At 58.2% G+C, this 115,343-nt stretch carries 97 protein-coding genes (1 of these 97 only partly in view); 36 read left to right on the forward strand and 61 right to left on the reverse strand.

The window, feature by feature from the left end:
• Positions 1 to 199: 199 nt before the first annotated feature.
• Together tal and tkt are read left to right on the forward strand one after the other, a co-directional pair.
• A complete protein-coding gene (tal, locus tag ACOYA6_RS12110) occupies positions 200 to 1,150 on the forward strand; it encodes a transaldolase (protein ID WP_039029671.1) in 951 nt (316 codons plus the stop codon).
• A gap of 19 nt (positions 1,151 to 1,169) precedes the next feature.
• Positions 1,170 to 3,158: a transketolase gene (gene tkt / locus ACOYA6_RS12115; protein ID WP_039029672.1), complete on the forward strand. Its 1,989-nt coding sequence runs from the start codon at positions 1,170 to 1,172 to the stop codon at positions 3,156 to 3,158.
• Between the two features lie 87 nt (positions 3,159 to 3,245).
• Here tkt and ACOYA6_RS12120 read toward each other — a convergent pair whose 3' ends face one another.
• From ACOYA6_RS12120 to aegA, 3 genes are all read right to left on the reverse strand, one after another.
• Complete coding sequence (locus tag ACOYA6_RS12120) at positions 3,246 to 4,289, reverse strand: DUF1176 domain-containing protein (protein ID WP_039029673.1); 1,044 nt, start codon at positions 4,287 to 4,289, stop codon at positions 3,246 to 3,248.
• Between the two features lie 125 nt (positions 4,290 to 4,414).
• On the reverse strand, positions 4,415 to 4,990 hold the full coding sequence (nudK, locus tag ACOYA6_RS12125; protein WP_039029780.1) for a GDP-mannose pyrophosphatase NudK: 576 nt from the start codon (positions 4,988 to 4,990) through the stop codon (positions 4,415 to 4,417).
• A gap of 65 nt (positions 4,991 to 5,055) precedes the next feature.
• Positions 5,056 to 7,005 carry a formate-dependent uric acid utilization protein AegA gene (gene aegA, locus ACOYA6_RS12130; protein WP_422654762.1) on the reverse strand — a complete coding sequence of 650 codons (1,950 nt, stop codon included), beginning with the start codon at positions 7,003 to 7,005 and terminating at the stop codon, positions 5,056 to 5,058.
• A 198-nt stretch (positions 7,006 to 7,203) separates the two neighbouring features.
• On the opposite strand from aegA, the gene narQ reads away from it, so the two are divergent.
• Entirely contained in the window at positions 7,204 to 8,898 is a 1,695-nt protein-coding gene (narQ, locus tag ACOYA6_RS12135) for a nitrate/nitrite two-component system sensor histidine kinase NarQ (RefSeq protein ID WP_039029675.1), read from the forward strand.
• Positions 8,899 to 9,098: 200 nt separating this feature from the next.
• Positions 9,099 to 12,212, forward strand: a complete 3,114-nt coding sequence (gene acrD / locus ACOYA6_RS12140; RefSeq protein WP_039029676.1) for a multidrug efflux RND transporter permease AcrD — start codon at positions 9,099 to 9,101, stop codon at positions 12,210 to 12,212.
• Between the two features lie 106 nt (positions 12,213 to 12,318).
• Here acrD and ypfM read toward each other — a convergent pair whose 3' ends face one another.
• Positions 12,319 to 12,378, reverse strand: coding sequence for a protein YpfM (gene ypfM, locus ACOYA6_RS12145; protein WP_015572204.1), 60 nt, complete (start codon positions 12,376 to 12,378; stop codon positions 12,319 to 12,321).
• Positions 12,379 to 12,767: 389 nt separating this feature from the next.
• Here ypfM and ACOYA6_RS12150 point away from each other — a divergent pair, with 389 nt between their 5' ends.
• From ACOYA6_RS12150 to ACOYA6_RS12160, 3 genes are read left to right on the forward strand one after another with little or no spacing between them, the layout of a single operon-like run.
• Positions 12,768 to 13,124, forward strand: a complete 357-nt coding sequence (locus tag ACOYA6_RS12150; RefSeq protein ID WP_138369783.1) for an ArsC family reductase — start codon at positions 12,768 to 12,770, stop codon at positions 13,122 to 13,124.
• A 3-nt stretch (positions 13,125 to 13,127) separates the two neighbouring features.
• Positions 13,128 to 14,255: a succinyl-diaminopimelate desuccinylase gene (dapE, locus tag ACOYA6_RS12155; protein WP_039029678.1), complete on the forward strand. Its 1,128-nt coding sequence runs from the start codon at positions 13,128 to 13,130 to the stop codon at positions 14,253 to 14,255.
• 26 nt (positions 14,256 to 14,281) lie between these two features.
• The gene (locus ACOYA6_RS12160; protein WP_039029679.1) at positions 14,282 to 14,479 is read left to right on the forward strand and encodes a YpfN family protein; all 198 of its coding nucleotides are present in this window, start codon (positions 14,282 to 14,284) and stop codon (positions 14,477 to 14,479) included.
• Positions 14,480 to 14,517: 38 nt separating this feature from the next.
• Here the strand turns inward: ACOYA6_RS12160 and ypfH are convergent, their stop codons facing one another.
• The 6 genes from ypfH to dapA all read right to left on the reverse strand — a co-directional run bounded on the left by ypfH (position 14,518) and on the right by dapA (position 21,049).
• On the reverse strand, positions 14,518 to 15,213 hold the full coding sequence (gene ypfH / locus ACOYA6_RS12165; protein WP_422654763.1) for an esterase: 696 nt from the start codon (positions 15,211 to 15,213) through the stop codon (positions 14,518 to 14,520).
• A gap of 73 nt (positions 15,214 to 15,286) precedes the next feature.
• On the reverse strand, positions 15,287 to 17,287 hold the full coding sequence (locus ACOYA6_RS12170; RefSeq protein WP_422654792.1) for a tRNA(Met) cytidine acetyltransferase TmcA: 2,001 nt from the start codon (positions 17,285 to 17,287) through the stop codon (positions 15,287 to 15,289).
• A 15-nt stretch (positions 17,288 to 17,302) separates the two neighbouring features.
• Positions 17,303 to 18,172, reverse strand: a complete 870-nt coding sequence (gene ypfJ, locus ACOYA6_RS12175; RefSeq protein ID WP_039029682.1) for a KPN_02809 family neutral zinc metallopeptidase — start codon at positions 18,170 to 18,172, stop codon at positions 17,303 to 17,305.
• 123 nt (positions 18,173 to 18,295) lie between these two features.
• Complete coding sequence (gene purC, locus ACOYA6_RS12180) at positions 18,296 to 19,009, reverse strand: phosphoribosylaminoimidazolesuccinocarboxamide synthase (protein ID WP_139563344.1); 714 nt, start codon at positions 19,007 to 19,009, stop codon at positions 18,296 to 18,298.
• A gap of 110 nt (positions 19,010 to 19,119) precedes the next feature.
• Positions 19,120 to 20,154: an outer membrane protein assembly factor BamC gene (gene bamC / locus ACOYA6_RS12185; protein WP_223073666.1), complete on the reverse strand. Its 1,035-nt coding sequence runs from the start codon at positions 20,152 to 20,154 to the stop codon at positions 19,120 to 19,122.
• Between the two features lie 16 nt (positions 20,155 to 20,170).
• Positions 20,171 to 21,049 carry a 4-hydroxy-tetrahydrodipicolinate synthase gene (gene dapA / locus ACOYA6_RS12190; RefSeq protein ID WP_138369780.1) on the reverse strand — a complete coding sequence of 293 codons (879 nt, stop codon included), beginning with the start codon at positions 21,047 to 21,049 and terminating at the stop codon, positions 20,171 to 20,173.
• A gap of 145 nt (positions 21,050 to 21,194) precedes the next feature.
• On the opposite strand from dapA, the gene ACOYA6_RS12195 reads away from it, so the two are divergent.
• Positions 21,195 to 21,764 (forward strand): glycine cleavage system transcriptional repressor, encoded by a 570-nt coding sequence (locus tag ACOYA6_RS12195; protein WP_039029686.1) that lies wholly within the window; start codon positions 21,195 to 21,197, stop codon positions 21,762 to 21,764.
• Entirely contained in the window at positions 21,764 to 22,234 is a 471-nt protein-coding gene (gene bcp / locus ACOYA6_RS12200) for a thioredoxin-dependent thiol peroxidase (RefSeq protein WP_039029687.1), read from the forward strand. Before ACOYA6_RS12195 ends, bcp begins: the two co-directional genes overlap by 1 nt.
• Before the next feature lie 134 nt (positions 22,235 to 22,368).
• Here the strand turns inward: bcp and ACOYA6_RS12205 are convergent, their stop codons facing one another.
• Positions 22,369 to 23,430, reverse strand: coding sequence for an AI-2E family transporter (locus ACOYA6_RS12205; RefSeq protein WP_138369778.1), 1,062 nt, complete (start codon positions 23,428 to 23,430; stop codon positions 22,369 to 22,371).
• Between the two features lie 222 nt (positions 23,431 to 23,652).
• Here ACOYA6_RS12205 and bepA point away from each other — a divergent pair, with 222 nt between their 5' ends.
• Positions 23,653 to 25,116, forward strand: a complete 1,464-nt coding sequence (bepA, locus tag ACOYA6_RS12210; RefSeq protein ID WP_039029689.1) for a beta-barrel assembly-enhancing protease — start codon at positions 23,653 to 23,655, stop codon at positions 25,114 to 25,116.
• A gap of 11 nt (positions 25,117 to 25,127) precedes the next feature.
• Positions 25,128 to 25,487, forward strand: coding sequence for an arsenate reductase (glutaredoxin) (gene arsC / locus ACOYA6_RS12215; RefSeq protein WP_138369777.1), 360 nt, complete (start codon positions 25,128 to 25,130; stop codon positions 25,485 to 25,487).
• A gap of 33 nt (positions 25,488 to 25,520) precedes the next feature.
• On the opposite strand, the gene ACOYA6_RS12220 is transcribed toward arsC, so the two are convergent.
• The 4 genes from ACOYA6_RS12220 to ACOYA6_RS12235 form a co-directional block, all read right to left on the reverse strand.
• Entirely contained in the window at positions 25,521 to 26,222 is a 702-nt protein-coding gene (locus ACOYA6_RS12220) for a DnaA inactivator Hda (RefSeq protein WP_071886429.1), read from the reverse strand.
• Between the two features lie 95 nt (positions 26,223 to 26,317).
• On the reverse strand, positions 26,318 to 27,607 hold the full coding sequence (uraA, locus tag ACOYA6_RS12225) for a uracil permease (RefSeq protein WP_039029691.1): 1,290 nt from the start codon (positions 27,605 to 27,607) through the stop codon (positions 26,318 to 26,320).
• 94 nt (positions 27,608 to 27,701) lie between these two features.
• Entirely contained in the window at positions 27,702 to 28,328 is a 627-nt protein-coding gene (upp, locus tag ACOYA6_RS12230) for a uracil phosphoribosyltransferase (protein WP_032613066.1), read from the reverse strand.
• A gap of 200 nt (positions 28,329 to 28,528) precedes the next feature.
• Entirely contained in the window at positions 28,529 to 29,959 is a 1,431-nt protein-coding gene (locus ACOYA6_RS12235; protein ID WP_039029692.1) for a 6-phospho-beta-glucosidase, read from the reverse strand.
• Between the two features lie 279 nt (positions 29,960 to 30,238).
• Here ACOYA6_RS12235 and purM point away from each other — a divergent pair, with 279 nt between their 5' ends.
• The 4 genes from purM (at position 30,239) to ppx (ending at position 35,701) form a co-directional block, all read left to right on the forward strand.
• A complete protein-coding gene (gene purM / locus ACOYA6_RS12240) occupies positions 30,239 to 31,276 on the forward strand; it encodes a phosphoribosylformylglycinamidine cyclo-ligase (protein WP_039029693.1) in 1,038 nt (345 codons plus the stop codon).
• Positions 31,273 to 31,914: a phosphoribosylglycinamide formyltransferase gene (gene purN / locus ACOYA6_RS12245; RefSeq protein WP_039029694.1), complete on the forward strand. Its 642-nt coding sequence runs from the start codon at positions 31,273 to 31,275 to the stop codon at positions 31,912 to 31,914. Before purM ends, purN begins: the two co-directional genes overlap by 4 nt.
• Positions 31,915 to 32,095: 181 nt before the next feature.
• The gene (ppk1, locus tag ACOYA6_RS12250; RefSeq protein WP_039029695.1) at positions 32,096 to 34,156 is read left to right on the forward strand and encodes a polyphosphate kinase 1; all 2,061 of its coding nucleotides are present in this window, start codon (positions 32,096 to 32,098) and stop codon (positions 34,154 to 34,156) included.
• A gap of 3 nt (positions 34,157 to 34,159) precedes the next feature.
• Entirely contained in the window at positions 34,160 to 35,701 is a 1,542-nt protein-coding gene (gene ppx / locus ACOYA6_RS12255; RefSeq protein WP_039029696.1) for an exopolyphosphatase, read from the forward strand.
• Between the two features lie 8 nt (positions 35,702 to 35,709).
• On the opposite strand, the gene ACOYA6_RS12260 is transcribed toward ppx, so the two are convergent.
• Positions 35,710 to 37,950, reverse strand: coding sequence for a sensor domain-containing phosphodiesterase (locus tag ACOYA6_RS12260; RefSeq protein WP_422654793.1), 2,241 nt, complete (start codon positions 37,948 to 37,950; stop codon positions 35,710 to 35,712).
• Positions 37,951 to 38,298: 348 nt separating this feature from the next.
• Between ACOYA6_RS12260 and ACOYA6_RS12265 the strand changes: the two genes are divergently transcribed.
• On the forward strand, positions 38,299 to 38,505 hold the full coding sequence (locus ACOYA6_RS12265) for a YfgG family protein (RefSeq protein WP_039029698.1): 207 nt from the start codon (positions 38,299 to 38,301) through the stop codon (positions 38,503 to 38,505).
• Between the two features lie 27 nt (positions 38,506 to 38,532).
• On the opposite strand, the gene ACOYA6_RS12270 is transcribed toward ACOYA6_RS12265, so the two are convergent.
• Entirely contained in the window at positions 38,533 to 39,417 is an 885-nt protein-coding gene (locus ACOYA6_RS12270; protein ID WP_422654764.1) for a LysR family transcriptional regulator, read from the reverse strand.
• Between the two features lie 98 nt (positions 39,418 to 39,515).
• On the opposite strand from ACOYA6_RS12270, the gene ACOYA6_RS12275 reads away from it, so the two are divergent.
• On the forward strand, positions 39,516 to 40,697 hold the full coding sequence (locus ACOYA6_RS12275) for an MFS transporter (RefSeq protein WP_422654765.1): 1,182 nt from the start codon (positions 39,516 to 39,518) through the stop codon (positions 40,695 to 40,697).
• On the opposite strand, the gene ACOYA6_RS12280 is transcribed toward ACOYA6_RS12275, so the two are convergent.
• Positions 40,694 to 41,419: an SDR family oxidoreductase gene (locus ACOYA6_RS12280; protein ID WP_422654766.1), complete on the reverse strand. Its 726-nt coding sequence runs from the start codon at positions 41,417 to 41,419 to the stop codon at positions 40,694 to 40,696. The two genes, ACOYA6_RS12275 and ACOYA6_RS12280, sit on opposite strands and share 4 nt — an antisense overlap.
• A 220-nt stretch (positions 41,420 to 41,639) precedes the next feature.
• Here ACOYA6_RS12280 and ACOYA6_RS12285 point away from each other — a divergent pair, with 220 nt between their 5' ends.
• From ACOYA6_RS12285 to ACOYA6_RS12295, 3 genes are read left to right on the forward strand one after another with little or no spacing between them, the layout of a single operon-like run.
• Entirely contained in the window at positions 41,640 to 42,101 is a 462-nt protein-coding gene (locus tag ACOYA6_RS12285; RefSeq protein WP_422654767.1) for a DUF6130 family protein, read from the forward strand.
• Between the two features lie 35 nt (positions 42,102 to 42,136).
• Positions 42,137 to 42,391, forward strand: coding sequence for a YdgH/BhsA/McbA family protein (locus ACOYA6_RS12290; RefSeq protein ID WP_039029703.1), 255 nt, complete (start codon positions 42,137 to 42,139; stop codon positions 42,389 to 42,391).
• 9 nt (positions 42,392 to 42,400) lie between these two features.
• Positions 42,401 to 43,150 carry an alpha/beta hydrolase gene (locus ACOYA6_RS12295; protein WP_422654768.1) on the forward strand — a complete coding sequence of 250 codons (750 nt, stop codon included), beginning with the start codon at positions 42,401 to 42,403 and terminating at the stop codon, positions 43,148 to 43,150.
• A 61-nt stretch (positions 43,151 to 43,211) separates the two neighbouring features.
• Here the strand turns inward: ACOYA6_RS12295 and guaA are convergent, their stop codons facing one another.
• Positions 43,212 to 44,789, reverse strand: a complete 1,578-nt coding sequence (guaA, locus tag ACOYA6_RS12300; RefSeq protein WP_039029705.1) for a glutamine-hydrolyzing GMP synthase — start codon at positions 44,787 to 44,789, stop codon at positions 43,212 to 43,214.
• A 68-nt stretch (positions 44,790 to 44,857) separates the two neighbouring features.
• Positions 44,858 to 46,324 carry an IMP dehydrogenase gene (gene guaB, locus ACOYA6_RS12305; RefSeq protein WP_039029706.1) on the reverse strand — a complete coding sequence of 489 codons (1,467 nt, stop codon included), beginning with the start codon at positions 46,322 to 46,324 and terminating at the stop codon, positions 44,858 to 44,860.
• 159 nt (positions 46,325 to 46,483) lie between these two features.
• Here guaB and xseA point away from each other — a divergent pair, with 159 nt between their 5' ends.
• Positions 46,484 to 47,857 carry an exodeoxyribonuclease VII large subunit gene (gene xseA, locus ACOYA6_RS12310; protein WP_223073660.1) on the forward strand — a complete coding sequence of 458 codons (1,374 nt, stop codon included), beginning with the start codon at positions 46,484 to 46,486 and terminating at the stop codon, positions 47,855 to 47,857.
• On the opposite strand, the gene ACOYA6_RS12315 is transcribed toward xseA, so the two are convergent.
• Positions 47,858 to 48,991 carry an MFS transporter gene (locus ACOYA6_RS12315; protein WP_039029708.1) on the reverse strand — a complete coding sequence of 378 codons (1,134 nt, stop codon included), beginning with the start codon at positions 48,989 to 48,991 and terminating at the stop codon, positions 47,858 to 47,860.
• 158 nt (positions 48,992 to 49,149) lie between these two features.
• Here ACOYA6_RS12315 and ACOYA6_RS12320 point away from each other — a divergent pair, with 158 nt between their 5' ends.
• Together ACOYA6_RS12320 and ACOYA6_RS12325 are read left to right on the forward strand one after the other, a co-directional pair.
• Complete coding sequence (locus ACOYA6_RS12320) at positions 49,150 to 50,169, forward strand: M4 family metallopeptidase (protein ID WP_138369765.1); 1,020 nt, start codon at positions 49,150 to 49,152, stop codon at positions 50,167 to 50,169.
• Positions 50,170 to 50,520, forward strand: coding sequence for a protealysin inhibitor emfourin (locus tag ACOYA6_RS12325; protein WP_138369764.1), 351 nt, complete (start codon positions 50,170 to 50,172; stop codon positions 50,518 to 50,520).
• Here ACOYA6_RS12325 and ACOYA6_RS12330 read toward each other — a convergent pair.
• From ACOYA6_RS12330 to ACOYA6_RS12390, 13 genes are all read right to left on the reverse strand, one after another.
• Positions 50,517 to 50,735, reverse strand: a complete 219-nt coding sequence (locus ACOYA6_RS12330) for a zinc ribbon domain-containing protein (RefSeq protein WP_039029711.1) — start codon at positions 50,733 to 50,735, stop codon at positions 50,517 to 50,519. The two genes, ACOYA6_RS12325 and ACOYA6_RS12330, sit on opposite strands and share 4 nt — an antisense overlap.
• Before the next feature lie 52 nt (positions 50,736 to 50,787).
• Entirely contained in the window at positions 50,788 to 51,822 is a 1,035-nt protein-coding gene (locus ACOYA6_RS12335; protein ID WP_422654769.1) for a Gfo/Idh/MocA family oxidoreductase, read from the reverse strand.
• 59 nt (positions 51,823 to 51,881) lie between these two features.
• Positions 51,882 to 53,435 carry a peptide MFS transporter gene (locus ACOYA6_RS12340; protein ID WP_138369762.1) on the reverse strand — a complete coding sequence of 518 codons (1,554 nt, stop codon included), beginning with the start codon at positions 53,433 to 53,435 and terminating at the stop codon, positions 51,882 to 51,884.
• Positions 53,436 to 53,743: 308 nt separating this feature from the next.
• Positions 53,744 to 55,216 (reverse strand): ribosome biogenesis GTPase Der, encoded by a 1,473-nt coding sequence (gene der, locus ACOYA6_RS12345; RefSeq protein WP_039029714.1) that lies wholly within the window; start codon positions 55,214 to 55,216, stop codon positions 53,744 to 53,746.
• A gap of 110 nt (positions 55,217 to 55,326) precedes the next feature.
• The gene (bamB, locus tag ACOYA6_RS12350) at positions 55,327 to 56,505 is read right to left on the reverse strand and encodes an outer membrane protein assembly factor BamB (protein WP_039029715.1); all 1,179 of its coding nucleotides are present in this window, start codon (positions 56,503 to 56,505) and stop codon (positions 55,327 to 55,329) included.
• A 10-nt stretch (positions 56,506 to 56,515) separates the two neighbouring features.
• Positions 56,516 to 57,136, reverse strand: coding sequence for a YfgM family protein (locus tag ACOYA6_RS12355; protein ID WP_039029716.1), 621 nt, complete (start codon positions 57,134 to 57,136; stop codon positions 56,516 to 56,518).
• Between the two features lie 13 nt (positions 57,137 to 57,149).
• Positions 57,150 to 58,424, reverse strand: a complete 1,275-nt coding sequence (gene hisS, locus ACOYA6_RS12360) for a histidine--tRNA ligase (RefSeq protein WP_223073657.1) — start codon at positions 58,422 to 58,424, stop codon at positions 57,150 to 57,152.
• Between the two features lie 91 nt (positions 58,425 to 58,515).
• The gene (ispG, locus tag ACOYA6_RS12365) at positions 58,516 to 59,634 is read right to left on the reverse strand and encodes a flavodoxin-dependent (E)-4-hydroxy-3-methylbut-2-enyl-diphosphate synthase (protein WP_039029718.1); all 1,119 of its coding nucleotides are present in this window, start codon (positions 59,632 to 59,634) and stop codon (positions 58,516 to 58,518) included.
• Positions 59,635 to 59,664: 30 nt separating this feature from the next.
• The gene (gene rodZ / locus ACOYA6_RS12370; protein ID WP_039029719.1) at positions 59,665 to 60,672 is read right to left on the reverse strand and encodes a cytoskeleton protein RodZ; all 1,008 of its coding nucleotides are present in this window, start codon (positions 60,670 to 60,672) and stop codon (positions 59,665 to 59,667) included.
• A 292-nt stretch (positions 60,673 to 60,964) separates the two neighbouring features.
• Positions 60,965 to 62,131: a dual-specificity RNA methyltransferase RlmN gene (rlmN, locus tag ACOYA6_RS12375; RefSeq protein ID WP_422654770.1), complete on the reverse strand. Its 1,167-nt coding sequence runs from the start codon at positions 62,129 to 62,131 to the stop codon at positions 60,965 to 60,967.
• Between the two features lie 169 nt (positions 62,132 to 62,300).
• Positions 62,301 to 62,732 carry a nucleoside-diphosphate kinase gene (ndk, locus tag ACOYA6_RS12380; RefSeq protein WP_039029721.1) on the reverse strand — a complete coding sequence of 144 codons (432 nt, stop codon included), beginning with the start codon at positions 62,730 to 62,732 and terminating at the stop codon, positions 62,301 to 62,303.
• A gap of 155 nt (positions 62,733 to 62,887) precedes the next feature.
• Positions 62,888 to 65,227, reverse strand: a complete 2,340-nt coding sequence (gene pbpC, locus ACOYA6_RS12385) for a peptidoglycan glycosyltransferase PbpC (RefSeq protein ID WP_422654771.1) — start codon at positions 65,225 to 65,227, stop codon at positions 62,888 to 62,890.
• Positions 65,214 to 70,172 (reverse strand): alpha-2-macroglobulin family protein, encoded by a 4,959-nt coding sequence (locus ACOYA6_RS12390; RefSeq protein WP_422654772.1) that lies wholly within the window; start codon positions 70,170 to 70,172, stop codon positions 65,214 to 65,216. The genes pbpC and ACOYA6_RS12390 overlap by 14 nt, the downstream gene beginning before the upstream one ends.
• 284 nt (positions 70,173 to 70,456) lie before the next feature.
• Here ACOYA6_RS12390 and ACOYA6_RS12395 point away from each other — a divergent pair, with 284 nt between their 5' ends.
• From ACOYA6_RS12395 to ACOYA6_RS12415, 5 genes are all read left to right on the forward strand, one after another.
• Positions 70,457 to 72,001 carry a PTS transporter subunit EIIC gene (locus ACOYA6_RS12395; protein WP_422654773.1) on the forward strand — a complete coding sequence of 515 codons (1,545 nt, stop codon included), beginning with the start codon at positions 70,457 to 70,459 and terminating at the stop codon, positions 71,999 to 72,001.
• 11 nt (positions 72,002 to 72,012) lie between these two features.
• Positions 72,013 to 73,380: a 6-phospho-alpha-glucosidase gene (locus ACOYA6_RS12400; protein WP_422654774.1), complete on the forward strand. Its 1,368-nt coding sequence runs from the start codon at positions 72,013 to 72,015 to the stop codon at positions 73,378 to 73,380.
• Positions 73,381 to 74,161: 781 nt separating this feature from the next.
• Positions 74,162 to 74,428 carry an E492 group microcin gene (locus tag ACOYA6_RS12405; RefSeq protein ID WP_422654775.1) on the forward strand — a complete coding sequence of 89 codons (267 nt, stop codon included), beginning with the start codon at positions 74,162 to 74,164 and terminating at the stop codon, positions 74,426 to 74,428.
• A gap of 92 nt (positions 74,429 to 74,520) precedes the next feature.
• Positions 74,521 to 75,363: a 3-mercaptopyruvate sulfurtransferase gene (sseA, locus tag ACOYA6_RS12410; protein WP_422654776.1), complete on the forward strand. Its 843-nt coding sequence runs from the start codon at positions 74,521 to 74,523 to the stop codon at positions 75,361 to 75,363.
• A 2-nt stretch (positions 75,364 to 75,365) separates the two neighbouring features.
• A complete protein-coding gene (locus ACOYA6_RS12415; protein WP_223073652.1) occupies positions 75,366 to 76,136 on the forward strand; it encodes a MurR/RpiR family transcriptional regulator in 771 nt (256 codons plus the stop codon).
• 19 nt (positions 76,137 to 76,155) lie between these two features.
• On the opposite strand, the gene sseB is transcribed toward ACOYA6_RS12415, so the two are convergent.
• The 11 genes from sseB to trmJ all read right to left on the reverse strand — a co-directional run bounded on the left by sseB (position 76,156) and on the right by trmJ (position 84,913).
• Complete coding sequence (sseB, locus tag ACOYA6_RS12420; RefSeq protein WP_139563364.1) at positions 76,156 to 76,932, reverse strand: enhanced serine sensitivity protein SseB; 777 nt, start codon at positions 76,930 to 76,932, stop codon at positions 76,156 to 76,158.
• Between the two features lie 95 nt (positions 76,933 to 77,027).
• Complete coding sequence (pepB, locus tag ACOYA6_RS12425; RefSeq protein ID WP_422654777.1) at positions 77,028 to 78,314, reverse strand: aminopeptidase PepB; 1,287 nt, start codon at positions 78,312 to 78,314, stop codon at positions 77,028 to 77,030.
• Positions 78,315 to 78,373: 59 nt separating this feature from the next.
• Entirely contained in the window at positions 78,374 to 78,574 is a 201-nt protein-coding gene (iscX, locus tag ACOYA6_RS12430) for a Fe-S cluster assembly protein IscX (protein ID WP_032613119.1), read from the reverse strand.
• Position 78,575: 1 nt separating this feature from the next.
• Positions 78,576 to 78,911 carry an ISC system 2Fe-2S type ferredoxin gene (gene fdx / locus ACOYA6_RS12435; protein ID WP_039029728.1) on the reverse strand — a complete coding sequence of 112 codons (336 nt, stop codon included), beginning with the start codon at positions 78,909 to 78,911 and terminating at the stop codon, positions 78,576 to 78,578.
• Position 78,912: 1 nt separating this feature from the next.
• Entirely contained in the window at positions 78,913 to 80,763 is a 1,851-nt protein-coding gene (gene hscA, locus ACOYA6_RS12440) for a Fe-S protein assembly chaperone HscA (protein WP_223073650.1), read from the reverse strand.
• A 14-nt stretch (positions 80,764 to 80,777) separates the two neighbouring features.
• On the reverse strand, positions 80,778 to 81,293 hold the full coding sequence (hscB, locus tag ACOYA6_RS12445; RefSeq protein ID WP_039029730.1) for a co-chaperone HscB: 516 nt from the start codon (positions 81,291 to 81,293) through the stop codon (positions 80,778 to 80,780).
• Between the two features lie 77 nt (positions 81,294 to 81,370).
• Positions 81,371 to 81,694: an iron-sulfur cluster assembly protein IscA gene (gene iscA / locus ACOYA6_RS12450; protein ID WP_039029731.1), complete on the reverse strand. Its 324-nt coding sequence runs from the start codon at positions 81,692 to 81,694 to the stop codon at positions 81,371 to 81,373.
• 15 nt (positions 81,695 to 81,709) lie between these two features.
• Entirely contained in the window at positions 81,710 to 82,096 is a 387-nt protein-coding gene (iscU, locus tag ACOYA6_RS12455) for a Fe-S cluster assembly scaffold IscU (RefSeq protein WP_032613127.1), read from the reverse strand.
• Positions 82,097 to 82,119: 23 nt separating this feature from the next.
• On the reverse strand, positions 82,120 to 83,334 hold the full coding sequence (gene iscS, locus ACOYA6_RS12460; protein ID WP_039029732.1) for a cysteine desulfurase: 1,215 nt from the start codon (positions 83,332 to 83,334) through the stop codon (positions 82,120 to 82,122).
• Between the two features lie 116 nt (positions 83,335 to 83,450).
• Complete coding sequence (iscR, locus tag ACOYA6_RS12465) at positions 83,451 to 83,942, reverse strand: Fe-S cluster assembly transcriptional regulator IscR (RefSeq protein WP_008502158.1); 492 nt, start codon at positions 83,940 to 83,942, stop codon at positions 83,451 to 83,453.
• 242 nt (positions 83,943 to 84,184) lie between these two features.
• Entirely contained in the window at positions 84,185 to 84,913 is a 729-nt protein-coding gene (gene trmJ, locus ACOYA6_RS12470; RefSeq protein WP_039029733.1) for a tRNA (cytosine(32)/uridine(32)-2'-O)-methyltransferase TrmJ, read from the reverse strand.
• A 123-nt stretch (positions 84,914 to 85,036) separates the two neighbouring features.
• On the opposite strand from trmJ, the gene suhB reads away from it, so the two are divergent.
• Positions 85,037 to 85,843, forward strand: a complete 807-nt coding sequence (gene suhB / locus ACOYA6_RS12475; protein WP_138369752.1) for an inositol-1-monophosphatase — start codon at positions 85,037 to 85,039, stop codon at positions 85,841 to 85,843.
• A 62-nt stretch (positions 85,844 to 85,905) separates the two neighbouring features.
• Here suhB and ACOYA6_RS12480 read toward each other — a convergent pair whose 3' ends face one another.
• A complete protein-coding gene (locus tag ACOYA6_RS12480) occupies positions 85,906 to 86,871 on the reverse strand; it encodes a nickel/cobalt transporter (protein WP_039029735.1) in 966 nt (321 codons plus the stop codon).
• Positions 86,862 to 87,500 (reverse strand): DUF1007 family protein, encoded by a 639-nt coding sequence (locus ACOYA6_RS12485; RefSeq protein ID WP_039029736.1) that lies wholly within the window; start codon positions 87,498 to 87,500, stop codon positions 86,862 to 86,864. The genes ACOYA6_RS12480 and ACOYA6_RS12485 overlap by 10 nt, the downstream gene beginning before the upstream one ends.
• Positions 87,501 to 87,623: 123 nt before the next feature.
• Here ACOYA6_RS12485 and csiE point away from each other — a divergent pair, with 123 nt between their 5' ends.
• On the forward strand, positions 87,624 to 88,901 hold the full coding sequence (csiE, locus tag ACOYA6_RS12490; RefSeq protein WP_039029737.1) for a stationary phase inducible protein CsiE: 1,278 nt from the start codon (positions 87,624 to 87,626) through the stop codon (positions 88,899 to 88,901).
• Here the strand turns inward: csiE and ACOYA6_RS12495 are convergent.
• From ACOYA6_RS12495 to ACOYA6_RS12510, 4 genes are all read right to left on the reverse strand, one after another.
• A complete protein-coding gene (locus ACOYA6_RS12495) occupies positions 88,898 to 90,034 on the reverse strand; it encodes a 3-phenylpropionate MFS transporter (RefSeq protein ID WP_039029738.1) in 1,137 nt (378 codons plus the stop codon). The two genes, csiE and ACOYA6_RS12495, sit on opposite strands and share 4 nt — an antisense overlap.
• Positions 90,035 to 90,106: 72 nt before the next feature.
• Positions 90,107 to 90,952: an aldose 1-epimerase gene (locus ACOYA6_RS12500; protein WP_197057131.1), complete on the reverse strand. Its 846-nt coding sequence runs from the start codon at positions 90,950 to 90,952 to the stop codon at positions 90,107 to 90,109.
• A complete protein-coding gene (locus ACOYA6_RS12505; protein WP_039029740.1) occupies positions 90,949 to 92,391 on the reverse strand; it encodes a sugar porter family MFS transporter in 1,443 nt (480 codons plus the stop codon). Before ACOYA6_RS12505 ends, ACOYA6_RS12500 begins: the two co-directional genes overlap by 4 nt.
• Positions 92,392 to 92,461: 70 nt before the next feature.
• The gene (locus tag ACOYA6_RS12510) at positions 92,462 to 95,737 is read right to left on the reverse strand and encodes a DUF5107 domain-containing protein (RefSeq protein WP_039029741.1); all 3,276 of its coding nucleotides are present in this window, start codon (positions 95,735 to 95,737) and stop codon (positions 92,462 to 92,464) included.
• Positions 95,738 to 95,851: 114 nt separating this feature from the next.
• Here ACOYA6_RS12510 and ACOYA6_RS12515 point away from each other — a divergent pair, with 114 nt between their 5' ends.
• On the forward strand, positions 95,852 to 97,048 hold the full coding sequence (locus ACOYA6_RS12515; protein ID WP_039029742.1) for an ROK family protein: 1,197 nt from the start codon (positions 95,852 to 95,854) through the stop codon (positions 97,046 to 97,048).
• Between the two features lie 127 nt (positions 97,049 to 97,175).
• A complete protein-coding gene (locus tag ACOYA6_RS12520) occupies positions 97,176 to 97,598 on the forward strand; it encodes a DoxX family protein (RefSeq protein WP_039029743.1) in 423 nt (140 codons plus the stop codon).
• A gap of 48 nt (positions 97,599 to 97,646) precedes the next feature.
• Here ACOYA6_RS12520 and glyA read toward each other — a convergent pair whose 3' ends face one another.
• Positions 97,647 to 98,900, reverse strand: a complete 1,254-nt coding sequence (gene glyA, locus ACOYA6_RS12525) for a serine hydroxymethyltransferase (RefSeq protein WP_039029744.1) — start codon at positions 98,898 to 98,900, stop codon at positions 97,647 to 97,649.
• A 303-nt stretch (positions 98,901 to 99,203) separates the two neighbouring features.
• Here glyA and hmpA point away from each other — a divergent pair, with 303 nt between their 5' ends.
• Positions 99,204 to 100,394 carry an NO-inducible flavohemoprotein gene (gene hmpA, locus ACOYA6_RS12530; RefSeq protein ID WP_422654778.1) on the forward strand — a complete coding sequence of 397 codons (1,191 nt, stop codon included), beginning with the start codon at positions 99,204 to 99,206 and terminating at the stop codon, positions 100,392 to 100,394.
• An 86-nt stretch (positions 100,395 to 100,480) separates the two neighbouring features.
• Here hmpA and glnB read toward each other — a convergent pair whose 3' ends face one another.
• The 5 genes from glnB to purL all read right to left on the reverse strand — a co-directional run bounded on the left by glnB (position 100,481) and on the right by purL (position 108,906).
• Positions 100,481 to 100,819, reverse strand: coding sequence for a nitrogen regulatory protein P-II (gene glnB / locus ACOYA6_RS12535; RefSeq protein WP_039029746.1), 339 nt, complete (start codon positions 100,817 to 100,819; stop codon positions 100,481 to 100,483).
• A 79-nt stretch (positions 100,820 to 100,898) separates the two neighbouring features.
• Positions 100,899 to 102,236, reverse strand: coding sequence for a two-component system response regulator GlrR (glrR, locus tag ACOYA6_RS12540; protein ID WP_422654779.1), 1,338 nt, complete (start codon positions 102,234 to 102,236; stop codon positions 100,899 to 100,901).
• The gene (gene qseG / locus ACOYA6_RS12545; protein ID WP_039029748.1) at positions 102,233 to 103,009 is read right to left on the reverse strand and encodes a two-component system QseEF-associated lipoprotein QseG; all 777 of its coding nucleotides are present in this window, start codon (positions 103,007 to 103,009) and stop codon (positions 102,233 to 102,235) included. Before qseG ends, glrR begins: the two co-directional genes overlap by 4 nt.
• A complete protein-coding gene (qseE, locus tag ACOYA6_RS12550) occupies positions 103,006 to 104,439 on the reverse strand; it encodes a two component system sensor histidine kinase QseE/GlrK (RefSeq protein ID WP_039029749.1) in 1,434 nt (477 codons plus the stop codon). The genes qseG and qseE overlap by 4 nt, the downstream gene beginning before the upstream one ends.
• Positions 104,440 to 105,018: 579 nt before the next feature.
• Positions 105,019 to 108,906, reverse strand: a complete 3,888-nt coding sequence (gene purL, locus ACOYA6_RS12555; protein ID WP_422654780.1) for a phosphoribosylformylglycinamidine synthase — start codon at positions 108,904 to 108,906, stop codon at positions 105,019 to 105,021.
• 268 nt (positions 108,907 to 109,174) lie between these two features.
• Between purL and mltF the strand changes: the two genes are divergently transcribed.
• Positions 109,175 to 110,725, forward strand: a complete 1,551-nt coding sequence (gene mltF, locus ACOYA6_RS12560) for a membrane-bound lytic murein transglycosylase MltF (protein ID WP_422654781.1) — start codon at positions 109,175 to 109,177, stop codon at positions 110,723 to 110,725.
• Here the strand turns inward: mltF and tadA are convergent.
• From tadA to murQ, 4 genes are read right to left on the reverse strand one after another with little or no spacing between them, the layout of a single operon-like run.
• Positions 110,613 to 111,152: a tRNA adenosine(34) deaminase TadA gene (gene tadA, locus ACOYA6_RS12565; protein WP_072036654.1), complete on the reverse strand. Its 540-nt coding sequence runs from the start codon at positions 111,150 to 111,152 to the stop codon at positions 110,613 to 110,615. The genes mltF and tadA overlap by 113 nt on opposite strands.
• A 30-nt stretch (positions 111,153 to 111,182) precedes the next feature.
• Complete coding sequence (yfhb, locus tag ACOYA6_RS12570; protein ID WP_422654782.1) at positions 111,183 to 111,818, reverse strand: phosphatidylglycerophosphatase C; 636 nt, start codon at positions 111,816 to 111,818, stop codon at positions 111,183 to 111,185.
• A gap of 3 nt (positions 111,819 to 111,821) precedes the next feature.
• A complete protein-coding gene (locus ACOYA6_RS12575) occupies positions 111,822 to 113,174 on the reverse strand; it encodes a PTS transporter subunit EIIC (RefSeq protein ID WP_422654783.1) in 1,353 nt (450 codons plus the stop codon).
• 10 nt (positions 113,175 to 113,184) lie between these two features.
• A complete protein-coding gene (gene murQ / locus ACOYA6_RS12580; protein ID WP_138369739.1) occupies positions 113,185 to 114,078 on the reverse strand; it encodes an N-acetylmuramic acid 6-phosphate etherase in 894 nt (297 codons plus the stop codon).
• A 117-nt stretch (positions 114,079 to 114,195) separates the two neighbouring features.
• Between murQ and ACOYA6_RS12585 the strand changes: the two genes are divergently transcribed.
• The gene (locus ACOYA6_RS12585; RefSeq protein WP_039029756.1) at positions 114,196 to 115,044 is read left to right on the forward strand and encodes a MurR/RpiR family transcriptional regulator; all 849 of its coding nucleotides are present in this window, start codon (positions 114,196 to 114,198) and stop codon (positions 115,042 to 115,044) included.
• Between the two features lie 56 nt (positions 115,045 to 115,100).
• Positions 115,101 to 115,343: the 5' portion of a YfhL family 4Fe-4S dicluster ferredoxin gene (locus ACOYA6_RS12590; protein ID WP_039029757.1), read on the forward strand. The gene runs 18 nt beyond the window's last position; the window shows 243 of its 261 coding nt (coding positions 1-243); its start codon is at positions 115,101 to 115,103; its stop codon lies beyond the right edge, outside the window.

Genomic DNA, 115,343 nt, shown 5'->3' on the forward strand with positions numbered 1-115,343 from the left:
CGTTCAAACTTTGAAGGCTGCCAAACTCTGACCATCCAGAAACAAAAATTGTTATCAATTTATAACAATCATGTTACCTGCCCAACGAAGCAAGACCATGCTCGTCTGCTATGCTTTTTTGTTAAGTACGTCGCGAAATTCACAGAAGTGTGTTTCTAAGCACTCCATCAACTCTTTTATTTATAAGGAGTAATCATTTATGAACCAACTAGACGGCATCAAACAATTCACCACGGTCGTTGCCGACAGCGGTGATATCGAATCCATCCGCCACTACCAGCCCCAGGATGCGACCACCAACCCGTCGCTGCTGCTGAAAGCCGCCGGCCTGGCGCACTTCTCGCACCTGATCGACGACGCCATCGCGTACGGTAAAGGACGCGGTAAAACCAAAGAACAACAGGTTGCCGAGGCCAGCGACAAGCTGGCGGTGAATATTGGTAGCGAAATTCTGAAAAGCATTCCGGGGCGCGTCTCCACCGAAGTGGATGCCCGCCTCTCCTTTGACCAGGAGAAAAGCATCGCCAAAGCGCGGCACCTGGTGCAGCTCTACGAGGCGCAGGATGTCGAGAAGTCGCGGATTCTGATCAAGCTGGCCTCCACCTGGGAGGGGATCCGCGCCGCCGAAGTGCTGGAAAAAGAGGGGATCAACTGCAACCTCACCCTGCTGTTCTCGTTCGCTCAGGCACGCGCCTGCGCCGAAGCCGGGGTGCATCTGGTTTCCCCGTTCGTCGGGCGTATCTATGACTGGTATCAGGCCCGCCAGCCGATGGACCCCTACGTGGTGGAAGAAGATCCCGGCGTGAAATCCGTTCGCAATATCTACGACTACTACAAGCAACACCGCTATGAAACCATCGTGATGGGCGCCAGCTTCCGCCGCACCGAGCAGATCCTCGCCCTCACCGGCTGCGACCGCCTGACCATCTCCCCTAACCTGCTGAAAGAGCTGCAGGACAAAGATGAGCCGGTTATCCGCCGCCTGGTGCCGTCCTCAACGGTGCTGCCAAAACCAAAACCCATGACCGAAGCCGAATTCCGCTGGGAGCATAATCAGGACGCCATGGCGGTCGAGAAGCTGTCAGAAGGGATCCGTCTTTTCGCGGTCGACCAACGCAAACTTGAAGATCTGCTCGCCGCCAAACTGTAACCTTGCCATGGAGTGAACTATGTCCCGTAAAGAGTTAGCCAATGCCATTCGCGCCCTCAGCATGGATGCCGTGCAAAAAGCCAATTCCGGCCATCCAGGCGCACCTATGGGCATGGCCGATATCGCCGAAGTGTTGTGGAACGACTTCCTGAAACATAACCCCAACGATCCGACGTGGTACGACCGCGACCGCTTTATTCTCTCTAACGGTCACGCCTCGATGCTGCTCTACAGCCTGCTGCATCTCTCCGGCTATAACCTGCCGCTGGAAGAGCTGAAAAACTTCCGTCAGCTGCACTCGAAAACGCCGGGACACCCGGAGCTGGGGTATACGCCAGGCGTCGAAACCACCACCGGGCCACTCGGTCAGGGGCTGGCGAATGCGGTTGGGCTGGCGATTGCCGAGCGCACGCTGGCGGCGCAGTTTAACCAGCCGGGACATGAAATTGTCGATCACCATACTTATGTGTTTATGGGCGACGGCTGTCTGATGGAGGGGATCTCTCACGAGGTCTGCTCTCTGGCGGGCACGCTGGGTCTGGGCAAGCTGATTGGTTTCTACGATCACAACGGCATCTCCATTGACGGCGAAACCGAGGGCTGGTTCACCGACGACACCGCCAAACGCTTTGAAGCCTACCACTGGCACGTGGTGCATGAGATTGACGGCCACGATCCCGAGGCGCTGAAAGCGGCTATTCAGGAAGCGCAAAGCGTGACGGACAAACCGTCGCTGATTATCTGTCGCACGGTCATCGGATTTGGCTCGCCGAACAAAGCCGGGAAGGAAGAGGCCCACGGTGCGGCGCTGGGCGAAGAGGAAGTGGCCCTGACCCGGCAGAAGCTGGGCTGGAAATACCCGGCCTTCGAAGTGCCAAAAGAGATCTACCAGGCCTGGGATGCCCGCGAGGCGGGCGAAAAAGCCCAGAAAGAGTGGAACGACAAATTCGCGGCCTACCAGAAGGCGCACCCGGAGCTGGCCGCTGAGTTCAGCCGTCGCATGAGCGGCGGCCTGCCTGAGGACTGGGAAGAGACCACCCAGGCGCTGATTGAGAATCTACAGGCTAACCCGGCGAAAATCGCCACCCGTAAGGCGTCGCAAAACGTCCTTAATGCCATCGGCCCGAGCCTGCCGGAGCTGCTGGGCGGCTCGGCGGACCTGGCGCCCAGTAACCTGACGATCTGGTCGGGTTCCACCTCGATCAAAGAGGATCTTGCCGGGAACTACATTCACTACGGGGTGCGCGAGTTCGGGATGACCGCCATTGCCAACGGTATCGCCCATCACGGCGGATTCGTGCCTTACACCGCCACCTTCCTGATGTTCGTGGAGTATGCGCGTAACGCCGCGCGTATGGCGGCGCTGATGAAGGCCCGGCAGATCATGGTCTATACCCACGACTCCATTGGTCTCGGGGAAGATGGCCCGACCCACCAGGCGGTGGAACAGCTGGCCAGCCTGCGTCTGACGCCGAACTTCAGCACCTGGCGTCCTTGCGATCAGGTCGAAGCAGCGGTGGGCTGGAAGCTGGCGGTGGAACGTCATAACGGCCCGACGGCGCTGATCCTCTCCCGTCAGAACCTGGCGCAGATCGAACGTACCCCGGAGCAGGTGAAAAACATTGCCCGCGGGGGGTATATCCTCAAAGACAGCGGCGGCAAGCCGGACGTGATTTTGATTGCCACCGGTTCGGAGATGGAGATCACCGTCAAGGCGGCCGAGAAACTCACCGCCGAAGGCCATGCGGTGCGGGTGGTGTCGCTGCCTTCCACGGATATCTTTGATGCCCAGGATGAAGCCTACCGCGAGTCGGTGCTGCCTTCAGACGTGACGGCGCGTGTGGCCGTTGAAGCGGGGATCGCGGATTACTGGTACAAGTACGTCGGGCTGAAGGGGGCAATCGTCGGGATGACCGGCTACGGTGAATCCGCTCCGGCCGACAAGCTGTTCCCGTTCTTCGGCTTTACCGTGGAGAACGTGGTAGAGAAGGCGCAGAATTTGCTTTAAGTGCCTCGCCCGGCGGCGCTATGCTTGCCGGGCCTACAAGGTCAACGTCATTTCGTAGGCCGGGTAAGCGCAGCGCCACCCGGCTTTTTAACGCGTAATCCACAGCGTCGGCCATGAATCCGGGCCATGCCAGTTATCGCAGCTCGGCTCTTCGGCATAGCGCACCAGACGGAAGCGCTGCCCGCTAAAACGCCAGCGCGTCTGGATACCGCAGTCTGCAATGCCCCGGCCCAGCGCCAGGGTGGTCAGCTCGCGGCTCTTCTCATCAAAACTGGCGTTCATTAACTCCATCTCGCTGCTGTCGCTCGACGGCACAAAAGGCAGGCGCAGGCGCACCACGTGCGAAGCGAACGGCTTTTTACGCGAGACCAGCCAGGCTAAATCGACGGTGTTGTATGCCCCCGCCTCGCAGCTAACTATCAGCAGCGCTTTGTCATCCGTTAAGGCGGTGACCCGCACTTCACGACGCGCCGGGTCGAGGGAACACTGGCTGTTATTGATGCGCCAGGTGCCATAGTCCAGTAGATCGCTGCGCTCCTCGCGGGTAAGCGGCGTCGGGGTCGGGTTCACCACGGCCACCTCTTTCAGCGCAGGCGCAGGCGGCACGCTCAGCGGCGGCTGCGCGCCTTTGTTGATCCACGCCGTTTCACTCCCGCCACGCTTTTGCTGGGCGTCAATAAACTGCAGCGCCTCTTTCAGCCCATCCAGAGAGATCGTCTGCTTGCCGTCGGCAAGGGTGATGGCCCTTTTTTGCTGCAGGGTGGTCAACAGGGCGGTAATGGTGGCGGCATGGTCAGTGGTCAAGCGCCACGGGGTAATTTTCCAGTGCGGGGGATCGAAGCGCAAGGGCTCGCCGTCGAGCAGCAAGCGGGGCGCGATGGCGGGCTGTTTAGGATCGGGCGTTTCCAGCCCACCGAGATCGATACGCAGCACCGCGTCGGTTTTCGCCCCGGCGCTGCGGCTTAAGGTCATCACCAGCCCGTTGTGCTCGCCGGTGTTGCGCGCGATGCAAAAGTTCTGGTTATTGCAGGTCACCTGCCAGTCAGTGAACGACTGCTGTGCAGGTGCCGCCCGGGCCAAAGACGCAGGCAGCACGCTGAGCATGAAAACAAGTAAAAGGCAGTGACGCATGAATAGCAGGATCCCGGAAGCAATGACTGGACAGACAGACCGTATCTTCCTGCTCATAACGGGGTAGCTCAATCAGATTTATCGGATAGATTTATATAAAATACATCTTATTAACGGTAATAAGATCAAGCCATTAACCCGGAACTTTGCAAATATTGCAATAATATCACCGTTTTGCCGTCCCGTATTTCACCCGATTGTATCATCGCAAGTGCCTGAACGAAGGGCAGTTCCAGCACCTCAATCTCTTCATCTTCAATCCCGCCGCCCTCCCCGGCGCGCCGGGCGTCGCTGTATTCCGCCACGAAGAAATGGACGATTTCCGTCACCCCACCCGGGGACATATAGAGCTCAAACACTTTACGCGCCTCGCCGACCACGAAGCCGGTCTCCTCAACCGCCTCTTTGCGAATGCACACTTCCGGCTCGTCGTTGTCCAGCAGCCCGGCGCAGGCTTCAATCAGGCGTCCGTCGGGGTTGCCGTTCACCCAGGTGGCGATGCGGAACTGGCGGATCAGCACCACGCTCTTCTTCTCACGGTTATAGAGCAGGACCGTGGCACCGTTGCCGCGATCGTAAACTTCGCGTTTGTGGCGCACCACTTCGCCGTTACGCCGCGTCAGGTCGTAGGTAAGGTTACGCAGGATGAAATAGTTATCCGAAAGGCACTTGTCTTTAATTAGTTCAATTTTCACGGTAATACGGGCTCCGTTGCGCATCATGCCGGTCATACTACGCTGCGAAGCCCGCATTGTCGCCCGTCGGGTTAATGGATGACTCCAAGCCAGTCGGCGATCCCTTGGGCGGCATGTCGCCCTTCGGCCATCGCCGTCACCACCAGGTCGGCGCCGCGCACCGCGTCGCCACCGGCAAAGATCTGCGGGTTGCTGGTCTGATAGCGGTAGCGTGATTCGACGCTGGCGGCAATCCGCCCCCAGTCATCCACCTCCACACCCTGCGCCTGCAGCCAGGGCATCGCATGGGGGTTAAAGCCGAAGGCCATAATCACCGCATCGGCAGGCATGACAAACTCGCTGCCCTCAACCGGCACCGGACGGCGGCGGCCCTGGGCGTCGGGTTCACCCAGTCGGGTGCGCAGCAGGCGGATGCCGTTTACCCGGCCATTATCATCAAGGGTCAACTCCACCGGCTGGACGTTGAATTCAAAAGTCGCGCCTTCTTCTTTAGCGTTCTTAACCTCTTTCTTCGAGCCCGGCATGTTGGCTTCATCCCGGCGATAGGCGCAGGTCACGTTTGCCGCCCCGTGACGCAGGGCGGTACGCACGCAGTCCATCGCCGTATCGCCGCCCCCCAGCACCACCACGTTCAGCCCGGCGGTATCAACAAAGGGTTCATCCGCTGATGACGGCAGTCCCATCAGCTGGCGGGTATTGCCCACCAGGAACGGTAAGGCATCGTAGACCCCCGGGGCATCCTCATGAGGAATGCCCGCTTTCATCGAGCGGTAGGTGCCCACGCCGACAAACAGGGCGTCGTAATCGCTGAGCAACTGCGTAAGCCGGATGTCTTTGCCCACTTCGCAGTTGAGCTCAAAGCGGATGCCCATGCCGGTGAAGATCTCCCGGCGGCGGGCCAGCAGGGATTTATCCAGCTTAAAGGCCGGAATGCCGAAGGTGAGCAGGCCGCCGATTTCCGGATGACGGTCAAATACCGTGACGCCGATCCCGCGGCGGATCAACGCGTCGGCGCAGGCCAGCCCGGCAGGTCCGGCCCCGATAATCGCCACCTTTTTATTGACCGGCGTGACCTGGCTTAGATCCGGCCGCCAGCCTTTGGCCAGCGCCTGATCCGAAATATAGCGCTCGATGTTGCCGATGGTCACCGACCCGGCCACGTCGCGCACCGTGCAGGCCCCTTCGCAGAGTTTGTCCTGCGGGCAGACCCGGCCCGTGATTTCCGGCAGGCAGTTGGTCTGATGGGATAACTCTACCGCAGCGTCGATATCCCCCGCTTTTACCCGCTCGATCCACTGGGGAATATGGTTGTGCAGCGGGCAGGTCCATTCGCAGATCGAATGCTCGCCACACTTCAGGCAGCGGTCTGCCTCCCGCTGCGCCTGCGCCGGGCGGAACGGCAGATAGATTTCGTCAAAATTACCCGCCCGCGCTTCGGGGGTGAGCTTATCCGGCTCGCCGCGCGCTGGCAGCCCGTTCATCTGCTCGCGTTTGCTAAAGGTTTTGCTCACGCTCGCCGACCGGGTCTGCCACGGCTGGGCCTCATGCCGCGCGGTGCGCAGTCGTCGGGCACGAGCCAGCTGGTTCAGGTTATCGGGGGTGACCAGCGACAGGGCATCTGCCGGGCAACTCTCCACGCAGGCGGGGCCCTGCGGGCGTTCAGGGCAGAGATCGCACTTCTGGGCAGTGGCCGCAAGGGGCGTGGTAACGATCTCCATGGTGCCAAACGGGCAGGCAACCACGCAGGCTTTACAGCCGATACATTTTTGTCCTTCCACCTGCACGCTGGCATCCACCCGGCTGATGGCCCCGTTCGGGCAGCTCTGCATGCAGGGGGCGTTTTCACAGTGATGGCAGGTGACGGCGCTGCGCTTACTGCCCTCTTTCACCACCGTGATGCGAGGGGTAAACTGGCGCTGGCTGAGGACGTGTTGCTCATTATTATGTGCCATGACGCAAGCGACCTCGCAGGCATAGCATCCAATACATTGCTGGCTATTTGCCATAATAAAACGGTTCATGACGATTCCCTTGCAGGCTCTGATAACCATTATTCTTTTAATGGAATAGTGTATTTACCCACCGCAACGGTAACAGGCAATGTTCATTTGCCCAGGAACGGGAAATATTTCGCCTGAACCTGTGTCAGATCAATTAATTTCATCGCCAGTGAAATTACGTTTCATTCCTTTAAAACAAGGCTTATCAGGACGCGATTAGTGAGAGTTAAACAACCTGTTTCACGCAGCCTTGCCCGGGCCTTTTTCTCCATCATCGCCCTCTCTCTGCTGACCAGCGCCATCGCGCTGTTTACCCTCGCCAGCGGGCAGCGTGATGCCGAGGCGATCAACCTGGCCGGCTCGTTGCGAATGCAGAGCTATCGCCTGGGATACGATATCCAGCGGGGCAGCGTCGACCTGCTGCCGCATCGCAAAATCTGGCAGCAAACCCTGAACGCCCCTGCCCTGCTCACCCTGAAAAGCTGGTATGTGCCGGACGAGGTAAAGGAGCGCTATCGCCAGCTGCAGATCTCATGGCAGGCGGTGGATCAGAAACTCGCCCAGGGTGATTACGTCTGGTATCAGGGCCAGATGGACGCATACGTGGCGCGTATCGACGCTTTTGTTCTCTCCCTGCAGCACTACGCCGAACATAAGATCCGGCTGGTGTTCGCCATCTCCCTGGCGGGCGGGACGGGTATTTTCCTGCTGGTGTTTATCACCCTGCGCCGGATCCGCCGGCAGGTGGTCGCCCCGCTCAATCACCTGGTGACCTCCAGCCTGCAAATCGAGCAAGGCCACTTTGATACCCCGGTGCCGGATACCGATCTGCCCAACGAGCTTGGCCTGCTCTCCCGCACCTTCAATCATATGTCGACGGAACTGCACAGCCTGTACCGCTCGCTGGAGAGTTCGGTTGAGGAGAAGACGCACCATCTGCACGAAGCCCACCAGCAGCTGGAGATGCTGTTTACCTGCTCCCAGGCGCTGAATACCGGCAAGATAGACAGCCACTGCTTCCGCAACATCCTGCACATAGTCTGCGAATATACCGGGATAAATTATCTGGCCCTGCACACCAGCGACGGCTGGCAGATGCAGGAGGGCGAAGCCGCACCGCATCTCGACACCCAGGTGCTGCCGGTGGTGATGCTGGAGACCCGCTTCGGCGAACTGCGCTGGCAAAGCGCGCAGCGCGCCGTTCCGGTGCCGCTGATGAAGAGCGTCGCGACGATGCTTGGCCGGGGCCTGTTTTCCAACCAGGCGCAGAAGCACTATCACCAGCTGCTGCTGATGGAGGAGCGCGCCACCATCGCCCGCGAGCTGCATGATTCCCTGGCGCAGGTGCTCTCTTATCTGCGCATCCAGCTGACGCTGCTTAAACATGCGGTACCGGAGGAGAACGAAACGGCGCAGGCGATCATCACCGATTTCTCCCGGGCGCTGAATGCCGCCTACCGCCAGCTGCGCGAACTGCTTACCACCTTCCGCCTGACGCTGAACCAGGCCAATCTGCCTGCCGCCCTGCAGGAGACGCTGGAGGATTTACAAAAACAGACCGCCGCCCGGCTGAGCCTCGACTGCCAGCTTTCGTCGCTGGCGCTGGATGCGCAGATGCAGGTGCACCTGCTGCAGATTGTCCGGGAGGCGGTGCTGAACGCCATCAAGCATGCGCAGGCCAGCGAGATTACGGTCAGCTGCGTCACCGACCCGGACGGCAGCCACAGGGTGACTGTTCGTGATAACGGCATCGGGATTGGCGATGCCAGCGAACCGCCGGGTCACTACGGCCTGAACATTATGCGCGAGCGCGCCGACCGCCTGGGGGGAACCCTGAGCTTCTCGCAGCCGCCGGACGGCGGTACCCAGGTCAGCGTGAGTTTTCGCTCTTTAACCACCACCGAGGGTAAATAACGGTAAAAACAGCCGGGGAGTCATCTTTCAGCCGCGCGGATGAACAATACTCACCGCTGCACAACGGGCGATGGCGCGGAGAAAGCGCATGATAATTTACATTATCTCCTTTATTTCTCCACGTTTGACATCCCCCTTACCGCTAGAGTTATGCGGGCTATAAACAATTACGACGCGCAGCAAAACGAGGTCCTACTTTAATGGCGAATTTTTTCATCGATCGCCCCATTTTTGCCTGGGTGCTGGCAATTCTGTTGTGTCTGACCGGCACGCTGGCTATTTTTTCCCTTCCCGTTGAGCAGTATCCCGATCTGGCTCCGCCTAACGTGCGGATCACGGCCAACTATCCGGGAGCATCCGCGCAAACCCTGGAGAACACCGTCACCCAGGTGATTGAGCAGAACATGACGGGCCTCGACAACCTGATGTACATGTCGTCCCAGAGCAGCGCCACCGGCCAGGCGTCGATAACCCTGAGCTTTACCGCGGGCGCCGACCCGGATGAAGCGGTGCAACAGGTGCAGAACCAGCTGCAGTCGGCCATGCGTAAGCTGCCGCAGGCGGTTCAGAATCAGGGCGTGACGGTGCGTAAAACCGGCGATACCAACATCCTGACCATTGCGTTTGTCTCCACTGACGGCTCAATGGATAAGCAGGATATCGCCGACTATGTCGCCAGTAATATTCAGGATCCGCTGAGCCGTATCAACGGCGTGGGGGATATCGACGCCTACGGGTCGCAATACTCGATGCGTATCTGGCTCGATCCGGCGAAGCTCAACAGCTTCCAGATGACCGCGAAAGACGTCACCGACGCCATCGAATCACAGAACGCGCAGATTGCGGTGGGTCAGCTGGGCGGAACGCCGTCCGTGGACAAGCAGGCGCTGAATGCCACCATTAACTCCCAGTCGCTGTTGCAGACCCCGCAGCAGTTCCGCGATATCACCCTGCGCGTCAATCAGGATGGATCCGAGGTGCGTCTGGGGGATGTTGCCACCGTAGAGATGGGGGCCGAGAAGTACGATTACCTGAGCCGCTTTAACGGCAAAGCGGCCTCCGGGCTGGGCGTTAAGCTGGCCTCCGGCGCTAACGAGATGGCCACCGCGGAGCTGGTGATCGACCGTCTCGATGAGCTGTCGCACTATTTTCCCCACGGGCTGGAATACAAAATCGCCTACGAGACCACCTCGTTCGTGAAGGCCTCCATTGAAGATGTGGTGAAAACCCTGCTGGAAGCCATCGCCCTGGTATTCCTGGTGATGTATCTGTTCCTGCAAAACTTCCGCGCAACGCTGATCCCGACCATCGCCGTTCCGGTGGTGTTGATGGGCACCTTCACGGTGCTCTACGCCTTTGGCTACAGCATTAATACCCTCACCATGTTCGCGATGGTGCTGGCGATAGGCCTGCTGGTGGATGACGCCATCGTGGTGGTGGAGAACGTCGAACGTATCATGAGCGAAGAGGGACTCTCGCCCCGTGAAGCCACACGGAAATCGATGAAGCAGATCCAGGGCGCGCTGGTGGGTATCGCCATGGTGCTGTCGGCGGTCTTTGTGCCGATGGCCTTCTTCGGCGGCACCACCGGGGCGATCTACCGCCAGTTCTCAATAACCATCGTTGCGGCGATGGTGCTGTCGGTGCTGGTGGCGATGATCCTCACCCCGGCGCTGTGCGCCACCCTGCTTAAGCCGCTGCATAAGGGCGAGCAGCACGGTCAGAAAGGGTTCTTCGGCTGGTTCAACCGCATGTTTAACCGCAACGCAGCGCGCTACGAAGCGGGCGTGGGGCGGATCCTGCAACGCAGCCTGCGCTGGATGCTGATCTACGTTCTGCTGCTGGGGGGCATGGTCTTTATGTTCCTGCGCCTGCCCACCTCGTTCCTGCCACTGGAAGACCGGGGCATGTTTATCACCTCGGTACAGTTACCGAGCGGCTCGACCCAGCAGCAGACCCTGAAGGTGGTGCAGCAGGTGGAGTCGTACTTCTTTAACCAGGAGAAAGACAACGTGCTGTCGGTCTTTGCCACCGTGGGCTCCGGCCCCGGCGGGAACGGGCAGAACGTGGCGCGTATGTTTGTCCGCCTGAAAGACTGGGATGAGCGTGATGCCAAAACCGGCAGCTCGTTCGCCATTATCGAGCGCGCCACCAAAGCCTTCAGCCACATAAAAGAGGCGCGGGTTTTTGCCAGCAGCCCACCGGCCATTAGCGGGCTCGGCAGCTCGGCAGGCTTTGACATGGAGCTGCAGGATCACGCCGGAGCCGGTCATGACGCCCTGATGGCCGCCCGCGACCGGCTGCTGGAGCTGGCCGGGGAAGAGCCTTCCCTGACCCGCGTGCGCCACAACGGTCTGGACGACAGCCCGCAGCTGCAAATCGATATCGATCAGCGCAAAGCGCAGGCGCTGGGCGTCTCCATCGACGACATCAACGACACCCTGCAAACCGCGTGGGGCTCGAGCTACGTGAACGACTTTATGGATCGTGGCCGCGTGAAGAAGGTCTATGTCCAGTCGGCGGCTAAATACCGCATGCTGCCGGATGATATCAACCTGTGGTATGTGCGCAATAAAGACGGAGGCATGGTGCCCTTCTCGGCCTTTGCCACCTCGCGCTGGGAGACCGGTTCACCGCGTCTGGAGCGCTATAACGGCTACGCTGCGGTAGAGATTGTCGGGGAAGCCGCGCCGGGCGTCAGCACCGGTACCGCCATGGATACGATGGAAAATCTGGTGCAGCAGCTGCCTGCCGGGTTTGGCCTCGAGTGGACCGCCATGTCCTATCAGGAGCGCCTCTCGGGTGCCCAGGCTCCGGCATTGTATGCCCTGTCGCTGCTGGTGGTGTTCCTGTGTCTGGCCGCGCTGTATGAGAGCTGGTCGGTGCCGTTCTCGGTGATGCTGGTGGTTCCACTGGGGGTGATCGGCGCTCTGCTCGCCACCTGGATGCGCGGCCTGGAAAATGACGTCTACTTCCAGGTGGGGCTGTTAACGGTCATCGGCCTGTCGGCGAAGAACGCCATTCTGATTGTCGAGTTCGCCAACGAGATGAATGAAAAAGGTCACGACCTGATGGCCGCGACCCTCGAAGCCTGTCGCCAGCGTCTGCGGCCTATTCTGATGACCTCCCTGGCGTTCGTCTTTGGCGTGCTGCCGATGGCAACCAGCTCCGGTGCGGGGTCCAGCAGTCAGCATGCGGTGGGTACCGGGGTGATGGGCGGGATGATCTCGGCGACGATCCTCGCCATTTACTTCGTGCCGCTGTTCTTTGTTCTGGTGCGTCGACGTTTCCCGTTAAAGGAACGACAGAAATAAGCTACTGAAAATAAAAAAGGCGTCCTTACCGGACGCCTTTTTTGTGTGTTTATTTTCACACTATTGTTATTAACTAATTAAGTGCTCTTGCAATTCTTGCTGAATGTCATTTACGAAGCATGCCTTCGATAAAATCTTTCCAGTTCCCCAGTTCACGTTCAATCATAACTACCTCTCTTATTATTATGGGCCATTCTACGAGAATATATCATCATTGTGAAGACTTTTTAATCAGTGGTACTGCTCTACCCCCGTTGGTACGACTGGCTTGTAGATAATATGGGTCCTTCTCCATAAATTTTATGTGACCAACTGCAATATTTTGAAATAACCTTGATCGAGGGTGAGATGTTTATTTACTCCCTGTTCTTACTAAACTTTTTCGCCGTTGGACTTCTATGCGATAAAGATGAAATAATATTCATGACCTGTGCACTATTTATGCCGCGGTTGAATATTCAATAATGTAATAAAACAAATGTGTTATATTTCCGCAAACCTTTAATCATCGAAAATACTGAGCAAACGCCCACTTTTAAGACAAAAGGATTCACCATGACCACCCTGTACGGCATCAAAAATTGCGACACCATTAAAAAAGCCCGCCGCTGGCTGGAGCAGAACAACGTTGACTACCGTTTTCACGATTATCGCGCTGACGGCCTTGATGCTGATTTGATGCAGAAGTTCATCGCCGAGCTCGGCTGGGAAGCCCTGCTGAACACCCGCGGCACCACCTGGCGTAAACTGGATGAATCCCTGCGCGCCAGCATCAACAATGCGGACAGCGCAGCGGCGTTAATGCTTGAAATGCCTGCAATCATCAAACGCCCATTGCTCTGGACGCCCGGTAAGCCTATGCTGCTGGGTTTCAACGAAAATCAATACCAAACCTATTTTATTGAGGTGTAGTCTATGTCATGCCCGGTCATTGAGCTGACTCAGCAGCTTATTCGCCGCCCTTCCCTGAGCCCCGATGATGCGGGTTGTCAGGCTCTGATGATCGAACGCCTGCGGGCGATTGGTTTTACCGTCGAACCGATGGATTTTGGCGACACGCAAAATTTCTGGGCCTGGCGCGGTCAGGGTGAAACGCTGGCGTTTGCCGGCCATACCGATGTAGTGCCAGCCGGGGATGCCGACCGCTGGATCAATCCGCCTTTCGAACCGACCATCCGCGACGGCATGCTGTTTGGCCGCGGCGCGGCGGACATGAAAGGCTCCCTGGCGGCGATGGTGGTTGCCGCCGAACGTTTCGTGGCGCAATACCCGAACCATAAAGGCCGTCTGGCGTTCTTGATCACCTCTGATGAAGAGGCCAGCGCTAAAAACGGCACCGTGAAGGTGGTTGAAACGCTGATGGCGCGCAACGAACGTCTGGATTACTGCCTGGTGGGCGAGCCGTCCAGCACCGAAGTGGTGGGTGACGTGGTCAAAAATGGCCGTCGCGGCTCCATCACCTGTAACCTGACCATTCACGGCGTACAGGGTCATGTGGCCTATCCGCATCTGGCCGACAATCCGGTACATCGCGCCGCCCCGATGCTCAACGAGCTGGTCGGGATCGAATGGGATAAGGGCAACGACTATTTCCCCCCGACCAGCATGCAGATTGCCAACATCCAGGCCGGTACCGGCAGCAACAACGTTATCCCTGGCGATCTGTTTGTGCAGTTTAACTTCCGCTTCAGCACCGAGCTGACGGACGAAATGATCAAAGCCCGCGTGGTGGCCCTGCTGGAAAAACACCAGCTGCGCTACAGCATCGACTGGTGGCTGTCCGGCCAGCCGTTCCTGACCGGACGCGGTAAGCTGGTGGATGCGGTGGTTAACGCTATCGCGCACTATAATGAAATTAAACCGCAACTGCTGACCACAGGCGGTACCTCTGATGGTCGCTTTATTGCCCGCATGGGTGCACAGGTGGTCGAACTTGGGCCGGTGAACGCCACGATTCATAAAATCAATGAATGCGTGAACGCCGCAGATTTGCAACTGCTGGCCCGTATGTATCAACGTATCATGGAGCAGCTCGTCGCCTGACGGTTGCCCCAAAGAAGGATAAGCGAATGGACTGGCTGGCTAAATACTGGTGGATCCTGGTACTGGTTTTTCTGGTAGGCGTGCTGCTGAACGTGATCAAGGATCTCAAGCGCGTTGACCATAAGAAATTCCTCGCCAACAAACCTGAACTCCCTCCCCACCGTGATTTTAATGACAAGTGGGATGATGAAGACGACTGGCCGAAGAAAGACCAGAAGAAGTAACGCCTTCACCCTCTCCCCGACGGGGAGAGGGTTATCCGCTAAAAGAATTCAACAATATCGTCATCATTCGGCTTGCCGCCGCTGAGCGCTTCATCGAAGTAGTGTTTCGGCACGGTATACCGCAGGTGATCCAGCGCAAACTGAACGCTGCGATCGTCAATGGCGTGGCCCAGATCGTCGACAATATCCAGCGTCACATCGCCCCCTGCGCGGATCAGCGCTTCCTGAGCGGCAACCGCATGGGAAAGCTCGATCACGCGATCTTCCCCGCCGTGGATCAGATGGATAGTGGTCTTCGTGGTCGCCTGCTCGGGCAAGGTCGCATAGCGACCGTTGAAAGCAATCACCCGAGAGACCAGGCCCGGCTCCGCCTTTATGCTCTCCAGCGCCATGATCGCGCCCTGAGAAAAACCAATCAGCGCGGTGGCATCTGACTTCACCCCGCTCTGCTGCTGCCAGTAACGCACCGTTTCGACAAAGGTCGGCATGATGGCATCCACCCGCCCCTGACGGCTCTCTTCGGTCACGTCCTGCACCGAAAACCACTGGCGACCGTTCGGGCCGCACGGCTGTGGACCGCCCACGCTGACCACCAGAGCGTCGGGAAACAGCGGCGCAAACCAGCTGCCAACCTGCCCCATATTGACCGGGTTATCGCCGACGCCATGAAACAGCAGCAGCAGCTGTTTGGCCGGTTTATCGGGGCTCTGGACAACAAAATGGTCATGTTTCATGGCAGTCTCCTTAATTGATAAGCGGGATTCTACGCCTGACAGGCAGAATGAACATGCCAGTTTACTGATGAAGTCATTGAAAAAATTGCCATTGCAAAACAGTCTGTTTCAGCTCCTGACAGCGGGGGTTGTCCAGCTGGGCCAGCGCCTGACCCGCCTCGCTGCGCAGATAACTCAACAACGCCTTGCGCCCGCTCAGCCCCAACAGTTGGCTCAGGTCGCTGTCGTCCATGCCCTGCCCGATTTTGCCCCGCAGGCCGGTCAGCGGCAGATCCGCGGTGTTCAGCAATCGCGTCAGGCTGGCGAGCGACGCCGTGAGCGGGCGGTGCGCAAAAGCAAACCCGGCCAGCTCAAGCCAGTCATCATCATTAAGGGTAGCTTCCTCTGCAGGCTGTACCGGGATCTTTTCACCGTTCCAGCGCTCAATTACCGCAGCATCGCGGCACAGCCGATGATGCTCACGCTGGCACAGCGCCTGCCCCGCCGCGCTGAGCGGCAGGATCGCCATCGCCGTGAAGCAGCCACTGCTGGCTTCGCGGTGACTGCCCATGCGTACCAGCACAAATCCACAGCGCTGCCAGAAGCGCCACAGCTCGTCGGTGTAGCCGAAGCTGACGGAAAGGTAGTCGAGGCTCTCCTGCTGGCGGCTACTGGCCACCAGCGCCTGACCAATGCCTTCACGCTGGCGGGCAGGATGGACGGCCACCCGGGTTACCCGTCGGGCGGTGAGCGTCGCCGCCTGAGGTGAGCCGCCGTGGGCTGCTAAAGATTGCGCCACCAGATTACCGCGCGGACGCCGGTAGCCCGCCCACACCGCCTGGCTGAGCGCCGGGCTCAGACCGCCCTCCTCCACCAGCCACAGCGCGCCGCAGACGCTCTCCCCGGCGCGGGCGACGGCAAAATGCTGCCCGGGGGCATCCATCATGCGCCGCAGATCCAAGGGTGACGTTCGGTAGTGGGCGGCGCAGAGCAGTTTGTAGACGGCGGTCGGCAGCGCGGGCTCGCGGCTCCAGGCCTCCTGCTCCAGCGGCATATAACTGATTCCGCCCTGCGGAACGCGGTCGTCGGGCTCATCATCAAACAGCAGGACATCCGCAATAATGCGCTCCAGCGGACAGCCTGCGGCCCAGCGCACCGGGGCGGAGAGCGTGAAGTAACGCAGCCCGGCAAAACGGGCGCAGAATTTCAGTAAAAAGCCCCGGCCGGTGCCTTCGTAGCCCTGCACCGTAGTGGTGAGCAGAACGCGAGGGAAGCGCGTCACCAGCCTCTCGAGCAGCGGGCCGGAAATGGCTGCCGCCTCATCGACAATCAGCCAGTCGGCGTGCAGATCCGAAGCCAGCAGCGCATCCGGGGCGATAAAGTGGTAGCGCTCGCCGCCAAAGCGGGCAATGACCTCCGTCGCCGCTCTGGCGGGGGCGGTGACAATGGCGTTGCCGGCAATGCGCTGCAACAGCATGCCCGCCAGCGCCGATTTGCCGCGCCCGCGCGGGGCGGTCACGGCGGCGACGCCTTCGGGCATCGTCATGAGTTGGTCGAGAACAGCCGCCTGCTCGCTCTGCGGTTCGCCGCTGGCCGGGTGCCAGGCGGGTGCCGGTGCGGATGGCGTAAAGCTAAAAGGCTCGCCCTGCTGCCAGCGTAATACCAGCGGATCGCGCAGGATGTGGCGGCAGAAGCGGTGAATAAAACGCGGCGTGGGGATGGGCTGCGGGCTGTCGCTCCAGCGCAGTGAATCCTGGTCGGATTCCTGCGGCCAGCGCGCCAGATCGGGCGTGAGTAATACCAGCACGCTTCCGGCACGCAGCGTGCCCGCCACGGCGGCAAACGCCGAGACGTCAAAGCCCTGTCGGGCATCGAAGATAGCATGGAGAAACTCGCGGCCCAGCAGTTGATGCAGCGCCTGCGGCGCGCAGGAAGGCGATGGCGGGGCGTCAGGGCCAATCCACAGCCAGTCCCCGGGATAGTGCCCTTTCAGCAGCAGCGCCTGCTGCTGCGTCCAGTTTTCATCTCCACTCAGCACCAGCAGCCGCCGGTGCCCCTCCCGCGCCAGTTGTTCAGGCAGGCCTGATAAATTCATCCCTGACATTGAGGATCAGATTGCCTTGCCGAAGGTATTGCATTGCGCCGGATCGCCGCCGTCAAAACCTTTTTTGAACCAGCTGTAGCGCTGTTCCGACGTGCCGTGGGTAAAGCTGTCCGGCACGACATGACCCTGACTTTGCTTTTGCAAACGGTCATCGCCAATGGCGTGGGCTGCGTTAAGCGCCTCTTCCAGATCGCCCGCTTCCAGCACCCCCTCCTGCTGCATACTGTGGCCCCAGACGCCGGCAAAGCAGTCGGCCTGCAGTTCCATGCGCACTGACAGGGCATTCACCTCTTTCTCGCTGGCATTCTGCTGAAGCTGGCGAACTTTAGGCTCAATCCCGAGCAGTTTTTGCACGTGATGGCCCACTTCATGGGCGATGACGTAGCCCTGGGCAAAGTCGCCGTCGGCGCCCAGTTTGCGTTTCATGTCATCGTAGAAGGAGAGATCGATATAGACGGTAGAATCAGCAGGACAGTAGAACGGCCCCATCACCGATTGCCCGGTACCGCAGCCGGTGCGCGTGGCGCCGCGATACATCACCAGCTTCGGCTGCTGGTAGGTCCGGCCCATTTTGTCGAACAGCTGGCCCCAGGTATCTTCCGTTGTAGCGAGGATCACCGAGGTAAACTTCGCCGCTTCATCTTCGTTCGGGCTGATGGATCGCGGAGATTGATACTGTTGCTGCTGCATCGGTTGCCCGGTCAGCAAGCCGCTGAGGTCGACGCCGTAGTAGCCCGCCACCACCACAACCAGCAGGATAATGATGCCGCCCTTGCCGCCAGGTAAACGAAAACCCGGGCCGCCCATGGATGGGCCACCGCCGCCACTACGTCTGTCTTCTACATTGTCGCTTTCGCGACGTCCTTGCCAACGCATAACCACCTCGAAAAATATCATCCTAATAATAGGTAGATCGTAGGCGGTTCGGGACAAGATTACCACTGGAAACAGGGGTGAGATGCCAGAGGACCTTTCGCTCCCCTGGCAGAAAAGGCAGGATTAGTCGAGATTGACGCCCAGACGGTGGGCAACGGCTTCATACGCTTCGATTACGCCGCCGAGGCTTTGGCGGAAGCGGTCTTTGTCCATTTTATCCAGGGTCTCTTTGTCCCACAGGCGGCTGCCGTCCGGGGAGAATTCATCACCCAGCACCACCTCGCCTTTATACAGTCCGAATTCCAGTTTGAAGTCGACCAGGATCAGGCCCGCGTCGTCAAACAGCTTCTTCAGCACGTCGTTGGCTTTGTAGGTCAGTTCCTGCATGCGCGCCAGGTTCTCTTTGCTCACCCAGCCAAAGGTTTCGCAGTAAGATTCGTTGACCATCGGATCGTGCATGGCGTCGTTTTTCAGGAACAGGTCGAACAGCGGCGGATTCAGCTCGATACCCTCTTCGATACCCAGACGCTTCACCAGGGAGCCCGCGGCGCGGTTACGAACGACACATTCAACCGGCACCATATCCAGCTTCTTCACCAGACACTCCGTATCGGACAGCAACGCTTCCATCTGCGTCGGGATGCCCGCTTCTTCCAGCTTGCTCATAATGAAGTGGTTGAACTTGTTGTTCACCATCCCTTTACGGTCAAACTGCTCAATGCGCGCGCCATCTCCTGCTGACGTATCATTGCGGAACTCGAGCACCAACAGATCCGGGTTTTCCGTGCTGTATACGGTTTTCGCTTTGCCACGATACAACTCAGCTTGCTTCTGCATCTTCATTACTCCTGGTGTGATGATTTGTGTTCAAAACTGGAGATATTATGCCACGCACACGTTTGCGTAGCACGAAAATTAAAAGGGCTGGAGTAACCAGCCCTTTTTTTTTACTTGCTGAAGGCTGCCTGGAGGACAGCGACCAGCGCATCGTTCTGCGACTGGGTCAGCGTATGGCCTTTCGGATCGATAAACTGCAGGCTGCTACGGTTATCCAGATCGCCGACCTGAAGTTTGTAATCGCCAGAGGACAGTCCCGGATCGCGTACGCCCAGCGCTTCCCAACTGCTGTCAGACAGCGGCTTGTAGGTAAGCGTCATGCTGCCGGTTGAACGGGTGCTGTCGGTCACTTTCATGCCGACGCGCTCAAGGGTGGATGGCAGACGCTGCCAGACCTGGTTGAACGGACCACGCACCACCAGCATTGGCAGACCAGTATCGTCGGCAGCGCTCTGCACGTCGAAGGTCGCGCCATTGCGGCTCTGAGCGGCATTAGCAGCGTCGGTGGCGTTCTTGTCGAGACCCGCAGCAATGACGTTAAGCAGTTCGGTGCTGTAACGCTGCATGGATGCCGCGTCTGCAACCGGTTTGCCCGCCTGCTCCAGGTTCAGCAGTTTAACCACCACCGCCTGCTGATAACCCTGAGGTTTAACAGAGACTTGATAGCGTCCACGGTACTGTTGATCTTCGTCCAGACGGTTCCATTCGATCCAGTCTGTCGACAGCGTCTGGCTGGCGTCGTCGCGCTGAGTAATCGCGTAGTTCTTCGACTGAAGGACGCTGACCACCTGCGGCCACAGCGTGGCGTTACGCGCGCTTTCAACCTGCAGCGTTGCGGTATCGCCAGTGAACTGAGTACGCGCCCCGCTCACCAGCGCCAGAGGCTGTGCTGGCGGACGAATATCAAGCGCTTTGCCTACCGCGCCGCTGCCGTTGGTGACCGGAATGTTGTAGTCGCCATTCTGAATCGGCAGGATCATGCCAGCAGGTGCATGAAGTTCAGCAAGCGGCGCGGCATCCAGATAGGATTCGTCACCACTCACCTGGCGCTTGTAGCGTGAATCTGAGCTACAGGCCGCGAGCAGCATAACAAGCGAAACACCCGCAACCTTCGCCAGGCGCGACTTCTGTACTGAGTAAGCCATCAAATCTCCCTAAACTTTACAGCAGACCGGCATGCTTAAGCGCGCTCGTGACCGTTTCGCGACCGTGGTCGGTAATCGGGGTCATTGGCAGGCGCAGCGTATCGGTCGCTACAAGTCCCAACTCCTTACATGCCCATTTCACTGGGATCGGATTGGGTTCGACAAATAATTTGTTGTGCAGCGGCATCAGACGCTGGTTAATCAAGCGCGCTTCATGGAAATGACCGGCCGCAGCCAGTTTACACATTTCAGCCATATCGCGGGCTGCAACGTTGGAGGTCACGGAAATCACGCCGTGGCCACCGAGCTGCATAAAGTCCAGCGAGGTCGCATCATCGCCACTCAGCAGAATAAAGTCGTCTGAAACCAGCTCTTTGATCTGATGAACGCGGCTTAAGTTCCCGGTCGCCTCTTTAATACCGATAATATTTTTTACTTTCGCGAGGCGGCCTACCGTTTCTGGCAGCATATCGCAGCCAGTGCGCGACGGCACATTATACAGAATTTGTGGCAAGTCAGTATGTTCAGCGATGGCTTTGAAATGCTGGAACAAACCTTCCTGGGTCGGGCGGTTGTAGTATGGCGTGACCGTCAGGCAACCTACCACACCACTGTCGTTGAAACGCTGGGTCAGGCTGATGGCTTCCGCGGTCGCGTTGGCGCCCGTACCGGCGATAACCGGGATACGCCCGTCAGCCAGTTCGAGAGTCATCATGACCACTTCGCCATGCTCTTCATGGCTCAACGTTGCAGATTCACCGGTAGTCCCTACCGAAACAATCGCCGAGGTTCCGCTGGCGACATGATAATCAATCAGTTTCTTCAGGCTTGACCGGCAGACATTACCTTTCTCATCCATCGGTGTAACAAGCGCGACAATACTTCCCGTGAACATGGGCCATCCTCTGTGCGTACAAGAGCCTCAATGGTACGTTTGGTGCTGTAATAAAAGCAAGCGACGTGAGGCCTCCAGGTTATTGTATGCCGGTTTTTTTTATGCTTTCCTTAGAAAGACTAAACCACGCAAAGGAAGAACAGGTTTGACAACCTCATCACAACATTACCTGGTTATCACTGCGCTGGGTGCCGACAGGCCGGGGATCGTGAACACCATCACCCGCCACGTCAGTAGCTGCGGCTGCAATATCGAAGACAGCCGCCTGGCGATGCTGGGTGAAGAGTTTACCTTCATCATGCTGCTTTCCGGGTCGTGGAATGCGATCACCTTAATTGAATCGACCCTGCCATTAAAAGGCGCAGAGTTGGATCTGCTGATCGTGATGAAGCGCACCACCGCGCGCCCGCAGCCGGCCCTGCCCGCCACCGTATGGGTGCAGGTGGAAGTGACGGACTCCCCGCATTTAATCGAACGCTTTACCGCCCTGTTTGACAGCCACCAGATGAATATCGCTGAGCTGGTTTCGCGTACTCAGCCGGGTGAAGTCGGCACCGTGCCTAAACTGTTTATTCAGATCACCGCGCACAGCCCGGCGTCGCGCGATGCGTCAAATATCGAGCAAGCGTTCAAAGCCCTCTGTACAGAACTGAATGCGCAAGGCAGTATTAACGTCGTCAATTATTCCCAGCATGAACAGGATGGAGTTGAGTAATGAATCCACTGAAAGCCGGTGACATCGCACCGAAATTTAGCTTGCCCGATCAAGACGGTGAGCAAGTAAATTTAACCGACTTCCAGGGACAGCGTGTACTGGTCTATTTCTACCCGAAAGCCATGACCCCAGGCTGTACCGTACAAGCCTGCGGCTTACGCGATAACATGGACGAGTTGAAAACTGCTGGCGTTGAAGTGCTGGGTATCAGCACCGACAAGCCGGAAAAACTGTCTCGCTTCGCCGAAAAAGAGCTGCTGAACTTCACGCTGCTGTCCGACGAAGATCACCAGGTCTGCAACGCGTTTGGCGTCTGGGGTGAGAAAACCTTTATGGGTAAAACCTATGACGGTATTCACCGCATCAGCTTCCTGATTGACGCTGACGGCAAGGTTGAACACGTGTTTGATGACTTCAAAACCAGCAATCACCATGATGTGGTGCTGGAATGGGTTAAAGCGAACGCCTGAAGGTAAATGCAAAACGGCAACCTGAGTTGCCGTTTTTAGTGTTTGCTCCCTCTCCACGTGGGAGAGGGTCGGGGTGAGGGCGTCAGCCCGCACAAAACCGTAGGCCGGGTAAGCGTAGCGCCACCCGGCAAAAACTACTCCTCCACCGCCGGCACATCCGGCCATGCGTGAACCACCGCTTTAATCAGCGTTGCCAGCGGGATCGCAAAGAACACGCCCCAGAATCCCCATAATCCGCCAAAAATGACCACCGACAGGATAATGACCAGCGGGTGAAGGTTCACCGCTTCCGAGAACAGCACCGGCACCAGCAGGTTGCCGTCCAGTCCCTGAATGATCAGATAGACGACGAAACAGCTCCAGAACTCCGTGCCCAGCCCAAACTGGAACAGCGCCACGCCCACCACCGGAATGGTGACCACAAAGGCCCCGATATAGGGGATAAGCACCGAGAAGCCGACCAGTACCGCCAACAGCAGGGAATAGTTCAGGCCAAAGATCAAGAACCCAATCCAGGTGGCGACCCCAACGACAATCATCTCCAGCACTTTGCCGCGGATGTAATTGGTGATCTGCTGGTTCATCTCTTTCCACACCTGCCCTGCCAGGCCACGGTTACGCGGCAGAACGCGACGCACCGCGTTAAGCATCTGCTCTTTATCTTTAACCAGGAAGAAGACCATCAGCGGCACCAGCACCAGATAGACCGCCAGCGTCAGCAGGCCCACCAGCGACGCGAGGGAGAATTTCACCACCGTATCCCCCATCGTCATGATGCGGGTACGCATGTTTTCAGCCATCGCATCAATAATGCCCGCGTCCATCAGGGCCGGATAGCGGCGCGGCAGAGTAGCGGAAAAGTCAGACAGTTTGCTCAGCATCCCCGGCATGTCGCGGATCAGGTTTATCCCCTGCTGCCAGGCGATAGGCAGAACCACAAAGGACATCACCATTAATATGCCGACAAAAAAGACCAGCACGATGATGCTGGCCCAGCGGCGGGAGCAGCCAATATTTTCCAGCCGGACGGTGGGCCACTCCAGCAGATAGGCGAGCACAATCGCCACCAGCAGCGGTGCCAGCAGCCCGCTAAAGAAGAAGAGGATGCCAAATCCGGCAACCAGAATAACCAGTAAAGCAATGGCTTCGGGATCGCTAAAGCGTCGGCGGTACCACTGCATTAATAACTCGAGCATACAACCCTTCCCTGAAGATGTTGGCTGGACGTAAAGGGTGAATTGTATCGAAGAGTTAATGAAAAGACTTTCGCTTTTTCGTGCTCTGTCACAAAACGCAAAAGCCTGAAAAGAGGGATTTTCTTATCGCCCTGACGCGAATACACTGGCAGAGCAGCCGCAGATGAACGATATGCGGGTTCTTCGGTCAAATTAGCACACCCACCAGACAGGACAGAGGTTATGTTCAGGCAGTTGAAAAAAACGTTGGTTGCGACGCTCATCGCTGCGCTGACCGCTGGCCAGATGATGCCAGCCTTCGCTGACTCTGCAGACTCATTGCCGGATATGGGCACCTCGGCAGGAAGCACGCTCTCCATTGGTCAGGAGATGCAAATGGGCGACTTCTATGTGCGCCAGCTGCGCGGCAGCGCGCCGCTGATTAACGATCCGCTGCTGGTGCAGTACATCAATTCGCTGGGGATGCGTCTTGTCTCCCATGCGAATTCGGTCAAGACGCCTTTCCACTTCTATTTAATCAATAACGACGAGATCAACGCCTTCGCCTTCTTCGGCGGCAACGTGGTGCTGCACTCGGCGTTATTCCGCTATGCCGATAACGAAAGCCAGCTGGCCTCGGTCATGGCGCACGAAATCTCCCACGTCACCCAGCGCCACCTGGCGCGAGCGATGGAAGATCAGAAGCGCAGCGCCCCGCTCACCTGGGTGGGCGCGCTGGGCTCTATCCTGCTGGCGATGGCCAGCCCGCAGGCGGGTATGGCGGCGCTGACCGGTACTCTGGCGGGAACCCGTCAGGGGATGATCAGCTTTACCCAGCAAAACGAACAGGAAGCCGACCGCATCGGTATTCAGGTGCTGCAGCGCTCCGGGTTTGACCCGCAGGCGATGCCGGGCTTCCTCGAAAAATTACTCGACCAGGCGCGCTACTCTTCACGCCCGCCGGAAATTTTGCTCACCCACCCGCTTCCGGAAAGCCGCCTTTCGGATGCGCGCAACCGCGCCAACCAGATGCGTCCGGTGGTGGTGCAGTCCTCGCAGGATTTCTACATGGCGAAGGTCAGAACCCTCGGCATGTATAACTCCGGGCGTAACCAGCTAACCAACGATCTGCTGGATGCCCTGAACAAAGGCAACGTCCGTGAGCAGCGGGCGGCCCAGTATGGGCGTGCACTGCAGGCGATGGAAGCCAGCAACTACGACGAAGCCCGCAAGAACCTGCAGCCGCTGCTGGCCGCAGAGTCAGGCAACGCCTGGTATCTCGATCTCGCGACCGATATCGATTTAGGGCAGAAAAAAGCCCAGGATGCGATTAACCGCCTGAAAGGTGCCCGCGATCTGCGCAACAACCCGGTACTGCAGCTCAACCTGGCGAACGCTTACTTACAGGGTGGACAGCCGCAGGACGCCGCCACGCTCCTCAACCGCTACACCTTCAGTAATAAGGATGACCCTAACGGTTGGGATCTGCTGGCCCAGGCAGAAGCCGCGCTTGGCCATCGCGATCAGGAGCTGGCTGCCCGGGCCGAAGGTTTTGCCCTTGCCGGACGCCTGGATCAGGCCATCTCGCTGCTGAGCAGCGCCAGCTCGCAGGTAAAACTCGGCAGTCTGCAACAGGCCCGTTACGATGCCCGCATCGATCAGCTGCGCCAGCTGCAGGAGCGCTATCGCCCGTATGAAAAGATGTAAAAGGAGACAAGATGTCTGACGCGGTTACGATCTACCATAACCCTCGCTGCTCAAAGAGCCGTGAAACCCTGAACCTGCTCAAGGATAACGGCGTTGAGCCGCAGGTGGTGCTCTATCTGGAGACGCCGCCGGATGCCGACACCCTGCGCATGCTGCTTGGTCAACTGGGGATGTCCAGCGCCCGGGAGTTAATGCGCCAGAAAGAGGAGCTTTACAAAGAGCTGGGCCTGGCGGACAGCGCGCTCAGCGAAGCGCAACTGATCCAGGCGATGGTGGAAAATCCGAAGCTGATTGAGCGCCCGATTGTGGTGGCGAACGGTCAGGCACGGATTGGTCGTCCGCCTGAACAGGTACTTGAGATTGTGAAGTAAGCATGAAGTGGCCCGGTAGCCTGTGCGCCGGGCCTACAGATTGAGGATGTCTTTTACAAAAGGAATGGTTAATTTCCGCTGGGCGGTGATGGAGGCTTTATCCAGCTGATCGAGGGTCATAAACAGCGTACGCATCTCGCGATCCAGACGTTTTAACAGAAAACGCCCCACGTCTTCCGGCAGTTCAAACCCACGTAACCGCGCCCGCAGCTGCAAAGCCTGGAGCTTATCTTCATCGGAGAGCGGCTGTAATTTGTAGATTTGTCCCCAGTCGAGTCGTGAAGCCAGATCGGCCAGCCCGAGATTCAGCTGACGCGGAGGACGATCGCCAGTGATCAGCAGCCGGGTTTTCCCGGACTCCAGAATGCGGTTATAGAGATCAAAAATCGCCATTTCCCACAGTTCATCCCCCGCCACGCATTCGATATTGTCGATGCAGACCAGCGACAGCTGCTCCATCCCATCAAGGACTTCCGGCACAAACCAGGTGCGTTTATCCAGCGGCACATAGCCGACCGCATCCCCGCGCTGGGAAAGCTCGGCACAGGCAGCGTGCAGCAGATGGCTGCGTCCCGCGCCTTCGCGCGACCAGATATAGATGTAACCGCTGTGCTCCTGGCGCAGCACGTTTTGCAGTGCAGCCAGTAAAGAGGGGTTATCGCCCGGCCAGAAACTCGCGAAAGTTTCGTCGTCGGGAAGATAAAGTGGCAAAGAGAGCTGTGCCGGTGCGTTCAGAAATACCTCAACCAGGTCTTACTCGGAATCGGCCCAGAGTTTAACACGGAACAAGCGGGGAGAGAACCGGGCGGATCGGCCGCCCGGTTAGACGATCAATGAGAGACTTTTTCGCTCTCTTCCGCGTCCAGGACCACTTCTTCCGGGCGCAGAACGGAGATCAGTTTGAAGATCAGGGCCAGGCCTACACCGACGATGGTCGCCAGCGCCATGCCCTTCAGCTCGGCTGCGCCAATGTGAACCTTCGCGCCGCTGACGCCAATAATCAGGATAACGGAGGTCAGGATCAGGTTCTGCGCTTTGCTGTAGTCCACTTTGGACTCAATCAGCACGCGGATACCGGAAGCACCAATTACCCCGTACAGCAGCAGAGAAACACCGCCCATCACCGGCACCGGGATGATCTGGATGGCTGCCGCCAGCTTACCCACGCAGGAGAGCAGGATAGCGATAATTGCCGCGCCGCCGATAACCCAGGTGCTGTACACGCGGGTAATAGCCATCACGCCGATGTTCTCACCGTAGGTGGTGTTTGGCGTGGAGCCGAAGAAGCCGGAGATGATGGTCGAGAAACCGTTGGCAAACATCGAGCGGTGCAGGCCCGGGTCGCGGATCAGGTCGCGCTTGACGATGTTCGCCGTCACCACCAGGTGACCAACGTGCTCGGCAATGACCACCAGCGCCGCAGGCAGAATGGTGAAGATGGCAAACCACTCAAAGCGCGGGGTGTAGAAGGTTGGCAGTGCGAACCAGTGGGCCTGGGCAATTGGCGTGGTATCCACAACGCCCATGGCGAAGGAGAGCGCATAGCCCGCCAGCACGCCAATCAGGATCGGGATAATCGCCATAAAGCCGCGGAACAGCACGGAGCCAAAGACCGTCACGCCCAGCGTCACCAGCGAGATAATAATGGTTTTGGTGTCCGGCGCCTGGCCGTCGGCAGGCAGCAGCCCCGCCATGTTCGCCGCAACGCCCGCCAGTTCAAGGCCGATGACGGCAACGATTGCGCCCATCGCCGCAGGCGGGAACATCACGTCCAGCCAGCCGGTACCCGCTTTCTTCACAATGAAAGCCACCAGGCAGAACAGCACGCCGCACATGATGAAACCGCCCAGCGCCACTTCATAACCTAACGGCAGCAGCAGCAGGACCGGAGAAATAAATGCAAAGCTGGAACCCAGATAGGCCGGGATTTTGCCTTTACAGATAATGAGATACAGCAGCGTCCCGATGCCATTAAACAGCAGCACGGTGGCCGGGTTAATGTGGAACAGAATAGGCACCAGCACGGTTGCGCCAAACATCGCAAACAGGTGCTGCAAACTAAGCGGGATAGTCTGTAAAAGTGGCGGTCTTTCACTCACCCCGATAGCACGGCGCGTCATAGATTCTTCCTCAAGTGTTGTTTGTTTTAAGCGGTTGGGTTTTTTATTCAAAAAAAAGCCGACTATCAAAGTCGGCTTCTTTTTCGTTATTCACTTATTTAGTACCAAAAATCTTATCGCCAGCATCGCCGAGGCCCGGGATGATGTACCCGTGCTCGTTCAGCCCCTGATCGACAGACGCGGTGTACAGCTCAACGTCCGGATGCGCTTTTTCCAGCGCGGCAATACCTTCCGGCGCGGCAACCAGCACCAGCACCTTGATGCTGCTGCAGCCGGCGTTTTTCAGCAGGTCGATAGTGGCGATCATGGAACCACCGGTCGCCAGCATTGGGTCAACGACCAGCGCCATACGCTCGTCGATGTTGGACACCAGCTTCTGGAAATACGGAACCGGCTCCAGCGTCTCTTCGTTACGGTAGATACCGACCACGCTGATACGCGCGCTTGGGACGTGCTCCAGCACGCCTTCCATCATGCCCAGACCCGCACGCAGGATTGGCACAACGGTAATTTTTTTGCCTTTGATCTGCTCAACCTGTACCGGGCCGTTCCAGCCTTCAATGGTCACCGTTTCGGTTTCCAGATCGGAGGTTGCTTCATAGGTCAGTAAGCTGCCAACTTCAGAGGCCAGTTCACGAAAGCGCTTAGTGCTGATGTCATGCTCACGCATCAGGCCCAGCTTGTGTTTAACGAGTGGGTGTTTCACTTCCACAATCTTCATTCTCTTTCTCCTTCGGGTGGCAGCCACAAAAAAAATCGCCGGATTATACCGCTTTTTGCGGACAGCGCCATACCCATCTTGCTTGACGTACATCAAGCAAAGTGATTTAGAGCAATAAAAGCCGGAGACAGGGCTCCGGCTTGGGTGCGCGCGGGCCTACGTGTAGTGTAGGCCGGGTAAGCGTTAGCGCCACCCGGCAACTAAAGGTTCTCTCCGTTGCTGGCGATCACCTTCTGATACCAGGCGAACGACTTTTTCTTGCTGCGATTCAGCGTGCCGTTGCCTTCGTTGTCTTTATCCACGTAGATAAAGCCATAGCGTTTTTTCATTTCGCCCGTTCCGGCAGAGACCAGATCGATGCAGCCCCACGGGGTGTAGCCCATCAGATCCACGCCATCCTCCTCCACCGCTTTTTTCATCTCGCGGATATGGGCGCTGAGATAGTCGATGCGGTACTGGTCGTTCACCGTGCCGTCGCTCTCCAGCACGTCGATGGCGCCAAAACCGTTCTCGACAATAAACAGCGGCAGCTGGTAGTGATCCCAGAACCAGTTCAGGGAGTAGCGCAGCCCCACCGGGTCAATCTGCCAGCCCCAGTCCGACTTCTGCACGTACGGGTTGGAGACCAGGCTTTTGCTTTCGTCATAATCCAGCTGCGGGTTGTCGTCCGTCGCTTTGGTGGCAAACGACATGTAATAGCTGAAGCCGATATAGTCCACGCAGCCCTGCTTCAGCGCCGCTTTATCCTCTTCGGTGATATCCAGCTCAAAGCCGCGACGGGCGAAGTAGTTGAGCAGATGCTGCGGATAGGCTCCGCGCACGTGCACGTCGGTGAACCAATAGCGGCGGTGCATGGCGTTCATCGCCATCATCATATCGTTCGGGGCGCAGGTCAGCGGATAGATTGGGCACATGGCGATCATGCAGCCGATACGCAGGGACGGGTTGATGTCGCGTCCGGCTTTCACCGCCAGAGCGCTCGCCACCAGTTCATAGTGCGCCGCCTGGAACATCACCGGCTCGCGATCTTCACCCGGCTGATAGTGCAGGCCGGAGTTAGTAAAGGGTGCGAAATCCTCGTGGAAGTTGGCCTGGTTGTTGATCTCGTTAAAGGTCATCCAGTACTTCACTTTGTGCTGATAGCGCTCGAACACGACGCTGGCAAAGCGCACAAAAAAGTCGATCAGCTTGCGGTTACGCCAGCCGCCGTACTCTTTTACCAGGTGATAAGGCATTTCGAAGTGCGAGAGGGTGATCACCGGTTCGATGCCGTGCTTCAGACACTCATCAAACAGATCGTCGTAAAACTTCAGCCCCGCCTCGTTAGGTTGCAGCTCGTCGCCTTTGGGGAAAATACGCGTCCAGGCAATGGAGGTGCGGAAGCATTTAAAGCCCATCTCCGCGAACAGCTGGATATCTTCTTTGTACCGGTGATAGAAATCGATGGCTTCGTGGTTGGGGTAGTTTTTACCCGGCAGCACGCCGTCGGTGATTTCGCGGGGGACGCCGTGTGCGCCAGCGGTCATCACGTCCGCAACGCTCGCGCCCTTCCCGCCCTCCTGCCAGCCGCCTTCAAGTTGATGCGCCGCCACCGCGCCGCCCCACAGAAAACCCTCTTTGAATCCTGACATGCGATATCCCTCATTCAGCGTTAATTATCGGCAAAAAAGAGCACAGAAACCGGTTTCAGTAAAATGATGTGCATTCGCTGGCAGGGTTGCAAGAATAAGAATGTACCCGGTTTCATTTTCGTGAACGGGTTCATGTTTGCGTGCTAAGGCGTGATTTTTACTGGATTTTCACGGGCGCTATTTTCTGTTGCAGAATGGGCTCGCAAACGTTTGCCTGGACTGTTAGAATTGCGCCGATTTTTCTTACTATCGCAATGCAATCGCGTGGGGACTTGAGCCGTGACCAACAAAACTTCTCTCAGCTACAAAGATGCCGGTGTTGATATTGACGCAGGTAATGCGCTGGTTGACCGTATCAAAGGTGTGGTGAAAAAGACCCGCCGCCCGGAAGTGATGGGAGGTCTGGGAGGATTCGGCGCACTGTGCGCGCTGCCGCAAAAATACCGTGAACCGGTTCTGGTCTCAGGCACCGACGGCGTGGGCACCAAGCTGCGTCTGGCGATGGATCTGAAACGCCACGACACCATCGGCGTTGACCTGGTCGCGATGTGCGTCAATGACCTGGTTGTGCAGGGCGCTGAGCCGCTGTTCTTCCTCGACTACTACGCGACCGGCAAGCTGGACGTGGATACCGCAGCCAGCGTAATCAGCGGCATCGCCGAAGGCTGTCTGCAGTCTGGCTGTGCGCTGGTGGGCGGTGAAACTGCCGAAATGCCGGGCATGTACCACGGCGAAGATTACGACGTTGCTGGCTTCTGCGTGGGCGTTGTCGAAAAATCAGAGATCGTTGACGGCAGCAAAGTGACCGACGGCGACGTGCTGATCGCCCTGGCGTCCAGCGGCCCACACTCTAACGGCTACTCCCTGGTGCGCAAAATTGTCGAAGTGAGCGGCTGCGACCCCCTCACCACCGAGCTGGAAGGGAAACCGCTGGCCGATCACCTGCTCGAACCTACCCGTATCTACGTGAAATCGGTTCTGGAGCTGATTGAGAACGTGGACGTTCACGCTATCGCCCACCTGACCGGTGGCGGCTTCTGGGAAAACATCCCGCGCGTACTGCCGGACAACACCCAGGCGGTGATCGACGAGTCTTCATGGCAGTGGCCTGCGGTATTTAACTGGCTGCAGGATGCCGGTAACGTCAGCAATCACGAAATGTATCGCACCTTCAACTGCGGCGTGGGGATGGTTATTGCCCTGCCGGCAAGCGAAGTGGACAAAGCCCTGGCGCTGCTGCAGGCGAAAGGTGAAAACGCGTGGAAAATCGGTATCATCAAAGCGTCTGATTCCGAAGAGCGTGTGGTCATTGAATGAAAAATATAGTGGTGCTCATTTCCGGTAACGGAAGTAATTTGCAGGCTATCATCGATGCCTGCAAACAGCAGAAGATCAACGGCACCCTCCGCGCAGTATTCAGTAACAAGGCCGATGCGTACGGCCTTGAGCGTGCCCGCGATGCGGGCATTGCCGCGCATGCGCTCAGCGCCTCCCAGTTTGCCAGCCGCGAGGCCTTTGACCGCGAGCTGGTGCAGGAGATAGACGCCTACGCCCCGGACGTGGTGGTACTTGCCGGCTACATGCGCATCCTCAGCCCGGCGTTTGTTGCGCACTATGCCGGGCGACTGCTGAACATCCACCCTTCCCTGCTGCCAAAATATCCTGGCCTGAACACCCATCGTCAGGTGCTGGATAACGGCGATGAAGAGCACGGTACCTCGGTCCATTTCGTCACTGACGAGCTGGATGGCGGCCCGGTTATTCTGCAGGCGAAAGTGCCGGTATTTGCAGGCGACAGCGAAGAGGATGTCACCGCCCGGGTGCAGGCCCAGGAGCACGCCATCTACCCGCTGGTGGTCAGCTGGTTTGTTGACGGTCGTCTGGAAATGCGCGACGGCGCCGCCTGGCTGGACGGCGCGCCGTTACCCCCGCAAGGACATGCGGCAGAAGAATAGTATATTTGTCGGGTGGCGCTTCGCTTACCCGACCTACTTAACTAACTCTCTATTTTCCCTCAAAAAATAATTTAACTGTCATACTTTTCTGACACAGTTGGACATATTGTGGAAATGCTCGCCATAATAAAGGCGAGACGGATTTACCACGTCCTGTGATTGAACTGGAGTGTGAGTAGTAATGGGTCAGGAAAAGTTATACATCGAGAAAGAGCTAAGCTGGTTAGCATTCAACGAGCGCGTGCTTCAGGAAGCGGCGGATAAAACTAACCCGCTGATTGAGCGCATGCGTTTTCTGGGGATTTACTCCAATAACCTGGACGAGTTCTATAAAGTTCGCTTTGCTGAACTGAAGCGCCGAATCATCATTAGCGAAGAGCAGGGTTTAAACTCGAACTCGCGTCATCTGCTGGGCAAGATCCAGTCCCGCGTACTGAAAGCCGATCAAGAGTTTGATAGCCTCTATAACGAATTGCTGCTGGAGATGGCGCGCAATCAAATCTTCCTGATCAACGAGCGTCAGCTCTCGGTCAACCAGCAGAGCTGGCTGCGTCACTATTTCAAACATTATCTGCGCCAGCACATCACCCCGATCCTGATTAACCGCGAAACCGATCTGGTGCAGTTCCTGAAGGATGACTACACCTATCTGGCGGTAGAGATTATCCGCGGCGACAGCATCCGCTATGCGCTGCTGGAGATCCCGTCAGATAAAGTCCCGCGCTTTGTCAATCTGCCGCCGGAAACGCCGCGTCGCCGCAAGCCGATGATCCTGCTGGATAACATTCTGCGCTACTGCCTGGACGACATCTTCAAAGGCTTCTTCGACTACGATGCGCTGAACGCCTACTCCATGAAGATGACCCGCGACGCGGAGTACGATCTGGTGCACGAGATGGAGGCCAGCCTGATGGAGCTGATGTCCTCCAGCCTCAAGCAGCGTCTGACGGCCGAGCCGGTGCGCTTTGTCTATCAGCGCGATATGCCCGATGCCATGGTCGAGATGCTTCGCGAGAAGCTGACTATCTCCCGCTACGACTCCATCGTGCCGGGCGGTCGCTACCATAACTTCAAAGACTTTATCGGCTTCCCGAACGTTGGCAAAGCCAACCTGGTGAACAAGCCGCTGCCGCGCCTGCGCCACATCTGGTTTGATAAGTTCCGCAACGGCTTCGACGCCATTCGCGAGCGCGACGTTCTGCTCTACTATCCGTACCACACCTTTGAGCACGTGCTGGAACTGATGCGTCAGGCGTCGTTCGATCCCAACGTGCTGGCGATAAAAATCAACATCTACCGCGTGGCGAAAGATTCCCGCATCATCGATGCGATGATCCACGCTGCCCACAACGGCAAGAAAGTGACCGTGGTCGTTGAACTGCAGGCGCGTTTCGATGAAGAGGCCAATATCCACTGGGCCCGTCGTCTGACCGAAGCGGGCGTGCACGTGATCTTCTCCGCCCCAGGCCTGAAGATCCACGCCAAGCTGTTCCTCATCTCCCGTAAAGAGGGCGATGACGTGGTGCGTTATGCCCACATCGGCACCGGTAACTTCAACGAAAAAACCGCACGCATTTATACCGACTACTCGCTGCTGACCGCCGATGCGCGGATCACCAACGAGGTGCGTAGGGTGTTTAACTTTATTGAAAACCCGTATCGCCCGGTCAGCTTCGACTATCTGCTGGTCTCTCCGCAGAACTCCCGTCGCCTGCTGTATGACATGATCGACCGTGAGATCGCCAATGCGCAGAAGGGCCTGCCTTCCGGCATTACGCTGAAGCTCAATAACCTGGTCGATAAAGGGCTGGTGGATCGCCTGTATGCTGCGTCCAGCTCGGGGGTGATGGTTAACCTGCTGATCCGCGGTATGTGCTCCCTGATCCCCGATCTCGAAGGGATTAGTGAAAATATTCGCGTCATCAGTATCGTCGACCGCTATCTCGAGCACGATCGCATCTATATTTTTGAGAACGGTGGCGATAAACGCGTCTACCTCTCCTCAGCCGACTGGATGACGCGTAATATCGATTACCGTATTGAAGTGGCGGCACCGCTGCTTGATCCACGGCTGAAGCAACAAATTCTTGATATCATTGACTTATTGTTAAGTGATACTGTAAAAGCACGTTATATCGATAAAGAACTGAGTAACCGCTATGTGCCGCGCGGCAACCGCCGTAAGGTGCGCGCACAGCTGGCGATTTACGACTATATCAAATCACTCGAGCAACCCGATTAACCTATGCCGATAAACGACAAGACCCCACGACCGCAGGAGTTTGCTGCGGTCGACCTAGGTTCTAACAGCTTCCACATGGTCATCGCCCGTGAGGTGGATGGCGCAATGCAGATCATCGGTCGTCTGAAGCAGCGCGTCCACCTGGCTGACGGCCTGGGTGCGGACAATATGCTCAGCGAAGAGGCGATGGAGCGCGGGCTGAACTGCCTGTCATTGTTCGCCGAACGTTTGCAGGGCTTCACCGCATCAAGCGTCTGCATTGTCGGAACCCATACCCTGCGCCAGGCGTCGAACGCCACGGAATTTTTAAAACGCGCTGAAAAGGTGATCCCCTACCCTATTGAGATCATTTCGGGTAACGAAGAAGCCCGTCTGATTTTTATGGGCGTGGAACATACGCAACCTGAAAAGGGCCGCAAGCTGGTGATTGACATCGGCGGCGGCTCGACGGAGCTGGTGATTGGCGAGAACTTTGAACCGCACCTGGTTGAAAGCCGCCGGATGGGCTGCGTCAGCTTTGCCCAGCTCTATTTCCCGGGCGGTGTTATCAGCCGGGAGAACTTCCAGCGCGCGCGTATGGCGGCAGTACAGAAACTGGAGTCCCTCGCCTGGCAGTACCGTCTGCAGGGCTGGAACGTGGCGCTTGGCGCCTCGGGTACCATCAAAGCGGCGCACGAAGTGCTGGTAGAGATGGGCGAAAAAGATGGCTTTATCACGCCAGAGCGTCTGACCATGCTGATGGAAGAGGTGATCAAGCATAAGAGCTTTGATGCCCTGAGCCTGCCGGGTCTGTCCGAAGAGCGCAAAGCGGTCTTTGTGCCGGGTCTGGCAATCCTGTGCGGCGTGTTCGATGCGCTGGCAATCCGTGAGCTGCGTCTGTCCGACGGAGCGCTGCGTGAAGGCGTGCTGTATGAGATGGAGGGCCGCTTCCGTCACCAGGATATCCGCAGCCGTACCGCCCAGAGCCTGGCCAATCAGTACAATATTGACCGCGAACAGGCCCGACGCGTGCTGGAAACCACGATCCATATGTACGATCAGTGGGAAGCCCAGAATCCGAAACTGGCGCATCCGCAGCTGGCAGCTCTGCTTAAGTGGGCGGCGATGCTGCATGAAGTGGGGCTGAACATCAACCACAGCGGGATGCATCGCCATTCGGCCTATATCCTGCAAAACAGCGACCTGCCCGGCTTCAACCAGGAGCAGCAGACCATGATGGCCTCGCTGGTACGCTATCATCGTAAAGCCGTTAAGCTGGACGAGTTGCCGCGCTTTACGCTGTTCAAGAAAAAACAGTTCCAGCCGCTGATCCAGCTGTTACGTCTGGGCGTGCTGCTGAACAACCAGCGCCAGGCGACCACCACGCCGCCAACGCTGACGCTCACCACGGACGATAACCACTGGACGCTGAGCTTCCCGCACGACTGGTTTAGCCAGAACGCGCTGGTTCTGCTGGATCTGGAAAAAGAGCAGCAGTACTGGAGCGCCGTCACCGGCTGGTGCCTGAAAATTGAAGAAGAGCGCTCGCCGAACGTCGCTGCGTAACCCTCCCCTCAGGCGCTCTGACTGAGCGCCTCTGTCATCAACACATTTTCCAGCGGCACGGGTTTCCCAATCAAATAGCCCTGAAAATAGTCAATGCCCATCGCCTCGGCGGCATCGCGGATCTCTTCGCTTTCGACATACTCCGCTACCACCAGCATCTTTTTCATCCGCGCCAGGTGGCAGATGGAGGCAACAATCTGATAGTCCAGGCTGTTGCTGACGATGTTACGGATAAAGCTGCCGTCGATCTTGAGGATATCGGCATCGACATTTTTCAGGCGCGCATAGCTGGCGTAGCCGGTACCAAAATCATCAATGGCAATCCGGCATCCCATCTGCTGTAAGTGATTCACGGTCTGCATCGCCAGCCCGGCATTGCCAAAACTGCTGCTCTCGGTGATCTCGAAAATGAGCTGCCAGCTCTCAACAGAATATTTTTGCAACATCCGGCTGACCTCAAGCGGCAGCTGGGCCCGGCAGACGGACGTTGGCGAAAGATTGATAGCGAACCTCTGTGCCGGCAGCGCTTCCCGGTTATCCGCCATAAACTGAAGCGTCTTCTCCAGCACCAGCAAATCAATGCGCGACGAGAGGCCAAACTCCTGGGCAACCGGCAGAAACACATCGGGCGAAATCAGTCCGTCGTCGCCATTTTGCAGACGAAGCAGGATCTCGTGATAGTTATCGCCGCGAATGCCCTGTACCGGCTGCGCCAGCAGGGTAAATTCGTCTTTTTCCAGCGCCCGCTGCAGGCGGTTCATCATCTCGACTTTGTCTTTCAGGCCGCGCTGAAGATTAATGGCGCCGCGCTGCTGCAGGTTTTCCGGGTGATTGGTCGCCAGAGAGAGATCCGCAATGGTGCTCAGCTCGCCCAGCAGCAGATAGAGATGCACCACCGGGGAACGCACATAGCAGTAGCTGACCCCCACCGGCGGCTGGAGCGGCATTCCGTCCCAGATAAAACGAAAACGCTTGATGTGCTGATCCAGTTCGTCAATGCGGGACTGATGCATTTCGGTATTCAACCGCAAGACCAGATCGTGACCCGACAGCTGATACACGCACTCATCTGATTCCAGGTATTCATTCAGCCACGCGGCCAGCTTCTGTTTGTACTGGATACGCAGCAATACGCCGTAGTTACGCCCCAGAACTTCCAGTTCCGGGATGCGCAGGAAGCAGAGCACCGACCAGGGCTTCTTTCCAAGGGCACGGTTGAGCGCACGCAGGTTGGGCATGTGCACCACCGGGTCGAGGAACGCCAGACGCCGGGCGCGAATATTCACTTCCCGTTGACGCGTCGCCAGCATCGCCATATAAACCACCACGAAGGTAAAGACCAGATAGCTGGATGACGTAATGGTGAGCTGGATGTCGTAACCCTGCGACCAGGGGATATAGCGGTAAAAATAGTGAATGGAGAGGATCAGCACCGGGGTCCAGATCAGGGACATCAGCTTGTAACCGAAGCGCATCGAGCCCCACAGCATCACCGGCATCAGCAGCGACAGCGTGTAGTTGGTACTAAAGATGGTGCTGTTTTCATTGATAGGCCACAGCAGCAAGGAGAGCAGCGAGCTGGTTGCTACTGTCCAGATAATAACTTCCGTCACCGTCACCTTGCTGTCAATCTGGTGCGCAATCTGGGAGATCAGGCTGCGCAGATAGCGGGGGTGGCGGAGGGTGCGGATAACCAGGTAGCAGAACGGCACCCCGGTCAGACAGCCAACCAGCAATCCCTGATAGTTAATCAGCGAGCGGATGCCGATGGTGTTGATACCCACCAGATCGAACCTTGTCTGATAGACGCCAAGGTAGACAGCAAACTGAAACAGCAGCAGGAAAATGGTGGCCGGGCAGAACATTTGCCAGAACAGACGCTGCGCCATCAGCCGTCCGTCGCCGTAGGAGACCCGGTTCCGACGCGGCGCAAAGACCTTATATCCGCCCCAGCTGAGCGTTATCGGGATCAGGTAATGCGCCATGGTAACGGCGGTTTCGTAGCCGCCGATCGAGGGGTAGTAGCGCAGGAAGAGCGAAAGCATAATGCCAGGCACGGCCGCCATGCCATAAAACAGCATCAGCGAGAGCAGAAACGCCAGGGGCATGTAATAGAGCACCACAACGTGACCCTCCACCTGGGTGTAGGTTGTGGCGTGACGGGCAAGGGGCAGCAGGAGCACCGGCAGGAGCAACGGCAGTCCCCACCAGTGGTCTTTGTATTTTTTGTATAACGCGAAAATAGTCATAGATGCCATAGTAAACCCGCTCATCCAGGGGGGTAGTTCAGACAGGCATCCAACCTGACAATGTTGCCGTGCAGACGAAATATCGATTACACGAAAGGAATAAAGATTTTAGTTAGCAACGGCGAGTGACATTTGACTTAAATCAAACATATTAATATCGATAAATAATATTCACGCTTTTTAACCCTACTTTTGTGCTAATTATCAATGGCGTAAATAAACTTATTATTATACATAACAATAAATGGGTGAGTTGTTGACGGAATTTTACATTAGGATTAATTGACCCCTGCCCGCCCGTATGCCTTAATGGCGTACCGCCCGCAGGGTATTTTCAGGATAACTACAGTGAGTCAGGCCACACGTATGCGAAGACGACATCGGTTTAACACTCGGATGACGCGTATCATACTGCTTATCAGCCTCTTCTTTTTCGTCGGCCGCTTCGTTTATTCTTCTATTGGTGCGTGGTATCACCATCAGGAGAAAAAGCAGGCCCAGCAATCCAGCCTCTCCGTCGATTACGCCGAGCGTTCCCCGTCGACAATTAATTAATCGTTTGGATTTTGTTGGTTAATTTAATTATTCCGCAGGCTGTAATAATCGAATAATTTCGCTAATTCCTTTGCTCAGAATTTTATCCTGACGCATTACGATGGCCAGCTGGCGCTGTAATACCGGCGTAAGCGACCGCACGCATAACCCCTGCCTGTCTTCCACGCAATCGACCGCCATTCGGGGAATGATGCTGTATCCCAGCCCGACACGAACCATACGCTTGATCGCTTCGATACTGCCGGATTGCATAATCGGCTGCGCTTCCACGCCGCTTGCCTGAAACCAGGCGTCGATCACCAGGCGCGTACTGCTTCCCGCACTGAACGCGATAAAGGGCCGATCCTGCAGATGCTCTGCGGTCAGCGTGTCAAATTGCGCCTGCTGTTCCCCGGCGGCGATAAACACAAACTCCTCATCCATCACCGGGGCGATCGCCAGCGCCGAACCGGCTGCCGGGAGCGTCACCAGCCCCAGATCGAGACGGTTCTCCTCGATAGCGCGAACGATCTCAAGGGTGTTGCCGGTAGTGACGCCGACCCGCAGCAGCGGATGCGACTGACGCAGTTCCTGCAGGAGCGGTGGCAACAGGTGGATGCAGGCCGTCGCGCCCATTCCAATGGTGATGGTTCCGCTCACTTCCTGGCTGAACGCGGCCACGGAACGTATCGCCTCATCCACCGCCCGCCCGATGCGCTCGCCGTGGGTTAATAACGCCAGCCCGGCCGCCGTGGCTTTAACACCCCGCCCGGTACGCTCAATCAGTCGCGCCTGCAGAAACTGCTCCAGCTGGCGGATCTGCAAGCTCACGGCCGGCTGCGAAAGCCCCAGCACATCCGCAGCGGCAGAAAAACTGCCGCGCTGCACCACCAGGCGAAAGGTTGCCAGCTGTCCCAGATTCAGCGTCGTCATCACAAAGTTTCTCTTATAGGAGCCATAAACGCCCGGGCCTGCCTGCGCCCTGATGCAGTGGATATGCTCAGGATAACTCCCTGATGGAATGAAAGATAATGAAAAACCCTGCCATACCCCGCGCCATCCCGCTTACCACCGGCTGTAACCAGCTTATTAACTGGGGGATCTCCTTTTATATGCCGGGCACCTTTGCCCGGGCGATCGCCGCTGATACCGGCTGGTCTTCTGTGCAAATTTACTCGGGCCTGACGCTCGCCATGCTGGTGATGGCCGCTCTCTCGCCCTTTGTTGCCCGCCTCCTGGCGCGGGCCGGGGGCCAGCGGGTGGTGATGACAGGCTCTCTGCTGCTCGCTATTAGCTGTTTGCTGATGGCGGAGTCGCACTCCCTCATCGCCTGGTACAGCGCCTGGGTATTGACCGGCATCGGCATGCGCCTGGCGCTGTACGACGCGCTGTTTGCGGCGCTGGTCAATCTCTACGGCCAGCAGGCGCGGCGAACCATCTCCCGCGTCACGCTGGCAGGGGGGCTGGCCTCGGTAGTGTTCTGGCCGCTGGGCGAGGCGCTGCTGACACGCATGAGCTGGCGTGACGCGCTGCTCGTTTATGCCCTGTTCGGCTTGCTGAGCGCGGCGTTAACCCTGTCGTTACCCAATCAAACGCGCCCTGTCGTCAATAAACCTGCCGTATCTGGCGGGGGACAGGATCGGCGCAACGGCTGGCTGTACGCCGCGTTTATCGCACTGATCACCTTTGTCTCCAACGGCACCTCCACCCATCTGCCGGAATTTATAGCCAGCGTCGGCCTGCCGGTTGCCGTCGGCATGCTTTGGGGCATCGGGCAGACCGGCGCACGCTTTCTGGAGGTGATCGCCGGAGCGGGGCTCACTCCGCTGTGCCTCACGCTGCTCACCGCACTTGCGATGCCGGTCTGCTTTTTGCTGGGGCTGAGCAGCCTGCTCTGGCTCTGGTCGGCCGCCGGTTTTGTATTGGGCTACGGGACGATTAACGGTCTGGTAACCATCGTAAAAGCGACCCTGCCCTTGCAGCTGTTTGCGCCGGAAGAGTACGCCAGACGCACCGGGGTGCTGCTGATCCCCGCCCAGCTGATGGCGGCGGCCTCCCCGCTGGCTTATGCCTGGCTGAACCGGGCGCTGGGCGTGATGGGCGCAATGTGGATTTCGTGGGGGTTAACGCTGGCGATCGCCGGGCTGGCTGTGGCCATTGTGAAGAGCCAGGCAGTGCGTGATGGTGAGGGCATCCCTGCCCTCAGCGACTAAAGGACAAATCCGCCGTCAATGGTCAGACTTGAACCGGTCATGTAACCGGAAGACTCACCGGCAAGCCAGGCTGCCAGCGAGGCGATCTCTTCCGGCTTACCGATACGTTGCAGAGGGACGAGCGGAGTAATCTGGTCCACCATGCTGGCGGTCATATCGGTGGCAACCGGCCCCGGCTGGATGTTGTTTATGGTGATGCGCCGTGGTGCCAGATCCAGAGCGAGGTTTTGCACCATCGATGCCACCGCCGCTTTACTCATGGCGTAAACGCTGCTGCCCGCATGGCCCGTGCGCACCGCGGTATTGCTGCCGATGGTGATAACTCTTCCCCCTTCAGCCATCGTTTTTACCGCCGCCTGAATGGCGAGAAAGACGCCGCGCACGTTGACGGCCAGGGTAGTATCCAGATCCGCCAGCGCATACTCCTCAATCGTCCCTGGGCGAAGCACACCCGCGTTCACCACGGCAACATCCAGCCTGCCGTAGCGGTGCAGCGTCTTATCGACTGCCGCCTGGATTGCCGCCGCATCAGCGCTGTCGGCTTCTATAGCTATCGCCTGCCCGCCCTGACGTTCAATGGTTGAGACCACGTCCTGCGCCCTGTCGGGACGAGATACCCATGTGATGGCTACCCGGTAGCCGTCGTGCGCCAGACGTACCGCAATGGCCGCCCCGATACCGCGCGCCCCGCCGAAAACCAACGCTACTTTTTCGTGATTCATGATGGTCATTCTCCTGTTTGCTTAAGCACCCACCCGGGTGCCTCTGCAGACACCATGCCAGCGAAAATGCCCCCGCGCTTGCGCGGAATGTATCGCACTGTATCCACACCCTCCTGCTTACGCAGCCATACAAAAAAGCCGCCCACAGCAAACAGACCCGATACATAAAAATGGTTTTCTGTATCTGTCGCCATTGATGACCTGAAGAGGAGATACCCGAATGATGCGTCGACATTTACTGCTCGCTCTGTTCGCACTGACATCAGCCTGCACCTGGGCCGCGCCGTTAAGCGGCCTCAGCGCGGCAGATGTTAACGGCCCCGCCGCCGTTGCACCGCCCGAACAGCCCCAGCCTCCGGCGAAGCTGATTGTGGATCCGCCCCTGGCAGGCCCGCTGAGTAAAGGCGCGGTCTTTATTCAGTACCGCACAGAGAACATGCGTATTGAACCCGTGTTCGGGCCCGAGGCGCTAAAAGTAACGCCGCGCATCGGCCATATCCACGTCATCGTGGATGAAAACCCCTGGCACTGGGCGGACGCCAGCGGCGAGCCGGTCATTCTGGTAGGCCTGCCTGCAGGCCATCACAAGGTGACCATTATTCTTGCCGATCCAACCCATAAGCCTGTCGATCGCAAAACCGTCGAATTTACCGTGCCGCCGCATGCTGCGGCGATGCACTGAACGCAACCACTCACTTATTTTTAAGGGTTTTAACCATGAAAACATTACTGATTGCTGTCCTGACCTTCACTGCTGCCATGACGTCATCCGCGTTCGCGGCCCAGGAAATTAACCAGGCCCAGGGGCAACAAAAGATCGGCACTGTTTCCGACAGTAGCGGCGCATCGTCGCTCGCGGATCTGGAGGCAAAACTGCAGGCCAAAGCAGACAAAGCGGGCGCCAGCGCGTTTCGCATTACCTCCGCCGGGGGAAATAACACCCTGTCAGGCACCGCCGACATTTATCGTTAAGGCTAAATCATGAAAAAACGGTTTACACACACCCTGATGGCCAGCCTGCTGCTGGCCTCTGCCAGCGGCGCTGCGCTGGCGAATAACGATAAAACCGTGGTGCTGGTGCACGGGGCTTTTGCCGACGGCTGCAGCTGGAACCGCGTGATTAGCGACCTGCAACGCCAGCATACCGACGTCATTGCCGTTCAACTGCCGCTCACCTCGCTGCAGGACGATGTGGCCGCCACCCGGCGCGCCATCGCCCGGGCTCAGGGGGATGTGGTGCTGGTGGGGCACTCCTGGGGCGGCACGGTCATCAGCGAGGCGGGTAACGATGCGCGGGTTAAATCGCTGGTGTATGTGGCGGCGTTTGCCCCGGACTCGGGCCAGTCGACGGCGGACCTGGCAAACAGCTTCCCCGCCCCGCCGGGCAGCGCAGGCATCGCCAAAACCGCAGACGGTTTCCTCTATCTGCCTGGCAAATCGGTACGCCAGGATTTTGCCCCGGACATTCAGGCCGCAGAGCAAAACACGCTGGTGGCAACCCAGGGCCCGATCCGCGCGGAGGCTTTTGCAGAAAAGGTGACCCACGCGGCCTGGCATGATAAGCCGAGCTGGTATGTGGTGAGCAAAAATGACCGGATGATCAACCCGGATCTGGAACGCGCGATGGCGAAGGCGATTGATGCGAAAACCAGTGAGGTGGCGGCAAGCCATGTTTCAATGGTGAGCCATCCCGAGGAGATTGCCCGGGTGATTGAGCAAGCGGTGAAATGAGACCGGCGAAAAAAAGCCCGCGAGAGGCGGGCTTGATTTTTTAACGCTTAACGGGCGGGAATTATTCCCACTCGATCGTCGCTGGCGGCTTACCGCTGATGTCATACACCACGCGGGAGATACCGTTCACTTCGTTGATGATGCGGTTAGACACACGGCCCAGGAAGTCATACGGCAGGTGCGCCCAGTGCGCGGTCATAAAGTCGATGGTCTCTACCGCACGCAGGGAGACAACCCAGTCGTACTTGCGGCCATCGCCCATTACGCCAACAGAACGAACCGGCAGGAACACGGTGAACGCCTGGCTCACTTTGTTGTACAGGTCGGCTTTGTGCAGCTCTTCGATGAAGATCGCGTCGGCGCGACGCAGCAGGTCGCAGTACTCTTTCTTCACTTCACCCAGCACGCGCACGCCCAGACCCGGACCCGGGAACGGGTGACGGTAGAGCATGTCATACGGCAGACCCAGCTCCAGACCGATCTTACGCACTTCGTCTTTGAACAGCTCACGCAGCGGCTCAACCAGACCCATCTTCATCTCTTTCGGCAGGCCGCCCACGTTGTGGTGAGATTTGATGACGTGTGCTTTACCGGTGGCAGACGCCGCGGACTCGATCACGTCAGGGTAGATGGTGCCCTGCGCCAGCCACTTCACGTCTTCCAGCTTCAGCGCTTCTTCGTCGAACACTTCAACGAACACGCGGCCAATGATTTTACGTTTGGCTTCTGGATCGTTTTCGCCTTTCAGCGCGTCGAGGAAGCGCTTCTCGCCTTCAACGTGAACGATGTTCAGGCCGAAGTGGTCGCCGAACATGTCCATTACCTGCTGGGCTTCGTTCAGACGCAGCAGGCCGTTGTCCACGAAGACGCAGGTCAGGTTTTTACCGATGGCGCGGTGCAGCAGCATCGCGGTTACGGAGGAGTCAACGCCGCCGGACAGGCCGAGGATCACCTTGTCGTCACCCACCTGCTGGCGGATACGCTCAACGGCGTCGTCGATAATTTTTGCTGGTGTCCACAGGGCTTCACACTGGCAGATATCGCGAACAAAGCGCTCCAGCATGCGCATACCCTGACGGGTATGGGTCACTTCCGGGTGGAACTGCACGCCGTAGAAGCGTTTTTCTTCGTTCGCCATGATCGCGAACGGACAGGTTTCGGTGCTGGCAACGGTCACAAAGTCGGACGGGATCGCGGTGACTTTGTCGCCGTGGCTCATCCAGACGTCGAGCAGCGGTTTGCCGTCGGCGGTCAGGGAGTCTTCGATACCGCGGATCAGGGCGCTGTCGGTCTGTACTTCAACCTGCGCGTAACCGAATTCACGCTCGTTAGAACCTTCGACGTGACCACCCAGCTGCATCGCCATGGTCTGCATGCCGTAGCAGACGCCGAACACCGGCACACCGGCTTCGAATACGTACTGCGGCGCGCGCGGACTGTTGTCTTCGGTGGTGCTTTCCGGGCCGCCGGAGAGGATGATGCCGCTTGGATTGAACTCGCGAATCTGAGCTTCCGTAACATCCCACGCCCACAGTTCGCAGTAAACGCCCAGCTCACGCACGCGGCGTGCCACCAGCTGAGTATATTGAGAACCGAAATCGAGGATGAGAATGCGATGTTTATGAATGTTTTCCGTCATTGACGCTAATTCCGAGGCAAGTGAAACAAAAACAGAGCGCCCGGCTTAGAGCCGGGCGCGGAAATTAATCAGGAGCCCATACGGTAGTTCGGAGACTCTTTGGTGATCGTCACGTCGTGAACGTGGCTTTCCTGGATACCCGCACCGCTGATACGCACGAATTCCGCTTTAGTACGCAGCAGGTCAATGGTACCACAGCCGGTCAGGCCCATACAGGAGCGCAGGCCGCCCATCTGCTGGTGGATGATCTCTTTCAGGTAGCCTTTATAGGCCACGCGACCTTCGATACCTTCCGGCACCAGTTTGTCAGCGGCGTTGTCGGTCTGGAAGTAACGGTCGGAGGAGCCTTTGGACATCGCGCCCAGGGAGCCCATACCGCGGTAGGATTTATAAGAACGCCCCTGGAACAGTTCGATTTCGCCCGGAGACTCTTCGGTACCCGCCAGCATGGAACCGACCATGACCGCTGCCGCACCGGCCGCGATGGCTTTCGCGATGTCGCCAGAGAAGCGGATGCCGCCGTCAGCGATAACCGGAATACCAGTACCTTCCAGCGCTTCAACCGCGTCGGATACGGCGGTGATCTGCGGAACGCCCACGCCGGTCACGATACGGGTAGTACAGATGGAGCCTGGGCCAATACCTACTTTCACCGCGCTGCAACCCGCGTCGGCCAGGGCACGCGCGCCCGCACCGGTCGCTACGTTACCGCCGATGATCTGCAGATCAGGGTATTTTGCACGGGTTTCACGAATGCGCTGCAGCACGCCTTCGGAGTGGCCGTGGGAGGAGTCGATCAGCAGGACGTCAACGCCCGCAGCAACCAGCGCATCGACGCGCTCTTCGTTGCCGGCACCCGCGCCAACTGCCGCGCCGACGCGCAGACGGCCATGCTCGTCTTTACAGGCGTTGGGTTTACGTTCTGCTTTCTGGAAGTCTTTAACGGTGATCATGCCGCGCAGGTGGAAGCCATCGTCCACAACCAGCGCTTTTTCAACGCGTTTTTCATGCATTTTGGCGAAGACCACGTCGCGGGACTCGCCTTCACGTACGGTGACCAGACGCTCTTTCGGGGTCATATAGACGCTGACCGGCTGGTTCAGGTCGGTGACGAAACGGACGTCACGGCCGGTGATGATGCCCACCAGTTCGTTATCAGATGTCACAACCGGGTAGCCTGCGAAGCCGTTACGCTCGGTCAGCGCTTTCACTTCGTGCAGGGTGGTGGTTGGCAGAACGGTTTGTGGGTCGGTAACGATGCCAGATTCATGCTTCTTCACGCGGCGAACTTCTTCCGCCTGGCGCTCGATAGACATGTTTTTATGAATAAAGCCAATGCCGCCTTCCTGAGCCAGGGCGATAGCCAGGCGCGCTTCAGTCACGGTGTCCATTGCCGCGGAGAGCATAGGAATGTTCAGGCGAATGGTTTTGGTCAACTGCGTGCTGAGGTCGGCAGTATTCGGCAGAACGGTGGAATGAGCGGGAACGAGGAGGACGTCGTCAAACGTCAGTGCTTCTTTAGCGATACGTAGCATGGGCAATATCTCTGACCTGGGTGGTTAAATATTGCCGTGGCATTATACAGAGCGTAACCGATTGCATCTACACTTTTTTATAAAAAATGCTTGCGATTGCCTCTTATCGGGTTACTATCGACTGAATAAACTGCTGATTTAGAATTTGATCCCGCTCACATGTTATCCTCCCAGTCCCCCTCAATTTTTACCGTCAGCCGCCTTAATCAGACGGTCCGTTTGCTGCTTGAGCAGGAAATTGGCCAGGTGTGGATTAGCGGAGAGATCTCCAATTTCACACAGCCAGCTTCCGGTCACTGGTACTTCACCCTGAAAGACAACACCGCTCAGGTGCGCTGCGCGATGTTCCGCAATAGCAACCGGCGGGTGACGTTCCGGCCGCAGCACGGACAGCAGGTGCTGGTTCGCGCCAGTATCACTCTGTACGAGCCGCGCGGTGATTACCAGATTATCGTCGAAAGCATGCAGCCTGCGGGTGAAGGACTTCTACAGCAGAAATATGAGCAGCTGAAAGCCGCACTTTCAGCAGAAGGGCTGTTCGATCAGCAATATAAGCAGCCGCTTCCCTCCCCCGCCCACTGTGTGGGGGTGATCACCTCGAAAACCGGCGCCGCGCTGCATGACATTCTGCACGTGCTGAAACGCCGCGACCCTTCCCTGCCGGTCGTGATCTACCCAACCGCCGTTCAGGGCGAGGATGCGCCGGGGCAGATTGTTCGCGCCATACAACTCGCTAACGCCCGTCAGGAGTGTGACGTGCTGATCGTCGGGCGCGGCGGCGGCTCGCTGGAAGATCTCTGGAGCTTTAACGACGAGCGGGTCGCGCGGGCGATTTTTGCCAGCCGGATCCCGGTGGTGAGCGCCGTCGGCCATGAAACCGACGTCACTATCGCCGATTTTGTCGCCGACCTGCGGGCACCAACGCCGTCCGCGGCAGCAGAAATGGTGAGCCGGAACCAGCTGGAACTGCTGCGCCAGATCCAGAACGGCCAGCAGCGCCTCGAGATGGCGATGGACTATTTCCTTGCCAACCGCACCCGTCGCTTTACCCAGCTTCATCATCGCCTGCAGCAGCAGCACCCGCAGCTGCGTCTGGCGCGCCAGCAGACCGTGCTGGAACGCCTGCGCCAGCGAATGAACCTCGCGGTGGACAACCAGCTTAAACGCGCGGTGCAGCGCCAGCAGCGCACCGCTCAGCGTCTGAATCAGCAGAACCCCCAGCCGCGCATCTGGCGTGCGCAGACGCGTATCCAGCAGCTGGAATACCGGCTGGCTGAGAACGTGCGCGCCCGCCTCGGCAGCACCCGCGAGCGCTTTGGTAATGCGGTGACCCACCTTGAAGCGGTCAGCCCGCTTTCAACGCTGGCGCGCGGTTACAGCGTGACCACCGCCACCGACGGCAAAGTGCTGAAGCAGACGAAACAGGTCAAAGCCGGGGATGTGCTCACCACCCGGCTGTCAGACGGCTGGGTAGAGAGCGAAGTGAAAGGCGTAACGCCGGTGAAGAAAACGCGCGCGCGCAAAAAAGCGTAATTATTGTTGGCCGTCCGGCGTGACGGCAAGCATCACCCAGGACAGCCCGGAAAAAATGACCAGCGCGACCGCTGCGCCCGCCATTCCCAGCAACAGGCCAAACACCACGGAGCCGACAATTTGCCCGGCTGCCAGCATCAGAAAAGCCATACTGACCCCCACAGCCGGTGACGGATGAGCGATAACCGCCCCCTGCACCAGCAGTACGCCGGATAAAATAACGTATCCCGCCCCGCTCATCGCCACCACCGGGACGAGCCACCAGGCAAACCCTTCACTTAACGCCAGAGCCAACAGCGAAGCGGCCATGAAAATCTGCGATCCCCGGTAAACGCCCCGCATCCCGATACGTTTTTCCGCACTACCGGTAAACACGGCCAGGATCCCTGCCCCGCCGCTCACCAGCCACAGAACCCGCGTGACGGCGCTATCAAGCCCGCTATGATTCCTGAGCAGCTCCGGGCCAAAACTCCACCAGGCGGCGCTGGCAACGCCGCTCACAAAAGCAATACTTAACAGCCGGAACATTCCCGGCTTGCGAAGCGACTCGCGCCAGGATGGCGTTTGTTCACGCTTGCGCGAAGCCAGACCCGGCAGATAACGCCAGGCTGCCAGCAGGCAGAGCAGTGCCAGCAGGGCAAAGACGATACAGGCCGCCCGCCAGCCGCCGGGCATAAAAAGCAGAACCGGCACCGAGAGGATGATCCCGGCGCTTGTTCCGGCATTAATGACGGTATTCACCAGGGTCTGGCGATCCGGGGCAATGGTGTCATTTACGGCCCCGGCAAGCGCGGGTGAGGCCAGGCCAGAACTCAATCCGGCAATAAATAATCCTGTCGCCAGGGTAAGCGGCAGCGCCGAGAAAGCCAGAATAATCAGCCCGCCTGCGGCCGTGGCGGCGGCCAGCAAAGCCGGTACGCGAGGGCCATAGCGACTGGTGAGAAAAGAGGCAAAAAATACTGACAGGCAATAAGCCGCATAGCTGCAGGCTGCAATCAACCCGGCAACCTGGGGTGAGAAAGGAATGTCCTGACGGATATCGGGCAGCATCAACCCCCAGGAAAATCTCGCCATGCCGTATGTCACCGCGATTAATGAGAACCCGGTTATACCCAGTGCGATCGGTCTGTTCATTACGCTCCTCTTATTGCCGCTGTAAAAAACCTAAACGCTGAGAAGGCGTTGTGCCAGTTTTTACCGGTACGAATACTCCGACTTCTCCCCGCCCCCGGCTTCATCATTTACACTGAAAGTGTTTCTTTTTTCGGCATTGCCAGAAACAGGAGAGAAGCATGACCCGAATTCACAGCGTGATCCCGCCCTATATTCTTCGTCGTATTATTGAGAGTGGCTCTGAGCCTCAACAGCGTTGCGCCCGCCAGACGCTGACGCATGTACAAACGCTGATGGCCCATATGCCAGGTAAACCCGCCGCGCCGCACGTGAATAAAACCGGGCAGCTGGAGCGTGATATTTATGATGCAAAACAGGCCCAGGAACTGCCTGGCATTCAGGTGCGTTATGAGGGGCAGCCGTCAAACGGGGATATTACTGTCGATGAAGCCTATGATTATTTAGGTATCACCCATGAATTTTTCTGGAAAAATTATCACCGCGACTCGCTGGATAATAAAGGGCTGATGCTGACGGGCACCGTTCATTATGGGCGGGAATATCAGAACGCTTTCTGGAATGGTCAGCAGATGGTGTTTGGCGATGGCGACGGCGAGATATTTAACCGCTTCACCATTGCCATTGACATAGTGGCGCATGAACTTAGCCATGGGGTGACCGAAACCGAAGCCGGGCTAATCTACTTTGAACAATCGGGCGCGCTGAATGAGTCTTTATCGGACGTTTTCGGCTCGCTGGTGAAACAGTATCACCTGAAGCAAACGGCTGATGAAGCCGACTGGCTGATTGGTGGAGGACTGCTGGCTGAAGGGATCAACGGCAAGGGGCTACGATCGATGTCAGAGCCCGGCACCGCCTATAACGATCCGCTGCTCGGAAAAGATCCGCAGCCCGCGCACATGAAAGACTTTATCAAAACGCGCGAAGATAACGGCGGCGTGCATCTTAATTCAGGCATTCCCAATCGCGCGTTTTATCTTGCTGCAACGGCCATTGGCGGCAACGCCTGGGAGAAAGCCGGTTATGCATGGTATGACACGGTTTGCGATCGACAGCTGGCGCAAGATGCAGATTTTGACGCCTTTGCGAAACTGACGGTTGCCCACGGTGAAAAGCGATCGGGTGGCGACGTCGCAGCAGCCATTGAACAAGCCTGGAAACAGGTGGGAGTGTTGTGAATGCAGGTTCCGGAACTGACCGAAGACGCGGTCGTCGAGCTGGCGCGTGAAGGTGGCGTGGCCTATATCCCGCATCTCAGCGGGTTGCGGCGAATCGCCCTCTCGACTCTTAACAGTGCACAGCGCCAGCGCGTGGTGAACATACTTCAGCAGGCGATTCCTCGTGGAGAGCCGCCCGGCCAGCCGTCGTCACCCGGCGGCGGCGACCAGCGCTATTTTCGCATTCAGATAATCTGGACCCGGCACAATCAGGCGCAATACACCGACATCATCGTGCTGGTTCCCGAACAGGAAGCGCCAGAGTCGCTGGTCGAACTCTGGCAAAAAGGCGAAGGCTGCGTATGCGATTAGTCAGCCGCGACGAACTCCACGCGCTTTTTCGAGATCAGCCCGTGGCCGTTCTGGCAGAAATAATCCACCGCACCGCAGGCTTTTAACACCTGGAGTGGCTGATGGCACTCCGGGCAGCGGGCTTCCAGGGCAATATCTTTATTGCAGCTCTCGCAGTGCGCCACACCGTTTTGCGGCTCCAGCTCTGCGTGACATTCCGGGCAGGTAATCGACATGATGACTCCTTTGAAGGATATTCAGTACTCAATCGATTTTACCACGATGCGCTCAGTGAGGGCCACGCAGCTGCTGCTGTAATCTCAGCAGGAGCTCAACCTCTTCCAGCCGCCGCTGCGTTGTGCGGCTCACCTCCTGCGGGTCGCGTACAAACAGGCTCTGCTCCCCCAGAATATGTTCTGCCAGACAGTTCGCGTAAATCGTGCCGCCAAAGCGCCAGCACTGAACCTGCTCGCCGTCGGTGAGCGTCAGCACATCCTCTGCCCCGCGCCGGTCGTGGCTGATGATGCGTCCGTCCCGCAGATGCAGTCGCAGCCCTTTTTGCCCGCCTGACGGCCCGGCATATTTGTTCAGCCAGATATCCACCGGCACGCCGCCCATCGTCCCCTGAAGATGCGCCTCGCCTTCGGCAGTGGTCATATCGCCTCTGGCGATATCGCGCCCCAGCCGATCTCTGGCCGTCACGACCTGTAAAGCAAGCTCGCCGCTGCCGCCCAGATACCGCACCGTCTCGCGCATCATCGCCAGCACGTGGGTGCCGATATCCAGGATTACCCCATCCGGATGGCGAAGCGTCCGGGTATCCGGCTCGCCGGTGGCAAAGTTAAGCGCGATGGGCTCACCCGCCGCGTTAAACCCGCTTGGCTCCTGCAAAAAACCCTCGATCCTGACGATATCAGAAAGGTGTCTGACCAGCCCCAGGCGCACCAGGTTTATGCGCGCCATCCAGTGATCGAGTGCCAGCACCCGCGCGGCTGCCTCCGGCCTCGCCAGCAGCGATCTCAGTTTTTCGGTCTGGCCCAGGGTGGCGACGATCGGTTTTTCCACCACGATGCGCGGGATGGAAGACGCCAGCGCCTGCTCAAGCACGTCAAGGTGTTGTAGCGATGCGGTGGTGATAAAAAGCGTATCGAGGGGTCGGGTAAGAAGGTCGGCAAGGGTTGGAACTCGCGTAACGCCACCCAGGGTTTTCGCGGGCTGGATATCAAATCCCGGACAGGGAAGTGATTCAGCGAAGGTACCTTGTAATGCGGGCAAATAGGCGGTTTCGACTACCGCGCCAAGTCCAACAAACCCAATCTGCATCTGAACCTCTTTCGTTGCATTGCCGGCGCGTAACCACGCCCCGGCAATGTCGGTCAGATTCAGGCGTTAGTTACGGGTTTCGGCTCACTTTTCGTTTGCGCATTTTCCAGCATACGACGCACCGGAACAATGAGCACCGTCAGAACGGCGGCACAAATCAGCAGAGCAACGGAGCAGCGCGCGAAGAGATCCGGCAGCATATCCAGCTGGTCGGCCTTCACGTGGCCGCCAATCAGGCCCGCCGCCAGGTTGCCCAGCGCGCTGGCGCAGAACCACAGCCCCATCATCTGGCCGCGCATTCTTTCCGGAGCCAGCAGGGTCATGGTCGCCAGACCAATCGGGCTCAGGCACAGTTCACCGAGGGTCAGCATCAGGATACTGCCCACCAGCCAGAACGGAGAAACGCCTGCCCCACCGTTACTGAGGACGTTCTGCGCCGCCAGCATCATCAGGCCAAAGCCGCCTGCCGCGCACAGAATGCCGATCACGAACTTGGTGATGCTGCTCGGTCGAATATTGTTGCTTGCCAGCTTCGGCCACGCCCAGCTAAAGACCGGTGCCAGCAGAATAATAAACAGGGCGTTAATCGACTGGAACCACACGGCCGGGATTTCGAAATCACCGATCATGCGATTAGTGTAGTCGTTGGCAAACAGGTTAAATGACGTCGGTTTTTGCTCGAACGCAGACCAGAAGAACGCCGCAGACACCAGCAGAATGAAGCAGACCAGTAGCCTGGCGCGCTCTTTACGGTTCAGACCGGCAAAGACAAACAGCCAGATGAAGTAGAGGGCCACCGAGGCGGCAATGAAGTAAACCAGCACGCTGGCCACGGCAACCGGGTTAATTACAATCACGCCCTGGGCGATCAGAGTGACGATAATCGCGACACCCGCTGCCAGCGCCAGCAGCCAGCCGCCAACGCCGTTTTTCTTCACCACCGGGCTGTTCCAGGTGGAGTCCAGCCCCACTTCGCTGTCGTAGCGTTTCATCGCCGGAACGGCAAACAGGCGGAAGATGACCAGCGCGACCAGCATCCCGATGCCGCCGATGCCAAAGCCCCAGTGCCAGCCGTGAGATTTAATCAGCCAGCCGGAGATCAGCGGCGCGATAAATGAGCCCATGTTGATGCCCATATAGAACAGCGAGAAGCCGCCGTCACGACGCGCATCGCCTTTCTTATACAGGGTGCCGACCATTACCGAGATACAGGTTTTAAACAGACCCGAACCAAGGACAATAAACATCAGGCCGATAAAGAACAGGTTGTTGCCCATTACCGCAGACAGCGCAATCGACAGGTGGCCGAGCGCGATCAGAATTGAACCGTACCAGACCGCTCTCTGCTGTCCGAGCCAGTTATCCGCCAGCCAGCCGCCCGGCAGCGCGGCCAGGTACATGGTCCCGGCAAAGATACCGACGATGGCGGAGGCGTTTTCACGCGCCAGCCCCATCCCGCCGTCATAGACGGTGGCGGCCATAAACAGGATCAGTAGTGGACGAATGCCGTAAAACGAGAAGCGCTCCCACATCTCGGTGAAGAACAGCGAGCCAAGTGGATAAGGATGGCCGAAGAAAGTTCGGCTTTCGTTTTTATTAACAGAGGATTGCATAATTCTCCCGAGATGATGTGTCGTCGTGCTTGTAAACACCGGAGGTCGGCCACGCAGAGAGTGTTCTGGCGGCTTTTTTACATCCGGCGAAATGTTATTTAACCATTTGATAACCTGAGGCTACTTTTGTCCAGCCCCCACCCCATCACCAAAAGATGAAAATTCGACAATCGTCTTATTTCTTAGATTTTATGTTGGATAAACATGAATAGTGATTGACATCACATCAATAATTATTCGTTGCTTTCGGTAGAACTGAGGCATAAAAAAACCCGCGACAGGCGCGGGCTTTTCAGCAGATCGGCTAATTACTTGCTTTTCTTAATGTGCTTAATCAAACGCTTACGTTTACGCATCTGGTTCGGGGTCAGGGTGTTGCGTTTGTTGGCAAACGGGTTGTCCCCTTCCTTGAACTGAATGCGAATCGGCGTACCCATCACGTCCAGCGATTTGCGGAAGTAGTTCATCAGGTAGCGTTTGTAAGAATCGGGCAGATCCTTCACCTGGTTACCGTGGATAACCACGATAGGCGGGTTATAACCCCCCGCGTGGGCATACTTCAGCTTCACGCGACGACCGCGCACCAGCGGTGGCTGATGGTCTTCTGCCGCCATGGTCATGATGCGGGTCAGCATCGCGGTACCCACACGACGGGTGGAGCTGTCGTAGGCTTCGCGAACGGATTCGAACAGGTTGCCGACGCCGCTGCCGTGCAGGGCAGAGATAAAGTGCACGCGGGCAAAGTCGATAAAGCCGAGACGGAAGTCCAGCGTCTCTTTCACCTGCTCACGTACTTCATTGCTCAGGCCATCCCACTTGTTGACGACGATAACCAGTGAGCGCCCACTATTGAGGATAAAGCCGAGCAGGGAGAGATCCTGATCGGAGATGCCTTCACGGGCATCGATAACCAGCATCACCACGTTGGCGTCTTCAATCGCCTGCAGGGTTTTGATTACCGAGAATTTTTCCACCACGTCGGTGATTTTGCCGCGCTTACGCACGCCCGCGGTGTCGATCAGCACGTATTCGCGCTCGTCGCGCTGCATCGGGATGTAGATGCTGTCGCGGGTGGTGCCCGGCATGTCGTACACCACCACGCGGTCTTCACCGAGGATGCGGTTAGTAAGTGTGGACTTACCTACGTTCGGACGACCAACAATCGCCAGCTTGATCGGCAGATCCTGCGGGTTGAAGTCGTCTTCAGGCTCTTCTTCGCCCTCTTCACCTTCTTCGAACTGCGCCCAGTATTCTGCGTCTTCATCGACCTCTTCCGGCGGGCTGATCTCGTCAACGTACGGCAGGAGTGCGGTTTCCAGCAGGCTGGTTACGCCACGGCCGTGAGAGGCGGCTATCGGATAGATGTCGCCCAGGCCCAATGACCAGAAATCCGCCATCGCCTGATCGGGATCGATGCCGTCAGTTTTGTTTGCCACCAGGAAAGTGGCTTTTTCACGCGAGCGCAGGTGCTTGGCGATAGCCGAGTCGGCAGGCATCAGGCCCGCACGCGCATCGACCATAAACAGCACGATGTCGGCTTCTTCAATCGCCAGCAGGGATTGCTCCGCCATGCGGGTTTCAACGCCGTCCTCTGTACCGTCGATACCACCGGTATCGATACAGATAAACTCACGACCTTCCACTTCGGCACGACCGTACTTACGGTCACGCGTGAGCCCCGGGAAATCCGCAACCAGCGCATCACGGGTGCGTGTTAAACGGTTAAAAAGAGTGGATTTTCCAACGTTCGGGCGCCCGACAAGCGCGACCACAGGTACCATGTTTAAAGCCTCATAAAATTCGATATCACGTCGCGTTTGCGGCGTTTTTTAAAAAATCAAAACGGCCCCTGAAGCAACAGGAGCCGTTGAGTATACTACAACCGCGGTGATTAACGCGTGATCGCGTACAGCGTACCGTCTTTTGCCTGGATCAGCAGTTTGCCGTCAACCGATACCGGCTCGGTCAGGAAACCGGAACTGTCGACTTTCTCCTGGGCAACAAAACGACCGTTGCTCGGGTCAATCCAGTGCATGTAACCTTCGCTATCACCCACCACCAGGCTGCCGTTATAGAGCGCCGGTGCGGTCAGCAGACGGTGCAGCAGATCGCTTTGCGTCCACAGCGTCACGCCGCCTTCAGTGCTCAGGGCCAGCAGGCGGTCGTTCTGATCGACCAGATAGATGCGGTTGCCATCGACGATGAAATCATTCACCGAGCCCAGCTCACGTTTCCACATGATCTGGCCGCTACGCAGATCCATCGCGGTCAGGTTGCCGTTATAGGCCAGGGCATACACCACGCCGTTGACGATAACCGGGGTGGTATCCACGTCGCTCAGACGGTCGATTTCGGTCGGACCGGTAGCCTGAGAGATACGCTGCTGCCAGATCAACTGGCCCTGCTGCATCAGCACGGCGCTGACGCGTCCGTTATCACCGCCCACGATGGCAGCACCAAACGCGGTGGCCGGAGCAGATTCACCGCGCAGGGAGAGCGCAGGCATATCCAGGTTCACGGTCCACTTCACCGCGCCGTCAGTTTCGTTCAGCGCCTGCAGCTGGCCGTTTGCGGTATGTACCAGCACCATGCCATCGCTGACGACCGGACGAGAGAGTGCTTCGCCAGCCACGCGGGTCTGCCAGGCAATGGAACCATCGCTGGCGTTAAGGGCATAGACCTGGGCCTTCTCGCTGCCGATATAGACATGGCCACCGGCAACCGTTACGCCACCTGACAGCAGCGCTGGCGTGCGTGACAGCCAGCCGCTTTTCTCGGCGAGGTTAACCGACCAGACTTCTTTGCCGTCATCGGCGTTCAGGGCTTTCACCGTGCCTTTGCGGTCAGCCGCATAGACAACGCCGTCCGCTGATGCCGGGTGCAGGTTAGAGTAGAAATCACCAATACCGCCGCCCACGGAGGTGCTCCAGGCGGTGGATGGCTCAAACTGGTTTTCAACCGTCGGCAGTGGCGACATGGTGACAACATCTTCTTCGCCGCTGAACAGTGAACAGCCGCTCAATAACGTAACGGAAAGCAGTCCTGGCAGAAGTAATTTACGCAATTGCATCGGGTCCCTCTCAGACGGACAAATTATTTATTTTCATCTGCAGCATTTCGCTCAGCGCTGGGGAGGCGTTACTTTTCACGCCCGCTTCCCACGCGCTGCGCGCGCCCTGTTTGTCACCTTTGCTCAGCAGTGCTTCACCACGCAGGTCGGCGACAATAGCGGCAAAACCTTCACCTTTAACGCTGTCCAGCGTCTTCAGCGCTTCGTCAGCTTTCTTCTGCTGAACCTGAATACGGGCAAGGCGCAGATTGATAACCGCTTTCAGGTTATCGTCTTTAGCTGCTGCCAGACCCTGCTGCAGCTGTGCTGCCGCTTTATCCAGCTCATTTTTATCAACCAACTGCTGAGCCACTTCCAGCGACGCAAGCGCGCCGTAGGTGTTTTTGTTGTCAGCGGCAAATTTCTCTGCCGCCGTCAGCGTTTGTGGCTGATCGGCGCGGATTGCGCTCACGGTATTTTCATACTGTAAGGAGGAACCACGCGCCGAATCGACCTGATGACTGTTCCAGTAACGCCAGCCCACCAGCGCGCCAATACCTAAAATTACCCCAACAGCCAGGGCCTTGCCGTTTTCGGCAAAGAAGCGTTTGATCGCATCAACCTGGTCGTTTTCGTTCTCGTAAATTTCCACGCAGTCCTTCTCCTTAGCCCAGTAGAGTGCGCAAGTGCGCCGCAACGCCGTCCTGCGTTACCGTTGTTTGCTCACCAGAGCGCAGATCTTTCACTACGACTTCGCCGTTAGCCACTTCTGACTCGCCGAGTACCAGTGCGATACGCGCGCCCCACTTATCGGCACGGGCGAACTGTTTCTTAAAGTTGCCGCCGCCGTGGTTGGTCATCAGCTTAGCGTCCGGCAGCGCATCGCGCACGCGTTCAGCAAGCTGCATTGCCGCAGACTGCGTTTCCGCACCTGAGGCTACCAGGTATATATCGACAACAGGATCGGCTTTAAATTCCGGATTAACTGCCTGAACTAACAAAACAAGTCGCTCCAGGCCCATGGCAAAGCCAACTGCAGGTGCAGGACGACCGCCTAACTGCTCCACCAGGCCGTCATAACGACCGCCGGCACAGACAGTACCCTGTGATCCGAGGCTAGTGGTGACCCACTCAAATACGGTGCGGTTATAGTAGTCGAGACCACGTACCAGACGCTGGTTAACCGTATAGGTGATTCCGGCGCCTTCCAGCAGTTTGCACAGACCGGCAAAGTGTTCGCGGGAGTCGTCATCCAGGTAATCGCCCAGCGCAGGCGCATCGTTCAGCAGTGCCTGTACGTCCGGGTTCTTGGAGTCCAGCACGCGCAGCGGGTTGCTGTACATACGGCGTTTGCAGTCTTCGTCCAGCTTCTCTTTGTGCTGTTCCAGGAAGGCCACCAGCGCATCCCGGTAGTTAGCGCGCGCTTCAAGAGAACCGATAGAGTTCAGCTCCAGCGTAACGTGCTCGGCAATGCCCAGCGCACGCCACCAGCGGGCGGTCAGCATGATCAGCTCAGCGTCGATGTCCGGGCCCTGCAGGCCAAAGGCTTCGACACCCAGCTGGTTAAACTGACGGTAGCGGCCTTTCTGCGGACGTTCGTGGCGGAACATCGGGCCGATATACCACAGGCGTTGCTCCTGATTGTACAGGAGACCATGCTCGATGCCGGCGCGTACACATCCCGCCGTACCTTCCGGACGTAAGGTCAGGCTGTCGCCGTTACGATCCTCAAAGGTGTACATCTCTTTTTCAACCACGTCGGTGACTTCGCCGATAGCGCGTTTGAATAACGGGGTCTGCTCTACAATCGGCAAACGGATTTCGCTGTAACCGTAGCTGCCGAGCACCTGTTTCAGGGTGCCTTCAATGCGCTGCCAGATGGCGGTCTCGCCAGGCAGATAATCGTTCATGCCGCGAATGGCTTGAATATTCTTTGCCACGTTTGTTCTCTTTCTATAGACAAAAATGAACCCTGGGGTTCATAACCGAAGGGTTCAATCATACACAGGAAGCAGACCGCTTCCCATCACGTTATTTTTCGACCTGGAGCACGCTGATGCGCTGCGCTTCATCCAGCATGGCCGCTTTGGCGCGGATACGGGCTTCAAGCTGATCAATCATGTCGCCATTATCCAGACGATCTTTGCGAACGCCATCTTCATAGAGACCACTTTTCTTGTTGCCGCCCGTAACGCCAAGTGTTGACACCAGCGCTTCACCCGGACCGTTCACCACACAGCCGATGATCGAGACGTCCATTGGGGTGATGATATCTTCCAGACGCTGCTCAAGCGCATTCACGGTACCGATGACATCAAACTCCTGGCGCGAACAGGTCGGGCAGGCGATAAAGTTGATGCCGCGGGCACGAATACGCAGGGATTTCAGAATGTCGAAACCGACCTTAATCTCTTCCACCGGATCGGCGGCCAGCGAGACGCGCAGGGTATCGCCGATGCCTTCGTTCAATAGCAGACCGAGGCCAATGGCTGATTTCACTGCCCCACTGCGGGCGCCACCGGCTTCGGTGATCCCGAGGTGCAGCGGCTGGTCGATCTGCTTCGCCAGCAGGCGATAGGATTCGACGGCAAGGAAAACATCGGAGGCTTTCACGCTGACTTTGAACTGGTCGAAGTTCAGACGATCGAGATGATCCACATGACGCATAGCGGATTCGAGCAGCGCCTGCGGCGTCGGCTCGCCATATTTTTCCTGTAGATCTTTTTCCAGAGAACCGGCGTTTACGCCGATGCGGATGGGGATGTTCTTGTCGCGGGCGCAATCAACCACCGCGCGGATACGCTCTTCGCTACCGATATTGCCGGGGTTGATACGCAGGCAATCGACGCCGTATTCCGCCACTTTCAGCGCGATACGGTAATCGAAGTGAATATCGGCAACCAGCGGAACAGAGACCTGCTGCTTGATGAGCCTGAAAGCTTCTGCCGCATCCATCGTGGGCACGGAAACGCGGACAATGTCTGCGCCTACACGTTCTAATGCTTTGATCTGATTGACCGTCGCTTCCACATCCGTGGTGCGGGTGTTGGTCATCGACTGAACGGCGATGGGGGCACCATCGCCAATTGGCACATTCCCGACGTAAATACGTTTCGATTTTCTACGTGGAATAGGAGCCTGGTTATGCATGGAAAATCTCCCGCGTTGCCTGTCTGTTACTTACTGTGCTGCTGATTGTTCGGCATTTACGGTCAGACGCGCAACCTGGTTAGTTCTGATAAAACGGCTCAGATCGACAGGTTTACCCTGGAACTGGATCTGCACCGCAGCCGGAGCACCAATCTTGAGCTTGTACGGCGCCTGGCCTGTCAGATTTAAATTCCCGTCTTTACGCTGCAGGCCGCTGAACAGCTTTTTGCCCGTTGCATCGGTCACTTCCAGCCAGCAATCGGCGGTGAAGTTCATCACCAGCGCGTTCGGGTCGGCAGTTGCCGCCGCAACGCCTGCCGGATCGGAAGGCAACGTCTGGGTGGCATCCGCCGTTGCCGCAGGCGCGGTTGCAGGTGCAGCGTCAACGTTAGCCTGAGATGGCGAAACTACCGCGTTGTCTGCGGGTGCCTGCGCCGTCTGTTCGGCGGTTGGCGCAGCACTCTGCGCCGTTGCCGTATCCTGAGTGTCGGTTGCTGGCGCCTGCGTTTCGCTGGCGGTCGCAGAAGCATCGGTATTCAGCGGGATGCTCTGGGCACCATCGCCCGCTGAGTTGTTCAGCTCGGCTGAGGTCTGATCGGCCATGGTGGTGATCTCTTCCTGCTGCGCCTTGTGGTTTTGCCACCACCATGCGCCCGTCAGGCCGATCACCACAAACAGCACCAGCCAGGTAAAGCTCATCAGCCAGCCATCACGTTTTTTACGACGCTTGCCCAGGGAAAAACTCTGCATCGGCGCGACTTTCGCCGCTCTGACCGGTGCCTGTTTTTCCATCATTGGCAGCAGTTCATCTTCAGGGATATGCACCAGTTTCGCATATGAGCGGATATAACCACGCAGAAACGTTGAAGCAAGATCGGCAGGAGCCTTATCTTCTTCAATATCGCGGACCGTGGAAACCTTCAGACATAAGCGCTCCGCAACGACTTGCTGGCTTAGTCCGAGTTGTTCACGGGCGTTGCGAAGACGAACGCCAGTGGAAAGTGCTGCATTTTGGTCGTGAGTGGCTTCAGTATTCATTCGCTACAACTAATGGTACGTGAAAATTGAGGATCCTGGCGCCGGTGAGTCACAATGCCACCCGCACCGCGAAACTTCTGGTCAGTTAACCTTAGTAAGACTGCACAACCCTGTCAGGTTTTCGTTGACAGAAGCGGCTTGTCAGTGAGGCTAAACTGTTGTTGCGTCGTTACATACTGCCTTAAAGTCATATAAAACGCACCGTAATTATTACCCATAAACCGGCGCAATGACTGTTTATTCGCATCCGTAGCCGCCACGGCGCAATTAACGCGCCGTGACTGCATAATAATTACACGGACTTGATGGCGATGGGCTCGCCCTGCATACGTTTACGCAGCGTACGCTTGGTACGGTCGATAACGTCACCGGCCAGCTGACCGCAGGCGGCATCGATATCATCACCGCGGGTTTTACGCACGATAGTGGTAAAGCCATACTCCATCAGAACCTTGGAGAAACGGTCGATACGGCTGTTTGAGCTACGGCCATACGGCGCGCCCGGGAACGGGTTCCATGGGATCAGGTTGATCTTGCACGGCGTGTCTTTCAGCAGTGCCGCCAGCTCGTGAGCGTGCTCGGTCCCGTCGTTGACGTGATCCAGCATGACGTACTCAATGGTGACGCGTCCCTGGTTGGCGTTGGACTTCGAAATGTAGCCGCGAACCGAGTTCAGGAAGGTCTCAATGTTGTACTTCTTGTTGATTGGCACGATCTCATCGCGAATGGTGTCGTTTGGCGCGTGCAGCGAAATAGCCAGCGCAACGTCAATCATATCGCCGAGTTTATCCAGCGCGGGCACAACGCCTGAAGTGGAGAGCGTAACGCGACGTTTGGACAGGCCAAAACCGAAGTCGTCGAGCATGATTTCCATCGCCGGAACCACATTAGTCAGGTTCAGCAGCGGCTCGCCCATCCCCATCATCACCACGTTGGTAATAGGACGGGTGCCGGTGACTTTTGCCGCACCGACGATTTTCGCCGCGCGCCACACCTGGCCGATAATCTCAGACACGCGCAGGTTACGGTTAAAGCCCTGCTGCGCCGTGGAGCAGAATTTACACTCCAGCGCACAACCCACCTGGGAGGAGACGCACAGGGTAGCGCGATCGTCTTCCGGGATATAAACCGTCTCAACGCGCTGATCGCCAACCGCAATCGCCCACTTGATGGTGCCATCAGCTGAACGCTGCTCTTCCACCACTTCCGGCGCGCGGATTTCGGCCACGTCTTTCAGCTTGTTGCGCAGTACTTTATTGATGTCAGTCATGTCATCAAAATTGTCGCTGCAATAGTGGTACATCCATTTCATGACCTGGTCGGCACGAAACGGCTTCTCGCCCATCTCTTTGAAGAACTCGCGCATCTGCTGACGGTTCAGGTCCAGCAGGTTGATTTTTCCATTTTTATTGGGAACCGCAGGAATGGCGACTTCGGAGGTGTTAACTAATTCAGACATAATATTTTCCGGCCTCGTTGTTACACGTTATGGCCCGTGGAGGGTTGAAAAGAAACGCCCCGGAAAGCGGTCTGCTCGTCCGGGGCGTTGCATTGTACAAAGTCTGGTGCAGGGATGCCACGTTTGCACGCGGCATTTACGAAAATAATGTGTAAACGAAACCGTTAAATTAACGGGTACGTGGACACACTTCGCCTTCTGCGAAGAAGTAGGCGATTTCACGTTTAGCAGATTCTACGGAGTCGGAACCGTGGGTGCCGTTCTCGGTGAAGCTGTCAGCGTAATCTGCGCGCAGGGTACCTGCCAGCGCGTTGTCCGGGTTAGTTGCACCCAGCAGATCGCGGTGACGCTGAACGGCATTTTCGCCTTCCAGTACGGAAACCACGATTGGGCCAGAGGTCATGAACTCAACCAGGCCGTCGAAGAATGGGCGACCTTCGTGCTCAGCATAGAAACCGCGAGCCTGCTCAACGGTCAGATGCAGCATTTTGGTACCAACAATTTTGAACCCTGCCGCTTCAAAGCGCGCAAAGATGCTGCCAATAACGTTTTTTGCCACCGCGTTTGGCTTGATGATGGAAAAAGTACGTTCAATAGCCATGATTACCTCTGTGATTTGTTCTGTTGTTTTGCATTCATGCGAAATATATGGCGCGGATTATAATGAGCATTGGCGCCATTGCCTATGGATGCATGTAACATTTTTTTAAAATAAGACGAGTTTTAACAACAGATCCTTGCCGAAACGCGTTTTTTTCATTGCAGGGTGAAATCCACGGTCGCCACCTGCCCCGCCTCATCCATCACCAGTAGTTGATAATCCCCTGCCTTTTCAAGACGCAGCGTATACACCCGTCCCTGGACATTCAGCGGTTCGCCGTTGAGAAACCACCAGCGCGGTCCGTCGCTGCCGCTGACCTGCAGAGGCAGCGAGACCTGCAACTCGCCCGGAAGACGTTTAATCACCGCCCCCTGACGAATGCCAGAGAGCAGCAGCGGCGCCGGGAAGGCCTGGTTCAGCGGTGGGCAGGCCGTTGACGCAGGCGGAATGCGCGACGAGCGCCGCTCCGCCTGGGGCAGCCAGGGCTCCAGCGGCAGCGGCCAGACGTCCACGCTTTTTTCCTGCGCCTGCGGGCAGTCCGCCGCTACCCGTTTACCGCTGCTATCCAGCCAGACCGGGAAGCGAATGCCGCGGATACCCTCCTGCTCCGGCAGCAGCAGCGTCGGCGGCTGGCTTCCTTCAAGCAGCCACGTCGCGAGCCGACGGCGGCAGTTGCTGTCCCCCTCCGGCAGCGACTGCCCGCCCGGCCAGCAGATCACCCCGCGACTCACCGATTCAGGGCGCGGATCGCGCGGCAGACGCGCCTCATCCAGCGCCGATCGCGACTGCAGCAGATTGTTGACCTGATTCAACACCGGCACGGCGCTGGCAAAGCCAAACTGCCCGGCCACCGGGGTGCCGTCCGGCCTGCCGGTCCAGATGCCAATCACGTAGCGCGCGTTCACCCCTATCGCCCATGCGTCACGATAGCCGTAGCTGGTGCCGGTTTTTACCGCCAGCGGCACCACCTGCGCAAGGGCGCTGTCCGGCAGCGGCTGCGCCTCGTTCGCCAGAATGCGCCGGATGATCCACGCGGACCCCGGCGACAATAAGGGCCGTTCGAGCAGCGGATCTGCTGGCTGTAAACGCAGTTTCCCTGCACGACCCTGCCGGGCAAAGGCGCTGTACGCTGCGGCAATGTCCTCCAGACGCGCCCCGGCGCCCCCCAGGATCAGGGAGAGGTTCGGCTGAGCGCCAGCAGGCAGAAGAAGCGGTAATCCGACGTTACGCAGCATCCCGGCAAACTTTTTCGGCCCGTAAGCCTCCAGCACCTGAACGGCGGGCAGGTTCAGGGATCGCACCAGCGCCTCGCTCATGCTGATCGGACCGTGAAAGCCGCTGTCAAAGTTACCCGGACGGTAATCACCGGTGCGTCGCGGCACATCCTGCAGCAGCGAGGCCGGGTGGATCAGCCCGTCATCCATCGCCAGGCCATAGACAAACGGCTTCAGCACCGATCCCGGGGATCGGATCGCGCTGACCATATCCACATGGCTGAAACGGCTGTCGTCGTTGATGTCCACCGATCCTACCCAGCCGCGCACCTTCATATCGGTATGATCCACGACGATCATCGCCAGCGAACTGCGGGGTGGCAGGCGGGACTTCCAGTTCAGGGCCAGCTCTTCCAGCTGGCGCTGCAGCGTGGCATCCAGAGTAGTCACCACTTTGCTGTCCCGGCTTTTGCCCAGCATCATGCGCGAGAACAGCGGCGCAAGCTGCGGCATCTGCCGGGGAGCCAGCCAGACGGGTTCTTCCTGCGACTCTTTAACCTGACGCGCAGACCAGACGCCCTGAGAGGCCATGCGGTTGAGGACTTTATTGCGCGCCGCCTCGGCACGCTGCGGCCAGCGGTCCGGGCGTAAACGGCTCGGCGCCTGCGGCAATACGGCAAGCAGCGCGGCTTCGGAGTAACTCAACTGCGCAGGGGATTTTCCCAGATAGGCCCAGCTTGCGGCCCCCACGCCCTGCAGGGTGCCGCCAAACGGGGCGCGATTGAGGTAGAGCGTCAGGATGTCACGTTTAGAGAGGTGCCATTCCAGCTGGAACGCCCGCCAGAGCTGGCGGACTTTACCGCCCAGCGTGCGGGAGTGAGGATCCAGCAGACGGGCCACCTGCATGGTCAGCGTACTGCCGCCCGAGATCACCTTTCCGGCAATGAGATCCTGCCAGGCAGCGCGCAGTACCGAGAAAGGATTGACGCCCGGATGATCCCAGAACCAGCGATCTTCATACTGGATCAGCGCCTCAAGATAGCGCGGAGAAACCTCTTCGATGGTGACCGGATAACGCCAGATCCCGTCGCGATCGGCAAAGCGCCACAGCGGGATGCCTTTTTCGTCCACCACCACGCGAGCCGGGTTGACCTCATGTAACGGCAGCGGCCACAGGCGATCGGCGGCAACAACGCTGCCCCAGAGCAGAAGAAGCGCCCCCGCCAGCCACAGCCAGCGGGAGCGTAACAGAGCGCGAACCCGCACGTTACGGAACGACAATCAGCGGGCCGCTGGCCGCACCCGTTGCCCGCCACTGCGGTACGTACATCGATTCCACCATCGGCACAGGCACCGCGTAGGTTCCCGGCGTAACGGCGCGCGCCAGATAGACCAGCGTCACCGGCTGGCCTTCATTGACCGGTACGGCGGCGACAAAGCGGTCGTCGCGGAACTCCATATGCTGGATATCGGCCTGCTGCATCTGGCTGAGCAGGTTTTGTACCTCACTGCCGCTCTCCTGCAGGCTGGCGCTGCTGCTGGCGAGGTTCTGGTTTTCCAGCTCCAGCCCTGCAGGCAGCAGATCCACCACCAGCGCATCCGGCACGCTCTGGGTGGCAGTGACGTTCAGCCAGACCAGCACCAGCTCGCCGCTTTTCAGGGAGGAGAGCGACTTGCTGCTGCCATCGGTTGCCAGGATCTGGCGCTCAATTTTCAGCACGTTCGAGGCAGGCTGTGGGGCGTACTGCGGATAGCCGCTGCTGTCCAGACGCAACCACAGCGGCGCGGTACCGGTGTTAGTCACCTGCAGCGCCGCCAATTGGTCGGCATTGAGGTTTTGCACCTGCGGTTTATCGCCCTGAATGCTGCCTTCCTTGAGCGACGAGGTGGCCTGCCAGGCTCCGGAGAGCGTCTGCAGGGAACGTCCCGCCAGGAAGAGGGAATTACTCTCCTGGGTCGAGAGCCAGCGCTGGCTGAAAGCCTGCTGGGAAAGCACGTTCAGCAGCGCGTTCTGGGCATCCGGCAACAGTTTGTACTCTTCCAGCAGGCTGAGCATCATCGCGTTGTCGCGAAGCGGGCTGCCGTAATCGGCCAGCCAGTTTTGCATCTCGCTGCGCGGCGTTTTGATGGCCAGATCCAGCGCCTGCTGGCTGCGCGGCGCATCGCCCATCAGCTTCAGCGCCATCCCCAGCTGCATCAGCGGCAGGCCTGATTTGGCCTGGGCATGACGCTCCCAGATTTCGCGCAGCGCGCCCAGCGGGGCTTTCTGCTGGCGTGCCAGCACCAGCGCGGCATAAGCCTGAACGGCGAACTTACTGCCCTGGGTATCTTCGCTGTAACGAATCGCCATCATGCCCGGATCCTGCAGGTAGCGCAGCAGGCGGTTGTTGGCATTGGTGATGGCATCAGCCGGTACGCTGTAACCCTGCTCCCCTGCCCGCACCAGGAAATCGGTGACGTAGGCAGTGAGCCAGTACTCTTCCGGGCCATTTTTATCCCACAGGGCAAAACCGCCATCGTCGCGCTGCATCTGCAGCAGGCGGGAGATGCCGATCTCAATGGCCGCCCGACGCTTGTCGTCACTGTCGCCCTTGATGCCCAACGCATTCAACTGGGCGGCATTGGTATAGAGGGACGGGAACAGGCCGCTGGTGGTCTGTTCCAGACAGCCATACGGATAGGCCTGCAGCTCGCGGATGTAACGGGCCAGGTTAAGCGGCGGCTTGCCGCTGAGCATAAGCTGTCCCTGTAGCGTCAGCGGGGAGAAATTAGCGAGCTGTTCGGTCGGTACATGCCAGCTTTCACCCGGATTAAGCATCGTGCCGGTATTCACCGTCTGCGCCGGGAACGCCGGGCGCACGCCGATTTTCCAGCTCTTCTGCTGCGGGGCAAAGGTTTCGCCTGGAAGCATCAGCCCGCTTACCTGGGCGGCGATTTCGCCCTCGCCGTAGCCGTCCAGCGCCCGCACCGGAATAAACAGCGTATAGCGTTCACCCGCGCCCAGCTGGATCGGCTGCGGCTGGGCACCTTCCAGCGTCAGGTTACCGCCCGCGGTCAGGGCTACGTTCAGGGTCTGCGGACGATCGGTGAGGTTGGTCAGATCCAGCGTCAGCCTTGCGTTATCGCCGCTGGCAAGGAAGCGCGGCGTGTTCAGATCGGTGATAACCGGCGCGGCGACGATGATTTTGTTCTCGCTGCTGCCGAAATCGTCATCGGTCCAGGCCTGGGCCATCAGACGCAGCTCGCCGTTAAAGTCGCCAATCGGTAACGAGACGGTGCCCTCCCCGTTGGCATCCAGCTCTACCGGCTGCGCCTGCTGGGCGATAATGGTGACATGGTTAACCGGCGGTTTGCCGCCACGCTTAAGTTCATCGCCATCGCCGCCAAAGCGCAGCGACGCCAGACGGCCCTGGCCCTCAATCACCTGGCCGTAGATATCGTAGATGTCCGCGCCATAGCGCTTCTGACCAAAGAAGGCCTGCCACGGATCGGGAGTAACGTAATCGGTAATGTTCAGCACACCGCTGTCCACCGCCGAGACCAGTACGTTGACTTTTTGCGGAGCCGCACCCTCCTTAACGCTGGCTTTTACTTTCACCGCCAGCGTCTGGTTTGGGCGCATTTTTGGCGGGTTTTCCAGGGCGATGCTCAGGCGACGACTTTCGTCGCCCATCGGCAGGTGCAGCAAGCCTACCGAACGTTTTGGCGTGGCTGATTTGGATTTATCGCCAGGACGGACCACCAGCGTGGAGAGGTACAGATCGTGGCGTTTCCAGGCTTTATCCACCGGGATCGTCATATCCAGCCCCTCGGCAGGCACGTCGATCTCTTTCCACCACAGCGGCCCTTCGCTGGATTCGATCATCGCGTAGCCTTTACCAGCCGCCGGTGCGGCAATGTGCAGCTTAATAGTGTCCCCAGGCTGATAGGCCGGTTTATCCAGCTTCATGGTGACGCGGTCCGGACGCGCCGCGCCGGAGCCGTCGCTGTTGTCCTGCCAGCTGTAACCTGCCCAAAAGCGAACGCTGCTGACCGCGTCGTCCGGGGCTTTTACCTCCAGACGATAGGAGCCCCACTCCACCGGGAAGCTCACTTTTCCGGTTTCGTCCGCGGCCAGATCCAGCGCCTGCTCGCCTTCAATCAGATCTTTTTGATCAAACTGGGACTGCCAGCCCTCGCTTTCCGACCAGTTCCACGAGTAGTCCCGACGCTCGCGGATCAGGCGAACCTGCAGGCCGGAGACCGCTTTTTTCGCTCCGCTGGCATCGGCATAGACGATATCGAACCCGGCCTGGCTGTTCTCCTCAACAATCGGCTGGTTGACGGTGGTGTCGGTGCGGTAGTCATAGACCGCTTTGCTGGCGAACTGCGGACGGATGCCCGGCAGGGTTGCCGCTGGCCAGACCGCCTGCTCCGCTCTGCGGGTCACCGGACGTCCGCCGGACTCCAGCAGGCTGGCCTGCAAAATTACCTGCAGCGGAGAGTGCGTCTCTTTCCACTGGCTTTCGCTGGTCACCTGCCCGCGCCCCTCCTCATTGAGGGTGAGCTGCACTTCATCCAGGCTACGGCTCAGGTTCTCTTCGGCGATGTCGCCAAACTGGAAGCCCGGCAGTGCGGCCACGGCCTCACGCAGCGGACGCAAGAACATCTGCCCCTGCAGGCTGTTGCCGTTGGCAGGGGCGCCGTACAGGTAATACCCCGTCACGTCGAAGGCGATGTCATCCTGCGGCGCGACTGGCGCTTTTTGCCCGGCGATATTCAGCGCCATGCGTTCCGGCATAAAGTCTTCGACGTGGAAATCCCACATCCGCTGCTGGTTATCGCCGGTGCTGGCGCGCACGTGCCACATTCCGGTCTGCGCCCCGCTATCCAGTTGATAGTTAAAACGATACAGGCCGTTTTCCGGCTGGCTGACCACCGTGCGGGCCACCTGGCCGTCCGGGCGCAGCACCTCCAGCTTCACGGGCTGGTCGGGCAGCGGCTTGCCGTCGCTGTCGCGCAGCAGGCCGTTAAGGATCAGCGTTTCGCCCGGGCGGTAGAGATCGCGCGGACCAAACATAAAGAACTGTTTACTGAAGCCCGGCGCGCCGGAGATGGCAAACTCCGCCAGATCCAGCGCCGGGAGCGTTAAATCCAGCATCGTGGTCTGCCCGTCTTTACGGGCGAGGAGCAGCGCCGCCTCTTTATCGGTCTGCAGCGTCGCGTGGCCGTCGGCGTCGCTGGTGGCCTGGGCCAGCGTCTGCCCTTTATCGTTCAGCAGCTGTACCTCAATGGCCGATTGCGCCGCGCCATTCTCCAGGCTCTGGGTAAAGATATCCAGCCGGTTATGGTAGCGGTGCGCGGAAAGGCCAATATCGCTGAGGGTAAAGAGCGTGGCGGCGTTGCTGTAGTTATAGTGCCCGGCCTGATTCATCACCGCGATGTAGACCCCCGCCTGCTGTAACGGCTTGATGTCCGCCAGCGGCAGGAGCAGTTTCTCGCGCGTGTTGCGCGCCGGATTCAGGTCGAAGCGGCCGGTATAGACCAGCTCGGCCATCTTCAGCAGATTGTCGGATTCCCAGTTGGTGAGCGAGCTGCGGTACTCCCACTGGCTGACGAAGGCGGCCAGCGATTCCGGTTTGATCCGGTAGAAATTCACATCGACGTTATTGACGTTCAGCGCCATCACCGGCAGCCCTTCGACAACTTTACCCGGCAGCAGCGAGCCGCGGCTGGCAAAACCTACGCTCGGCTCTATATCGCGGGTGGTAATGGTTTTTTCGATGTCGCTGCCGAGGGTGGCTTTATTCAGCCCGAGCAGCGCACTTTCGACGGTGACCACCAGGTTACGATTTGGCTCCAGGTGACGCAGGCGCAGCTCTTTCAGGTTAGGCGCCAGCTCCCATGCGCCGTCGACCTTGCCGCTTTTTTTATCGACCACGTGAACCGCGCGGGCGAAGTCCTGGGCGGGATCGAGGGGAACGGAGAAGGTCAGCACTAGGGCGGCGGCATCGTCCAGCTGAACTTCAGACGCATCCAACAGGGTCAGTGCTTTGCCCTGACTTTGTGTCGCCAGTTTTTCCAGCGTGGCGCTGTCAGGTTTTGCCGGTACAGCCGGTTGCGTGGTGGAAGCAGCCGCCGCGGCGGGGGCCTGTGGTTTGGGCATATCGTCGCTGTTGTCACAGCCGATAAGCGCAAGTGAAGTGAGCAGCGCTAATGAAAGTGCAGCGAAGCGAAACGGTTTCATCCTTTATCCCTGGCCTCGCGGGCCTGTTGGTCGACGTCGGGTTAATTATTATCCGCAAGTTTCATTAATACAAAAGCATTGATTCCAATTCTGGATAACGCCTCGCAAAGTCGTGATTCGCGAAAAAATCCGGCTGTTATGGCGATCACAGCGCGTAACGTTACATGTAACCTTTCACGTCATTTGTTTTTAAAACAATAAGATAGCTGGATAAACAAGCGTTTACCCTGCTAGTTTTATTATCAGACGCACCCTGAGTGCGCGGTTCAATAAGAGAGAATGTTATGAAACGAGCCGTGAACGCCCTACAAAATTTCGGAAAATCATTATACGGTCCGGTACTCATCCTGCCGATTGTCGGTCTGTTTATCGCCTTTGGGAATGTGCTGGGTAACGGCGCTCTTGCCGGATATCTGCCATTCCTCGGCCATCCGCTGATCCAGAGCATCGGCCAGCTGATCGCCAAATCCGCCGTCTCGGTGCTGGTTAACCTGGCGCTGGTGTTCGCCGTGGGGATCCCCATTGGTCTGGCGACCCGTGACAAGGGTTACGCGGCGCTGATTGGCCTGGTGACATTCGTGGTGTTTATCAACGCCATGAACGTCACGCTGCAGCTGCAGGGCGCGCTGGCACCCGCGGACCAGATGAAAGCCGCCGGGCAGAGCATGGTGCTGGGGGTGCAGGTACTGGAGATGGGCGTGTTCGCCGGGATCCTCACCGGTGCGCTGTCGGGTTACCTCTATAACAAATACTCCGGCGTGCAGTTTAACGGCGCGATGGCCATCTACTCCGGTCACTGCTTTGTCGCCATCATCATGCTGCCGGTCTCGATGCTGCTGGGCGTGGTGATGAGCGAGCTGTGGCCGTTCGCCCAGGACGGTATCAGCGCTGCGGCTTTAGCCATCAAAGGGGCCGGGCCGTTTGGCGTCGCGGTTTACGGCTTCCTGGAGCGCATCCTGGTGCCAACCGGCCTGCATCATCTGGTCTATACCCCGTTCCTCTATACCGAACTGGGCGGGACCCAGGAGGTGTGCGGCGCCACCTATCAGGGCGCGCGTAACATCTACTTTGCCGAGATGGCCTGCCCTGAAGTGAAGCAGCTCAGCAGCACCGTCGTCTGGGATGCCCGTGGGATTAGTAAAATGTTTGGCCTGCCTGCCGCCGCGCTGGCGATGTATGTCACCGCGAAACCGGAGCGTAAAGCCGCAGCGAAAGCCATTCTGATCCCGGCGGCGCTGACCTCGTTCCTGGTGGGCGTTACCGAGCCGATTGAGTTCTCTTTCCTGTTCGTCGCCCCGCTGCTGTTCGTGGTGCATGCGGTGTTGACCGGGATTGGCATGATGCTCTTCTACCTGCTCGGCGTTCACGCCATCGGCGCTAACGGCATTATCGATTTCGTTCTCTACAACCTGCCGCTGGGTACGGAGAAGTCCAACTGGCCGATGTACATCCTGGTCGGGCTGATCATGTTCACCCTCTACTTCGTTATCTTCCGCTTCCTGATCCTGCATTTCCGTATGAAGACGCCGGGGCGCGAGGAAGAAGATCAGGAGACGCGTCTGTACAGCAAGCAGGAGTATCAGGCGAAAGGCAGCAACGACGGCTTAGGCGAGGCGATCATCGTTGGCCTCGGCGGGCGCGACAATATTGATGTGGTGGATAACTGCTACACCCGTCTGCGCGTCACGGTTAAGGATGTCGCCATCATCGACGAGCCACGGCTCAAGGCGACAGGCGCGAAAGGCGTCATCAAGCAAGGCAATAACGTTCAGGTGGTCTACGGGCTGCATGTCAAAAAAATGCGAGAAGCGGTCGAGACGATTCTCTGAAGGAGACAACTATGTTTACACCCCCATTTATTCTCTCTATCGCCGGTGGCGGCAGCACCTACACGCCAGGGATTGTGAAAAGCCTGATGGTGCGACTGGAAGATTTCCCGCTGGCGGAAATTCGCCTCTACGACATCGATGCCGGGCGGCAGGACACCATCGCCCCGGTGGTGGAGAAGGTGATCCGCGATCACAGCCAGAGCATCAAATTTACCGTCACCAGCGACCCGGAAGTGGCTTTCAGCGGGGCCCATTTCGTCTTCGCCCAGATGCGTGTCGGCCAGTATAAAATGCGCGAGCAGGATGAGAAGATCCCCCTGCGTCACGGCGTGGTCGGCCAGGAGACCTGCGGCCCGGGCGGGCTGGCGTATGGCTTACGCACTATTTTGCCGATGGTTGAGCTGATCGACATGGTCGAGCGCTACGCCCACGAAAAAGCGTGGATCGTGAACTACTCCAACCCGGCGGCCATCGTCGCAGAAGGGGTGCGCCGCCTGCGTCCGGACGCCCGGGTGCTGAACATCTGCGATATGCCGGTTGCGGCAATGCGTAATATGGGGGCCATTCTCGGCGTGGATCGCCACAAGCTGGAGGTGGATTACTTCGGCCTGAACCACTTCGGCTGGTTTACCCGCGTGCTGGTGGATGGCGAGGACAAACTGCCGGAGCTGCGTCGCCATATCGCTAAATTTGGCCTGCTGACGGAAGACGCGGCCAAAACCGACCCGCAGCACTCGGATCCGTCATGGGTGAAAACCTGGCGCAACATCAAGCCGATTATGGATAACTTCCCGGAGTATCTGCCGAACCCGTATCTGCAGTACTACCTGATGCCAAACCAGATCGTGGAACATCAGAACCCGGACTATACCCGCGCCAACGAAGTGATGAACGGTCGCGAGAAAAAGCTGTTTGCCGCCGCTGAAGAGTATAAGCGTACCGGGATCCTGCCGGACGCCTTCCACGTGGGCGTCCACGGCGAGTTCATCGTTGAGGTGGCCCGTTCGCTGGCGTTTAACCTGCGCCAGCGCCATCTGGTGATGGTGGAAAACCAGGGGGCAATCGTCAACCTGCCGTACGACGCGGTGGTGGAAGTGCCGGCCTATATCACCAGCGAAGGCCCGGAACCGATCCGCATCGGCCAGGTGCCGCTGTTCCATCAGACCCTGCTGCAACAGCAGCTGGCATCGGAACAGCTGCTGGTGGAAGCCACCATCGAAGGCAGCTACGAAAAAGCGTTGCAGGCGTTCACCCTGAACCGCACCGTGCCGACCATGGAACACGCCAAAGCGATTCTGGATGAGATGATTGAGGCTAACCGTGAATACTGGCCTGCGCTGCAGCAAGCGTGGCAGGATGGGGAAGCGGTGAAAAAATAAGGTGCTGCTGAGGAGACAGTAACTTTTTATTTTATTCATCATTTAATGGCACGTAAGCATTAAATTATTCATTCAATGCCGCACAGGTTTTTAAACTATGTGCGGTATTTTTACATCATAACGCAATAATAACCCCCTCTTCAAACCTCACAGTCTATCGTTCCCAATCCGTTCAGATTAATGTTACGCTTCATTAATAATCCATCTAGGTTATATTTCAAAAGATTAACATAAATACAATTGATATCATTGAGGTGTATTTAGTGGCTCCTTCATAAAGATAATAAATCCACTCCACAATAAGACCTCTTGACCACACACAGAAAAACACACAAACATCAATGAATTACATTATTTTTATTTTATCTAAAAACGTCTAATGAAGTGCAAGAGGAAAATTATCCTAAAAAAACATAGACTATTGAACGCGAATGCTATTTATTATCACTCGCTGTTGATTGTAATTCTTATAAGAAAACATGCTCAATACTGTCAGGGAGACTGGAATGTCATTCTATGAATTTGCATATATGCCTGTATTTTATTCATTAATGTCTTGCTGCATTTCTTTCATTTTTAAAAAGAAAGTAAGGTCAATGAAATATGACATCGTAACTGTGTTCATTACATGTGCAGTAATTTGCTTTACATATCCGTTTGTAAATTACTGGTTTGGTAATGAATACCATTTCTTCGACAACTTTGTTCTGTATTGTTTTCTGTCAACAGTTATATCAATTGCGACAATCCTCGCTGTTTACTTCATATACAGGAAATTAAAATGAGAAAATTGAATTCAAAGGAAATGAAATTAATGGGTGGTGCTGGCGATCCTCTCACAGACCAAAATTCTCAGTTAATACGGCAAATAATGATTGGAGCCGGTTGGGGCATGATGTGGGGTGTGCCTATGGGATTTCCCGGTATGGCTGCAGGCGCAATAACTGCGACGACTCAAACCGTTTTGCAGGGAGCTATGTCAAGGATGCCAGTCAACGTTCCCATTCCCAGAGTTCCGATGGGTCCAACCTGGAATGGCAGTAAATAACAGGGCCTTGCTCGCGAGTTGAACGTGGTTCACTTGTCGGTGTCAGAAAAAACACCGACAATCCATTAATGGATTCATTTATGGAGGCAACCATGTCCACCTCATATTTTGTCGCAGCCGAGTGGCTGATTGAGCACAGTGATGACCCTGAAGTCCAGATCCTTGACGCGCGTATGGCGCCGCCAGGCCAGGAACATCGTGACGTATCCGCGGAATACCGCGCCGGGCATCTGCCGGGGGCGGTATTTTTTGATATAGAAGCCCTCTCCGATCATACCTCTCCCCTGCCGCACATGATGCCGCGCCCGGAAGCCTTTGCGGTGGCCATGCGCGAGCTGGGCGTCAGCCACGACAAGCACCTGGTGATTTACGACGAAGGAAATCTCTTCTCCGCACCGCGTGCCTGGTGGATGCTGAAAACCTTTGGCGTGGAGAAAGTGTCGATTCTGGCGGGTGGCCTTGCGGGCTGGCAACGGGCCGAGTTACCGCTCCAGCAGGGCGATGTCTCCCTGCCGGACGGCGATTTTGAAGCCACCTTCGATGCCGGGGCCATCAAGCGTGTCACCGACGTACTGCTGGCCAGCCACGAAAAGACCGCGCAAATTGTTGATGCCCGCCCTGCCCCACGTTTTAACGCCGAGGCTGACGAACCGCGTCCGGGCCTGAAGCGCGGCCATATCCCCGGCGCGTATAACGTGCCCTGGGGCGAGCTGGTGTTTGAGGGCGAGCTGAAAACTACCGACGAGCTGCGCGAGATTTTCGCCCGTCAGGGGGTGGATCTGCATCAGCCGATCGTTGCCAGCTGCGGCTCCGGCGTGACCGCCTGCGTGGTGATTCTGGCCCTGGCCACCCTCGGCAAAACCGACGTCACGCTCTATGACGGTGCGTGGAGTGAATGGGGCGCCCGGGACGATCTGCCGGTTGAACCGGCGTAATAATGGATAACCGACTGGCGACACTGCTATCGCGCGGGGAGTCACTGACCCGCGCAGAGTATCGCGTGCTGGCCCATCTGACCGAGCATCCGCTGCTGGTGGGCCACATCACGGTGCGGGAGCTGGCGCAGGCGACCTTTGTCTCCACCGCCACCATTATGCGCCTGTGCCGCAAGCTGGGGTTCAGCGGTTTTAGCGAGTTCACTTGGCACTGCAAGCAGCTGCTGAGCGATACCCCGCACATCACCGCCGAAACCCGCCAGCCTGCGGAACTGCCCGCGCTGTTTAGTCAGTTTATCGCCAACTATCAGCAAACCTTTCAGTGGGCGACGGCGGAAAAGCGCCGCCACTTTGCCGAGCTGCTGCGGGAAAAAGAGAGCTTTTTTCTCTACGGCGCGGGCTTCTCCTATCTTTTCGCCGAGTACCTGACCAAGAAGCTGCAGGTGCTGGGCAAGACGGCGTTTATCTCCGGCCCCGGCGACAGCCGCAATATCTTCCTCAGCAATGCTTCGCGCTATCAGGTGTTCATCGCGGTTTCGCGCAGCGGTGAGACGGAACAGGTGCTGGATAAGGCGCGGATCGCGCAGAACGTGGGGATGACGGTGGTAGCCTTTACCCGCGCGTCGGCGAATACCCTGGCGGGGATGGCGGATCTGCATTTTGCGCTGTACGACGAAGCGGTGCATTTCGCCGCCGAAGCCGCAGGGGTGACGTCGTTTGAGTCGAATCTGGTGCTGCTGATGGATTTACTGCTGCTGGAAGCAACGGGGTGAGCGTTCACCCCGTACGGGTTCAGATAATGCGGTTGTTTTTGAAATCGCGCAGGAAACCACCCCAGCGGCGTTCATAGAACGGGGTGATGTGCTCGGTGATGAAGTGGCTGATGCCCTTCTCCCCTTTCACTACCCGGCAGATATCGATCGGCTCGTCCCCCGGCAGGGTGTCGGTCGCCACGCTGCCCGTAGCCTGAATGATCTCTTCAATCTCGCCATCCGCCTCAATACCAATCAGCAGGATCGGCTGTTCGTCGGCCTGCTCTTTGATGGAGCAGAGAAACGCCCGTTTCACCGGTTTGAGGGTCTGGAAAAGCTGGGTCAGGGAGTCAATCATCTGCGCCGGTGGCTCGGCCACTTCAGACAGCAGCAGCGATTCACCGCCCTCCAGCACCTCCTGAGTGCTGAGCGGGTTGCCCTCGTCGCCAATCAGATGGCTGATTTCGCGCGGGGTGAACTCTTTCCCGGTCGGCAGTTTGGCGTTGAGAAACAGGGTTTCGCCCAGCGTCATCTCAAACAGGGTGCGCACCGGCATCACCACGAACGCCTGCTCATCCTCAACGGCTTGCTGTAAGGCTTCAAGGGAGGAGAAGAACGGGATCACCGAGGTGCCGTCATCTTTTTCCCAGTGCAGCAGATCCAGCGCGCTGTCCTCAACAACCTGCTCGCCTTCCGCCGCCGTACCGGGCACCCAGACGGTGGACTCCAGCAGGGTGCGGAAGAATGCCGGACGATGGGCGGGCTCGGTGGCCGCTTTCTCCAGCAGGGTTTCTAATTCGTTTTTGGTTTCTGACATAAACTCACTACTTGTAAATCGCCCGGCGGCGCTGCGCTTGCACGGGCCTACGGGTCTTGTAGGCCGGGTAAGCGCAGCGCCACCCGGCAAGACCATTACTTTGCGGTTAGCAGGTTCGCAATGGTACGCACACCCAGACCGGTAGCGCCTGCGGACCACTGCTCAACCGCGGCTTTACGGTAGGTTGCGGAGCAGTCGATGTGCAGCCAGCCTTCGCGGTAGTTCTCAACGAAGTGCGACAGGAAACCGGCGGCGGTGCTCGCCCCTGCCGGGTAGGCCGCGCTGGCGGTGTTGTTCAGCTCGGCAAAGTTCGACGGCAGCTGGCTGCGGTGGAACTCGGCCAGCGGCAGACGCCAGAAAGGTTCGTTCTCGGCGGCGGCGCTCGCCAGCAGGCGGTTTGCCAGCTTATCGTCGAAGCTGAACAGCGCGTGGTAGTCGTTACCCAGCGCGGTTTTCGCCGCCCCGGTCAGGGTTGCCATGTCGATGATCAGCTCTGGTTTCTGTGCAGAGGCATCGATCAGGCCATCCGCCAGCACCAGACGGCCTTCGGCGTCGGTGTTCATCACTTCGACGTTCTTGCCGTTGCGGTAGCGAATGATGTCGCCGAGCTTAAAGGCGTTACCGCTGACCATGTTGTCCGCGCAGCACAGGTAAAGCTTCACGCGTTTGTTCAGGCCGCGGGTGATAGCAAATGCCAGCGCCCCGGTGATGGTAGCTGCGCCGCCCATGTCCGACTTCATGGAGTCCATGAATGCGCTCTGCTTCAGGCTGTAGCCACCGGTGTCAAAGGTGATGCCCTTCCCGACCAGGCAGGCGAACACAGGGGCCGTTTTATCACCGGTTGGGTTGTAGTCCAGCGCCAGCAGCACAGGAGGACGCTCAGAGCCACGGCCCACGGTGTGGATGCCCATGTAGTTCTGCTCGCGCAGATCTTCGCCCTTGGTGATGCGGTAAGACATGTTGTCGCCCGCCACGCCGCACAGCAGATCCACCGCGCGCTGCGCCAGCTGCTCCGGACCCAGCTCTTCCGCCGGGGCGTTGATAGTATCGCGCACCCAGTCGATAATCTTCAGGCGGCTTTCCAGCTCGCGCTTACCCGCTTCATCGAGGTTTGCCCACTCGATTTTACGGCTGCCTTTCGGCCCTTTGTAGCCCGCCCAGAAGGCCCAGCTGCGATCGGTGTCCCAGCCTTCGCCTTCCAGTAACACGTGTTTGATGCCCAGACCGTCAATTTTGCGCGCCGCGCGCTGGATCAAACCGGTATCGTCGCTGCCGTTCAGGTGCAGGGTAATGCCGTCGTTATTTATGCTGTAAGTGGCTTTTTCACCCCAGCGCGCATCGGCAGGCTGAGTAGAGAGCGTAATCTTCATCGCTTCGGTCATTTTATTTTTCCTTATTAGCAACAAGCAAACGGGCCGCCTGAAGGCAGCCCGTTACGTTTTTATTCTGCTTCGTCCAGCCAGACTAACAGAATCGCCTCCAGAATTTTTTCATTGGATGCGTTGGGATCGTCGTCAAACTCTTCCAGATCGCAAATCCACTGATGCATATCGGTGAAGCGTACGGTCTTCGGATCGAGATCCGGGTTGGCGTCGTACAACGCCTCGCCGATTTCACGGCTGTCTGTCCACTTCAGTCCCATATTAATGCTCGCGTGCGTGGTTAAGCGTATAACGCGGAAGTTCGACCACCAGATCTTCATCGGTGACGCGTGCCTGACAGCTCAAGCGGCTTTCCGGCTCCAGACCCCATGCTTTATCCAGCATGTCGTCTTCATCTTCCGTGCTCTCCGCCAGGGAGTCAAAGCCCTCGCGGACGATGCAGTGACAGGTTGTGCAGGCACAGGATTTTTCACAGGCGTGTTCCACTTCAATACCGTTACGCAGGGCAACGTTAAGGATGGTTTCGCCGGTCTCAGCTTCCAGAACTGCGCCATCCGGACAGAGGTCCGCATGTGGCAGAAAAACAATCTTTGGCATATTAAACCTCGTCCACGGAGTGGCCTTTCAGCGCGGTACGGACAGACTGGTCCATACGGCGAGCGGCGAACTCCTGGGTTTGTTTATCAACGTTTTTAATCGCTTGTTCTATGGCGTCAGCATCATCGCCTTCGGCTACCGCAATCAGTTGTGCGACGGCGTCGTCAATGGCCTGACGTTCAGCGGCGCTTAGCAGCGCGGCGTCAGCAGTGAGTGCGCTGTTCAGGCTTTCCAGCACGCGTGCGGCTTCGACTTTCTGCTCGGCCAGCATACGCGCCGAGACATCCTGCGCAGCAAAACTCATTGAGTCCTGAATCATGGTGGCGATTTCACCATCGGTCAGACCGTAGGACGGTTTCACCTGAATGGAGGATTCGACACCGGTCGATTTTTCCATCGCCGTGACGCTCAGCAGGCCGTCCGCGTCCACCTGGAAGGTCACGCGGATATGCGCCCCGCCCGCAGGCAGCGCCGGAATGCCGCGCAGCGCGAAGCGCGCCAGCGAGCGGCAGTCCTGAACCAGCTCGCGCTCGCCCTGCAGCACGTGGATGGACATCGCGGTCTGGCCGTCCTTAAAGGTGGTGAACTCCTGCGCGCGCGCCACCGGAATGGTGGTGTTACGCGGGATCACTTTCTCCACCAGGCCGCCCATGGTTTCTAAACCAAGCGACAGCGGGATGACGTCCAGCAGCAGCATTTCGCTGTCCGGCTTGTTGCCGACCAGGATATCGGCCTGGATAGCGGCACCAATGGCAACCACTTTATCCGGGTCGATGGAGGTTAATGGCGTGCGGCCAAAGAACTCGCCCACGCGCTCACGCACCAGCGGAACGCGGGTTGAACCGCCCACCATCACCACGTCCTGCACCTCTTCTGCCTCAACGCCCGCATCTTTCAGCGCGCGGCGGCAGGCCAGCAGGGTGCGTTTCACCAGCGGGGCAATCAGTTCATTGAACTGCTCGCGGCTGATGTCGCCTTTCCAGCCCGCCACCTCAACGGTGACCGAGGTGGCATCGCTGAGGGCGATTTTGGCGGCAGTGGCGGCATCCAGCAACTGACGTTGCAGGCGCGCATCACTGCGATCGACGATCCCCGCCCGCTCACAGAGGTGATCCGCCAGCAGGTGGTCGAAGTCGTCGCCGCCGAGGGCAGAATCGCCGCCGGTAGCCAGCACTTCAAACACCCCGCGGCTCAGGCGCAGGATCGAAATATCAAAGGTCCCGCCGCCAAGGTCGAAGACCGCGATTACCCCTTCCTGACCGGAGTCGAGGCCGTAGGCAATCGCCGCAGCGGTCGGTTCGTTGAGCAGGCGCAGCACGTGCAGGCCTGCCAGACGCGCGGCGTCTTTGGTGCCCTGACGCTGGGCGTCATCGAAATAGGCCGGAACGGTGATCACCACGCCGTCGAGTTCGCCTTCCAGCGTCGCGGTCGCGCGAGCGGCCAGCGCCTTGAGGATATCGGCAGAAACGCGGATCGGGTTCAACAGACCGGCACGGGTGGCGATCATCGGCAGACCGTTTTCACTGGCCTGCAGCTGATACGGCAGATGCGGGTAACGGCTCTGGATATCCGCCAGCGAGCGGCCCATCATCCGTTTTACCGAGCTGATGGTGTTGGCTGGATCCTGAGCAGCGTTGGTGCGGGCATCATAGCCCACGCTGTGGCCCTGGGACTGATAGTGGACCACAGAAGGCAGCAGGTGCTGACCCTGCGCATCCGCCAGCGTTTCAGCCTGGCCGCTGCGCACGGTCGCCACCAGCGAGTTGGTGGTGCCTAAGTCGATACCTACCGCCAGACGACGCTGGTGCGGTGCGGCACTTAAGCCCGGCTCACTAATTTGTAATAAGGCCATAATCGCTTCCGAAATTAAAAATCGAGCAGCTTTTCTTCGAGTTGTTCAGCGCTGCTTCGCAGTTTATCGAGAAAACGCAGCTTGCGTACACTGTCCGCCGCCACGTCCCACGTCTCGTTATTCAGTTGGTCAACCATCTGCTGATGGCGGGTATCGAACATCCCTTTTACGCGCTTGATAAAGCGCTCAAGACGGGCTTCGTCTTTGGCTTGTTCGATCTCATCCAGCTCTTCGCGAAGCTCCAGCTGTTCCATCAGGAACGCGGTGTCGCGGACGGTGTGTTGCTCACTGGAGAGGTCAAACCCGTGACGCGAAAGCAGATATTCTGCCCGGCTCAGCGGGTTGCGCAGGGTTTGCCACGCCTGATTGATGGTCGCAGAGTGCTGCACCGCCGCCAGTTGTTCCGCCTGCGTGCCGCTGGCGAATTTATCCGGGTGATACTGACGTTGCAGATCCTGGAAACGGGCCGCCAGCGCCTGAGTATCAATTTCATACCCGGCTGGTAACCCAAAGAGGGTGAAGTAATCCATAACAATCTCAGGGTTAGCTGATTAAAGCAAACCCCACACACAGCCTGGCTGCGGTGGGGTTAACAGGTGATGCGCAATTATACGTGGAAGCTTTCGCCGCAGCCGCACTCGTCTTTCACGTTCGGGTTAGTAAACTTAAACCCTTCGTTGAGGCCTTCTTTTACAAAGTCCAGCTGAGTGCCGTTCAGAAACTGCAGGCTTTTACCATCGACCACTACCTTCACGCCTTTGTCTTCGAACACGGTGTCTTCCGCCGCAGGTTCGTCAACAAATTCCAGTACATACGCCATACCGGAACAGCCGGAGGTGCGTACACCCAGTCGCAGGCCAAAGCCTTTGCCACGGTTTGCCAGAAAGGAGCTTACTCGCGCGGCAGCGCTGTCGCTAAGGGTAATCGACATAACAACCTCAACTAATTATTTTGCGTCACGTTTGCTTTTGTAATCCGCGATTGCGGCTTTGATCGCATCTTCCGCCAGGATAGAGCAGTGAATTTTTACCGGCGGCAGTTCGAGCTCATCAGCAATATCGGTATTTTTAATCGCCTGCGCTTCGTCCAGAGACTTGCCCTTCACCCACTCGGTGACCAGGGAGCTGGACGCGATTGCGGAACCGCAACCGTAAGTCTTGAAGCGCGCGTCTTCAATGATACCTTCATTGTTGACTTTAATCTGCAACTTCATCACGTCGCCACAGGCTGGTGCACCCACCATGCCGCTGCCCACGCTGTCGTCGCTGTTGTCGAAAGAACCTACGTTACGTGGATTCTCGTAATGATCGATAACTTTTTCGCTGTATGCCATGCTGAATTCTCCTTACAAACCGATTAGTGATGTGACCATTCAATGCTGTTCAGATCCACGCCTTCTTTGAACATTTCCCACAGTGGAGAAAGGTCACGCAGACGGCCAATGGAGTTGCGAACCAGATTGATGGTGTAGTCAATCTCTTCATCGGTAGTGAAACGACCTAAAGAGAAGCGGATAGAGCTGTGTGCCAGTTCGTCGGTCATGCCCAGCGCACGCAGTACGTAGGACGGCTCCAGGCTTGCGGAAGTACACGCAGAACCGGAAGAGACGGCCAGGTCTTTCAGCGCCATGATCAGCGACTCGCCTTCAACATAGTTGAAGCTGACGTTGAGGATGTTCGGTGCGCCCTGCTCGAGATCGCCGTTCAGATACACTTCTTCCATATCTTTCACGCCTTCCCACAGACGGTTGCGCAGCGTACGCAGGCGCGCCATCTCGGTTTCCATCTCTTCTTTGGCGATACGGTAAGCTTCACCCATGCCAACGATCTGGTGAACTGGCAGGGTACCGGAACGCATGCCGCGCTCGTGACCGCCGCCGTGCATCTGGGATTCGATACGGATACGTGGCTTACGACGCACGTACAGTGCACCGATACCTTTCGGGCCATAGATTTTGTGGCCGGAGAAGGACATCAGATCCACTTTCAGCTGGCTCAGGTCGATAGGCAGTTTGCCCACGCTCTGGGTTGCATCAACGTGATAGATGATGCCGCGCGCACGGCACATTTCGCCGATAGTCGCGATATCCTGCACCACGCCGATTTCGTTGTTCACGTGCATGATGGAGACCAGAATGGTGTCGTCACGCATTGCCGCTTCGAGCTCTTTCAGGTCGATAATACCGTTGCGCTGCGGCGCGAGGTAGGTCACTTCAAACCCTTCACGCTCGAGCTGACGGCAGGTGTCCAGCACGGCTTTGTGTTCGGTTTTGCTGGTGATGATGTGCTTGCCTTTTTTCTGATAAAAATTAGCAGCACCTTTGATCGCCAGGTTATCGGATTCGGTTGCGCCTGAGGTGAAAACAATTTCACGCGGATCGGCGCCAACCAGCTCAGCAATCTGATTACGGGCGATATCTACCGCCTCTTCAGCATGCCAGCCAAAACGGTGTGAACGGGAAGCCGGGTTACCAAAGTTTCCGTCCAGGGTGAGACACTGCATCATTTTCTCGGCAACACGCGGGTCCACCGGCGTGGTTGCGGAGTAATCGAGATAGATCGGTAATTTCATTGCTCTATAAACTCCGTACATCGCTTCAATGCAAGGAATCAGGCAACCGGCTGGATGTACGACCGAGTACACGGGGTGCTTCCACCCCGGCCTGATTCTGAAAAACGTATTTTTTATTAGGCGCGCAGCTTAACGTCGATAGCGTCTTGCGCGCGGGTGCTGCGTTGTGAATCATGGCTATGCTGACGACCAGATACGTCAAGCACTTCCTGGTTATTTACCAGCTCACCAAGGGTGATGTTGTTCAGGAAGCCGGTCAGACGGTCGCTCAGATCGCGCCACAGCGCGTGAGTCAGACACTTGTCGCCGCCCTGACAGCCGCCTTTACCCTGGCAACGGGTCGCGTCGACGGATTCGTCAACTGCGCTAATCACTTCGCCAACGGCAATACTGCCCGCGTCTTTACCTAACAGATAACCACCGCCAGGACCGCGAACGCTGGAAACCAGGCCATTCTTACGCAGTCGGGAGAAAAGCTGTTCCAGATAAGAGAGGGAGATTCCCTGACGTTCAGAAATATCAGCCAATGGAACCGGGCCCGCTTCGGAGTTGAGCGCAACGTCCAGCATCGCGGTCACGGCATAACGCCCTTTAGATGTCAGTCTCATGTCTTACTTAACCTCAAACTCGCCCCTGCCCGGGGTTTTTTATTGTAAAGTGGGGGTATTGCATAGCAGGGCCAAGTCTGACATTCCTGACTAAAATGGTCAACTATTTACTTGACTGTTTTAGTCAGGTATTTAACCTTCTGTGCGCTCATTCTTTTTTGCCTTGCGGCGCTTCGCTTACGTGCGGCCTGATGCCCTCACCCCGGCCCTCTCCCACAGGGAGAGGGGGAAAACATTCAGCATTACTCTTTATTCTTTTGCTCAATCGACGCCAGAATACCGCGCAGGATGTTCAGCTCCTGGCTTTCCGGGCGGGCGCGGGTAAAGAGGCGACGCAGGCGGTTCATCACCTGCCCCGGATGACCGGCGCGGATGAATCCGGTGGCGAGCAGGGTCTGCTCCAGATGACCGTAGAAACGCTCCAGATCGTCCACCAGCGGATACGGCGTCTCTTCATGCTCGACCGCAACCTCTTTTTCCTGGGTTGCCAGCCAGGCCATGCGCACTTCATAAGCGATAACCTGTACGGCCATCGCCAGGTTCAGCGAGCTGTACTCCGGGTTGGCGGCAATGGCGACATGATAGTGGCACTTCTGCAACTCTTCGTTGGTCAGCCCCACGCGCTCGCGGCCAAACACCAGCGCAACCGGCGCATGCTGGCCTTCGCTGATGCTTTTCAGCCCGCACTCGCGCGGATCGAGCATCGGCCACGGCAGCGTGCGCGAACGCGCGCTGGTGCCCACCACCAGGCTGCAACCCGCTAAGGCTTCATCCAGGGTGTCGACGATCTGGGCATTGCCGATCACGTCGCTGGCGCCTGCCGCAAGAGCGATGGCCTGAGAGTCGGGTTTGACCAGCGGGTTAACCAGCCAGAGGTTAGTTAAGCCCATGGTTTTCATAGCGCGGGCTACGGAGCCCATGTTGCCGGTATGCGATGTTTCGACCAGCACGATTCGGATATTTTGCAGCATAATTTTTCTGAGTCTGGAGAATATTCGGTGATGTTATCATAAACGGAAGACATATTCCGATCCCGCTGCTATACTCTGCGCCGTTTTGTTTCCCCGTTCTTTAACATCCAGTGAGAGTAACCGATGCAACATCCAATGTTGACCATCGCCGTGCGCGCAGCGCGCAAGGCGGGTAATGTAATTGCCAAGCACTACGAAACGCCAGATTCCGTAGAAACCAGCCAGAAAGGCAGCAATGACTTTGTGACCAACGTCGATAAAGCCGCAGAAGCGATGATTATCGAAACCATTCGCAAATCTTACCCGCAGCACACCATCATCACCGAAGAAAGCGGTGAGCACGCAGGCGAAGATCAGGATGTTCAATGGGTTATTGATCCACTGGATGGCACCACCAACTTCGTTAAACGTCTGCCCCACTTCTCTGTCTCTATCGCCGTACGCATCAAAGGCCGTACTGAAGTGGCGGTGGTTTACGATCCAATGCGTAACGAACTGTTCACCGCGACCCGCGGTCAGGGCGCACAGCTGAACGGCTACCGTCTGCGCGGCACCAACGCTCGCGATCTGGATGGCACCATCCTGGCGACCGGCTTCCCGTTCAAAGCCAAACAGCACGCCCCTGCCTACATGAAAATTCTGGGCAAACTGTTCACCGAGTGTGCTGACTTCCGCCGCACCGGCTCTGCCGCGCTGGATCTGGCCTACGTTGCCGCTGGCCGCGTGGATGGTTACTTTGAAATCGGCCTGAAGCCATGGGACTTCGCTGCTGGCGAACTGATCGCCCGTGAAGCTGGCGCGCTGGTTTGTGATTTTACCGGTGGCCACAACTACATGCTCTCCGGCAACATCGTTGCAGGTAACCCACGTGTGGTGAAAGCCATGCTGGCGAACATGCGTGACGAACTGAGTGAAGCGCTGAAGCGCTAATCTGGTTGGTTTTGCCCGGTGGCGCTAACGCTTACCGGGCCTACAAAACCCGCCCGGCATTGTTAAAACGGCCTCAGCCCCCTGCCCACCGGCACCGCACTGACCCACATCGTTACCGCTGCAACCAGCAGTACCACGCCTCCCGCTAATGCCAGCGTCGTCCATCCTACCTGTCGCCACAGTACCGGCGTTTTATTGCCACTGAGCCTGACCGCCAGCTGACGAAAACCGTGCACCAGCAGCGCCAGCGACGAGATAGTCAGCCCCGTTCCCGCCGCCATCGCCAGCGCCGAGGCCACGCCCCAGCTGAACACGCCGATCACCTTACTGAACAGCAGCACCATAATGGCCCCGGAACAGGGTCGCATGCCCATCGACAGAATAATCATCAGCCGCGCCCGCCAGTCGTCAGCGCGCTGGATCTGCGTTGGCGTGGGCAGATGCTGATGCCCGCAGCCGCAACTGGCGTCGTGAACGTGGTGCGGGGTAAAGGCTTTGAAGGTGGGTTTACGCAGCAGCGCGCGCAGTTTTTTCAGCGCCCGCCAGCAGAGCATCAGCCCCAGGACGCCCACCAACGCGTAGCTGCCCTTCTCCAGCCAGAAGCTGCTCATATGCAGATCCCGGGCCGGAAGTTGCAGGAGCAGCAAGACCCCCACCACCAGGCCAATCGCCACGCCGCCCTGTAATAAAGAAGAGGCCAGGGTTAGGCCGATGCTCGATTTCAGTTTTGAGGGATGGGTCGCCAGCCAGGTAGTAATGACGATTTTGCCGTGCCCCGGCCCCAGCGCGTGCAGCACGCCATAAAGGAAGCTGAAGATCAGCAGCGAACCGCCCGCCGCCGTGGGATTTTCTGCCACCGCTTTCAGCAAACCGCTCATCTGCTGGTTAACATCCCGCTGCCAGAGAATGCTCTGGCGCATCACCTGCGGCCACGCCTGCCACAGCCACGCTGCCCCCGCCACGGACAGAACGAGGAACAGCGCCAGCGGCCAGAGATGCCATCCGCGACGCATACGTGTTACTGACATTGCAGCGTCACCGTCTGGGCAAACTGTTTGCCGAGATCCATATCCTCCGGCGGGGCGTCGTCTTTATCCAGCGAGCTGGCAAAGTTGAGTGTCTCATCGCTGGGCTCGGGGGTGTTAACGTTGAGCGCGCACTGGCTTTGCAGCCCGTCAGGCAGGGTCACGTCGCTATCCTCCGCGTAGCTCATGTCGACGTAGTAAGAGGGATCGAAGGTCGAGAAACTGTACTTTTGTCCGGCCAGCGGCTGAGGCTCCGCCAGGGGCAGAATAAAGGTCAGCACCGCCTGATGATCGACGCGGCTCATACCGTATTGGGTGGGTCGGTTAAGGAATTTCACCTTCTGCCCGTTATGCCAGAACTCGGTGAAATAGTGCTGGCCAAGCACGTTGGCCATCACCTCCGCCGCCAGCTTTTTCCAGATCTCATCCCCCGGCTTCGCGTTTCCGGCGTCATACAGCAGGTCTGCTGATGTTAATTCGTCCATCACCCAGCGCATTTTCAGGCCGGTTATCTGCTCGTCTTTCACCATAATCTGCGTTTTCAGAGTGATAAAACTGTGAGGGTGCGCGGCGGCGGCAAAAGACAAAACCGCCAAAAATAGCGCAGTTGCGCTGCGTTTAACTATTTGCATCTCTTCCTCACGTCAAAAATTCTGTGATGTTCGCCTGCATTCCTGAAGGAAAGCCCCGCCAGGGCGCTCCCGGGCGACATCCTTTAGCTATTCTTATCGGACACTCTAACTGGAACCCGACAGATGATGACGACACTTGAAATGCCATCTGCACTTTCCAGTTCGCAGCGCCGCTGTCAGGTTCTGTTGATGCTCTATGTGCCAGGTTTCCGCGCCACCGTGCAACGCATCGGTGAAATCAATGGTGTGGATGATACCATTTCCCGGCAGGATATCGCCGAGATGCGTACAGAGATCCAACGCTACCACCAGCTCGACATTGCGACTCAGCATGATGGCTGCTACCAGCTAGAAGGTAGCCACCTGAACCAACGTTTATGCCTGTTACACTGGCTGCGTCGGGCGTTACGCCTCTGCCCCCACTTCATCGCGCAGCAGTTTACCCCATCTCTTAAAATCGCGCTAAAGCAGCTCGGCATTGCCCGCACGTTATATGACGACACCAACCTGCGGGCGCTGGTCAATTTCTGCTCCCGCCGCCTGCAACGGCAGTTCGAATGCCGCGACGCGCAGTTTTTACAGCTCTATCTGCAGTACTGCCTGCTCCAGCACCATCTGGGCCAGACGCCGCAGTTCACCGTGGTGCAGCGTAACTGGACCCAGTCGCGTAACGAGTATCTGATGGCGCAGGAAATTGTGCGCCACTGGCAGCGCCGCGTGGTGCAGGTACCCCACGCCGACGAACAGCTGTTTCTGGCCCTGCTGTTTATGATGCTGCGCACCCCCGATCCCCTGCGCGATGGCCATCAGGAAGATGAGCGACTGCGCCGCACCATTACCCGGATGATCGAGCGCTTTCGTGGACAAACGGGGATGCATTTCAGCGACGAGCAGGGGCTGACCGATCAGCTCTATATCCATCTTGCCCAGGCGCTGGACCGATCCCTGTTTGGCATTGGTATCGACAACAGCCTGCCGGAAGAGATCCACCGTCTCTATCCGCGCCTGATGCGTACCACCCGGGACGTGCTGTTTGAGCTGGAAGCGGAGTTTGGCCTGCGTTTCTCCGAGGAGGAGGCGAGCCTGGTGGCGGTGATCTTTGGCGCCTGGCTGATGCAGGAGAGCGATCTGCATGAAAAGCAGGTGGTATTACTGACCGGCGAGGATAAGGCGTGCGAGGAGCTGATTGAACAGCAGCTTCGGGAGCTGACCCTGCTGCCGCTCAACATTCGCTACGTGACGTTGCAGTCTTTTCAGAAGGACGGCGCCCCGCGCGAAGCGGCCCTGGTGGTGACGCCATACACCACGGCCCTGCCGCTGTTCTCGCCGCCGCTCATCCACGCCGTCGAGGCGTTGAATGCGCAGCAGCAGGAACATATTCGCGCCATGCTGGAATCTTAGCGCGCTGCGACCCGCGGACGCAGCAGAACCGCGGGCAGCGCCACCAGCGCCATCACCCAGAACACCCCGTGACCGAGATGCTGGTAAAGGAAACCGGCGAACACGGTCATGATCGCAATACTGCCCCCCATCGCCACCGCCGAGTAAACGGCCTGCAGACGGATCACGTCGCTGCCCTCACGCGCCGCGATATAGCGCATCGCCGCCAGGTGGCATACCGTGAAGGTGCCGCAGTGCAGGATCTGGGCGACAATCAGCCACGGCAGTTCGGTGGTCCAGCCCATGATCCCCCAGCGTATTACGCCACAGACGGCCGACAGCAGGAGCAGATCCCGGGCGCCGAAGCGGCGGAACAGCCGGTTGCTGAGCGCAAAGATGATCACTTCGGCCACCACGCCCAGCGACCAGAGATACCCCACCGCAGACGCCGAATACCCGGCCCCCTGCCAGTAGATGGCGCTAAAGCCATAGTAGGCGGCATGCGCCCCCTGCAGCAGACAGACGCAGGCCAGGAAACGCCAGCTCTGGGCGACAAGCGTCCGCCAGGCCGGCCAGCCCGCGCTCTCCTGATGACGGCTCTCCCCCTGCGGCATCACCGACGGACGCAGCAGCATGCCGAGCAGCATCGACAGAATGCCGACGCTCAGCAGCGCCAGAATGGCGCGATAGTCGTACAGGCTGACCAGCTTGCCCACCAGCGCCGAGCCAATCACAAAGGCAATGGAGCCCCACAGCCGCACCCGCCCATAGTCCATGGTGATCTGTTTTTGCCAGGTGTTGGCCAGGGCATCGGTCAGCGGAACCAGCGGCGAGAAGAAGAGGTTAAAGCCCACCATCACCACCATCAGCCAGGCAAACTGCTGGCTGACCCAGAAGCCTGCCAAAAAGACGAGGGTGAGCAGCGCCAGCACGCGCACGGCTTTAATTAACAGAGAGGGATCGCTGACGCGCGGTGCGATAAGCAGGCTACCGAGAAAACGTGCCACCAGGCCCGAGCCCAGCAGAAGACCGATCATCTCCGGCGTGAGGCCGATGCCCTTGAGCCAGACGCTCCAGAAAGGCAGAAAAATACCGTAGCTAAAAAAGTAGGTGAAATAGCTGAGCGCCAGCCAGCGTGTGGAATGCAAAACCATGAATCCCTCCCGTTTTGGAGGCGATAGTCTGGCGGTAAAAACCGGCTGGCGCAAGCGGGTATTAACAGCTGATTAACAGTTGCGGCGGGCACTTTCGACGGCAATTTCCATCGCAAAATGGCTGCTCTCTTCGGGGCCTAATGCCACCAGCCCAGGCTGTCCGGCCATATGATGGGCGTTGACCGGATGGCTCTGAGGTTCAAGGCATAAGAATGATTTACCCGACATTCTGAACAGCATCAGCCACGGAGTTTGCGCTCTGATTGTGACGTTCATCACATCACGTTCAATCGTCGCCACGCCGTTCCAGCCGGAATAGCCAACGTTCAGCCAGCGATCCCCGCCGTGCCGGGGCGTGCTGAAATCATTTTCGGATGGGATATCGCCCTGCCAGGCCAGCGGTAAATGGTGCTCACCTTCCGGCCAGTAGCCGCTGGCTGAAAATTGCAGGCGGCTGTGCGCATCAAAACAGAACCACGGATGAAAGCCCAGGCCATACAGCATCGGCTCCTGGTCAAGATGGGTGAGCGTCAGCTCCGCCCGCAGGAGGTTCTCACGCAGCTGATATCGCAGCTCCGCCCGATAATCAAAGCCGCACGCATGCTGGCGGCGTAAGGTCAGCAGGCATTCGGTGCGGGTAAGTGAAGCCACCTCCCAGCGCGACTGCCAGCCGTCGCCGTGGAGGAAGAAGCGTTCATCGACCGGGCTTTGCGGCAACACTTTTTCCCGCCCCTTAAATCTGAAGCGATTTCCCGCCACCCGGTTTGCCAGCGGCAACATCGGAAACAGCGCGCTGTCGCCTCCCTCCCATAACACAGGCTGCCCGCAGGCCAGGGAAAAGAGCGCCTGTAACCCGCCGCCCTGCGGGTTGACGCGCATCCGCAGATGCGCGTTTTCTATCAACAGTAAGTCCATCAGTGAGCGCGCCCGGCATGACCCGCGGAGGCCACTTTGCCGTGCTGTTTCTCCAGCTGTTCCTCCAGCGCCTCCAGCGTTACGCCTTTGGTCTCCGGCACTTTACGCAGGATGTAGAGATATCCCGCCGCGCAGATCGCCCCGTAGAGCAGGAAGCTGCCCGCCGCCCCCAGTCCGGCGTTGAGCAGCGGGAAGGTGTAGGTCAGCAGGAAGCAGGCGATCCACAGCGCCAGGGTGCCCATCGACATCGCCAGGCCGCGCACGCGGTTAGGGAAGATCTCCGACAGCAGCACCCAGGTGACCGGGGCCAGCGTCAGGGCGTAGATAGCAATCGCCGCCAGCACCAGCAGCAGCACCGGCCAGCCCATGATGTTCATGGCGTAGGCGCTGGCAATCAGCACGTAGATAATGGTCAGGCCCGACGCGCCCAGCAGCATCAGCTTGCGGCGGCCGATCTTGTCCACCAGCGGCAGGGCCGCGAGGGTAAAGACGAGGTTTATGATGCCGGTTGCCACAATCGATTTCAGGGTGTCGTTGATATCAAACCCGGCGGAGGCGAAGATCTCCTGGGCATAGTTGAAGATCACGTTGATCCCGCACCACTGCTGGAACATCGCCAGCACCATGCCGATGATAACGATCGGCTTCACCGACGGCTGTAACAGCGTGGAGAAGGCCACTTTCTGGCTGTCTTTTGCCAGGGTGTGGGCGATCTCTTTTAAGGTCTGGCTGGCGTACTCCGCAGTGCCGATACGCTCCAGCATGGCGCGGGCACGCTCTGGCTTACCGGCCTTCATCAGCCAGCGCGGGGATTCCGGTACAAAAAACATCAGCACCAGGAACGCCAGGGCCGGCACCAGCTCCGCACCAAACATCCAGCGCCAGCCGGTTTGACCGTTCCAGGTCTGGACGATGGCCTCCTGAGTGGCGCCTGCCGCTACCGGCTCGGCAATCATCAGGTTAATCAGCTGGGCCGCCAGCACGCCCACCACGATGGTCAGCTGGTTGATGGCGACGAAGCGGCCACGCTTTTCCGCCGGGCTGACTTCGGCGATGTAGAGCGGGCTCAGGGCGGAAGCCAGGCCGATCCCCACCCCGCCGACAATGCGGTAGACCACGAACATATCAAAACTGCTCGCCACCGCCGTGCCCCACGCCGAGGCGCTGAACAGCACCGCCGAGAGGATAAGCGGACGCTTGCGGCCAAATTTATCGGCGCACCAGCCGGAGATCAGGGCCCCGAAGATACAGCCCACCAGCGCGGAACTCATCGCCCAGCCGGACTGCGCCGGGTCGGTAATGGAGAACCAGGCTTCATAGAAGGGTTTGGCTCCGCCAATCACCACCCAGTCGTAGCCAAACAGGAGTCCACCGCAGGCGGCGACCAGACAGATTGTCCAGACGTAGCCCATTTTCAGTTGTGTCTGCGCGCTATTATTCATGTTGATTCCTCTTTAAGGGAAACGCAGGGTACAGAGGGTAACAGGTGGGTTTCCCCACCTGCGAGGTCGGTTAATGGAAAATGCCCGTGGCCTGCGCATGCTGAATCAGATGCGCTTTGTCATGGGCCGGATGGAGCGCCAGTAAGGCCCCCAGCTGGCGTTTGCAGGCTGCGATATCGCCCAGCCCGGCATAGCCCAGCGCCTCGATGAACAGGCAGTGCTGCTGATGCTGATGACCGGTTGGGGTATCCAGCACCACCAGATCCGGCAGCGAGACCGCAAAGAAATCCGCTTCCGGGACGTCATCCCGATGGGCTTCCACCCACGCCAGGAAGCCCTGGAAATGACGCTCCGCCGCCGCGCTGTCACCCAGCTGGCGCAGCGCCATCCCCTGCCAGAAGAGGTAATCTGCGGGCTGATCGTTGTAGTAGCGTCCGGCATCAAGGGTTGAACCACCCTGAGCCGCCCGGGTAAAGCAGCGCTGCGCTTCATCTCCGGCATCAATTTGCGCATGGCAATACCCCAGCAGATACCAGATATCGTTGTCGGTTTGCCCCGGCAGACGCCCCTCACCCAGGTTGTGCGGATAGCACAGCGCCGCCTGCAAGAAAGCTATCGCTTCGCGGTACTCGCCGCGCCCGATATGCTGCAGGGCCAGATGCTGCTGGTTGAGCAGATACTGCCCGGTCACTTTGCCTTCCCCGCCCTCCCACGGATGGAACTGACGCTCCTGCAGCACCTGCGCCGCAAGGCTATAGCGCCCTGAACAGTTCCATAAGCTCAACAGCTCAGCGGTGAGGTCATCACGCTTAAGGGCGACGTTTTCCCGCTCGGTGAGCATGGCGAGGCGCTTCGCCACCGGCTGGCCGGTGAGCTTATTGAGATAATCAAGCTCGAAAAGGAAACGCGGATTCTCCGGCTCCAGCGCCACGGCGCGCTGCAGGTAGTGTTGTGCCAGCGTCAGGTTGTGCTGTTTATTCCAGGCGTAGATCCCGAGCAGGCGGTGCGCGGGTGCAAACTGCGGCTCCTGCTTCAGGGTGAATTCCCAGCAGCTCACCGCATCGTCATAGCGGCGTTTGCTGTACCAGAAGCAGCCCAGCAGATAGCGGGCAAACGGGTCGTCGTGCAGGGTTTGCAGCATCTGCACTTCATCGAGAGCGTTCGGGAAGCGTACCCGGTTGGCCTCGCACTGGCGCGCCGCCGCAATATAGCGGGCGCGGGTGGCTGGCTCGTCGCTTAGCGCGGCCCGCCACAGCTGAGGCAAGGTCTCCTGGCAGTCGAGCAGATCCAGCATTTCGCGGGCGGCGTCGGGCATACCCATGGAGGTTAACCAGCCCGCCAGCACGCAGGCATTGGTCCCGCGACGCCCGGTGACCTGCAGCAGTTTGTCTCGCGAAGCGTCGTCCCGGCTGATTGCCCAGCGCGCATAGTGCAGGGCGTAGCTCAATGGATGAGTGTCCAGACAGCTCTGGATGTACTCCAGCGCGGCGCCTTGACCCTTAACCTCCGCCAGGGCGAGCGCTTTGAGCCCCATCGCCAGATTATTACCGGCATTGATCCCGAGGCTGATATCGACTTTTTCCAGCGCGTCGGCAGAGTTGCCACGCTTCATCGCCAGCCGCGCCAGCGACCAGAACGCCGCGTCACGGCAGTTGCCGCTCCACGAGGCTTTGTAGTAGTGATCCCATGCGGCCTCGTCCTGCCCCTGCCGCTCCAGCGCCGTCGCCAGCAGCTGGCTGGCTTCGCCATCGCGCGGGTTTTTATTCAGACGGTGGGCGCGAACCAGCGCGGCGTCGGCGCAGCGTTGCGCCAGCGCCCAGTCGGCGCGATTGAGGGCTAAATTACCCAGCGCCACGTTGTTGCGGTAGTCGTTGGCATCCAGCGCCAGCGCCCGGCGGTAGTAATCCTCCGCATAGCGGCTGGCGTGGTTGTACTGCTCCAGATGCTGACCGATGAAATAGAGCTCATCGCTGTTGTTAATCTCCTCCGGCATCGCTGGCGCGGTAGCCGGATCCGGCAGCGGTGTCTCCTGCGGGATGTGCTCCAGATAGTGCAGCAGCGTGCGGCCCGAGGCGTCTTTTACCCTCAGCGTTAAGCGTTGCGGCCACGCATCCGGCAGCGCCTGCTGCCAGCTTTCGCCCGGCATCAGGGTCAGTTGCGTTTCCCATACCGGCTGGTCGTCGGCGGTCAGCTCGAGGCGCACGTCGTTCAGCGGCGCGATGGCGTAAAGACCAAGGTGAAGCTGCTGCTCGCGGCGTTCAAGCTGCAGCGCCAGCTCGGTACTGGCGTTCTGCACCTGCCCCAGCTCGCTGTAGGGCAGGAAATTCTGCACGAAGATTTTCTCTTCATAAGGCGCAAGCCAGGTGAAATCGGGCTGGTTATCGGTGAAGACCCCGGTCATCAGCTCGATATAGGGGCCGTTTTCATCGGTGAGATTGCGATCCCAGGCGCGGCCAAAATCGTCATGGCCCCAGCTCCACTGCTTTTTACCCGGCGAGACGTGGTGATCGGCGACGTGCAGCAGGCCGCCCCGCTCGCCGTGATGGTATGCCCCGACAAAGTCGTAGTCCGATTTTTCGGCCATGTACGACGTAGGCACCGGCACGTTTTTGTAGCGGGAGATATCCACCCCCGCCGAGTAGTCGACTTTATAGTAGGTGCCGGTGGCGATGGGGAAAGCAGAGACCGCGCGCTTGCCGTGGTCAAACACCGCCGTGACGTCCGGCGGGAAGACGCTCTGATGATCGTCCCCGCCCTTCACCGCCGGGTTTGCCCACCACAGGAAGTGGCGCGGCGTGGCGTTGCCGTTGAAGACTTTGCCGGTGATCTCAATCAACGCCCGGTCAGGATACAGGGTGAATCCGGTCATCACCTGCAGGCCGCGCATCGGTTCGGCCTCGCCCATCCAGACGGTTTGCGCTCCGTTATCCTGCTGCTGGAAGGTGACGTCGACAGGCATAAAGGTGGTCGGGCGATGGTGCTGCGGCCAGTTAAATTCGATCCCACCGGAGATCCACGGCCCCAGCAGGCCCACCAGCGCCGGTTTCACCACTTCGTTGTAGTAAACAAAATCCCGTTGCTGCACTTTGTCATACGCACGATGAATACGTCCGCCCAACTCCGGCAGCAGCATGATGCGGATATAGTCGTTTTCCATCCACACCGCCTGGTAGTCGCGGGTCTCGCGAACGCCGGTCAGGGTATCCGTCACGCCGTAGGGGTAGACCGCGCCAGAGGAGCCCTGGTAGACGCGTTTTTCCAGGAACATCGGGTTGGTATCTTCTGCGCCGGTGGTCCACGTCGGTAATGCGACGGTCTCCCGCCAGACCTTCACTGCTCCAGACATATTCACTCTCCAGTAAACAAATAACAGTAAAAAGCGATAAGATGGCAGTGTAGAGAGGAATTCGGCGCGCTGATTGCGTAATGCTCACGCAATATAATTAACGGAGTTTAGTGAATGCAGGTATCCGGTCTGAACAACAACAGAGTGCGACAGCATAACCGCCGCACCATTATGTCGCTGGTCTGGCGCTACAAACGCCTGAGCAAATCGCAGCTGGCCCAGTACACAGGGCTCTCTATTCCGGCGGTGAGTAAGATCCTGGATGAGCTGGTGGCGGACAAAAAGCTGGGGCATTCCAGTGAAAATCTCAGCACCCGGGGAATGAACAGTGGCCATTATCAAATCCCGGATGATGGGCCATTGATACTCTGCATGAATGTCAGCCCCACCAGCATTGAGAGCCAGCTGATCGACGCCCGCATGTCGCCATTGGGCGAATTTCGCTGGACCGACGTCAACGCCCGGACGCCCGAGGCGCTGTTGCAGGCGATTGAAAACCTGTGGCAGCAGCAGCGCAAACAGTGGCCAGGGCAGCGCATCAATCTGGCATTAGGCATCCACGGCCAGGTTGATACCGCCACCGGTGTGTCGCAGATCATGCCCCAGGCACCCTGGAAAAAACCGGTCGAAATTAAGTATCTGCTGGAAGAAAAGCTGGGCATCACGGTGATGGTGGATAACGACTGCGTGATGCTGGCCCTGGCGGAAAAATGGCAAAACCCGGCTAACCGCGACGATTTTTGTGTGATTAACGTCGATTACGGTATCGGCTCCTCGTTCGTGATTAACGGCCAGGTCTATCGCGGGACGCTCAACGGCAGCGGGCAAATCGGCCACACCATTTTCGATCGCGACGGCGTGGCCTGCGCCTGCGGGCGTTACGGCTGCCTGGAGACGGTCGCCTCGTTATCCGCCCTGAAAAAGCAGGCGCGCCTGTGGCTGAAATCCCAGCCAGGCTCCCTCGGCCTTGACCCCGATACCCTCACCAGCCTGCAGCTGATTGAGGCCTGGCGGCAGGGAGACGTGAAAATCCAGCGCTGGGCAGACGAGGCCGCCAACGCCATCGGGCTGACGCTCTACAACCTGCTCAACATCCTCAACATCAATCAAATCTGGTTCTATGGCCGCAGCTGCGCCTTTGGCGAACGCTGGCTCGAAACCATCAACCGCCAGATTGGGTTTACCCCCTTCGATCACGGCGACGCGGTGCGTAACCGGCAAACGGAGATCGCCTTCGGGGGCTTAACCCGGCAGCAGCAGATTATCGGCATCGGGTATCTGTTCGTTGAAGATGCGCTGGCGGCAGGCTGACGGAGAACATGCTGAAATGTCGGGGATTTAAATCATCCTGATGGATGATTTATTAAGAAAACCTGAATGGCGGGCCGGCATTCTGTGTATTAGCTTTAAGATAAATCCCACCCACAGCGAGCCTGCCATGAACACATTACGCTATTTCGATTTCGGTCAGTCCCGGGCGCTGATCCTGCTGATTGCCCGCCTCGCCCTTATCGCCCTGTTTATTATTTTTGGCGTGCCCAAGATGTTCGGTTTTGACGGCACGGTGCAGTATATGGAGAAGCTGGGCGCACCCATGCCGACGCTGGCCGCCATTGTGGCGGTGATCATGGAAGTGCCCGCCGCCATCCTGATCGTGCTCGGCTTCTTTACCCGTCCGCTGGCAGTGCTGTTTGTCTTTTATACCCTGGGGACGGCGGTGATTGGTCACCACTACTGGGATATGAGTGGCGATGCGGTGATGCCGAATATGATTAACTTCTTCAAGAACATCAGTATTGCCGGCGGGTTTCTGCTGCTGGCGGTCGCCGGGCCGGGAGCTATCTCCATCGACCGGCGTTAGCCATAAAAAAAGGCCGCATACGCGGCCTTTTTATTCAGCAAAGCAGACTTATGCGTAAACCGGGAAGCGCGCGCAGATATCCAGCACTTTCGCCTTCACGCGTTCGATAACGGCTTCGTCGTTGATGTTGTCCAGCACGTCACACATCCAGCCAGCCAGCTCTTTGACTTCCGCTTCTTTAAAGCCGCGGCGAGTCACAGCCGGAGAACCGATACGGATACCGGAGGTCACAAACGGGCTCTTCGGATCGTTTGGTACGCTGTTTTTGTTAACGGTGATGTTAGCGCGGCCCAGGGCAGCGTCAGCTTCTTTACCGGTCAGGTTTTTATCCACCAGATCCAGCAGGAACAGGTGGTTTTCAGTGCCGCCGGAAACCACTTTGTAACCGCGGTTCAGGAACACTTCCACCATCGCTTTGGCGTTTTTAGCAACCTGCTGCTGGTAGACTTTGAACTCTGGCTCCATCGCTTCTTTCAGCGCCACGGCTTTGGCCGCGATAACGTGCATCAGCGGGCCGCCCTGCGCGCTTGGGAACACGGCAGAGTTCAGTTTCTTATACAGATCTTCGTCACCGCCTTTCGCCAGGATCAGGCCACCGCGTGGACCCGCCAGGGTTTTGTGGGTGGTGGTGGTCACAACGTGCGCGTGTGGAACCGGGTTCGGGTAAACGCCTGCGGCGATCAGACCGGCAACGTGCGCCATGTCCACGAACAGGTAAGCACCGATGCTGTCAGCGATTTCACGCATTTTTGCCCAGTCAACCACACCGGAGTAAGCCGAGAAGCCACCGATGATCATCTTCGGTTTGTGCTCTTTGGCCTGTTTTTCCATGTCTGCGTAGTCAATTTTACCGGACTCATCGATGCCGTAAGGGATGATGTTGTACAGCTTGCCGGAGAAGTTAACCGGGGAGCCGTGAGTCAGGTGGCCGCCCTGCGCCAGGTTCATACCCAGAACGGTATCGCCCGGCTGCAGCAGTGCGGTGTAGACCGCGAAGTTAGCCTGGGAGCCAGAGTGTGGCTGCACGTTAGCGTAGTCAGCGCCAAACAGCTCTTTGGCACGATCAATCGCCAGCTGTTCAACGATATCAACATACTCGCAACCGCCGTAGTAGCGCTTGCCCGGGTAACCTTCAGCGTATTTGTTGGTCAGCTGAGAGCCCTGCGCCTGCATAACGCGCGGGCTGGTGTAGTTTTCGGAGGCGATCAGTTCGATGTGCTCTTCCTGACGTACTTTTTCCTGCTCCATAGCCTGCCACAGTTCGGCATCATAATCGGCAATGTTCATTTCACGCTTTAACATCCGCATCTCCTGACTCAGCTAACAAGTAAATTTTGGCCTGAAAAGGCAGTCCTGATGGACGACGGGCAACAGTATAACTGATTAGCAGAGTGATAACAGGTCTTGACAAACGATTTTACGCAAACGTTTACCTGCCCGCCACGCAAGGGTTTGAGGAATAACGCCCTCGCCCCGCAAAACGGATTTCTTTTCAGGTTTGTGATGCAGTTAATTCATGTTGCAAAGAACCATTTACAACGCAGGGTTATTTTTTATAAGATGCATATAAAATACATCATTAAAGTAACATTTAAGGAAGTTGCTATGTTAGACGCTCAAACCATCGCTACCGTGAAAGCCACTATCCCCCTGCTGGTTGAAACCGGTCCTAAGCTCACCGCCCATTTTTACGATCGCATGTTCGCGCACAACCCGGAGCTCAAAGAGATTTTCAACATGAGCAACCAGCGTAACGGCGATCAGCGTGAAGCGTTGTTTAACGCCATTGCCGCGTATGCCAGCAACATTGAGAACCTGGCGGCGCTGCTGCCTGCGGTGGAAAAAATCGCCCAGAAACATACCAGCTTCCAGATCAAACCCGAGCAGTACAATATTGTTGGCGGCCACCTGCTGGCCACTCTGGACGAAATGTTCAGCCCGGGCCAGGAGGTGCTGGACGCCTGGGGCAAAGCCTACGGCGTGCTGGCAAACGTCTTTATCAATCGTGAAGCGCAGATCTACAGCGAAAACGCCAGCAAGCGTGGCGGCTGGGAAGGCACCCGCGCCTTCCGTATCGTGGAGAAAACCCCGCGCAGCGCGCTGATCACCAGCTTTGAATTTGAGCCCGTCGACGGCCAGCCGGTTGCCGATTATCAGCCCGGTCAGTATCTGGGCGTGTGGCTGAAGCCCGAAGGCTTCCCGCATCAGGAGATCCGCCAGTACTCCCTCACCCGCAAGCCGAACGGCAAAAGCTACCGCATTGCGGTGAAGCGCGAGGAAGGTGGCCAGGTTTCGACATGGCTGCACAACGACGCCAGCGTCGGAGATGTGGTGCATCTGGCCGCGCCTGCGGGCGACTTCTTTATGGCCGTTGAGAGCACCACCCCGGTGACGCTGATCTCCGCCGGTGTGGGCCAGACCCCGATGCTGGCGATGCTGGATACTCTGGCGAAAGGGCAACACAGCGCGCAGGTTAACTGGTTCCACGCCGCAGAGAATGGCGAAGTGCATGCCTTTTCTGATGAAGTGAAAACCCTTGCGGCCACGCTGCCGCACTTCAGCGCGCATACCTGGTATCGCCTGCCGTCGGATGACGACCGTGCCGCAGCGCGTTTCGACAGTGAAGGCCTGATGGCGTTAAGCGAGCATGAAGGTCTGTTCAGCACACCGGATATGCAATTCTACGTGTGTGGTCCGGTGGCATTTATGCAGTATGCCGCGGCGCAGCTGATTGAGTTGGGCGCGAAGAAAGAGAACATTCACTACGAATGCTTCGGGCCGCATAAAGTGCTGTAATGCAAAAAGCCCCTCTCCGGAGGGGCTTTTTTTTGCCCGGCGGCGCTTCGCTTGCACGGGCCTACGGGTAATGAACGGTGCGGGGATTAAATCGCCGCGTCGTCTTCTTCGCCGGTGCGGATACGGATGACGCGCGATACGTCAAAGACGAAGATCTTGCCGTCGCCGATTTTGCCGGTCTGCGCGGTGCGGATAATGGTATCCACGCAGGTTTCCACGATGTCGTCCGACACCACGATTTCAATCTTCACCTTCGGCAGGAAATCGACCATGTATTCCGCACCACGGTAGAGCTCAGTGTGGCCCTTCTGACGACCAAAGCCTTTCACCTCTGTCACCGTCATGCCGGTGATGCCGACTTCCGCCAGCGCTTCACGTACATCATCCAGTTTGAAAGGTTTAATAATCGCATCAATCTTTTTCATGGTGGTCCTTAAACTTATGCCTGTCAGCTGCCTCGTAATCGGTTGCTCACAGTATCATATTCAGGCGGAATTTAGGGTATCACTCTTTAAAATCGTTTGCTTCCAGCTCATGGCGCGACAGCAGCTTATAAAACTCGGTGCGGTTACGTCCGGCCATCCGCGCAGCATGGGTCACGTTGCCTTTGGTGATCTGCAGTAACTTACGCAGATAGTTAAGCTCAAACTGGTTGCGGGCCTCGACGAAGGTCGGCAGGACGGTGTTTTCCCCCTCCAGCGCCTGCTCGACCAGCGCATCGCTGATTACCGGCGAGGAGGTCAGTGCCACGCACTGCTCAATGACGTTCACCAGCTGACGCACGTTGCCGGGCCAGCTGGCGGTCATCAGCCGCTTCATGGCGTCTGTGGAGAACGCCCGGACAAACGGCTTGTGACGCTCGGCGGACTGGCGCAGCAGCTGGGTGGCCAGCAGGGGAATATCTTCTGCCCGCTCCGCCAGCGCCGGGATCTTCAGGTTAACCACGTTAAGACGATAGAAGAGGTCTTCGCGAAACTCGTTGCGCGCCATCGCCTTGGGCAGATCCCGGTGGGTGGCGGAGATAATACGCACGTCGATGTCGATATCGCGGTTACTGCCGAGCGGCCTGACTTTGCGCTCCTGCAACACGCGCAGCAGTTTGACCTGCAAGGGGGCGGGCATGTCACCGATTTCATCGAGGAACAACGTGCCGCCTTCCGCCGCCTGGAACAGCCCTTCCCGGCTGCTGACCGCCCCGGTGAAGGCCCCGCGGGCATGACCAAACAGCTCTGATTCCAGCAACTGTTCCGGCAGCGCCCCGCAGTTGATGGCGATAAAGGCTTTTTTGCCGCGCGGGCTGGCGTTGTGAATGGCCTGGGCGAGGATCTCTTTCCCGGTGCCGCTCTGGCCGTTAATCAGCACGCTGACGTCAGACTGCGCCACCATGCGGGCCTGCTCCAGCAGACGCAGCATGATCGGGCTGCGGGTGACTATCGTCTCCCGCCACGTCTCGTCCCCGGACGGCGCGGCGTGCTCCAGGGCATCATCAATGGCTTTATACAGCGCGTCTTTGTCCACCGGCTTGGTGAGGAAGCTGAACACCCCCTGCTGGGTGGCCGCCACCGCATCCGGAATGGAGCCGTGGGCGGTGAGAATAATGACCGGCATACCGGGCTGGAGCTTCTGGATCTCGGTGAACAGCTGCATGCCGTCCATCTCGTCCATCCGCAGATCGCTGATGACCAGATCGATCTTCTCGCGCCCCAGCACTTTCAGCCCTTCCTGACCGCTTTCGGCGGTCACGACGCTGTAGCCCTCGCTCACCAGACGCATGCCCAGCAGCTTCAGCAAACCAGGATCGTCATCCACCAGCAAAAGATGCGCAGGTTTTCGGCTTGTCATGGCTTTCCGTCCTCTTGTTTCGGGGCATCGCTGTTCGGCTCTGTCGCATCACCCTCGGTGCCGGCGGGCGACGTGGCGCTCTTCGGTGCATCCGGCAGATAGTTACTGACCGGCTTACGTGTGGAGAGCTGGCGTTCAATATCGGTCAGGTTCTCCAGCTTGCGGGTGGTGGTATCCAGCTGCGCGCGCAGATATTGCTGCTGCTGGCGCAGGGTGTCCAGCTCACCGTCGGTGGTCTGTTGCAGCTTACCGTAGCGGGAACGCTCCTCCGCCAGCTGCAGCTGCAGCACCTGCCCGTGTCGCCACAGCTGATACAGCGGGCGCACCTGGGGCGGGATCTGCGGGCTCAGCGCATCCAGCCGGGTGGTCAACTGGCGACGCTCCACCGGGTTAATTTTGGCATTCGCCAGCAGGAGCCCGCGTTTAAAGCTCTCCTGCCAGGTATCATCGGTCCAGCCCCGGGCCTCTGCACGCGCCGCGGCGGGTGAGAGACGATCCGCGCAGTCCATGCCGCGCAGCCAGTAAAGCGGGTTGCTGTCGGTCTCCTGGCCGTGCAGCTGCCAGATATTATTGCAGTCGGTAGACAAGAAGTCCGCCAGCTGATGCTCAGGCAATTTTTCATCCTGCTTGCCGCTAATAGCGCTGGTTGGCGCGTGGGTGACGCACCCGGCCAGCAGCAGGCAGGGAAGGCTCAGGCGGATAAAGTGACGGGAAAACACCGCGTTAATGGCGCGGGAAAAGACGTGTGACATACTCACCAGACTTAGATTCATTTTAGTGATTTATCCGACTCAAGCGGCAGTTCGATGCGAAAGCACACATCGGTATGGTCATCATTGACAAGATTAAGCTCTCCCTGCATACGACGGATACAGTCGCGGGCAATACTCAGCCCCAGGCCGCTTCCCTTCACCGCCCCTTTTCGTTGATGACTACCCTGGAAAAAGGGTTCAAAGATCATCGTTTTTTCATCGTCAGGGATCGGGCTTCCGGTGTTGGCGACATCGATACAGACCCGCGAGCCGCGCGTAAAACTGCGAACATAAATGGTACCGGATTCAATACCATAGTGCACCGCATTGGAATAAAGATTATCCAGCACGCTCATCAGCAGCATCGGTTCGGCTAAACAGGCGGGCGTCGCCAGCGACAGTTCAGTATGCATCATTTTAGCCCGTGCAGGCAGGCTGTGGGCCGAGAGCACCATATCCACCAGCGGCGCGAGCTCCACGCGCTCAAGCTCCGGGATGCCGTCGGCCAGTTTACGGTTGTAATCCAGCAGTTGCTCGATCAGCTTTTGCAGGTTGCGGCTGCTGGCATCGAGGATCTCGACAATCTCCCTTTGCTCCGGCGTCAGCGGCCCGGCGACCTCATCGGCCAGCAGTTCGGTGCCCTCACGCATGCTGGCAAGGGGCGTTTTCAGTTCGTGGGAGATGTGGCGTAAAAACTGGTGGCGCTGGGATTCGAGCCACGACAGCCGCTCGGAAAGCCAGATAATGCGTTGCCCGACCGAACGTAACTCGCGCGGGCCGGTAAAGACCACGGTATTGCCCAGCGAGCGCCCCTCCCCCAGCCGGTTAATCATGCGCTCAATGCCCTTAACCGGGCCGATGATCATGCGGGTGAAGAGCAGGACTAGCCCCAGGCTGACCAGAAACAGCACCAGCGCCTGCCAGCCAAAGAACTGGCCGCGCTCGGCGATCTCCTGCTGGAGCTGCTGACCGCGGGAGAAAATCACCGAGCGGGTCGTCTGTACCATCTCGGTATTGGCGGTGGCAAAAGCCTCCAGCCGTAAGGCGGACTGGGCATCAGGGCCGCTGTTGATGCACTGCAGCTGGGACAGCGCGTTGATATCCTGGCGCAGCGTCTGGTAGAGCTTATCGTCGGGCAGGACACCCGCGTGGGCATCGAGCATTTCGCTGTAGCGTTTACGCTGGTTCTGATACACCCGCGCCAGGGTTCTGTCGTCGAGCACGCAATACTGCCGGTAGCTGCGCTCCATCTCCAGCGCGGCATTGGTCATCGCTTCGCTGCGCCGGGCATCAATCAGGGTGGTTCGGTTGGTGAGCGCCGCCTGCGCGCTGAGCGCGTTCAGGCTCTGCCATGCCTGCCATGCCAGCACCAGCAAAGGTAGCAGGATCAGCAGGAAGGCCATCATGACTAACTGTCGTAAGGAGCGAGGGAAAACAGGCCAGCGTTTCAACGCATTACTCTCTGTCGCGAGGGAATAAGGGGATGCTAGCCGGACAAGAGTTCAGATACAACAAAGCCGGGTTAAAAACCCGGCTTTGTTATGGAATGAGGCGGTGCCTAACTCGACGTTTCGCCCTGGGTCTGATAAAGCAAAGCTATGATCAGTAGTTGGACGGCAGGCACCTTTTTGTGCGTCATTCGAAGTTTATGTAGCGCGTCCCGAAGGGGCTGACATAAGAGGGTGAATGAGCCACTGGTTATTATTATGCAACAGATGTGCCATAATGCAAATATAAATATTAATGACCTGAAAAATAAGAATTTTTATGGCGTGATGTAGTAATTTCGCAGGGTATGGTTTTCAGGCTATCTGTCGCTTATTAGCAACACCCTGAACAGGTTATTGCGGGGTTTATATAAATCAATGAGTTAAGTGTCTCTTTTTAGAGACAGTAGGGAATGTGAGTTGTCGCACATTTGCGACACTTGAAAATATGCCGGGCGGCACTGCGTTTGCCCGGCCTACAAACTCTACTCCGGCCTTTGTAGGCCCGGTAAGCAAAGCGCCACCGGGCACAACAGTGAGAGCTTAACCCAACTGCTTACGCGCGTTGCGGAAGATACGCATCCACGGGCTGTCCTCGCCCCAGTTCTCCGGGTGCCAGGAGTTGCTCACGGTGCGGAACACGCGCTCAGGGTGCGGCATCATCACGGTTACGCGACCGCTTTCGCTGGTCACCGCGGTGATCCCGTTGGCGGAGCCGTTCGGGTTTGCCGGGTAGTTTTGCGTGACCTTGCCGAAGTTATCGACAAAGCGCAGCGCCACCAGACCTTTGCTCTCCAGCTCGGCCAGATGCGCGGCGTTACGCAGCTCAACCTGCCCTTCACCGTGGGATACGGCGATTGGCATCTGCGATCCCACCATACCCTGCAGCAGCAGAGACGGGCTCTGGGTCACTTCAACCAGGCTGAAACGCGCTTCGAAGCGATCGGACTGGTTACGCACAAAGCGCGGCCAGGCTTCGCTGCCCGGGATCAGCTCGCGCAGGTTAGACATCATCTGGCAGCCGTTACACACGCCCAGCGCCAGGGTCTGCGGACGGTGGAAGAAGGTTTCGAACTCATCGCGAACGCGTTCGTTGAAGAGGATGGATTTCGCCCAGCCTTCGCCCGCGCCCAGCACGTCACCGTAAGAGAAGCCGCCGCACGCCACCAGCGCCTGGAAATCGGCCAGACCGGTGCGGCCTGCCAGCAGGTCGCTCATGTGCACGTCGATAGCATCGAAGCCTGCACGGTGGAAGGCTGCCGCCATCTCGACGTGGGAGTTGACGCCCTGCTCACGCAGCACGGCCACTTTCGGACGGGCGCCACGGGCAATATACGGCGCGGCAATGTCTTCGTTGAGGTCGAAGGTGAGTTTAACGTTCAGGCCCGGATCGTTGTCGTTGGCTTTCGCCTCGTGCTCCTGATCGGCGCACGCCGGGTTGTCGCGCAGACGCTGCATCTGCCAGGTGGTTTCTGCCCACCACATACGCAGCGTGGAGCGGCTTTCGGCAAAGACCGTCTGGCCGTTGGCGTCGATAACAAAACGATCCCCGCTCACCGCTTTACCCAGATAGTGCACGCAGTCGCCCAGACCATGCTGCGCCAGCAACGCTTCCACCGCGTCGCGATCCGCTGCACGCACCTGAATCACCGCGCCCAGCTCTTCGTTGAACAGTGCAGCCAGACGATCGTCGCCCAGAGAGGCGATGTTTGCCTCAACGCCGCAGTGACCGGTGAAGGCCATTTCTGCCAGGGTAACCAGCAGGCCGCCGTCGGAGCGGTCGTGGTAGGCCAGCAGTTTACGTTCTGCAACCAGCGCCTGAATGGCGTCGTAGAAGCCTTTCAGCTGTGCTACGTCGCGCACGTCAGCCGCGTTGTCGCCCAACTGGCGATAAACCTGCGCCAGCGCGGTCGCGCCCAGCGCATTGTGGCCTTTACCCAGATCGATCAGCAGCAGGGCGTTGTCTTCGGTGGCGAGCTGCGGCGTGATGATGTGGCGCACGTCTTCCACGCGGGCGAAGGCGGTGATCACCAGCGACAGCGGAGAGGTCATCTCGCGCTGCTCGCTGCCTTCCTGCCAGCGGGTTTTCATCGACATGGAGTCTTTACCCACCGGGATGGTCAGGCCGAGAGCAGGACAAAGCTCTTCACCCACCGCTTTCACCGCTTCGTACAGCCCGGCGTCTTCGCCCGGGTGACCGGCTGCGGCCATCCAGTTGGCGGAGAGCTTGATACGTTTGATGTCGCCAATCCGGGTGGCGGCGATGTTGGTCAGCGCTTCGCCTACTGCCAGACGGGCAGAAGCCGCGAAGTCCAGCAGGGCAACCGGGGAGCGTTCGCCCAGCGCCATCGCTTCACCATAGTAGCTGTCGAGGCTGGCGGTGGTCACCGCGCAGTTCGCCACCGGTACCTGCCACGGGCCTACCATCTGATCCCGGGCAACCATGCCGGTCACGGTGCGGTCGCCGATGGTGACGAGGAAGGTTTTCTCCGCGACGGACGGCAGATGCAGAACGCGGTTGACCGCGTCGGCCACGGTGACGCCCTGCAGGTCGAGCGCTTTACCGCTGGCTTTGCGGGACTCAACGTCGCGGGTCATCTTCGGCGTTTTGCCCAGCAGTACGTCCAGCGGCAGATCAATCGGCTGGTTGTCGAAGTGGGTATCGCTTAAGGAGAGGTGCATCTCTTCGGTAGCTTCGCCGATCACCGCGTACGGCGCGCGCTCGCGGCGGCACAGCTCGTCAAACAGCGGCAGCTGCTCTGGCGCCACGGCCAGCACATAGCGTTCCTGGGATTCGTTACACCAGATCTCCAGCGGGCTCATGCCTGGCTCATCGCTCAGGATGTCGCGCAGGTTGAAGCGTCCGCCGCGGTTGCCGTCGCTGACCAGCTCCGGCATGGCGTTGGACAGACCGCCCGCGCCAACGTCGTGGATAAAGAGGATTGGGTTGGCATCGCCCAGCTGCCAGCAGCGGTCGATCACCTCCTGGCAACGACGCTCCATCTCCGGGTTGTCACGCTGGACGGAGGCAAAGTCGAGATCCGCGTCAGACTGGCCGGATGCCATAGAAGAGGCTGCCCCGCCGCCCAGACCGATGTTCATCGCCGGGCCACCGAGCACGATCAGCTTCGCGCCAACAACGATCTCGCCTTTCTGCACGTGATCGGCGCGAATGTTGCCGATCCCGCCTGCCAGCATGATCGGCTTATGGTAGCCGCGCAGCTCTTCGCCGTTGTGGCTGTCCACTTTCTCTTCATAGGTACGGAAGTAGCCGTTCAGGGCCGGGCGACCAAATTCGTTGTTGAACGCCGCGCCGCCCAGCGGGCCGTCGGTCATGATGTCCAGCGCGGTAACAATACGCTCTGGCTTGCCGAAATCTTCTTCCCACGGCTGCTCAAAGCCCGGGATACGCAGGTTGGAAACGGAGAAACCGACCAGACCCGCCTTTGGTTTTGCCCCACGACCGGTTGCACCTTCGTCACGGATTTCACCGCCGGAACCGGTCGCAGCCCCCGGCCACGGCGAGATCGCCGTCGGGTGGTTGTGGGTTTCAACCTTCATCAGGATATGCGCAGGCTCCTGATGGAAGTCATAGCGCCCTGCTTCGCGATCGGCGAAGAAGCGGCCCACCTCGGAACCTTCCATCACCGCGGCGTTGTCTTTATAGGCCGACAGCACGTGGTCAGGGGTTTTCTCCATGGTGTTCTTGATCATTTTAAACAGCGACTTCGGCTGCTGCTCGCCGTCAATAATCCAGTCGGCGTTGAAGATCTTGTGACGGCAGTGCTCAGAGTTAGCCTGCGCGAACATATAGAGTTCGATGTCGTTCGGGTTGCGGTTCAGCTTAACGAATGCATCCTGCAGGTAGTCAATTTCATCTTCCGCCAGCGCCAGGCCTAAACGCAGGTTGGCGTCAATCAGCGCTTGACGGCCCTGGCCCAGCAGATCCACGCTCTGGACCGGTGCAGGCTGATGGTGAGAGAAGAGCTGCTCTGCGTCGTCGAGAGAGGCAAACACGCTCTCCATCATGCGGTCGTGCAGCTCGGTTGCCACAACGGCCCACTGGGCGTCGGTAAGGCTGGAGGCTTCAACGTAATACGCCACGCCCCGCTCCAGACGGCTAATCTGGCTCAGACCACAGTTATGGGCGATGTCGGTTGCTTTAGAAGACCAAGGGGAGATGGTGCCAGGGCGAGGCGTGACCAGCAGAAGTTTACCGTTCGGGGTATGGCTGCTCAGGCTTGGGCCATACTTCAGCAGGCGTTCCAGTCGGACCATCTCGTCTGCCGACAGAGGCGCGGTCAGGTCAGCAAAATGGACATACTCAGCGTAAATATTGCTTACCGGAAGGTCGGCCGCCTGAAAACGTGCCAGCAGTTTGTTGATACGGAAGGCAGACAGTGCAGGCGAACCACGCAGAATTTCCATCATAAGTCTCTCGTCTTCGAAGCGCCGGAGGCGCTTACAGTGTGCGCAAGGGGGGAAAACGGGCGCCATTATAGTGGATCCTGCGCGCCGACGAAACCGTTTGCGTCGTAATAAAATCGTTGCTGGCATTTAGCAACAAATGTTGCCGCGCCTGCTAATAAGTTGCCAAGTGGCGTAACTTTGCGCAAAATGCCGCGAAATCTTTGGTAATACTTGTTTTAACTGTGGCCAATACTAACCAGAATAATACACAGCATATAGAATCAACTTATTGAAAAAATTAAAGATTAATTACCTGTTCATCGGCATCGTCACCCTGCTGCTGGCAGCGGCCCTCTGGCCATCAATCCCCTGGTTCGGTAAAGCCGAAAATCGCATCGCCGCCATCCAGGCGCGGGGGGAGCTGCGCGTCAGTACCATCGTCTCTCCCCTCACCTACAGTTCGGTAAACGATAAGGTCATTGGGCTGGATTACGAACTGGCGCAGCATTTTGCCGACTACCTGGGCGTGAAGCTGAAAGTTACGGTGCGCCAGAACATCAGCCAGCTGTTTGACGACCTTGATAATGGCGATGCCGATCTGCTGGCCGCAGGCCTGGTCTATAACAGCGAGCGCAGCAAAAACTATCAGCCAGGCCCGACCTACTACTCTGTCTCGCAGCAGCTGGTCTATCGCGTGGGCAGCCTGCGTCCGCGCACCCTTGCCGGCCTTACCGCCGATCGGCTTACCGTCGCCCCCGGCCATGTGGTGATTGACGACCTGCGGGCGCTGAAAGAGAAAAAGTACCCCGACCTCAGCTGGAAGGTTGATGAGAAGCTCGGCACCACGGCGCTGCTGGAGCAGGTGACGGACGGGAAACTGCCCTACACCATTGCCGACTCGGTTGCCATCAGCCTGTTCCAGCGCGTTCACCCGGAGCTGGCCGTGGCGCTGGACGTCACCGACGAGCAGCCTGTCACCTGGTTCAGCCCCCTTGACGCCGACCAGACGCTCTCCGCCGCCATGCTCGATTTCTATAACGGGATGAATGAAGACGGCACCCTGGCGCGTCTGGAAGAGAAGTACCTCGGCCACGGCGACGATTTCGACTATGTCGATACCCGCAGCTTCCTGCGGGCGGTGGATAACGTCCTGCCGGAGCTGAAACCGCTGTTTGAGAAGTACGCCCAGGTGATTGACTGGCGTCTGCTGGCCGCGATTTCGTATCAGGAGTCTCACTGGGATGCGCAGGCCACCTCGCCAACCGGCGTGCGCGGCCTGATGATGCTGACCAAGAACACCGCCCAGAGCCTGGGCCTCACCGACCGTACCGACGCCGAGCAGAGCATCAGCGGCGGCGCGCGCTACCTGCAGGATATGATGGCGAAAGTGCCGGAGACGGTGCCGGAGGAGGAGCGGATCTGGTTTGCGCTGGCGGCCTATAACATGGGCTATGCCCATATGATCGACGCCCGCGCCCTGACGGCGAAAACCAAAGGTAACCCGGACAGCTGGTCAGACGTAAAGCAGCGCCTGCCGCTGCTGAGCCAGAAGCCGTATTACAACAAGTTAACCTATGGCTACGCGCGCGGCCACGAGGCGTACGCCTACGTGGAGAATATCCGCAAATACCAGATAAGCCTGGTAGGGTATCTGATGGAGAAAGAGAAAGAGGCGCTGGCGGAGCAGCAGCTGGCGCAGGCCTATCCGGTGGTGTCACCGGATGAGCTTACTCACCCGATAACTTCGATTCTGCCTTTTGCTGCTTTTTCTGCTGACGCCGCATTCGAAAGAAGTCACTTAGCAACGCCGAACACGCTGGTGCCAGTACCCCTCCAATAATGTTGACCTGATGATTCATGCCGGGGTGGCTGAGCACGTCCAGCAGCGAACCTGCCGCGCCGGTTTTTTCATCCCGCGCGCCATACACCACCGTGCCGATCCGGCTGTGGATCATCGCCCCGGAGCACATAACGCAGGGTTCGAGGGTGACATACAGGGTGGTATCCAGCAGGCGGTAGTTTTGCAGCACCAGCCCGCCCTGGCGTAAGGCCATAATTTCGGCATGCGCGGTAGGGTCATGGCGACCAATCGGGCGATTCCAGCCTTCGCCAATCACCTGATTGTTGTGGACCAGCACGGCACCAACCGGGACTTCGCCTTCATCCCAGGCACGTTGGGCAAGCTGGAGCGCGTGGCGCATCCAGTATTCATGATTAAGTTCGGGGTCGGACAACGCAGCATACTCCAGTCTGAAAAGCGGGCGCATTATACACACCCGCTATGCATAATCACACAATCATTCCAGTTGCTGCAGTTCGCCCATCGGCGTGACCCGCCAGCGGTGCTGGCAGAAGTAGAGCAGCGGGTTGTCCTGTTTGCTGTCGCTGTAGCCGCTGTAGAGTCGGAGCGGGGTGCCGATTTTTTTCTCCAGCTGCACCACCTTCTCGTGGCCGAGGCAGCGCATGGTCAGCACCCAGCCGCCGTAAGCGCGGCCAATCTGGGTGGCGATCAGGTTAACGCGCGGCAGCCAGGGGGTATCGAAATAGACCTGTTCCACCAGCGACTGCGGCGAACCGGTGATCAGCCAGATATCGGCGTCGTTGGCATCCAGGTAATTTGTCAGCCGATCCTGCACCACCGGAAAGGCGGTGACGTGCTCGCGAAACCAGCTGACAAACTCTTTCTCCAGCTGTTTGAGCCGGGCTTCGCTGTGGCCGAAGGTGCAGCCCCACAGCAGCAGGCTCATCGGCCAGCGGGCGGCGCGCCCTTTCACCAGCAGCACGCAGCCCACAATAGGTAGCAAGGGCAATACGAGCAGGGCATTCAGGGGCTGTCGGCGCAGTAAATAGCGCATAAAGGTACCGAACATATCCTGCTGATGCAGCGTTCCGTCCAGATCAAAAAAGACAACGCGACGCTCGTTATTTGCCAAACCTTACTCCTCTGGATCGTTAAACCCTAACAGCCAGGTAAACAGGAACCCGGCGATCACCGCTACCAGATAGCCTAACAGATAGAGCATGACTTTTCCGGTCACGATGGTTAATGCCAGCGGTAAACCGGAAATACCAAAGGTAATCACGGTGGCGACTTTCCAGTAACCGATCAGCGCCCCGCCAACCGCGCCGCCCAGGCAGGCACCGATAAACGGCTTGCCCAGCGGCAGGGTGACGCCGAAGATCAGCGGCTCGCCAATGCCCAGCAGCCCGACCGGCAGCGCCCCTTTGATCACCTTTTTCAGGCGTTCATTGCGGGTTTTCATCAGCACCGCAATCGCCGCGCCGATCTGCCCGACCCCGGCCATCGCCAGAATAGGCAGCAGGGCGTTGTAGCCGTGGGCCTGCACCAGCTCAACGTGGATCGGCACCAGCCCCTGATGTAAACCGGTCAGCACCAGCGGCAGGAAGGTACCGGACAGCACCGCGCCCACCAGGAAACCACCGCGATCGATAGCCCAGGAGGCACCGTGAGCGATGGATTCTGAGATCCAGCCACCCAGCGGCTGCAGGACAATAATTGCAATGCCCCCGGTGATAAGAGTGGTCAGCAGCGGGTTGAGGATCAGCTCCAGCGAGCCCGGCAGGGCGTTGCGCAGCTTTTTCTCGATCCAGCACATCAGCACCACCACCAGCAGCACGGCGATCACCCCGCCCCGCCCCGGCTGCAGCGCTTCACCAAACAGGGTGATCTGCGCCAGCTGCGGGCTGGAGAGAATGCCGGCCATCACCCCGCCTAACGCCTGCGAGCCGCCAAACACTTTGGCGGTATTAACCCCGACCAGAATGTTCATGATGGCGAAGACCGCGCTGCCGAAAATGCCCAAGATCCCGAGCAGGTTTGGATAGTGCGTCGCAAAATCCCCGACAATGTCCGGGCGCTTGAGGATATTGATAATCCCGGTAATCAGCCCCGAGGCAATGAACGCCGGAATTAGCGGAATAAAGACGTTAGCCAGCATGCGCAGCGCATCGCTCATCGGGGCTTTGTATTTGGCCTTGGCCTGGGCTTTGGTGCGCTCGGCGTCATTGATTACCGCCCCGCCCATCAGCGAACGCATGGCGTCCACCACCTGCGCCGCCTTGCCGGGACCGACAATCAGTTGATGCTGCTCCCCTTGTTTTACATAACCGCTGACGCCGGGCAGTTTTTTCAGGGTAATTAGATCGAGCTTGTCGTCATCCTGAACCTCCACCCTCACCCGCGTCATACAGTTTTCCAGACGCAGTATATTTTTCTCTCCGCCGATCCCCGCAAGAATACCGCTGGCGAGCGCTGCTGTTTTTTCCATGTACGCCTCTTTAGTTTTCTAATGCCGCACGTAAGAATCCCTGATGCGCGTCAAGCCTGGCGCGCGCCGCAGCGGCATCCAGCCCGCTTAAGATCATCAGAATGGCCGGTTTAACGTCATAACCGGTCTGTTGCAGAACCTGTTCCGCCTCTTCGCGGGAGGTTCCCGTGGCTTCGACCACCATGCGGCACGCCCGGTCGATGAGCTTCACGTTAGTGGCTTTCATGTCGACCATCAGGTTCTGGTAGACCTTGCCGAACTTCACCATCGCCCCGGTGGAGATCATGTTGAGCACCAGCTTTTGCGCCGTGCCGGATTTCAGACGAGTGGAGCCGGTTAACGCCTCCGGGCCCACCACCGGCGAGATGGCGATCGCAGCCACCTGAGCAATGGGTGAACCTGGATTGCAGGAGATGGCCACGGTGGTGCAGCCGGTCTGGTTGGCATACTCCAGCCCGCCAATCACGTACGGCGTGCGTCCGGAGGCGGCGAGCCCGACCACCAGATCCTTCGCGGTCAGGCTGAGGGCTTTGAGATCGTCCTCACCGAGCTGTTTGCTGTCCTCTGCCCCTTCCACCGCTTTCAGAAGCGCGCCCGGGCCACCGGCAATCAGGCCGATCACCAGGCCATGCGGTACGCCAAAGGTCGGCGGGCACTCAGAGGCATCCAGTACCCCCAGGCGTCCGCTGGTACCTGCGCCCATGTAGATGATGCGCCCGCCCGCTTTCAGCGCCTCTGCGGCGGCATCCACGGCTTTTGCCACCTCGGGCAATGTCTCTTTCACTGCCTGCGCGACCAGCGTATCCTGTTGGTTAAAGCGATGAACAAGGTCAAGCGTGGAGAGTGCGTCCAGGTCCAGGGTTTGTGGGTTGCGGGATTCTGATACCAGTGAGCCGAGATTCATTTTTTGTACCTCAAGAATTTTTAATTCATAATAGTCGCATTATAATGGAATATAAAATTCATTCAGGCGAGCAGAATTCGCATTTGCTGCAGTCATCACATTTCGCCAGGAGTCCTTATGAACTGTTTAATTCGTATCCGCCAGCGATACGCGGGTTTTGCCCAGAGCGATAAAAAACTGGCGGATTTTTTACTCTCTCAGCCCGATCGCGCCCGCCACTTAAGCTCTCAGCAGCTGGCAAGCGAGGCGGGCGTGAGCCAGTCCAGCGTGGTGAAATTCGCCCAGAAGATTGGTTTTAAAGGCTTTCCCGCATTAAAACTGGCGCTCAGCGAGGCGCTGGCCAGTAACCCGAATCCGCAATCCATGCCGGTCCATAACCAGATCCGCGGCGACGATCCGATGCGTCTGGTAGGGGAAAAGCTGATCAAGGAGAACGTGGCGGCAATGCACGCCACCCTCGATGTTAACAGCGAAGAGAAACTGCTGGAGAGCGTGGCCATGCTGCGCGCGGCAAGAAGGGTGATCCTCACCGGCATTGGCGCCTCCGGGCTTGTAGCGCGAAACTTTGGCTGGAAGCTGAATAAAATCGGCGTGATTGCGATTGTCGAACAAGATATGCACGCCCTGCTGGCCACCGTGCAGGCGATGGAGCCTGACGATCTTCTGCTGGCCCTCTCCTACTCCGGCGAACGCCGGGAAATCAATCTGGCCGCCGACGAAGCGCTGCGCGTGGGCGGTAAAATTCTGGCGATCACCGGCTTTACCCCCAATGCACTGCAGCAGCGGGCCACGCGCTGTCTGTATACCATTGCCGAAGAGCAGGCCACCCGTAGCGCGGCGATCTCCTCCACCAGCGCGCAGATGATGCTCACCGATCTGCTGTTTATGGCGCTGGTTCAGCAGGATCTGGAGCATGCCCCGGAACGTATTCGACACAGTGAGGCGTTGGTAAAAAAACTGGTTTGAGCAGACAATGAGCGTATAATGCCCGCCCTGTTTGTGTTGTTTCTGAGAATTTCCTGATGGCGCTGTTAATCACCAAAAAATGCATCAATTGCGATATGTGCGAACCCGAATGCCCTAACCAGGCAATCTCTATGGGGGAGAGCATTTATGAGATTAACAGCGACCGCTGCACCGAGTGCATTGGCCATTATGAGACGCCAACCTGCCAGAAGGTGTGCCCGATCCCCAATACTATCCTGAAAGATCCGGCACATCCTGAATCGGAAGAGCAGCTGTGGGACAAGTTCGTGCTGATGCAC

This window comes from Leclercia barmai, assembly GCF_049312895.1.
Lineage (GTDB): Bacteria > Pseudomonadota > Gammaproteobacteria > Enterobacterales > Enterobacteriaceae > Enterobacter > Enterobacter barmai.

What these genes read in the sequence shown, in the direction of transcription:
- ACOYA6_RS12280 (WP_422654766.1), bottom strand. Translation starts at nt 41,419, where the DNA reads ATGAATCACGAAAAAGTAGCGTTGGTTTTCGGCGGGGCGCGCGGTATC.
- fdx (WP_039029728.1), bottom strand. Translation starts at nt 78,911, where the DNA reads ATGCCAAAGATTGTTTTTCTGCCACATGCGGACCTCTGTCCGGATGGC.
- dapA (WP_138369780.1), bottom strand. Translation starts at nt 21,049, where the DNA reads ATGTTCACGGGAAGTATTGTCGCGCTTGTTACACCGATGGATGAGAAA.
- ACOYA6_RS12520 (WP_039029743.1), top strand. Translation starts at nt 97,176, where the DNA reads ATGAACACATTACGCTATTTCGATTTCGGTCAGTCCCGGGCGCTGATC.
- rlmN (WP_422654770.1), bottom strand. Translation starts at nt 62,131, where the DNA reads ATGTCTGAATTAGTTAACACCTCCGAAGTCGCCATTCCTGCGGTTCCC.
- ACOYA6_RS12395 (WP_422654773.1), top strand. Translation starts at nt 70,457, where the DNA reads ATGAAACGAGCCGTGAACGCCCTACAAAATTTCGGAAAATCATTATAC.
- hscA (WP_223073650.1), bottom strand. Translation starts at nt 80,763, where the DNA reads ATGGCCTTATTACAAATTAGTGAGCCGGGCTTAAGTGCCGCACCGCAC.
- purN (WP_039029694.1), top strand. Translation starts at nt 31,273, where the DNA reads ATGAAAAATATAGTGGTGCTCATTTCCGGTAACGGAAGTAATTTGCAG.
- ndk (WP_039029721.1), bottom strand. Translation starts at nt 62,732, where the DNA reads ATGGCTATTGAACGTACTTTTTCCATCATCAAGCCAAACGCGGTGGCA.
- suhB (WP_138369752.1), top strand. Translation starts at nt 85,037, where the DNA reads ATGCAACATCCAATGTTGACCATCGCCGTGCGCGCAGCGCGCAAGGCG.
- guaB (WP_039029706.1), bottom strand. Translation starts at nt 46,324, where the DNA reads ATGCTACGTATCGCTAAAGAAGCACTGACGTTTGACGACGTCCTCCTC.
- glyA (WP_039029744.1), bottom strand. Translation starts at nt 98,900, where the DNA reads ATGTTAAAGCGTGAAATGAACATTGCCGATTATGATGCCGAACTGTGG.
- purC (WP_139563344.1), bottom strand. Translation starts at nt 19,009, where the DNA reads ATGCAGAAGCAAGCTGAGTTGTATCGTGGCAAAGCGAAAACCGTATAC.
- guaA (WP_039029705.1), bottom strand. Translation starts at nt 44,789, where the DNA reads ATGACGGAAAACATTCATAAACATCGCATTCTCATCCTCGATTTCGGT.
- aegA (WP_422654762.1), bottom strand. Translation starts at nt 7,005, where the DNA reads ATGAACCGTTTTATTATGGCAAATAGCCAGCAATGTATTGGATGCTAT.
- acrD (WP_039029676.1), top strand. Translation starts at nt 9,099, where the DNA reads ATGGCGAATTTTTTCATCGATCGCCCCATTTTTGCCTGGGTGCTGGCA.
- dapE (WP_039029678.1), top strand. Translation starts at nt 13,128, where the DNA reads ATGTCATGCCCGGTCATTGAGCTGACTCAGCAGCTTATTCGCCGCCCT.
- ACOYA6_RS12295 (WP_422654768.1), top strand. Translation starts at nt 42,401, where the DNA reads ATGAAAAAACGGTTTACACACACCCTGATGGCCAGCCTGCTGCTGGCC.
- ACOYA6_RS12495 (WP_039029738.1), bottom strand. Translation starts at nt 90,034, where the DNA reads ATGGTTTTGCATTCCACACGCTGGCTGGCGCTCAGCTATTTCACCTAC.
- ACOYA6_RS12505 (WP_039029740.1), bottom strand. Translation starts at nt 92,391, where the DNA reads ATGAATAATAGCGCGCAGACACAACTGAAAATGGGCTACGTCTGGACA.
- iscU (WP_032613127.1), bottom strand. Translation starts at nt 82,096, where the DNA reads ATGGCATACAGCGAAAAAGTTATCGATCATTACGAGAATCCACGTAAC.
- ACOYA6_RS12390 (WP_422654772.1), bottom strand. Translation starts at nt 70,172, where the DNA reads ATGAAACCGTTTCGCTTCGCTGCACTTTCATTAGCGCTGCTCACTTCA.
- csiE (WP_039029737.1), top strand. Translation starts at nt 87,624, where the DNA reads ATGATGACGACACTTGAAATGCCATCTGCACTTTCCAGTTCGCAGCGC.
- glrR (WP_422654779.1), bottom strand. Translation starts at nt 102,236, where the DNA reads ATGACAAGCCGAAAACCTGCGCATCTTTTGCTGGTGGATGACGATCCT.
- ACOYA6_RS12405 (WP_422654775.1), top strand. Translation starts at nt 74,162, where the DNA reads ATGAGAAAATTGAATTCAAAGGAAATGAAATTAATGGGTGGTGCTGGC.
- rodZ (WP_039029719.1), bottom strand. Translation starts at nt 60,672, where the DNA reads ATGAATACTGAAGCCACTCACGACCAAAATGCAGCACTTTCCACTGGC.
- tal (WP_039029671.1), top strand. Translation starts at nt 200, where the DNA reads ATGAACCAACTAGACGGCATCAAACAATTCACCACGGTCGTTGCCGAC.
- ACOYA6_RS12150 (WP_138369783.1), top strand. Translation starts at nt 12,768, where the DNA reads ATGACCACCCTGTACGGCATCAAAAATTGCGACACCATTAAAAAAGCC.
- sseB (WP_139563364.1), bottom strand. Translation starts at nt 76,932, where the DNA reads ATGTCAGAAACCAAAAACGAATTAGAAACCCTGCTGGAGAAAGCGGCC.
- ypfH (WP_422654763.1), bottom strand. Translation starts at nt 15,213, where the DNA reads ATGAAACATGACCATTTTGTTGTCCAGAGCCCCGATAAACCGGCCAAA.
- tkt (WP_039029672.1), top strand. Translation starts at nt 1,170, where the DNA reads ATGTCCCGTAAAGAGTTAGCCAATGCCATTCGCGCCCTCAGCATGGAT.
- pepB (WP_422654777.1), bottom strand. Translation starts at nt 78,314, where the DNA reads ATGACCGAAGCGATGAAGATTACGCTCTCTACTCAGCCTGCCGATGCG.
- qseG (WP_039029748.1), bottom strand. Translation starts at nt 103,009, where the DNA reads ATGAATCTAAGTCTGGTGAGTATGTCACACGTCTTTTCCCGCGCCATT.
- hscB (WP_039029730.1), bottom strand. Translation starts at nt 81,293, where the DNA reads ATGGATTACTTCACCCTCTTTGGGTTACCAGCCGGGTATGAAATTGAT.
- uraA (WP_039029691.1), bottom strand. Translation starts at nt 27,607, where the DNA reads ATGACGCGCCGTGCTATCGGGGTGAGTGAAAGACCGCCACTTTTACAG.
- bepA (WP_039029689.1), top strand. Translation starts at nt 23,653, where the DNA reads ATGTTCAGGCAGTTGAAAAAAACGTTGGTTGCGACGCTCATCGCTGCG.
- iscA (WP_039029731.1), bottom strand. Translation starts at nt 81,694, where the DNA reads ATGTCGATTACCCTTAGCGACAGCGCTGCCGCGCGAGTAAGCTCCTTT.
- ACOYA6_RS12325 (WP_138369764.1), top strand. Translation starts at nt 50,170, where the DNA reads ATGCAGGTTCCGGAACTGACCGAAGACGCGGTCGTCGAGCTGGCGCGT.
- ACOYA6_RS12330 (WP_039029711.1), bottom strand. Translation starts at nt 50,735, where the DNA reads ATGTCGATTACCTGCCCGGAATGTCACGCAGAGCTGGAGCCGCAAAAC.
- ACOYA6_RS12415 (WP_223073652.1), top strand. Translation starts at nt 75,366, where the DNA reads ATGGATAACCGACTGGCGACACTGCTATCGCGCGGGGAGTCACTGACC.
- xseA (WP_223073660.1), top strand. Translation starts at nt 46,484, where the DNA reads ATGTTATCCTCCCAGTCCCCCTCAATTTTTACCGTCAGCCGCCTTAAT.
- ACOYA6_RS12290 (WP_039029703.1), top strand. Translation starts at nt 42,137, where the DNA reads ATGAAAACATTACTGATTGCTGTCCTGACCTTCACTGCTGCCATGACG.
- ACOYA6_RS12120 (WP_039029673.1), bottom strand. Translation starts at nt 4,289, where the DNA reads ATGCGTCACTGCCTTTTACTTGTTTTCATGCTCAGCGTGCTGCCTGCG.
- tadA (WP_072036654.1), bottom strand. Translation starts at nt 111,152, where the DNA reads ATGCGCCCGCTTTTCAGACTGGAGTATGCTGCGTTGTCCGACCCCGAA.
- ACOYA6_RS12340 (WP_138369762.1), bottom strand. Translation starts at nt 53,435, where the DNA reads ATGCAATCCTCTGTTAATAAAAACGAAAGCCGAACTTTCTTCGGCCAT.
- ACOYA6_RS12575 (WP_422654783.1), bottom strand. Translation starts at nt 113,174, where the DNA reads ATGGAAAAAACAGCAGCGCTCGCCAGCGGTATTCTTGCGGGGATCGGC.
- arsC (WP_138369777.1), top strand. Translation starts at nt 25,128, where the DNA reads ATGTCTGACGCGGTTACGATCTACCATAACCCTCGCTGCTCAAAGAGC.
- ACOYA6_RS12585 (WP_039029756.1), top strand. Translation starts at nt 114,196, where the DNA reads ATGAACTGTTTAATTCGTATCCGCCAGCGATACGCGGGTTTTGCCCAG.
- ACOYA6_RS12400 (WP_422654774.1), top strand. Translation starts at nt 72,013, where the DNA reads ATGTTTACACCCCCATTTATTCTCTCTATCGCCGGTGGCGGCAGCACC.
- ACOYA6_RS12320 (WP_138369765.1), top strand. Translation starts at nt 49,150, where the DNA reads ATGACCCGAATTCACAGCGTGATCCCGCCCTATATTCTTCGTCGTATT.
- ACOYA6_RS12160 (WP_039029679.1), top strand. Translation starts at nt 14,282, where the DNA reads ATGGACTGGCTGGCTAAATACTGGTGGATCCTGGTACTGGTTTTTCTG.
- murQ (WP_138369739.1), bottom strand. Translation starts at nt 114,078, where the DNA reads ATGAATCTCGGCTCACTGGTATCAGAATCCCGCAACCCACAAACCCTG.
- glnB (WP_039029746.1), bottom strand. Translation starts at nt 100,819, where the DNA reads ATGAAAAAGATTGATGCGATTATTAAACCTTTCAAACTGGATGATGTA.
- ACOYA6_RS12510 (WP_039029741.1), bottom strand. Translation starts at nt 95,737, where the DNA reads ATGTCTGGAGCAGTGAAGGTCTGGCGGGAGACCGTCGCATTACCGACG.
- ppx (WP_039029696.1), top strand. Translation starts at nt 34,160, where the DNA reads ATGCCGATAAACGACAAGACCCCACGACCGCAGGAGTTTGCTGCGGTC.
- bcp (WP_039029687.1), top strand. Translation starts at nt 21,764, where the DNA reads ATGAATCCACTGAAAGCCGGTGACATCGCACCGAAATTTAGCTTGCCC.
- hmpA (WP_422654778.1), top strand. Translation starts at nt 99,204, where the DNA reads ATGTTAGACGCTCAAACCATCGCTACCGTGAAAGCCACTATCCCCCTG.
- ACOYA6_RS12285 (WP_422654767.1), top strand. Translation starts at nt 41,640, where the DNA reads ATGATGCGTCGACATTTACTGCTCGCTCTGTTCGCACTGACATCAGCC.
- ispG (WP_039029718.1), bottom strand. Translation starts at nt 59,634, where the DNA reads ATGCATAACCAGGCTCCTATTCCACGTAGAAAATCGAAACGTATTTAC.
- iscS (WP_039029732.1), bottom strand. Translation starts at nt 83,334, where the DNA reads ATGAAATTACCGATCTATCTCGATTACTCCGCAACCACGCCGGTGGAC.
- ACOYA6_RS12480 (WP_039029735.1), bottom strand. Translation starts at nt 86,871, where the DNA reads ATGTCAGTAACACGTATGCGTCGCGGATGGCATCTCTGGCCGCTGGCG.
- bamB (WP_039029715.1), bottom strand. Translation starts at nt 56,505, where the DNA reads ATGCAATTGCGTAAATTACTTCTGCCAGGACTGCTTTCCGTTACGTTA.
- ypfJ (WP_039029682.1), bottom strand. Translation starts at nt 18,172, where the DNA reads ATGCGTTGGCAAGGACGTCGCGAAAGCGACAATGTAGAAGACAGACGT.
- bamC (WP_223073666.1), bottom strand. Translation starts at nt 20,154, where the DNA reads ATGGCTTACTCAGTACAGAAGTCGCGCCTGGCGAAGGTTGCGGGTGTT.
- ACOYA6_RS12515 (WP_039029742.1), top strand. Translation starts at nt 95,852, where the DNA reads ATGCAGGTATCCGGTCTGAACAACAACAGAGTGCGACAGCATAACCGC.
- ACOYA6_RS12270 (WP_422654764.1), bottom strand. Translation starts at nt 39,417, where the DNA reads ATGACGACGCTGAATCTGGGACAGCTGGCAACCTTTCGCCTGGTGGTG.
- iscX (WP_032613119.1), bottom strand. Translation starts at nt 78,574, where the DNA reads ATGGGACTGAAGTGGACAGACAGCCGTGAAATCGGCGAGGCGTTGTAC.
- ACOYA6_RS12335 (WP_422654769.1), bottom strand. Translation starts at nt 51,822, where the DNA reads ATGCAGATTGGGTTTGTTGGACTTGGCGCGGTAGTCGAAACCGCCTAT.
- purL (WP_422654780.1), bottom strand. Translation starts at nt 108,906, where the DNA reads ATGATGGAAATTCTGCGTGGTTCGCCTGCACTGTCTGCCTTCCGTATC.
- ACOYA6_RS12170 (WP_422654792.1), bottom strand. Translation starts at nt 17,287, where the DNA reads ATGAATTTATCAGGCCTGCCTGAACAACTGGCGCGGGAGGGGCACCGG.
- sseA (WP_422654776.1), top strand. Translation starts at nt 74,521, where the DNA reads ATGTCCACCTCATATTTTGTCGCAGCCGAGTGGCTGATTGAGCACAGT.
- ACOYA6_RS12205 (WP_138369778.1), bottom strand. Translation starts at nt 23,430, where the DNA reads ATGCTCGAGTTATTAATGCAGTGGTACCGCCGACGCTTTAGCGATCCC.
- ACOYA6_RS12485 (WP_039029736.1), bottom strand. Translation starts at nt 87,500, where the DNA reads ATGCAAATAGTTAAACGCAGCGCAACTGCGCTATTTTTGGCGGTTTTG.
- ppk1 (WP_039029695.1), top strand. Translation starts at nt 32,096, where the DNA reads ATGGGTCAGGAAAAGTTATACATCGAGAAAGAGCTAAGCTGGTTAGCA.
- iscR (WP_008502158.1), bottom strand. Translation starts at nt 83,942, where the DNA reads ATGAGACTGACATCTAAAGGGCGTTATGCCGTGACCGCGATGCTGGAC.
- der (WP_039029714.1), bottom strand. Translation starts at nt 55,216, where the DNA reads ATGGTACCTGTGGTCGCGCTTGTCGGGCGCCCGAACGTTGGAAAATCC.
- ACOYA6_RS12275 (WP_422654765.1), top strand. Translation starts at nt 39,516, where the DNA reads ATGAAAAACCCTGCCATACCCCGCGCCATCCCGCTTACCACCGGCTGT.
- upp (WP_032613066.1), bottom strand. Translation starts at nt 28,328, where the DNA reads ATGAAGATTGTGGAAGTGAAACACCCACTCGTTAAACACAAGCTGGGC.
- trmJ (WP_039029733.1), bottom strand. Translation starts at nt 84,913, where the DNA reads ATGCTGCAAAATATCCGAATCGTGCTGGTCGAAACATCGCATACCGGC.
- ACOYA6_RS12260 (WP_422654793.1), bottom strand. Translation starts at nt 37,950, where the DNA reads ATGACTATTTTCGCGTTATACAAAAAATACAAAGACCACTGGTGGGGA.
- ACOYA6_RS12235 (WP_039029692.1), bottom strand. Translation starts at nt 29,959, where the DNA reads ATGTCAGGATTCAAAGAGGGTTTTCTGTGGGGCGGCGCGGTGGCGGCG.
- ACOYA6_RS12315 (WP_039029708.1), bottom strand. Translation starts at nt 48,991, where the DNA reads ATGAACAGACCGATCGCACTGGGTATAACCGGGTTCTCATTAATCGCG.